Origin of the sequence: Streptomyces sp. NBC_00859, from assembly GCF_045161865.1 — a bacterium.
GTDB lineage: Bacteria > Actinomycetota > Actinomycetes > Streptomycetales > Streptomycetaceae > Streptomyces.
Map to the genome: position 1 here is coordinate 115343 of NZ_CP108826.1, position 112791 is coordinate 228133.

At 68.3% G+C, this 112791-nt stretch carries 105 protein-coding genes and 5 pseudogenes (2 of these 110 only partly in view); 53 read left to right on the forward strand and 57 right to left on the reverse strand.

Going from position 1 to position 112791, the window contains the following annotated elements:
• Together OG584_RS00505 and OG584_RS00510 are read left to right on the forward strand one after the other, a co-directional pair.
• Window positions 1-285, forward strand: partial view of a hypothetical protein gene (locus OG584_RS00505; protein ID WP_405773807.1) — the 3' portion only. Its footprint begins 405 nt before the window's first position; 285 of the gene's 690 nt are visible here — the last part of the coding sequence; its start codon lies beyond the left edge, outside the window; it ends in the stop codon at window positions 283-285.
• A 407-nt stretch (window positions 286-692) separates the two neighbouring features.
• Window positions 693-1478, forward strand: a complete 786-nt coding sequence (locus tag OG584_RS00510) for a GNAT family N-acetyltransferase (RefSeq protein WP_405773809.1) — start codon at window positions 693-695, stop codon at window positions 1476-1478.
• Window positions 1479-1543: 65 nt separating this feature from the next.
• Here the strand turns inward: OG584_RS00510 and OG584_RS00515 are convergent.
• Window positions 1544-1971 (reverse strand): annotated as a pseudogene (locus tag OG584_RS00515) (ATP-binding protein); the annotation flags it as partial.
• Between the two features lie 578 nt (window positions 1972-2549).
• Between OG584_RS00515 and OG584_RS00520 the strand changes: the two are divergent.
• Both OG584_RS00520 and OG584_RS00525 read left to right on the forward strand, forming a co-directional pair.
• Window positions 2550-2765, forward strand: a complete 216-nt coding sequence (locus OG584_RS00520; RefSeq protein ID WP_405773811.1) for a DUF6243 family protein — start codon at window positions 2550-2552, stop codon at window positions 2763-2765.
• A gap of 428 nt (window positions 2766-3193) precedes the next feature.
• The gene (locus OG584_RS00525; RefSeq protein WP_405773813.1) at window positions 3194-3829 is read left to right on the forward strand and encodes a DUF1345 domain-containing protein; all 636 of its coding nucleotides are present in this window, start codon (window positions 3194-3196) and stop codon (window positions 3827-3829) included.
• Between the two features lie 185 nt (window positions 3830-4014).
• Here the strand turns inward: OG584_RS00525 and OG584_RS00530 are convergent, their stop codons facing one another.
• Window positions 4015-4362: a VOC family protein gene (locus tag OG584_RS00530; protein WP_405773815.1), complete on the reverse strand. Its 348-nt coding sequence runs from the start codon at window positions 4360-4362 to the stop codon at window positions 4015-4017.
• 1254 nt (window positions 4363-5616) lie between these two features.
• Between OG584_RS00530 and OG584_RS00535 the strand changes: the two genes are divergently transcribed.
• The 3 genes from OG584_RS00535 to OG584_RS00545 all read left to right on the forward strand — a co-directional run bounded on the left by OG584_RS00535 (window position 5617) and on the right by OG584_RS00545 (window position 9042).
• Entirely contained in the window at window positions 5617-6162 is a 546-nt protein-coding gene (locus OG584_RS00535; protein ID WP_405773817.1) for an LmbU family transcriptional regulator, read from the forward strand.
• A 952-nt stretch (window positions 6163-7114) separates the two neighbouring features.
• Entirely contained in the window at window positions 7115-7705 is a 591-nt protein-coding gene (locus OG584_RS00540) for a hypothetical protein (protein WP_405773819.1), read from the forward strand.
• Window positions 7706-8319: 614 nt separating this feature from the next.
• Window positions 8320-9042, forward strand: a complete 723-nt coding sequence (locus OG584_RS00545; RefSeq protein ID WP_405773821.1) for a family 16 glycosylhydrolase — start codon at window positions 8320-8322, stop codon at window positions 9040-9042.
• A 187-nt stretch (window positions 9043-9229) separates the two neighbouring features.
• Here OG584_RS00545 and OG584_RS00550 read toward each other — a convergent pair whose 3' ends face one another.
• Window positions 9230-9622: a VOC family protein gene (locus OG584_RS00550; RefSeq protein ID WP_405773822.1), complete on the reverse strand. Its 393-nt coding sequence runs from the start codon at window positions 9620-9622 to the stop codon at window positions 9230-9232.
• Window positions 9623-10185: 563 nt separating this feature from the next.
• Here OG584_RS00550 and OG584_RS00555 point away from each other — a divergent pair.
• Window positions 10186-10569, forward strand: coding sequence for a hypothetical protein (locus OG584_RS00555; protein ID WP_405773824.1), 384 nt, complete (start codon window positions 10186-10188; stop codon window positions 10567-10569).
• 607 nt (window positions 10570-11176) lie between these two features.
• Here OG584_RS00555 and OG584_RS00560 read toward each other — a convergent pair.
• On the reverse strand, window positions 11177-12001 hold the full coding sequence (locus tag OG584_RS00560) for an SDR family oxidoreductase (protein ID WP_405773826.1): 825 nt from the start codon (window positions 11999-12001) through the stop codon (window positions 11177-11179).
• A 499-nt stretch (window positions 12002-12500) separates the two neighbouring features.
• Between OG584_RS00560 and OG584_RS00565 the strand changes: the two are divergent.
• The 3 genes and pseudogenes from OG584_RS00565 to OG584_RS00575 form a co-directional block, all read left to right on the forward strand.
• Window positions 12501-12896 (forward strand): annotated as a pseudogene (locus tag OG584_RS00565) (transposase); the annotation flags it as partial.
• A gap of 191 nt (window positions 12897-13087) precedes the next feature.
• Window positions 13088-13294, forward strand: coding sequence for a hypothetical protein (locus OG584_RS00570; protein ID WP_405784433.1), 207 nt, complete (start codon window positions 13088-13090; stop codon window positions 13292-13294).
• A gap of 369 nt (window positions 13295-13663) precedes the next feature.
• A complete protein-coding gene (locus OG584_RS00575; RefSeq protein WP_405773828.1) occupies window positions 13664-14056 on the forward strand; it encodes a DUF3592 domain-containing protein in 393 nt (130 codons plus the stop codon).
• 301 nt (window positions 14057-14357) lie between these two features.
• Here OG584_RS00575 and OG584_RS00580 read toward each other — a convergent pair whose 3' ends face one another.
• Window positions 14358-14942 (reverse strand): GNAT family N-acetyltransferase, encoded by a 585-nt coding sequence (locus OG584_RS00580; protein ID WP_405783803.1) that lies wholly within the window; start codon window positions 14940-14942, stop codon window positions 14358-14360.
• Window positions 14943-15267: 325 nt separating this feature from the next.
• Window positions 15268-16194, reverse strand: coding sequence for a LysR family transcriptional regulator (locus OG584_RS00585; RefSeq protein ID WP_405773829.1), 927 nt, complete (start codon window positions 16192-16194; stop codon window positions 15268-15270).
• 71 nt (window positions 16195-16265) lie between these two features.
• Between OG584_RS00585 and OG584_RS00590 the strand changes: the two genes are divergently transcribed.
• Together OG584_RS00590 and OG584_RS00595 are read left to right on the forward strand one after the other, a co-directional pair.
• On the forward strand, window positions 16266-16874 hold the full coding sequence (locus tag OG584_RS00590) for a carboxymuconolactone decarboxylase family protein (RefSeq protein ID WP_405773831.1): 609 nt from the start codon (window positions 16266-16268) through the stop codon (window positions 16872-16874).
• 50 nt (window positions 16875-16924) lie between these two features.
• Window positions 16925-17341, forward strand: coding sequence for a tautomerase family protein (locus OG584_RS00595; protein ID WP_405773833.1), 417 nt, complete (start codon window positions 16925-16927; stop codon window positions 17339-17341).
• A 1689-nt stretch (window positions 17342-19030) separates the two neighbouring features.
• On the opposite strand, the gene OG584_RS00600 is transcribed toward OG584_RS00595, so the two are convergent.
• Complete coding sequence (locus tag OG584_RS00600) at window positions 19031-20512, reverse strand: hypothetical protein (RefSeq protein ID WP_405773835.1); 1482 nt, start codon at window positions 20510-20512, stop codon at window positions 19031-19033.
• Between the two features lie 55 nt (window positions 20513-20567).
• On the opposite strand from OG584_RS00600, the gene OG584_RS00605 reads away from it, so the two are divergent.
• The gene (locus OG584_RS00605; RefSeq protein ID WP_405783805.1) at window positions 20568-21449 is read left to right on the forward strand and encodes a hypothetical protein; all 882 of its coding nucleotides are present in this window, start codon (window positions 20568-20570) and stop codon (window positions 21447-21449) included.
• Here OG584_RS00605 and OG584_RS00610 read toward each other — a convergent pair.
• From OG584_RS00610 to OG584_RS00620, 3 genes and pseudogenes are all read right to left on the reverse strand, one after another.
• A complete protein-coding gene (locus OG584_RS00610) occupies window positions 21410-22153 on the reverse strand; it encodes a hypothetical protein (protein WP_405773837.1) in 744 nt (247 codons plus the stop codon). The two genes, OG584_RS00605 and OG584_RS00610, sit on opposite strands and share 40 nt — an antisense overlap.
• A 472-nt stretch (window positions 22154-22625) precedes the next feature.
• Window positions 22626-22970: pseudogene (locus tag OG584_RS00615) on the reverse strand (glyoxalase superfamily protein).
• A 69-nt stretch (window positions 22971-23039) separates the two neighbouring features.
• Window positions 23040-23519, reverse strand: a complete 480-nt coding sequence (locus OG584_RS00620; protein ID WP_405773839.1) for a flavodoxin family protein — start codon at window positions 23517-23519, stop codon at window positions 23040-23042.
• A 1698-nt stretch (window positions 23520-25217) separates the two neighbouring features.
• Between OG584_RS00620 and OG584_RS00625 the strand changes: the two genes are divergently transcribed.
• A complete protein-coding gene (locus OG584_RS00625; RefSeq protein ID WP_405773841.1) occupies window positions 25218-26132 on the forward strand; it encodes a serine protease in 915 nt (304 codons plus the stop codon).
• A 242-nt stretch (window positions 26133-26374) separates the two neighbouring features.
• On the opposite strand, the gene OG584_RS00630 is transcribed toward OG584_RS00625, so the two are convergent.
• The 7 genes from OG584_RS00630 to OG584_RS00660 form a co-directional block, all read right to left on the reverse strand.
• The gene (locus OG584_RS00630; RefSeq protein ID WP_405773843.1) at window positions 26375-27685 is read right to left on the reverse strand and encodes an MFS transporter; all 1311 of its coding nucleotides are present in this window, start codon (window positions 27683-27685) and stop codon (window positions 26375-26377) included.
• Entirely contained in the window at window positions 27682-28293 is a 612-nt protein-coding gene (locus OG584_RS00635) for a winged helix-turn-helix domain-containing protein (RefSeq protein ID WP_405773845.1), read from the reverse strand. Before OG584_RS00635 ends, OG584_RS00630 begins: the two co-directional genes overlap by 4 nt.
• A gap of 475 nt (window positions 28294-28768) precedes the next feature.
• Window positions 28769-29932 (reverse strand): oxygenase MpaB family protein, encoded by a 1164-nt coding sequence (locus tag OG584_RS00640; protein ID WP_405773847.1) that lies wholly within the window; start codon window positions 29930-29932, stop codon window positions 28769-28771.
• A 20-nt stretch (window positions 29933-29952) separates the two neighbouring features.
• Entirely contained in the window at window positions 29953-31008 is a 1056-nt protein-coding gene (locus tag OG584_RS00645) for a polyprenyl synthetase family protein (RefSeq protein WP_405773849.1), read from the reverse strand.
• Complete coding sequence (locus tag OG584_RS00650) at window positions 31001-31285, reverse strand: polyprenyl synthetase (protein ID WP_405773851.1); 285 nt, start codon at window positions 31283-31285, stop codon at window positions 31001-31003. The genes OG584_RS00645 and OG584_RS00650 overlap by 8 nt, the downstream gene beginning before the upstream one ends.
• 241 nt (window positions 31286-31526) lie before the next feature.
• Complete coding sequence (locus OG584_RS00655) at window positions 31527-32783, reverse strand: ATP-binding protein (RefSeq protein WP_405773853.1); 1257 nt, start codon at window positions 32781-32783, stop codon at window positions 31527-31529.
• 776 nt (window positions 32784-33559) lie between these two features.
• On the reverse strand, window positions 33560-34240 hold the full coding sequence (locus OG584_RS00660) for a class I SAM-dependent methyltransferase (protein WP_405773855.1): 681 nt from the start codon (window positions 34238-34240) through the stop codon (window positions 33560-33562).
• Window positions 34241-34962: 722 nt separating this feature from the next.
• On the opposite strand from OG584_RS00660, the gene OG584_RS00665 reads away from it, so the two are divergent.
• Window positions 34963-36714 carry an MOSC domain-containing protein gene (locus OG584_RS00665; protein ID WP_405773857.1) on the forward strand — a complete coding sequence of 584 codons (1752 nt, stop codon included), beginning with the start codon at window positions 34963-34965 and terminating at the stop codon, window positions 36712-36714.
• A 30-nt stretch (window positions 36715-36744) separates the two neighbouring features.
• Here the strand turns inward: OG584_RS00665 and OG584_RS00670 are convergent, their stop codons facing one another.
• Together OG584_RS00670 and OG584_RS00675 are read right to left on the reverse strand one after the other, a co-directional pair.
• Complete coding sequence (locus tag OG584_RS00670) at window positions 36745-36873, reverse strand: hypothetical protein (protein ID WP_405773859.1); 129 nt, start codon at window positions 36871-36873, stop codon at window positions 36745-36747.
• A gap of 364 nt (window positions 36874-37237) precedes the next feature.
• A complete protein-coding gene (locus tag OG584_RS00675) occupies window positions 37238-37795 on the reverse strand; it encodes a DUF3291 domain-containing protein (protein ID WP_405773860.1) in 558 nt (185 codons plus the stop codon).
• A gap of 145 nt (window positions 37796-37940) precedes the next feature.
• Here OG584_RS00675 and OG584_RS00680 point away from each other — a divergent pair, with 145 nt between their 5' ends.
• Both OG584_RS00680 and OG584_RS00685 read left to right on the forward strand, forming a co-directional pair.
• Window positions 37941-38480 carry a winged helix-turn-helix domain-containing protein gene (locus OG584_RS00680; protein ID WP_405773862.1) on the forward strand — a complete coding sequence of 180 codons (540 nt, stop codon included), beginning with the start codon at window positions 37941-37943 and terminating at the stop codon, window positions 38478-38480.
• Entirely contained in the window at window positions 38477-39007 is a 531-nt protein-coding gene (locus OG584_RS00685; protein ID WP_327299466.1) for a transposase, read from the forward strand. The genes OG584_RS00680 and OG584_RS00685 overlap by 4 nt, the downstream gene beginning before the upstream one ends.
• 1182 nt (window positions 39008-40189) lie before the next feature.
• Here the strand turns inward: OG584_RS00685 and OG584_RS00690 are convergent.
• Window positions 40190-40603, reverse strand: a complete 414-nt coding sequence (locus OG584_RS00690; protein WP_405773864.1) for a cytidine deaminase family protein — start codon at window positions 40601-40603, stop codon at window positions 40190-40192.
• 356 nt (window positions 40604-40959) lie between these two features.
• Here OG584_RS00690 and OG584_RS00695 point away from each other — a divergent pair, with 356 nt between their 5' ends.
• The 6 genes from OG584_RS00695 to OG584_RS00720 all read left to right on the forward strand — a co-directional run bounded on the left by OG584_RS00695 (window position 40960) and on the right by OG584_RS00720 (window position 48402).
• The gene (locus tag OG584_RS00695; RefSeq protein ID WP_405773865.1) at window positions 40960-41775 is read left to right on the forward strand and encodes a hypothetical protein; all 816 of its coding nucleotides are present in this window, start codon (window positions 40960-40962) and stop codon (window positions 41773-41775) included.
• A gap of 407 nt (window positions 41776-42182) precedes the next feature.
• A complete protein-coding gene (locus OG584_RS00700) occupies window positions 42183-43937 on the forward strand; it encodes a cation:proton antiporter (RefSeq protein ID WP_405773867.1) in 1755 nt (584 codons plus the stop codon).
• A gap of 680 nt (window positions 43938-44617) precedes the next feature.
• The gene (locus OG584_RS00705; protein ID WP_405773869.1) at window positions 44618-45511 is read left to right on the forward strand and encodes an ABC transporter permease; all 894 of its coding nucleotides are present in this window, start codon (window positions 44618-44620) and stop codon (window positions 45509-45511) included.
• Window positions 45484-46227, forward strand: coding sequence for an ABC transporter ATP-binding protein (locus OG584_RS00710; RefSeq protein WP_405773871.1), 744 nt, complete (start codon window positions 45484-45486; stop codon window positions 46225-46227). The genes OG584_RS00705 and OG584_RS00710 overlap by 28 nt, the downstream gene beginning before the upstream one ends.
• Before the next feature lie 43 nt (window positions 46228-46270).
• Window positions 46271-47257, forward strand: a complete 987-nt coding sequence (locus tag OG584_RS00715) for an ABC transporter substrate-binding protein (protein WP_405773873.1) — start codon at window positions 46271-46273, stop codon at window positions 47255-47257.
• Window positions 47258-47979: 722 nt separating this feature from the next.
• A complete protein-coding gene (locus OG584_RS00720; protein ID WP_405773875.1) occupies window positions 47980-48402 on the forward strand; it encodes a YybH family protein in 423 nt (140 codons plus the stop codon).
• A gap of 183 nt (window positions 48403-48585) precedes the next feature.
• On the opposite strand, the gene OG584_RS00725 is transcribed toward OG584_RS00720, so the two are convergent.
• The 4 genes from OG584_RS00725 to OG584_RS00740 are packed head-to-tail and all read right to left on the reverse strand — an operon-like array spanning window position 48586 to window position 53390.
• The gene (locus OG584_RS00725) at window positions 48586-49707 is read right to left on the reverse strand and encodes an XdhC family protein (RefSeq protein WP_405773876.1); all 1122 of its coding nucleotides are present in this window, start codon (window positions 49705-49707) and stop codon (window positions 48586-48588) included.
• Entirely contained in the window at window positions 49700-51829 is a 2130-nt protein-coding gene (locus tag OG584_RS00730; RefSeq protein WP_405773877.1) for a xanthine dehydrogenase family protein molybdopterin-binding subunit, read from the reverse strand. The genes OG584_RS00725 and OG584_RS00730 overlap by 8 nt, the downstream gene beginning before the upstream one ends.
• Window positions 51826-52818, reverse strand: coding sequence for an FAD binding domain-containing protein (locus tag OG584_RS00735; protein ID WP_405773878.1), 993 nt, complete (start codon window positions 52816-52818; stop codon window positions 51826-51828). The genes OG584_RS00730 and OG584_RS00735 overlap by 4 nt, the downstream gene beginning before the upstream one ends.
• On the reverse strand, window positions 52815-53390 hold the full coding sequence (locus OG584_RS00740) for a 2Fe-2S iron-sulfur cluster-binding protein (RefSeq protein WP_405773879.1): 576 nt from the start codon (window positions 53388-53390) through the stop codon (window positions 52815-52817). Before OG584_RS00740 ends, OG584_RS00735 begins: the two co-directional genes overlap by 4 nt.
• A gap of 187 nt (window positions 53391-53577) precedes the next feature.
• Between OG584_RS00740 and OG584_RS00745 the strand changes: the two genes are divergently transcribed.
• From OG584_RS00745 to OG584_RS00760, 4 genes are all read left to right on the forward strand, one after another.
• Window positions 53578-54165 (forward strand): TetR/AcrR family transcriptional regulator, encoded by a 588-nt coding sequence (locus OG584_RS00745; protein ID WP_405773880.1) that lies wholly within the window; start codon window positions 53578-53580, stop codon window positions 54163-54165.
• A 655-nt stretch (window positions 54166-54820) separates the two neighbouring features.
• A complete protein-coding gene (locus OG584_RS00750) occupies window positions 54821-56350 on the forward strand; it encodes a family 43 glycosylhydrolase (protein ID WP_405773881.1) in 1530 nt (509 codons plus the stop codon).
• Between the two features lie 414 nt (window positions 56351-56764).
• Entirely contained in the window at window positions 56765-57136 is a 372-nt protein-coding gene (locus OG584_RS00755; protein WP_405773882.1) for a hypothetical protein, read from the forward strand.
• Between the two features lie 534 nt (window positions 57137-57670).
• Complete coding sequence (locus tag OG584_RS00760) at window positions 57671-58273, forward strand: transglycosylase SLT domain-containing protein (protein ID WP_405773884.1); 603 nt, start codon at window positions 57671-57673, stop codon at window positions 58271-58273.
• A 538-nt stretch (window positions 58274-58811) separates the two neighbouring features.
• On the opposite strand, the gene OG584_RS00765 is transcribed toward OG584_RS00760, so the two are convergent.
• Together OG584_RS00765 and OG584_RS00770 are read right to left on the reverse strand one after the other, a co-directional pair.
• Window positions 58812-59693 (reverse strand): NAD(P)H-binding protein, encoded by an 882-nt coding sequence (locus OG584_RS00765; RefSeq protein ID WP_405773886.1) that lies wholly within the window; start codon window positions 59691-59693, stop codon window positions 58812-58814.
• A 74-nt stretch (window positions 59694-59767) separates the two neighbouring features.
• Window positions 59768-60064, reverse strand: a pseudogene (locus OG584_RS00770) (aldo/keto reductase); the annotation flags it as partial.
• Window positions 60065-60220: 156 nt separating this feature from the next.
• On the opposite strand from OG584_RS00770, the pseudogene OG584_RS00775 reads away from it, so the two are divergent.
• Window positions 60221-60371, forward strand: a pseudogene (locus tag OG584_RS00775) (transcriptional regulator); the annotation flags it as partial.
• A 34-nt stretch (window positions 60372-60405) separates the two neighbouring features.
• Window positions 60406-60549: a hypothetical protein gene (locus OG584_RS00780; protein ID WP_405773888.1), complete on the forward strand. Its 144-nt coding sequence runs from the start codon at window positions 60406-60408 to the stop codon at window positions 60547-60549.
• A gap of 257 nt (window positions 60550-60806) precedes the next feature.
• On the opposite strand, the gene OG584_RS00785 is transcribed toward OG584_RS00780, so the two are convergent.
• From OG584_RS00785 to OG584_RS00800, 4 genes are all read right to left on the reverse strand, one after another.
• A complete protein-coding gene (locus OG584_RS00785) occupies window positions 60807-61331 on the reverse strand; it encodes an ATP-binding protein (RefSeq protein ID WP_405773890.1) in 525 nt (174 codons plus the stop codon).
• Between the two features lie 446 nt (window positions 61332-61777).
• On the reverse strand, window positions 61778-62401 hold the full coding sequence (gene thpR, locus OG584_RS00790; protein WP_405773892.1) for an RNA 2',3'-cyclic phosphodiesterase: 624 nt from the start codon (window positions 62399-62401) through the stop codon (window positions 61778-61780).
• A gap of 361 nt (window positions 62402-62762) precedes the next feature.
• Window positions 62763-62891 carry an LPFR motif small protein gene (locus OG584_RS00795; RefSeq protein ID WP_405773893.1) on the reverse strand — a complete coding sequence of 43 codons (129 nt, stop codon included), beginning with the start codon at window positions 62889-62891 and terminating at the stop codon, window positions 62763-62765.
• Between the two features lie 177 nt (window positions 62892-63068).
• Entirely contained in the window at window positions 63069-63449 is a 381-nt protein-coding gene (locus OG584_RS00800; protein ID WP_405773895.1) for an ArsR/SmtB family transcription factor, read from the reverse strand.
• 219 nt (window positions 63450-63668) lie between these two features.
• Here OG584_RS00800 and OG584_RS00805 point away from each other — a divergent pair, with 219 nt between their 5' ends.
• On the forward strand, window positions 63669-64898 hold the full coding sequence (locus OG584_RS00805) for an MFS transporter (RefSeq protein ID WP_405773897.1): 1230 nt from the start codon (window positions 63669-63671) through the stop codon (window positions 64896-64898).
• Between the two features lie 236 nt (window positions 64899-65134).
• Here OG584_RS00805 and OG584_RS00810 read toward each other — a convergent pair whose 3' ends face one another.
• Both OG584_RS00810 and OG584_RS00815 read right to left on the reverse strand, forming a co-directional pair.
• The gene (locus OG584_RS00810; RefSeq protein ID WP_405773899.1) at window positions 65135-65584 is read right to left on the reverse strand and encodes a spore-associated protein; all 450 of its coding nucleotides are present in this window, start codon (window positions 65582-65584) and stop codon (window positions 65135-65137) included.
• Window positions 65585-65803: 219 nt separating this feature from the next.
• Window positions 65804-66433: a dihydrofolate reductase family protein gene (locus tag OG584_RS00815; protein ID WP_405773901.1), complete on the reverse strand. Its 630-nt coding sequence runs from the start codon at window positions 66431-66433 to the stop codon at window positions 65804-65806.
• Window positions 66434-66789: 356 nt separating this feature from the next.
• Between OG584_RS00815 and OG584_RS00820 the strand changes: the two genes are divergently transcribed.
• Window positions 66790-67485, forward strand: a complete 696-nt coding sequence (locus OG584_RS00820; protein WP_405773903.1) for a pyridoxamine 5'-phosphate oxidase family protein — start codon at window positions 66790-66792, stop codon at window positions 67483-67485.
• A gap of 19 nt (window positions 67486-67504) precedes the next feature.
• Here the strand turns inward: OG584_RS00820 and OG584_RS00825 are convergent, their stop codons facing one another.
• On the reverse strand, window positions 67505-68080 hold the full coding sequence (locus OG584_RS00825) for a TetR/AcrR family transcriptional regulator (protein WP_405773905.1): 576 nt from the start codon (window positions 68078-68080) through the stop codon (window positions 67505-67507).
• 122 nt (window positions 68081-68202) lie between these two features.
• Here OG584_RS00825 and OG584_RS00830 point away from each other — a divergent pair, with 122 nt between their 5' ends.
• The 3 genes from OG584_RS00830 to OG584_RS00840 all read left to right on the forward strand — a co-directional run bounded on the left by OG584_RS00830 (window position 68203) and on the right by OG584_RS00840 (window position 71430).
• Window positions 68203-69420, forward strand: a complete 1218-nt coding sequence (locus OG584_RS00830) for a beta-ketoacyl-[acyl-carrier-protein] synthase family protein (protein ID WP_405773907.1) — start codon at window positions 68203-68205, stop codon at window positions 69418-69420.
• Window positions 69421-69589: 169 nt separating this feature from the next.
• Window positions 69590-70180, forward strand: a complete 591-nt coding sequence (locus OG584_RS00835) for a dihydrofolate reductase family protein (protein ID WP_405773909.1) — start codon at window positions 69590-69592, stop codon at window positions 70178-70180.
• A gap of 833 nt (window positions 70181-71013) precedes the next feature.
• The gene (locus tag OG584_RS00840) at window positions 71014-71430 is read left to right on the forward strand and encodes an SH3 domain-containing protein (protein WP_405773910.1); all 417 of its coding nucleotides are present in this window, start codon (window positions 71014-71016) and stop codon (window positions 71428-71430) included.
• A gap of 105 nt (window positions 71431-71535) precedes the next feature.
• Here the strand turns inward: OG584_RS00840 and OG584_RS00845 are convergent, their stop codons facing one another.
• Window positions 71536-72309: a methyltransferase domain-containing protein gene (locus OG584_RS00845; protein ID WP_405773912.1), complete on the reverse strand. Its 774-nt coding sequence runs from the start codon at window positions 72307-72309 to the stop codon at window positions 71536-71538.
• 684 nt (window positions 72310-72993) lie between these two features.
• Here OG584_RS00845 and OG584_RS00850 point away from each other — a divergent pair.
• Window positions 72994-74265, forward strand: coding sequence for a hypothetical protein (locus OG584_RS00850; RefSeq protein ID WP_405773914.1), 1272 nt, complete (start codon window positions 72994-72996; stop codon window positions 74263-74265).
• A gap of 39 nt (window positions 74266-74304) precedes the next feature.
• Here OG584_RS00850 and OG584_RS00855 read toward each other — a convergent pair whose 3' ends face one another.
• Together OG584_RS00855 and OG584_RS00860 are read right to left on the reverse strand one after the other, a co-directional pair.
• Window positions 74305-74598, reverse strand: coding sequence for a DUF1330 domain-containing protein (locus tag OG584_RS00855; RefSeq protein WP_405773916.1), 294 nt, complete (start codon window positions 74596-74598; stop codon window positions 74305-74307).
• 732 nt (window positions 74599-75330) lie between these two features.
• A complete protein-coding gene (locus OG584_RS00860; protein WP_405773918.1) occupies window positions 75331-75612 on the reverse strand; it encodes a hypothetical protein in 282 nt (93 codons plus the stop codon).
• A 412-nt stretch (window positions 75613-76024) separates the two neighbouring features.
• Here OG584_RS00860 and OG584_RS00865 point away from each other — a divergent pair, with 412 nt between their 5' ends.
• Window positions 76025-76498: a carboxymuconolactone decarboxylase family protein gene (locus tag OG584_RS00865; RefSeq protein ID WP_405773920.1), complete on the forward strand. Its 474-nt coding sequence runs from the start codon at window positions 76025-76027 to the stop codon at window positions 76496-76498.
• Window positions 76499-76669: 171 nt separating this feature from the next.
• Here OG584_RS00865 and OG584_RS00870 read toward each other — a convergent pair whose 3' ends face one another.
• The 4 genes from OG584_RS00870 to OG584_RS00885 form a co-directional block, all read right to left on the reverse strand.
• Window positions 76670-77542 carry an RNA polymerase sigma-70 factor gene (locus tag OG584_RS00870; RefSeq protein ID WP_405773922.1) on the reverse strand — a complete coding sequence of 291 codons (873 nt, stop codon included), beginning with the start codon at window positions 77540-77542 and terminating at the stop codon, window positions 76670-76672.
• Entirely contained in the window at window positions 77539-78117 is a 579-nt protein-coding gene (locus tag OG584_RS00875) for a carboxymuconolactone decarboxylase family protein (protein WP_405773924.1), read from the reverse strand. The genes OG584_RS00870 and OG584_RS00875 overlap by 4 nt, the downstream gene beginning before the upstream one ends.
• A gap of 169 nt (window positions 78118-78286) precedes the next feature.
• Window positions 78287-79120 (reverse strand): alpha/beta fold hydrolase, encoded by an 834-nt coding sequence (locus OG584_RS00880; RefSeq protein WP_405773926.1) that lies wholly within the window; start codon window positions 79118-79120, stop codon window positions 78287-78289.
• A gap of 88 nt (window positions 79121-79208) precedes the next feature.
• Window positions 79209-79802 carry an NAD(P)H-dependent oxidoreductase gene (locus OG584_RS00885; protein WP_405773928.1) on the reverse strand — a complete coding sequence of 198 codons (594 nt, stop codon included), beginning with the start codon at window positions 79800-79802 and terminating at the stop codon, window positions 79209-79211.
• A gap of 473 nt (window positions 79803-80275) precedes the next feature.
• Here OG584_RS00885 and OG584_RS00890 point away from each other — a divergent pair, with 473 nt between their 5' ends.
• The 3 genes from OG584_RS00890 (at window position 80276) to OG584_RS00900 (ending at window position 82846) form a co-directional block, all read left to right on the forward strand.
• The gene (locus OG584_RS00890; RefSeq protein ID WP_405773930.1) at window positions 80276-80899 is read left to right on the forward strand and encodes a hypothetical protein; all 624 of its coding nucleotides are present in this window, start codon (window positions 80276-80278) and stop codon (window positions 80897-80899) included.
• Between the two features lie 593 nt (window positions 80900-81492).
• The gene (locus OG584_RS00895; RefSeq protein ID WP_405773932.1) at window positions 81493-82302 is read left to right on the forward strand and encodes an aminoglycoside N(3)-acetyltransferase; all 810 of its coding nucleotides are present in this window, start codon (window positions 81493-81495) and stop codon (window positions 82300-82302) included.
• A gap of 226 nt (window positions 82303-82528) precedes the next feature.
• Window positions 82529-82846, forward strand: coding sequence for a UBP-type zinc finger domain-containing protein (locus OG584_RS00900; protein ID WP_405773934.1), 318 nt, complete (start codon window positions 82529-82531; stop codon window positions 82844-82846).
• A 140-nt stretch (window positions 82847-82986) separates the two neighbouring features.
• Here OG584_RS00900 and OG584_RS00905 read toward each other — a convergent pair whose 3' ends face one another.
• Window positions 82987-83172, reverse strand: a complete 186-nt coding sequence (locus OG584_RS00905; protein WP_405773936.1) for a hypothetical protein — start codon at window positions 83170-83172, stop codon at window positions 82987-82989.
• A gap of 130 nt (window positions 83173-83302) precedes the next feature.
• Entirely contained in the window at window positions 83303-83428 is a 126-nt protein-coding gene (locus tag OG584_RS00910) for a hypothetical protein (protein ID WP_405773938.1), read from the reverse strand.
• A 38-nt stretch (window positions 83429-83466) separates the two neighbouring features.
• Here OG584_RS00910 and OG584_RS00915 point away from each other — a divergent pair, with 38 nt between their 5' ends.
• Entirely contained in the window at window positions 83467-84045 is a 579-nt protein-coding gene (locus OG584_RS00915) for a Type-2Aa cytolytic delta-endotoxin (protein ID WP_405773940.1), read from the forward strand.
• Window positions 84046-84550: 505 nt separating this feature from the next.
• Here the strand turns inward: OG584_RS00915 and OG584_RS00920 are convergent.
• On the reverse strand, window positions 84551-84973 hold the full coding sequence (locus OG584_RS00920) for a MarR family winged helix-turn-helix transcriptional regulator (protein WP_405773942.1): 423 nt from the start codon (window positions 84971-84973) through the stop codon (window positions 84551-84553).
• Between the two features lie 163 nt (window positions 84974-85136).
• On the opposite strand from OG584_RS00920, the gene eno reads away from it, so the two are divergent.
• Both eno and OG584_RS00930 read left to right on the forward strand, forming a co-directional pair.
• Entirely contained in the window at window positions 85137-86444 is a 1308-nt protein-coding gene (gene eno / locus OG584_RS00925; RefSeq protein WP_405773944.1) for a phosphopyruvate hydratase, read from the forward strand.
• Between the two features lie 379 nt (window positions 86445-86823).
• On the forward strand, window positions 86824-87585 hold the full coding sequence (locus OG584_RS00930) for a MerR family transcriptional regulator (protein ID WP_405783806.1): 762 nt from the start codon (window positions 86824-86826) through the stop codon (window positions 87583-87585).
• 128 nt (window positions 87586-87713) lie between these two features.
• Here the strand turns inward: OG584_RS00930 and OG584_RS00935 are convergent, their stop codons facing one another.
• The 3 genes from OG584_RS00935 to htpG all read right to left on the reverse strand — a co-directional run bounded on the left by OG584_RS00935 (window position 87714) and on the right by htpG (window position 91278).
• Window positions 87714-88025 (reverse strand): hypothetical protein, encoded by a 312-nt coding sequence (locus OG584_RS00935; RefSeq protein WP_405773946.1) that lies wholly within the window; start codon window positions 88023-88025, stop codon window positions 87714-87716.
• Entirely contained in the window at window positions 87988-89202 is a 1215-nt protein-coding gene (locus tag OG584_RS00940; RefSeq protein WP_405773948.1) for an MFS transporter, read from the reverse strand. Before OG584_RS00940 ends, OG584_RS00935 begins: the two co-directional genes overlap by 38 nt.
• A 132-nt stretch (window positions 89203-89334) precedes the next feature.
• Window positions 89335-91278, reverse strand: coding sequence for a molecular chaperone HtpG (gene htpG, locus OG584_RS00945; RefSeq protein ID WP_405773950.1), 1944 nt, complete (start codon window positions 91276-91278; stop codon window positions 89335-89337).
• Window positions 91279-91486: 208 nt separating this feature from the next.
• Here htpG and OG584_RS00950 point away from each other — a divergent pair, with 208 nt between their 5' ends.
• Entirely contained in the window at window positions 91487-91708 is a 222-nt protein-coding gene (locus OG584_RS00950) for a hypothetical protein (RefSeq protein ID WP_405773952.1), read from the forward strand.
• Window positions 91709-91983: 275 nt separating this feature from the next.
• On the opposite strand, the gene OG584_RS00955 is transcribed toward OG584_RS00950, so the two are convergent.
• Complete coding sequence (locus OG584_RS00955) at window positions 91984-92355, reverse strand: hypothetical protein (RefSeq protein WP_405773954.1); 372 nt, start codon at window positions 92353-92355, stop codon at window positions 91984-91986.
• 142 nt (window positions 92356-92497) lie between these two features.
• The gene (locus OG584_RS00960) at window positions 92498-93448 is read right to left on the reverse strand and encodes a serine hydrolase (protein ID WP_405773956.1); all 951 of its coding nucleotides are present in this window, start codon (window positions 93446-93448) and stop codon (window positions 92498-92500) included.
• An 831-nt stretch (window positions 93449-94279) separates the two neighbouring features.
• Between OG584_RS00960 and OG584_RS00965 the strand changes: the two genes are divergently transcribed.
• Window positions 94280-95290 carry a chitinase gene (locus OG584_RS00965; RefSeq protein WP_405773958.1) on the forward strand — a complete coding sequence of 337 codons (1011 nt, stop codon included), beginning with the start codon at window positions 94280-94282 and terminating at the stop codon, window positions 95288-95290.
• 215 nt (window positions 95291-95505) lie between these two features.
• On the opposite strand, the gene OG584_RS00970 is transcribed toward OG584_RS00965, so the two are convergent.
• From OG584_RS00970 to OG584_RS00980, 3 genes are all read right to left on the reverse strand, one after another.
• Window positions 95506-96381, reverse strand: coding sequence for an SGNH/GDSL hydrolase family protein (locus tag OG584_RS00970; protein WP_405773960.1), 876 nt, complete (start codon window positions 96379-96381; stop codon window positions 95506-95508).
• Window positions 96382-96509: 128 nt separating this feature from the next.
• On the reverse strand, window positions 96510-97994 hold the full coding sequence (locus tag OG584_RS00975) for an FGGY family carbohydrate kinase (protein WP_405773962.1): 1485 nt from the start codon (window positions 97992-97994) through the stop codon (window positions 96510-96512).
• Complete coding sequence (locus OG584_RS00980; RefSeq protein ID WP_405773964.1) at window positions 97991-99052, reverse strand: 2-hydroxyacid dehydrogenase; 1062 nt, start codon at window positions 99050-99052, stop codon at window positions 97991-97993. Before OG584_RS00980 ends, OG584_RS00975 begins: the two co-directional genes overlap by 4 nt.
• Before the next feature lie 171 nt (window positions 99053-99223).
• Here OG584_RS00980 and OG584_RS00985 point away from each other — a divergent pair, with 171 nt between their 5' ends.
• The 4 genes from OG584_RS00985 (at window position 99224) to OG584_RS01000 (ending at window position 103585) form a co-directional block, all read left to right on the forward strand.
• A complete protein-coding gene (locus OG584_RS00985; RefSeq protein WP_405773966.1) occupies window positions 99224-99868 on the forward strand; it encodes a histidine phosphatase family protein in 645 nt (214 codons plus the stop codon).
• Complete coding sequence (locus tag OG584_RS00990; RefSeq protein ID WP_405773968.1) at window positions 99865-100638, forward strand: DeoR/GlpR family DNA-binding transcription regulator; 774 nt, start codon at window positions 99865-99867, stop codon at window positions 100636-100638. Before OG584_RS00985 ends, OG584_RS00990 begins: the two co-directional genes overlap by 4 nt.
• 110 nt (window positions 100639-100748) lie before the next feature.
• Entirely contained in the window at window positions 100749-102071 is a 1323-nt protein-coding gene (locus OG584_RS00995) for an MFS transporter (protein ID WP_405773970.1), read from the forward strand.
• A gap of 44 nt (window positions 102072-102115) precedes the next feature.
• Window positions 102116-103585 carry an FGGY-family carbohydrate kinase gene (locus OG584_RS01000; RefSeq protein ID WP_405773972.1) on the forward strand — a complete coding sequence of 490 codons (1470 nt, stop codon included), beginning with the start codon at window positions 102116-102118 and terminating at the stop codon, window positions 103583-103585.
• A 51-nt stretch (window positions 103586-103636) separates the two neighbouring features.
• Here the strand turns inward: OG584_RS01000 and OG584_RS01005 are convergent, their stop codons facing one another.
• Both OG584_RS01005 and OG584_RS01010 read right to left on the reverse strand, forming a co-directional pair.
• Window positions 103637-104098 (reverse strand): protein-tyrosine phosphatase family protein, encoded by a 462-nt coding sequence (locus OG584_RS01005; protein ID WP_405773974.1) that lies wholly within the window; start codon window positions 104096-104098, stop codon window positions 103637-103639.
• Between the two features lie 83 nt (window positions 104099-104181).
• Entirely contained in the window at window positions 104182-105411 is a 1230-nt protein-coding gene (locus OG584_RS01010) for an FUSC family protein (protein WP_405773976.1), read from the reverse strand.
• A gap of 304 nt (window positions 105412-105715) precedes the next feature.
• Here OG584_RS01010 and OG584_RS01015 point away from each other — a divergent pair, with 304 nt between their 5' ends.
• Together OG584_RS01015 and OG584_RS01020 are read left to right on the forward strand one after the other, a co-directional pair.
• Complete coding sequence (locus OG584_RS01015) at window positions 105716-106720, forward strand: cytochrome c oxidase assembly protein (RefSeq protein WP_405773978.1); 1005 nt, start codon at window positions 105716-105718, stop codon at window positions 106718-106720.
• Window positions 106721-106879: 159 nt separating this feature from the next.
• Window positions 106880-107254: a hypothetical protein gene (locus OG584_RS01020; protein WP_405773980.1), complete on the forward strand. Its 375-nt coding sequence runs from the start codon at window positions 106880-106882 to the stop codon at window positions 107252-107254.
• A 120-nt stretch (window positions 107255-107374) separates the two neighbouring features.
• Here OG584_RS01020 and OG584_RS01025 read toward each other — a convergent pair whose 3' ends face one another.
• The 3 genes from OG584_RS01025 to OG584_RS01035 all read right to left on the reverse strand — a co-directional run bounded on the left by OG584_RS01025 (window position 107375) and on the right by OG584_RS01035 (window position 110057).
• Complete coding sequence (locus OG584_RS01025) at window positions 107375-108127, reverse strand: GNAT family N-acetyltransferase (RefSeq protein WP_405773982.1); 753 nt, start codon at window positions 108125-108127, stop codon at window positions 107375-107377.
• Window positions 108124-109044, reverse strand: coding sequence for an NADP-dependent oxidoreductase (locus tag OG584_RS01030; protein ID WP_405773983.1), 921 nt, complete (start codon window positions 109042-109044; stop codon window positions 108124-108126). The genes OG584_RS01025 and OG584_RS01030 overlap by 4 nt, the downstream gene beginning before the upstream one ends.
• 170 nt (window positions 109045-109214) lie before the next feature.
• A complete protein-coding gene (locus OG584_RS01035; RefSeq protein WP_405773985.1) occupies window positions 109215-110057 on the reverse strand; it encodes a DUF1206 domain-containing protein in 843 nt (280 codons plus the stop codon).
• A gap of 248 nt (window positions 110058-110305) precedes the next feature.
• On the opposite strand from OG584_RS01035, the gene OG584_RS01040 reads away from it, so the two are divergent.
• Window positions 110306-111442, forward strand: coding sequence for a serine hydrolase domain-containing protein (locus OG584_RS01040; RefSeq protein WP_405773987.1), 1137 nt, complete (start codon window positions 110306-110308; stop codon window positions 111440-111442).
• A gap of 130 nt (window positions 111443-111572) precedes the next feature.
• Here the strand turns inward: OG584_RS01040 and OG584_RS01045 are convergent, their stop codons facing one another.
• Window positions 111573-112463 (reverse strand): D-alanyl-D-alanine carboxypeptidase family protein, encoded by an 891-nt coding sequence (locus OG584_RS01045; protein ID WP_405773989.1) that lies wholly within the window; start codon window positions 112461-112463, stop codon window positions 111573-111575.
• Window positions 112464-112618: 155 nt separating this feature from the next.
• Between OG584_RS01045 and OG584_RS01050 the strand changes: the two genes are divergently transcribed.
• A protein-coding gene (locus tag OG584_RS01050) for a YqjF family protein (RefSeq protein ID WP_405773991.1) crosses the window boundary here: on the forward strand, window positions 112619-112791 show its 5' portion. It continues 577 nt past the right edge of the window; 173 of the gene's 750 nt are visible here — the first part of the coding sequence; its start codon is at window positions 112619-112621; its stop codon lies off the right edge, out of view.

A 112791-nucleotide genomic window follows, 5' to 3' on the forward strand; every position in this document is an offset into this window, starting at 1 on the left:
CGCTGGTACAGCCACTCGCCCAGCCCCAAGCGTCTGGTCATGCTGGCCCGCGACCGTATCTGTGTGGCCGCGTCCCCGCGCCGCCGAATGTCGCCGACCAAGGCCGACGACTTCCTGAGCGTCACGGAATTCACCCTCGAACAGGCCCGCATCGAGGGCGAGGCGGGCCAACCGCGTGGGTACGCCACCTTCCGGCTCTGCTTCGCCGACGGTTCCTGGCTGGAGGTGGGCCGATTGAGCGAGCCGGAGGACGCCGACCACTTCCTGCGCACGGTGAGCTGCTGATCAGCCCACCCAGCCCGTCACGGCCACTCGCCCCGCTGCCCTCGTCGTCGCTCCCGAAGACCTGGAACCCATCGGCTTGACGTGCTGGTGCGCAGCGTTCAAGACCCCGGAGAAGGCCCGTCCGGCAGCATGCCGTATCACCGTATCGGCCTCGGTACCGTGACCCTGGCTTCGTTGATCTCCAAGGGCAGGGTTTGTCGACGGTTTCCGAGGGCGGTTGGTGATCGAATGGCTCTGGGATGTGGATGAGAAATGACGGCACTGTCTGGATGCCAACGTGGGGACGGCCAGTGACCCGCAGGTTGGCTGGCCGTCGAGCAGGTGGTGGCAGCGAGAGAGTGCAGCCCTGATGTTCACGTGGTTTCGACGGGCGTTTAATCACTTGACCCGGTCCGTACGGTGTTCGGGTGAAGGACGCTCTGATCAACGAACTCCGCACCGCGTATGACGCCCAGCTCCGTGGTGTCACCCCGCCTGGCGGCAGTGCTCGCATCGAAAAGGACGGCCCACTGACCCGTGTCGTCGGTTGGCACCGCGGCTTTGTCACGGGCCCGCGCGACCTTGGTGTGTGCGGGGCAGAACTCGACATACTTATAGCGCGGCAACGTGACTTCTACGCTGCCCGTGGCGAGGCGGTCAAATGGAAGACTCGCGCCCATGATCTCCCCGCCGACCTCACCGACCGACTCACGGCGGCCGGCTTCGTCGCCGAGGACAGCGAGACCGTGCTCATCGGGCAGTCCGCGGACCTTGCGGCAGACCCCGTCCTGCCCGACGGCGTGACCCTCCGTCGTGTCACCGCCAGATCAGACCTCCAGCGCATCGCCTCCATGGAGAGCTCCGTCTGGGACGAGGACTGGAGTTGGCTCGCCGACGACCTGACCGCCCGGATCGAGAACGCCCCAGAGAACACCATCGTCCTCGTCGCCGAGGCACGCACCGAAGTCGTCTGCGCCGCCTGGCTCGTGTTCAAGGGCGGCGTCGATTTCGGCGGACTCTGGGGCGGCTCAACGCTCAAGGAATGGCGCGGAAGGGGCATCTACCGGGCCATGGTCGCCTACCGGGCCCAGCTTGCTGCCGCCCGCGATGTCCCCTACGTCTACGTCGACGCCTCGGCCGACAGCGCCCCGATCCTTACCCGCCTTGGCCTGCACGCGGTCACCACGACGACACCGTATGTCTGGTCGCCCTGAACTCAGACCGACTTGGCAGGCTGTTCGGCTCATGCCCGTGTGCTGGCAAGGCGGTAGGAATCGGTTCATGCCCGTGTGCTGGCAAGGCGGTAGGAGTCGGTGCCACTCTCGATGATGGTGCGGTGGAAGGTGAGGCGGTCGGTGATGGCCGCGCAGAGGCCGGGGTCGGTGAAGGTCTTGGTCCAGCCGCCGGACGACTCGTTCGAGGCGACGGCGACGCTGTTCTTTTCCTCCCGTTCGGTCAGGGCCTGGAAGGGAGTTCGGCACCGCAGCGGTCCAGTTCCATTTCCATGTAGCCGATCTCGTCGATGTAGAGAAAGTCGCCACCTCCGTAGCGGACGATAGTCCTGTTGAACTGCTTCTCGTCGGCCGCTTCGACCAGTTCGTCCACCAGTTTCGTGGCAAGGGTGCAGCGGACGCGGTAGCCCTTCATGGCCGCCTAGGTACCCAGGGCGATGAGCATGTGGGACTTGCCGGTGCCAGAGTCCCCGAGCGGTAACACCGCTAGACACGGCGCCGGGCCACGCGGCCTGGACGGGCACCCTGCAAGGGCCCCTGAGCCGAGTACGACGGCAGATCAACGGGCGGCCAGGCACCTGGGAGGCACTCGCGGCCGAAGGGCGAGGCCGGTTCCGAATCCGAACGGCACGGGATCCCTCTGAGCGGCACCAAGCCGGGCGGGACAAGCCGACCGACCGGCGAGACTGGGCGAGAGCCGGGCGTGACCGGCGCCGTTCGGTCCAGTCGCGGCCACTGACAACGCCCGTAGCAATCCATGACACCCCTCAGGCCTCTCCGGACGGGCACCGGCCGGCGGTAGGTGGCGGCAGTACTGAGAGTCCCGGACGGAAACGGCTGACTCCGGGCGCTCGCCGAAGGCCCGGCCGATGCCGGGGCGGCGAAAAGGCTGGTGTGCGGGGCCGACGGAACCGGGTAACGTCTTTGTCATGTTCTTCCAGACGCCGATTTACGAGTGAGAGCGTGACGGGCCCGGGGACGCCCCTTCGACGTCGCCGCCCGTCCCCCACCGACGAATCCGTAGATCACTTAACATCACTACCGGGAGAACCCGTGACCGTGAGCAAGAACATCAACAATCCTGTGGGCATGGGCGGCGGCCAGCGCAAGAAACTGTCCCGCGCCGAACGGCAGAACAACGGCCCGCACCGCAACCTCGACCGCCAGGGTGCAGCCGACCAGAAGGCAGAGCTGGTGCGCAAGATGCGCGAGAAGGCAGCCGCAGCGCAGGACGCCGGGCAGACGGGCGACGACACCGCACACAGCTGACGCACCACCGCCGCAGAGCGGCCACCACACAGGGCAGGGCCCGGACCGCGACGCGCGGCCGGGCCCTGCTGCCACACCCGGGCCCTCTGCCATACCTGGCCCTGCTGCCGCACCGGGCGAGGCCGACCCCGCTCGGCGACCGGCCGGCAACCCGGTACCGACGTGGAACCCCGGGACGAAGGACGACGGCAACGAATGCGCGCCACCCGGCAACCGCAGCTACGGCCACCGGAGCTGTCGGGCGGTCACCCGGTTCCTCCGCAGATACTCTGAATCCGTCCTGCTTGTTATCCGTCCTGCTTGTTTCGCTTTCCCTGTCCTGTTCCCTGTCCTGGCCCACCGGTATCCATGCGTGGTGCGAGCCCATGACGCTATGGGAGGGCCAAGGCCCATTTCCGTGCAGCCGAGGCAACACTGGTGAGGTCCGCATGATCCGCAGGCTGGTACTTTCCGCGGTTCCCCGACTCGCCGGCGCGGCGGTCCTCGGTGTGGTTTTCGGTGTGGTCGTCGGCGTACTGACCAACGCACCGCTGGGCATTCTCGCCGGAATCGCCTCAGCGGAGACGATCTTCGTCGTTGCGGGGTGGATCGTCCTGTGGCCCATGAATGCCGCCAGCACTCATCACAACGCCCGACGCGAGGAGTTCCGGCCCCTCACCGAAGAACTCGCCGTCGTCGGGTCCGCCCTGTGCGGCCTGGTCGGCATCGTGGTGCTGCTCCTGGTCAGCCATACGGACCTGAGCCATGCTGCCGCCGCGACGGCACTGTGCGGTGTGTTCACAGCCTGGGCGGCGCTCCACCTGATGTACGCGACTCGCTACGCGTACATCTATTACCGAACCCCCGAAGGCGGGATCGACTTCAACACCGACGACCGGCCGCAGTACAGCGACTTCCTCTACTTCAGCTACAACCTCGGCATGACCTACCAGGTCTCCGACACCAACGTCTCCACGTCCACGATCCGCGCGGTTGCCCTCCGGCACTGCCTTGTGTCCTACGTCTTCGGTGCCAGCATCCTGGCCACCACCATCAATCTCGTCACCGGCATCGTCACAGGCTGATACAAGGACGGGCCCGCCCGGCCGGTCAGAAACCAGCGCAGGACCGCACCGAGAACCGCGCACAGCTACGACTCGGCATCAAAGGGCTGTCTCCACACCCCCGACGGACCGAGCAACCAGGGGTGGGGCGCCGCCCTCCTCTCCATACGGCCCCGCGTGATCCGTGCGGCACCCCCGGCCATCCGTTACCGCTGTGTCGCGATCTGGATCAGATTGCGGCAGGTGTCGTCGAAAACAGCGGCGATCACGGGACCCATCTCCCGTGGCTCCTGGGTGAGCCTGAACCCCGAACCGTGCAGGCGCCCGTACTCCGCCCGCACGTCATCGACAGCGAACTGAGCAAGCGCGATACCGTCCGCGACGAGCGTGCCGCGGTATGTCCCGGCAGGCGGATGACCCCCCGGCTCCAGAAGAAGTTCCGTACAGCCCGGCTCCTCGGGCGAGACAACGGTCAGCCACCGCTCCCTCTCCCCCATGAAGACATCATGCTTCAGGTCTGCGACTTCCTCCGCCGTCGGGACGGCTTCCCGCACCCGCGCCTGCGGTGGATGCCCTCGCCGCAGCTCTGTTACACCGTGGAGTGAGGCGAGAAGCCCCCCGCCCTGCGGGGAAACGACAACCCCATCGCGCTGGGCCGGTTCTACGGCTGGACGACCACAGCGATAGCCGGGTCCGTCGCAATATGACGCGCAGCACGCCCCCAAACGCCCTCCTCGGTGACCGACCACCGCTCCCCCGCGACTCCGTAGGCCGGCCGGGCCGAAGAGGGTCCCATCCGATGTCAAAAAGGCAGGTCCGAGAGGAAGCGCACATGTACCGGCACAACCCACTTGCCCCAGCGCTGCGGCGGCAGACCGTGCAGCTGCCACGGTCGTCAAACAGGCTCAAGCGCCCGATCCACAACCCGGCCGCACGTCTCAACAATCGCGGCTGCCGACACGCCTGAATCGACCGGCCCGTGCACTACCGGGGTGCGGGCGCACGCGACTCCGGCGAACCGTCAGGTGAGCAGGGCGGCGATCTGACGGGCTGCTTCCCCGGCGGCGCGGCCAACCCCCGATGCGAGTGGCGCAACAACCGCGAGCCACGGAACCCCGGCGCCCACCCGCCGCGAATTCCGCACCTCGAAAACACAGAGTCCCCTCAGCAAACCGACGAGGACTCATGAACGATCAAGGTTAGGCGAGCATTCGGCCGACCACACAGCAACGCCGCCTTACCTCAAGCGACTTCATTGATACACGCAGAATCGCGGACACCGAACACCCGCACAGACCCTCCACGCGCATCAACGCGGAAACCAATTTCGACCCGCACAGACAAAGCCATTCACCTGCCGACGACCGGAACACATCCCACCAGCGAATCCTTAAGCGGCTTCTGTCCTGGTTCGAGAAACCGGATGTCACCTCAAGTGCCCAGCCAGCTACCCTCCGCCTTCAACCTGGGCAAGTTGCGCACCGTGGCGAAGACTCCCTTGCCGCAGAATCACCGTTCGGGTTTCACTGAGATCGCACACTTCGGAACGGGGACCTTCGGCACGAGGAGCCAACTCAGTCGCTGACACGTCAGAGAGTCGTATAACTCACAAGCCTTCTTCTCTCAGCTCTTGCGTCTCCTGTTCGCCCGGCGATCCATTCCCTGCGCGGAGGCAATTGATGAACCCATCGAGCTTTCCTTCACCCTCTGTTGGCCCTGGACTGCCACGGACGACAGGACACGGACAGCCGAAGCCGGGCGCCGAAGGACGCCGCGGCGACGTGCTCACCACACGAGTGGGACTCCAAATGGCCCCCAACCTCACCTTTGACGCATGGCAACGCGCGGGCGGACAACTGGCAGGAGTGATCGACTCATCCTCCTGGTGGCTGGGCGACTGGCTCGTATACGGCAAGGACCACTACGCCGACCGCTACCAACTGGGCATCCGAACCGCCGGCCTGAAATACCAGACGCTACGCAACTACGCATGGGTATCCAGAAGATTCGACATGCACCGGCGCAGGGATGCCCTGACCTTCCAGCACCACGCAGAAGTAGCATCCCTCCCCTACGAAAAACAAGAAATGTGGCTCGACGACGCAGAAGCAAAGCGATGGACGACGAAACAACTCAGAAACGCCATCAAAGCAATTAACGAAGGAGAACCAGCCACCACCCCGCGGCCGGAAACCCCACGACAGATCGCACTCCCCGGACACCGGATCGACCGATGGCACCAAGCCGCCGAACACTCCGGCATCGACTTCGACCGATGGGTACTCGTCACACTCGACAGCGCCGCCGGCCAAATCCTCGAACACACCGAAAACATAACCGCCCTGAGCGCCTGAACCCCCACCGAGCCGTCCCCCACCCAACCGGGAGACGGCTTCGGCGGTCCCGGCAACAAGTACAAACCCACCGCCCGCGCCACTTGCCACACCACCGCACAGACCGCACCCGCAACCCGCAGTCAGGGCAACCGGGCAATAAGCTCAGCGGTCTCACGATGCCGCCCACACGAACGCTGCGCGAACGACTCCTGAACACGCGCCCGAATATGCGGCTCCTGCTCCTGACTCAGCTTGAACATACCCTCCGCACCAGTCACAGCAACACGAAAAGCACCCACACCCGGGACAAGCTCACGGAAATAACCCTCCGACTCCGTCATGTCCCAACCCATACCAACATCATGAGGAGCACGTCAGATGGCTCGCCCTACTCCGCCACGCCCTCTCGACGTCGAAGTACTGTTCCCCGAGGTGTCCGTTCATCGTCGTGATGCGGTCCATCTGCACCCGCGTAGCCGGGAATCCAGGCGCATGGGAAAGCTCGCTCGGCGGGCCCGTACTGTGGCCACACTCACAACTGTGGCCACATTGCGAAGACAACCATCCACGCACGGTCTTCTCCCCGCCGCGAGCGGGGTTGATCCCGCTGGTGCCGGTCCTCCAACTCTTCGCCGCCGACGTGCCTGAGCTGCCCTTCCCGACCGGTATGAATGTGCTGCAGGTGTTGTGATGTCCCTTTGATCACGAGCATGGCTACGAGCCTCGCCCCGAGGTCTTCTGGCACAACGGTCTTCTGGCGCAACGGTCTGCTGAGCGACGTCGAAGCAGCCGTACCTCGCCGCCCCGCCGACGCCAACAACCCCTGCCTTCCCAACCGGTGCGTCCTGCATCCGGAACGCGTCACCGACTACCCGAACTGGGATCTTCCCGAAGGCGTCGCAGAAGCTCTTGAGGACAGGTTCGAGCGACTGGAGGAGGAAACCGGCGGTCCTACTGGTCGCACCTCTCCGTGTCCGACGGAATCAAGGTCGGCGGCTATCCGACCTGGACGCAGGAACCGTTCTGGCCCACGTGCCCGAACTGCGACCAGCACATGGACCACCTCCTCACCATCAACTCCTCCGAGTTCGACGGCGAGAGCCGGCAGACCTGGCTGACCATCGAAGACACCCCCACCACCGGAACGATCTGGGACCCGCCCTACGAGGAGCGCACACAAGTCCAGTGCCCACCGGGTCTCATGCTCGGCGATATGGGCGGCATCTACCTCTTCGAATACCTGCGCTGTCCCGACCGGCCATTCGCCTACCACCCCGACGCTCCTGATGACCGCCTCACGCATGGTCAAATCCCAGGATGGCGACCGCCAGACACCCGTCGATCACTTCCGGGCCGGTACTGGAAACTCGTGAGTTTACGCTCTACGACACGTGTGAACCGGCTGAGGCCGACGGCGGCGAGGTTGCCGATATCGCATTCGACCAGCGCCCAGATGCCCTCTACAGGTCGGAGATCCGGAGCGTATATCGATAGCCGGAACGCAGTAAGCCAGTCGGCGCTGGCCCTCGAAGACCTCCCACGGGGGCGGGAGCACAGGTGATGCTCCCCTCACCTGTGCTCCCGGCCGGCAGGACCGAACGCCGGTCAGCTGCTCGGCTCCGCCGGGGAGCGCCTGGATGAAAGGGAGTGGTCGTCGGGACGGGACCGTGCGAGTTGAGATATGGGAGACAGCGCGGCCGTTGTCGACTTCGGTGAGGTGCGTCCGCAGGTGGTGGGGTTGCGAACGTCGATGACGAGGCGGTGTTCGCGGCGATCGTTTAGGTGCAGGTCAGCGGATGCGTCTGGCGGGCCTGCCTCCGTGCTTCGGAGCATCGAAGTCGACTGTGCAATGCCGCTTCGCTATCTGGTCCAGGGCAGGAGTCTGAGCCCGGCTCCATCAGACGATCCTCGAGCACCTGGACGAGCTCGACCGCGTCGACCTTTCCGTGCGGTCGGCGGCCCCGCGCATGCGACTCCTCAAACTGACCATCTAGGACACCATGCGGATCACGGTTTCCTTACGGCATCGATGAGTTGTGCGTTCAACTTCAAGAGTCATGCTCCGATCCGTACCGCGCGTATTGCCATGTTGTGAACTGGCTCCTACAGTCTGGCGGCAAGTAGGGCCGTGGGAGCGGTCCCACAGCCCATGTCCATCCGAGCAATGGAGCTCCGATGAAACCTGTGAGCCGCAGGCGCATACTCGGCGCGGCCCTGGCTGTCCCTCCCGCCGTGATTGTCGGGGCAGGGCCAGCGCATGCGGCTTCCTGGGGAAGCCCCATCACCATCAACTCGTGGAACAGGATCAGCGGAAGGTGGACGGCGAACAACGAGCTGGAAACCTACACCCCGGATTGTGTCTGGTACGAGGGCTCGACGCTGGTCATCAAGACGTACAACGCCGGAGGCGGCCTGTACTACTCCGGCCGCGTGGAGTCGGCGGCGCTGTACGGGTACGGCACCTACAGCTTCACTGCCAACATGCCCAATGGGCAGGGCCTGCTCCCTGCGGTCTGGGCGGCCTACCTCAACCCGTGGCTTCCGGAGTTCGACGCGGCGGAGATCGTCGGGCAGAACCCAAACACCGTCTACCAGACCTCCCACGACGCCAACAACGCGCAAAGCCAGTGGGCCCCGAACAATCCCAACGGCTGGACCAACGCATACCACACCTACTCGTTTACCTGGTTCCCCGACCACATCGATTTCGCCGTGGACGGCGCCTTCACCGGGACCAAGTGGTACGCCACCGCTCCTGGCGTGGGAATGCACTTCATCGTCAACACCGCTGTCGGCGGTGACTGGCCCGGCAACCCCAACGACTCCACCTGGGCCACTGCCGACGGCGCCCGGTACCTCAAGTGCTCCGCCATCACCCACACCCCCTACTACCCATGACACGCATGGTGATTCGGAACTGCTACACAGACAGGTGACAGTCAGGTTTCATGCTGCGAGACAGGAGCCGGCGGCCGCTCGCCGAGCACGGAGGCCCGGCGCCCCCGCGTCGGCCGACCGGGCTTCGCGGCGGGGCTCGGTCACGGACGGGCCATCCGCAGCGGCTTTTCGCCGCCGTGCTACCAGCCTACTCGCGCAGTGTCAGCCACTCCTGAAGCTCGATCAGGTTCCTCTCCGGGTCCTCCAGGTAGGCGACCCGCATCCGGTCACCCATCGGCCCTGGGGCCCGGGTGAATTCCGCCCCTCGCGAGATGTACTCGGTGTGGGCGGCGTCCAGGTCCTCCACCCGCAGCACCACCAGCGCACGGTATCCCTCCGGCTCCGCCCCCAACCTCCCCAGGATGCCGGCCATCTGAGTCCGGTCCTGCAACGCGATCGCGGCAGGTCCGGTGTCGGGGCTGAGCTTGGCGTACGGGCCGCTTTCAGCCTCGAACTGCGGCCTGAGCCCGAGTACGTCCCGGTAGAAGCGGTAGACAGTAGGGAAGTCGGACACCAACAGGCGTATTTGAGTGAGTTCCATACTGACCTTTCTAACCCGGTTCCGGCTCCGGCTCGATCACGATCTCTAAATGAGTCCCGCCCGAGTTCAGCTCTGGTCGACGAACCCGACTGGGCGGTGGACTGGTTGAGGAACTGCACCACGCCCTGCTGCTCAAGACGGCTCTGGGTGGCTGGGTCTCGTCGGGTGCTTCCACGTAGACCTGGGGTGGCAGCCTGGCGCTCCTGAGCCGGGCGCAGCGTGGCGTGGGGCACCGCGCAGTCGACTGGTACCCCAAACGTTGCGGTGATGCGGTGACAGCGGGGTCGGTGTTGTCCGACCGACTGGAGTCGCTCCGTGCCCGTGTGTGCCACCGGGGAACGGGAGCCCGGGAACGGGAGCCCCGGTGGTCAGGGCGAGCCCAGCGACGCCCGTGCGGTCGCGGTAGTGCCGGACGTCGAGGGAGCGAGTTGCCTCGGTAGATACCGGAACGCGCCCTTGCTGGTCAGAACTTGTTCGGCCGACTCCAGCGACGCTCGCGCGCTGCGGTGGCCCGTCGGGAAATGAGTATGGGCCGCTGCGTGGCCGGCAGGCAGACTTCGCACATGCAGATACCTGCCGAAGCCGTTGCCGCCACCGCACTGATCGAGGTCGTAAGGATCTCCGCCCTCCCGACCGAGCAGGGCGCCCCGTACCCCGGCGCAGTAATCGCCCACTGGGTCGGGAACGAGGCCGCCGGCGCCTTGGCCTTGATAGAGACCCTGACCGGCAGCGAACAGCACCGCTGCGGCTTCGCACCAGGCTGGGCCATCCGGGCGTACGAGGAATCCCTCGACCTGGCGTTGTTCGAGGCGGCATTCTGCTTCAGGTGCCACGAGGTCCGCATGCACGGAACGGCCGTGCCACCCGCGCTGGTCACGCAGTTCTTCGACGGAGAGGCCCCGCCGGCCCAGGCCCTCCTGACGCTCTTCCGCACGGTGGCCCCGTAGCCCGCCGACTGGCTCAGCGGGTTTCGCGGCCATCGGGGCCATTGACTTCCCCGATGGAACGGGGTCGGAGACTTCGGATGTGGTGCGGCAGCGAGCCGGACGGGCCAACTCCGCGCTCAGTAACAGCAACACCGACCCAACCCTGGTCGGAGATGAACCCAGCCTTGCCGCCGAGCACCCGGTCGAGGTCGCCGACGGCTCGGTCCGTCACGCGCCGGCTGCCGGGCAGACCATCCGCTGGGGGCAGGGAGCTACTCGGTGCGGGTTGTCGTCCCGGTCAATGTGCACGTGGCGATGCTCGATGGCTCCCCGACGCGCCGCTGGTGCAGCCGCCCACCGGGCTCAAGCCTGCCGCGCCCACCAGTACGAGGCGGGAACCACACGCGGCAGCGGCGGCCCAACGATGAACCGGACGACCACACTCTGGCGCGCTCCCGCCGGCTGCCCGCCGCCTGCTGCCGACGACCATCAGGACCACTGCTCCTGATCACACAGTGCCACCCCTGAGAGGGTCCGACCGGATTCGCTCCGGTCGGACCCTCTTCTTCGCGTACAGGCTTGTCTCCGCGTACGGCTGCCGCTCCGTGCGCCGGGTCTCCCGCCCCGCTCAGCCCTGCGCCAGCTCCGCCACGGGCTGCCACTTCTCCCACACCGCGAGACGCTGCTCGTAATCGGCCTTGGCCATGCCCAGCGGCGCCGAACCGAAGAAGCAGCGCAGCGGCGGCTCGTCGGCGTCGACGATCTCCAGCACGGCCGCGGCGGACGCGGTCGGATCGCCCGGCGTGCCGACGCGCTTGCGACGCTGCTCCTGCACCTGCTTGTGGAAGTCGGCATACGCGGGCAACGGCTCGGACGTGCTTGACGAGGAACCCGCCCAGTCGGTCGCGAACCCACCGGGCTCGATCAGAGTGACCTTGATGCCGAACGGCGCCACTTCCTGAGCCAGCGCCTGGCTCATGCCTTCGAGCGCCCACTTCGACGCGTGGTAGATCCCGACCAGCGGGAAGGCGCTGATGCCTCCGATGGAGGAGACCTGGAGAATGTGGCCGCTGCCCTGCTCACGCAGGAACGGCAGCGCCGCCTGCGTGATCCACAGGGCGCCGAACAGGTTGGTCTCCAGTTGCGCGCGTGCCTCGGCCTCGGTGAGTTCCTCGACCATGCCGAAGTGGCCGTAACCGGCGTTGTTGACCACCACGTCGAGACGCCCGAAACGCTCGTGCGCCTGCTGCACGGCGGCGAAGTCGGCGTCACGGTCCGTCACGTCGAGACGCAGGGGCAACAGCCGTTCTCCGTACTTCTCGCGAAGGTCACCCAGCGTGGAGAGGTCGCGCGCGGTCGCGGCCACCGAATCGCCGCGTTCGAGGGCGGCGACGGCCCACTCCCTGCCGAAGCCGCGTGAGGCGCCGGTGATGAACCAGATCTTCTGCGTCATGATGTGTGCTCCTCAAGGAAACTTGTCATCCGTACGATCAGCACGTCACGGTGTCACTCCCACCAGCCAACACCTTCGAGTGGACTCAAAGGCAAGTTCAGTACTCCCGAAGGTGGCCTCAACTGTCGCGAGGGGTGACTGCCCTGTGGGGCCATTACCCGGCGTGGCCCAGGGATCGGTGTCTCATCCGAATCAGGCCTCCACTCTCGGACCTGCACTTACTTCCCCACCGCCGCCCCTCTGCTGCGCTCCGCCGGGCGGCAGGATGAGCAGCGAATGAGCGAGACGGAACCGCCGGCCCACTTGCGCGAGCTCGACTCCCGCGAACGGCTGGAACGGCCGCTGCACTGCCACCTTCCGCAAGGACGCGAACGTGGTCTGCGGGACCAAATTAGGCTCCCCCACCGAGGTCCGTGCCGGCAGTCCGGAAGCCTTCCTCGCTACGGACAAGGCCCGCGAGGAGGGTCGCTGGAACCCGCCGACCGGTCGGCCGGAGATGGACGACTGTGCCATCGACGGCTCGCACGTCCGCGCCCTCAAAGGAGGAACTCACACCGGACCGTCTCCGGTCGACCAGGCCGCCCCGGCAGCAAGCATCACGGCGTCGTCGACCAGCACAGCACAGCGCTCGCGGTGTCACTGACCGAAGGCAACCGGCACGATGTCACCCAGCTGGTGCCGCTCATTGATGCCATCCCCCGCGTTCGTGGCTTGCTCGGCCGGCCACGCCACCGAGCCCGGCGGCTGTTCGCCGACCGCGGCTACGACTTCGACAAATACAGTCGTCTCGTCCGGGCGCATGGGATCACACCCAAGATCGCCCGTCGCGACACCCCGCACGGCTCCGGCCTGGGGCAAGACCCGATAGGTGGTCGAACGCACCTTCGCCCGATTAAAGGGCTGTCCCGCAAATGGTGCGCCAAGCAGGGTGTCCGGCATGACTTGGTACGGATGTCCGCATTTGGATGGTCTGGAGGTCAGTGGGCCTCGGACTTCATGCAGGCTGAGCGGTGCGGTTCGTCTGCCGGAACTTTGGACTGTCGGATCTGCCGCGGCGCGGTCTCGCCACAGACGGGGCCCCTGGAGGTGCTTCTCCTCGACATCGAGGCAGAGCTGTCCATCTGGGAAGAGGGGAGGGCGGTGTGGTCCGAGGAGGCGTTTGCCGTGGCCGAGCTCGCGTACCACCTGGCGCTCTGGCTCCAGAGCCCGGTCGCTGGCCAGGAGGGTTTCGAGTTCGACTCGATGCAATCGGTTGCGGGTCTGATCCGCATCGCGGGCTCCGACGGAGGCTGACGGATCGGCTCCGACTTCGCGCCCGACTTCTGGACGTCGCCCGTTGCTTGGGATGTTCTCGTGGTGGAGACCGCGCGATTCGGCCGTTCCGTGCGTGAGGGCGTCGCTGCGATGGGCATCGAGCCGTCCTTCATCCCAGAGGCCTCAGGCAATGTCGCCGAGCGGCGACTTGCACGAAGTCTGAGCCCGGCCTCTGCTGACGGACTTGTTGTCCGGCGTGAAGAGGATCATCACTGCGTCCATGGCTTCCAGAAGTGGCCGTGCGGCGCACGGAAACCGTTGACTCCCCTGCCGCGTCTGTACGTGGTGAGGCCACGAGACTGCCACGCGCAACATGTGCGGTGCGCAGCACAGAGGGGATGAGAGTTCATGGGGCCAGTAGCGGCGGCGGTATCTGTCATGGCATTCGGCTCGGTATTCTGCGGCGCGGGCGCCGGGAGCCTGTACAAGAGGCGATGGTTGCAACGCCATGGAGTGCGGACATCCGGCACTGTCATCCGACTGGCCAAGAGCTCCAACCAGGATGGAACGTCCTACCACCCAGTCGTGCAGTACCGGACCGGCGAGGGCCGGCTGGAGGAGGCCAGGTCCTCGTTCGGGACTGGACGGTCAACCAGATTTCAGCCCGGCACGCCGGTCACAGTCTTCTACGATCCGGCCAAGCCGCACCGGATGACCATCGACGGCTACGCCGGGGGCACGATGGTGGTCTTCTGCCTCGTCGGAATTGCGGTCGTCGCCCTCGGCTTGTGGATCCTGTGATCGAGGATGAAGTGACTACCCGGCGGTGCAACGGCCATCGACTGGAAGCATCCCGCAGAGGCAGTTCCACCAATATCTCAGCCCCCGAATACATTGACGGGAGCCACCAACGCGATCCAACCTCCCACCCGACGGCGTGCCCCTGCTCGTCACCGCCGACCAAGGCTGCCGACGGACCGCCCAGGGCTCGCAACTGAGCACGATCCATGTAGCGGGTGGGTGATCACAGCGGCCCGAGCAGGTGGGCCGACATGCATATCAGGCAAGCTTTCCCCGGAGGCGGTGTCTACCAGAAGCAGAATTAAAGCCGCTCTTCATGGGCTGGAATCGGCGCGGCACCCGGCCGCCACTCTCGCCTGATCAACCCGAACACCCACGAGTCGGATACCTCGCCGTTCACGATGCAGTCTTCCCGCAACGTCCCTTCACGGATGAATCCGATCTTCTCCAGGACCCGTGCAGATGCCACGTTGCGCGTATCGGTCTCCGCCTGAACTCGATTCAGGTCCACTGTGTCGAATGCCCACTGCAGCAAGGCGTGTGCGGCCTCCGTCGCGTAGCCGTGGCCCCACATTGCTTCGTCGAGGACGTAGCCCAACGACGCGCTGCGGTAGTCCGGGTTCCATCCGGTCAGACCGCACCAGCCGACGAAGGCCCCGTCGGAAGCACGGTCGATGGCCACCCGTGCCCCCGTGTTTTCGTCCGCCATCTTCCGGCACATCGCGATGAAGCGCTCGGCGCGGGCCCGTTCGTTCCACGGCGGGGAGTCCCAGTAGCGCATCACATAAGTGCTGCTGTGCAGCGCGAACAAGGGATCCGCGTCGGCGTCGGTGACGGGGCGCAGCCGCAGGCGAGCGGTGTGCAGTATGGGGGTGGCCAAAGTCATGCGCTCCATCTTGTGACCTCATGGGCGGGCAGGAAACCGAATATTCCATTCTGGTCCGGCCGTCACCACCAGGGCAGCGCCTACCAGCAGACCTTGCATGCCTTCAACCAGCACCCCGACCAGGCACTCAGAGCCTGCGAAGCGCACGACCACTCGGCCTGCCCACCGACGGCTCAGACATGTGCCAGGGGCCCCGACCCAGGTCGACTGGGGTGACGAAGGCAAGATCCTCGCGATCGAACAGGACGTGACCTCGGCCGTACCGGTGCGACCCGGTCAGCGGTGAATCCGGATACTCAACCGGAACCGATCTCGACGCTGCTGGTCAGGCCCACTCGCGGTGCTCCGTGACCAAGGTGGCGGCGGCCTCGCGCATAGCCCGGACGAGCAGAGCGACCACGGCCTGGTCGAGGTCGCGTGCGTGCGCGAGCATCACGCGGCGGATCTCGGCGGGTACCCCGTGGATCTGGGTGATGGTCACCCCGGGCGGAACAGCCGGCAGAAACTCCGCCGGCACCGTCGTGATCCCGGCGCCTTGGGCGACAAGTCCGAGCTTCGCTGCCCAGTCGCGGGTCCAGTGCTGCACCACCGGCCGTCCGGGCAGGCCCGGCCAGACACCGAGCAGAGGCTCGCCCTCGCTCGACCGGCTCGCGATCCACGACTCGCCCTCGAGCGACTCCAAGGTCACCGGCTCCGGCCCCGCGTGCCGACTGGCCGATGGCACCGCGAGCGCGAGCGCAGTCTCGGTGACCGTGTGCTGTTCCAGAGGCGGATGCTCCTGGTCGGGCGAACGGAACGGTGGACGGCCGGTGATCAGTGCGACGTCCAGCGTCCCAGCACGCACCCCGCGGACGAGCGCAGGCGTGGCGCCCTCGCGGGTGGAGATCTCAAGGTCGGGCTCCAGCTGGCGCAGGGCGGCGATCGATCGTGGGAGGAGCGCCGCCCCGGCCACGGAGACAACGCCCACCCGAACACGTCGCACCTGCCGGGGCTTGCCGGCGAGCATCCTCTCCGCCTGTTCGAGTGCGTCCAGGGCGATCACGACCTGGCGCAGAACGAGACCGCCCGCGCGGGTGAGTTGCACTCCTCGTGGCACGCGCTCGAACAGCGCCACGCCGAGGTCGCGCTCCGCAGCCGCGATCTGGCGGGACACCGCCGACTGCGTGTACCCGAGTCCGGTCGCGGCCGCTGTGAAGCTGCGGCACTCGGCCACGGTGCGGATGGTCTGGAGGGTCGACAACGGCAGATCCATGCTTGGAGAGCATAGTGGGGATGCGAAACTTGCGCTGGTCGCATGTCACGGGCGGCCATAGCCTCGGGTTCATGGCATCGAATACGCCGAAGAACGACGAGCACTCCGCGGGCGGCCGCCTCCGGCTCCTGGCGCGGGCGGAACTCGACGCGGAACAGGTGAAGATCAGCGATCGGTTGACGCTCACCCGCGTCGCTCGCGGACGGCAGGCCGGCTATCGCACTGCTCTCGACGACGGCCGGTTCGTCGGGCCGTTCAACGCCCTGCTGCGGGCGCCGGACATCGCCGAACGGCAACTCGACTGGGCAGAGGCAATCTCGGCGGCCGACCTGCACCCGGCAGCGCGCGAGGTCGCGATCCTCACCGTGGCCGCGCAGTGGCGGGCGGAGTACGTCCTGTACGCCCACAGCGCGGCCGCGCGTGGCGCCGGCTTGAGTGACGATGCGATCGATGACCTTGTTGCCGCGCGCACGCCCGCGGGCCTCGACCGAACTGCTCGGTTGGCCCACGCCGTGGCGCTCGCACTCGTCCAGGATCACGACATACCGGATGACCTGTACGGCGACTTCCTGTCGGAGTACGGCGAGACGGGGGCCGTCGTCCTCATTTCCCTGATCGGCCAGTACCTCGCCACCTGCGCCGTGACGACGTGCTTCCGCGTCCCCGTGCCCGGCGCCTAACCGTATCCGGACCCGGCCAACACACCACTTTCACCAACAGGAGGAACACCATGCCGCTCGTTGACATCTACCTGCACCAGGGCGTGACCACTCGCGATCAGCGCAAAGCCATCTCTGACGCGATCCATGCGGCGATGGTCGAGACGCTCGTCATCCCTGACGATGATCGGTTTCATTACTTCCACGAGTTCCCGGAGGGCTCCGTGTTCCACGACGACGTCGTATTCGGCCTCCCTCGCTCGGAGCGGCTGATGGGCATCACCCTGTCGTTCAACAACCGCACGGCCGAGACAAAGAACGCTCTGTTCGAGTCGATGGTGAAGCACCTGCTGCAGATCGCCGGGGTGCCCCGCGAGGACGTTGTCCTCCGCATCCTGGAGACCGCGCGCGAGAACTGGTGGGCAGCCGGACGCGTGGTCGACCCCAACACCGGCTACGACGAGCGGATGACGGCAACCGCCGATTGAACGGCGGGCAAAACGCCCCCTGAGGGGTCCCTGCACTATGAGCATCCGATGAGGTCACGTGGCCTGGTGCCGCGTCTCGCGGCACCAGGCCGACCCGGGCGGGCACAGTGCAAGGACCCTGAGCCGATGCTCAGCGCTCCCAGAGAGCACTCCGCCGCGGGTCCGTAGTACCGCACGCGACGACTCGCCGGCTCAGAGCCGGCCATGGTGCGGGCCGCGGCGTGGTCGAGGAGCCCGTCACACATTTCCTCAAGCCCGCCCTGGGACGCAAAGCCGTAACGCATCGAGTGCGATCGGAGCTGAAAGTCCTCCCGCCGATGTCGTGCAGCGCCTCAGCGACGCGCCGTCCGCTCAACTAATGGAGCGTCAATTCCTGCATGAGCAGAACTCTCTGTGTCTCCCGGGCTTTCCGGCCGGGCGCAGATGGTCAGCGGTCTACGCCCGGCAACTGCGCCTCGCGTCCTGGCACAAGCGGTGAAGACCGCCGGGACGTTCCTGCACGGCCAGCTTCGCCCAGTTTGAGAACAACGGTGACGAGGATGCCGCCGACCTGAGCGAGACGCCTCCGTCGGCGACCCGGGCAACCATGCCACGCCGCGATCGGTCACCATCACGCCGATCGGGGCCTAGTCCGAGCGGCTCGCGGCCGTCACGGCGCACGACCGTCGAGGTGCGCGGCTTCCGCTTCTTGGTGCTGTCGATCCGGCAGGTCGGCGCCCGGCATCGCTCCGCCGCCCGGCGCACTCAGGGCCGGACCACAGCATCGGCACTCGAATGATCAGGAGAACAAGGCGCCCAGGAATATCACGAAGTAGTAAGCGAACTGATGCCATCGCTTGCAGTAGCGCTTCGGACGCCACCTGGAGCGTCGCGTGAACGACTTATCGCACAAGGTGCACGGCCGAGCCTTCGTCTCCCCCATGGCCACGACCCTACCGGACGCAAGAACACGGCTTACAGCAGCAACCTGACCAGGCCGCCCCACTCAAATCCCGCAGCAGGCGTCGTCGTCCGCGCGCCAGCCGTACGGGGTCGAACCTTTCGTCCCGTGCCCCCGCTGCGACTCTCGATGGAGTTCTCACACGGCACGGGGCGGTCCATGAGCGAGGCAACGCCGACGTCGCCTTTCCGGCGCTCGGTATGCGCTCCGTGGCGCTACGGGAGTCAGGTCAGCAGCCGCCCTTCCGCTCCTCCGGGACACTTACGGCTGTCCATCGGATGCAATGTGGGGCTCGCGACGGATGAACTCCTTCATACACCCGCCATGACCGCTGGGAGCCCTGCCGCTCGTGTACTCCGCAACGCCGCTCGCCACGAACGTCGCTGGCGCAGAGCCAGACCTATCAGCCGGCCCACCGGGGCCTTGATCGGCCCGGCTATCCGTATCGGGTCGCCCGGCGCCGGGCGACCCGGTCGAGGAGAACCTCAGCCGTACCGTTACGGCTGACGGCGGTGGCCCCGCCCGGCTTGACCTTCGCGTGCCCGATTCGACTCATCGCGGGCGCCAGAGTTCCGCGCAGCTCTACGCCTGGTGTCGCCGCCGAGCGCCAACGTTGCGGTGCCGTCCTCCAGTTGGCGGTGAGAGCCGGGCCAGGGCAGGACCGAACAGCAGGCCTGGTCCCACTTTGCGGCAGGTGCCCGCGGGGCCCACGCCGTCGCGGACTGCGCGACGGCGTGCCCTGCACGTCCTCAGCTCGACGCGAGCTGGTTGGCGATCTCCTTCTGCCACTTCTCGGCATCGGCCGGGTCATTCAGGGACTGCTCCCATTTCTCCGCCGTCATCCGCACATCCGCGGGGCCTGCCTTCAGCGCGACGAGCAGTTCGCGGGCCGAGGCACGCAACGCGGGCGAAGTCTTCTGACCTGCCGGGACCTCGGGGCCCGCGGCGAGGCCGTAGAGGGTGCGCGCCATGGCATCGCGCTTGCTGTGCTCGACCTTCTTCCAGAACTTCAGCGCTTCCTTGAGCGCGTCCGGGCGGGAAGCGGGCTCGGATGCGGCCGGTCCACCCTCCTCCGTGGACGGGGCCCAGCGGTCGGGGTGGCGGGCGCCGTCGTAGCGCTTCTTGCCCGCGCGCCCGGCCTTGTACGCGGTGACCGAGAGCAGCAGCCCTGCCGCTGTTGCGGCCAGGCCCCAGCCGACCGGGTTGCTCGCCAGCGCCCCCGAGGCGGCCGCTGCGATCGTCACCGCGCCGCCGGCGGACCTCACGCCGTCTCCGACCGCTCCGACCCCCTGCTTCCAGAGCTTGTTGCGCTGCTTTGCCAGGGCGTAGTCCCGGGTGGTGTTGAGGACGTTGGTGTCCTGCGCACCCTTGACGTCCCCGGCGGCCTTCTCGATGGTCGAGAAGGCGTCACTGGCACGGTCCAGGGCGGCTCCCAGCCGATCCGCGAGGCCGTCCTCCTCGCCCTCGTGGGCGCGCTCCAACGCGACGTAGGCATGCGCGAGCGCCCAGTGGCTCTCCGTCTCCGCCTCGCGGAGCCGAGTGAGCTCGGGGTCGCCCACCGTCGCGGGCACGTCAATCTTCTTGACGGCCTGGTACTTGCGCGTCGTCAGCCCGAATCGACGCGCCGCACGGACACTCTTGACGCCCGCTACGGCGCCGATCATCCCGCCCCCGGCCTCAGCGACGCTGGCTGCCGTGACGACGCCCTCCGCGTGCAGGGAGTTCTTGGCGACGCCGATGACGTCGGAACCGTACGTCGCCAGGTTCTGGATCGCGTCGAGCGTCTTGGACGGGAACTTCTTGCGTGGGGCGTGGGAGGAGGGACCCGCCGGGTTCTCCTTGGACTCCTTGTACGCCTTGCGTGCGTCGATGACGTTGTTGACCGCCGTGACCCCGTCGGTGACGCCCATCTCGGCGCCGGCCACGGCGGAGGACACACCGGCCTGCTCCGACAGGCGCGTGTCGGAGGTCTGGGACGCCCGCCAGTTCACCTCCGCGTTGCCCGGGACCAGACCACGCAGGACCAGGGTGTCGAGGACGTCGAGGTGCTTGTTGGCCCGCTCCAGCGCACTGGCGATCCTCTCCCGGATGTTCAGCCCGCTGCGGGACACCTTCGCCTTCGGCTTGCCCGTCTCCTCACCGGACGTCTTCGCCTCGTTGTTCTCCGCGAGACGCTGGACGACGGCGGACGCGGCCCGGTTGCCGGCGAGCGCCTGTATCGATCCCATCATCGGTCCGATGCTGCGGGGGTCCGGCACTCCTGCCAGGTTCTCCGCGTCGCGTGAGATGGGCCGGGGCCGTCGAACGGCCGGCTGCCGCGTACGGTTACCGAAAGCAGTGTTACCCACCGGTATCCTTTCCGTGCTCGTGTTGACACCGGGTGCGTGGCAAGTCGAGGCATCCGGAGGGGCCTTGCGCTCCCCACAGTATCGGTTGCCTTCCCACCCCCGCGGAAGGTGTTTCCCGTCTCACCTCAATTCTGTGCGACGGCTTGCGGCCGTCGGACCGCCACTCGGCAGCCACCCGGCCGGGGTTCCCCTGCGCTCCTCTGCGGCCGACCTGGGTGTGGCCCTGGCGGCCACCGGCGTCCCCCGCCTGCTCAACGGCCACATCAACTACACCGTCACGCTCACCAACAACGGCTCCTCGGCCCTGACATCCGCCACCGTTACTGCCACCCTCCCGCCCCCGACGGCAGCCATGACCAGTTCCTGCGCCGCCAAGAGCGGCCACGTCACCTGCAGCGCCGGGGCCCTGGCGCCAGGCCGCCGGCACCACTCGCGCCTTCACTGTCCCCGTCGGCCTGCTCACCCTGGGACTGCCCTGCAGCGTCACCGCGACTCGCAGCGCCAGCACCCCCGTCGACACCAACCCCGTCAAGGACACCACCACCCGCACCTGCACCGTGGTCACCTCGCTGGGCATCAACGGCAACTGACGCCGCAGGGCCGCTGCCGTCACGGCCACCCGGGCTGGAGCGGGTGGCGGCATGAACATGGGCGACCACCGCAAGGTCCGGGAAGAAGGCGAGCTCTGCATACAGGATCGCCGGCATGCTGCCCTGGGGCGCGCAGCACAAGGCGGCACAGGTCCGCGGAGCCGCACCTTCGTACGGGCTCGGCCGCCCGTCATCTCTCCGACGGGCGGCCGAGCCGTGAGCGACGGTGATCGGGGAAGCGCTCCGCGCGCGGATCGAGCAGATCGATCAGGTTCATAAGGGCATGCTGCAGCGCGATCAGCCGGTACGGCACTCCCTGCGCCCGCGCCACTGCCTCGAGGCTGTCGCTCAAGGGTCCGAACCACTCGGCGAACTCCGGGTCCTCGTCGAGCCGTCGGCAAAACTCCACATACCCCAGACAGGATGTACCGTCCGCAGTCAGCATCAGCTCACCGATCGCCCGCTGATCGCTGCGGAAGATAACGAAGTGCCCGTCGAGGAAGCGCGTGTTGCCGCCTCCGTCGTTGTTCAGCACGTTACTGATCGCCGTGAAGTGCCCCACGATCCGCCGGTTGACCGTGCTGTCCCCGAGATCGAGGAACTGGACGCCGCGGCGAAGGATCTCCACCCGGCCCAGGTACTCGCCCAGCACATGGAGCGTGCTGCGCCGGGCGTATGCGCGTTCACGACTGGAGCCGTCACGGAGGTACATCTGCAGGAACCCACGGTCCACGATGTTGTAGAGGCGGGACTGCAGGTCGTAGGCAGCCCACAGGAGCGGATCGCGGTGGCGGCCCATCAGGTCCTGCTGCGCGGTCCGGCTCTCCAACTCGTGGGCGAGCAGAGCCTGTCGGCGGCCGGACCGGGCCGTGAACCAGGCACTGCCGAGTGCAACAGCACCCGACAGGGACGCGACGATCAGTTCGGTACTCACAGGCTCGGGAGCGTAGCGGTTGCGGGGGCTCCGGACCAGGCTGAGCCGGATCGGATCAACGGCGGGCGGTCGAGCCGCGTCACGCGCCTCACAGTGGGCCGTCGCATGGGGCGCCGCACATCTGCAGGCGCGCAGGCCCACCGCCTCCGGGGGCACGGCTGGACTCCAGGGGCCGAACTCGTCCAGGCGCAGGACGACTTCGGGTCCCCCGTGGTCAGGGGTGGCGTCGCCGACGGCGATCCCGTAGAGGTGCTCGGCCGGACTTCCCTGGAGGCGTACTCGGAGTGCGGGAGGCCTTCCAGGCTTTCACACGTCAGAACGACATGCTTTACGGACCCGCCGCCACGTCACCACTGGCCGCTCCCCCGGCAGGTACTCCGCAGCAGGCGCTGCCCCTCATCATCATCGATCTCGCGGACGCGTACTCGCTCGCCCCCTGCACGGCTTCCCTGCCGCGCACTGCCGGCGAGTGTCACTCCGCCGACGTGCCGATCCGAAGCCGGTTGCCGTCCGGGTCTCGCAGCTCGACCTCGCGCGCCCACGGAGCATCCTTCGCCTGCACACCGAACTCGGAGGCGACAGCCTCGACATCCCGAATGCGGAGGTAGACCAACGTGTCGGCACTGGCGTCTCCCTTGTGCTCCGACAAGAACAACCGCACCCTGCCCCGAGCGACCTCGACGAACGCGGGAAGTTCCGGTTCGAGGCGGTGTACCCACTGCTTGACGAAGCTCAGTCGCCCGTATCATGCGACCGATGCCGCCCGATCCCGGGCTTTGGCAACCTCTGAGGAGCGCCCCCGAGCGCTCGTCCGCAGCCAGGGGGCGACCTCCACCTCCTCCATTTGCCGGTTTGCCATCATCCCGGCATCGAGTCTCAGCTCATTTCATTGGCCGCCGGCCGGTTCGCGCAGCCGCTGGGCGAACTCCTGCGCCCGCTCCAGATCGCCGGCGTCAGGGTGCGCCTTGCGGATTCCGCCGAACGGCTTGAAGGGCAGGAAGGTATCCCGGCCCCGGCAGGAAAAAGTAGCGACCGTCTCGAAGCCCTTCTGGTCCAGCGCCTCGACCAGAGGCCGGAAGAAGCGATGGGGTCCCGCGTCTGCGAAGCCGCTGGTGGCGAAGACGAACGAACGCCTCCGCAGCGGGCCCCGCTCCTGCGCTAGCCCCTCGATGAAGCCTCGGAGCGCGGGATGGAAGGACCGCGTGAAGATTCCCGACCCGAAGCCGACCAGGTCGTAGTCGGCCAGCTCCTCGGGAGCGATGTCCTCCGGGGGGACAATGCGGGACCCCAGGATGGGGGCCATCGCCTCGGCGATCCTTTTGGTGTTGCCGTGGGACACGGAAGTGCACAGGATCAGGGTCTTCATGAGTAACTCCTCGAGGTACTGGTCCACGGTGCGGGGTCCGGAGACAGAACCGTCCAGCTCCTCGATTTGTGACAGCTCACCTCGTGACCCAGCGGACATATCAGGTTCGGAGGCTGAGAGGGCCTGACAGATGTCACGTCACAAGCTTCCCGATTCAGGTGTTCGGCGGCCCATGGAAGGGCCCCTCATGGGGCGCAGCCGAGATCCACCAACTCTTGATCACTACGTCACAGCAGTACAGCACCACCTGCAGGAACCGTGAAGCCGGAGGGGACGGGGACGGAGCTTCTGCATCGCAGCTGGGCGACCAAGGCTTCTGTCAGGGGCAGCGATCGTGGCGGACGTACTGAGCATGCCTGTGCAGGTGAGTTGATGGAGCACCCAGCGGGCCACGCTGGGCCGACGCGGCAGGGCTGCACCTGTGGGTGCGTCAGGGCGGATGTCTCCAGGGCGAGAGCCCCGGCTTCCGCACAGCGTTTCCGCCCGTTGAGCACGAACCAGGTATTGGCGTGCGGCAGGCAGCCAGGAACGCCATCGCCGGGTCCGCACTGCCGTCCGCGACAACGGGCGACAGCACTCCTTGGCCAGGAAGCCCCGCCACCGAGACAATTTGGCCCCCGTCACCGCAGCGGCCCGGATTCCGAGCAGCCGGGCCATTCCGGTGAATCCACCAGCATACGGCGAACCAAGTAGATTCCTGTTCGTTTGACCCGATATGCGACAAATCAAGCGTGCAGCCGTGACCCTGGGAACCTGCGCCGTAATCCTGACCACCACATCAACCGTGTCCGCCTACGCCGCGCCCCCGAGCCTGGCATCCGTGCAACCGACTCTTCAGGCAATCCTCGCCTTCGTCCGCCGATTCTTCATCTGACACCGCCCCAGCTCCTCGAGACAGCAGCAGGGTGCGAGGCCGAGAGTAAACACACCCCAGCCGGGCCGGCTCAGCCCACACATACCGCGGGCTGAGCCGCCGCTGCCGCGGCACACCGGCACCCCTGTCATGTATGTACTGGTAGGGACCTGCGGCAACCGGGAGTTGGCGCGGGAGGCCGGAGTGTGGCGACACGGGCCCGCGGCCACCGGGAGACGGAGCCGACACGGCCCACCCGCTGGACGAGGAGACCCTCCAGCCGGCGCGGACCGGTACACCCCACCGCCAACGATCACTCACGCAAGCGCCGGACGACGGGCGTTCCCGGTGAATTTGCGGCCTGTTCTGCGCCGTCGGCAATTACTGCGGGGCGCCGCGTCCATCGGCCCGGTGGCCGTCCGGACCGGCAAGCCGCCGTGGCCCTCTGAGCCCCGCGGCCCGACACGCACAGGGCCGCCCTCCTCCCCCGCGATCCGCACGCCGCGCGGGGACGGCGGGCACTGAACGCCCACGCCGCCCGGCTGAAGCCCGGACAACCAGGCGGGTACGCCCGGATCACCACGCATGTGCAGCCGCCTGCGAACGCCCCTCGGCGTTGAAGACATACGCGGGTGTGCGGCTGGCGAACACGTAACGGATACCGGGCCGTAACGGATGCGCCCACCACGGGGCAGAGTCTTGTGAGGGGTGTCAAGGGGGCAGAAAGAGCCAGGACGGAGTGGCGGGGTAGCGGGGACGTTGGCTGTACGCCGACAATGCGGTCACCCTTCGCCGTCCGGGGGCCACCGGGCTGCCGGGCCGAACCGAGAGGACCGACCCTCACCATGCGCAAGCCTCTCCTCGCCACCCTTATCTCCGTGGTCCTCGGTGCCGCCGCCCTGGCAGGCACGACCGGCACCGCAGCCGCCGCACCCGCCCGCCCGGACACGGCGGCCCCGGCAGCTGCGACAGCCGCCCTGACTCCCGCCGGCACGCCCGTCCCGGTGGCAGCCGCCTCCTTCGCCGGCACCGTGGCCCTGAGCAACTGTTCAGGCTCCCTGGTCCGAATGCCGAACTCGCAGGCGTCAGACCCGGGCCTGGTAATGACGAACGGCCACTGCCTCGAAACGGGCTTCCCGAGCGCGGGCCAGGTCATCACCAACCAGTCCTCCACCCGCAGTTTCACACTGCTCAACGCCTCAGCCGGTACGGCCGGAACCCTCAAAGCGAACAAGGTCGCCTACGCGACGATGACCGACACCGACGTCACGCTCTACCAACTGACCAAGACCTACGCCCAGATACAGCAGTCCACGGGAATCGCACCGCTGACGCTGTCGGCGACCCACCCGGTACAGGGGCACGCCATCAACGTGGTCTCCGGCTACTGGAAGCGGGTCTACTCCTGCTCCGTCGATGGGTTCGCCTACCGTCTCAAAGAGGACCAGTGGACCTGGAAGGACGCCGTCCGCTACACCCCGCAGTGCCAAGTCATCGGAGGCACATCGGGCTCGCCGGTCATCGACACATCGACCGGCCGGATCACAGCGATCAACAACACCATCAACGAGAGCGGCGAAAGCTGCACCCTCGACAACCCCTGCGAGGTGAACGAGCAAGGAGCCGTCACCATCCGCAAGGGCACCGGGTACGCGCAGGAAACCTACGGCATCCCCGCCTGCTTCACCACGGGTAACAAGCTCAACCTCTCGGCCACCGGCTGCACACTCCCGAAGCCGGCCACCGCTCCCGCACACTGACTCAACGCGGCGGGGGCAGGGCAGCCCGCTCATACCCCGGCACTCCGGGCCCCCTTGCCCCCGCCCGCCCTGGCCCTACGCGTACTGCCGCCCGGTGACCACCCTCAGGCCAATCCACCACCCGTACACCGAAGCAGCGCACACCCCGGGCACGACTGCTTCCGCCAAGCCCGCCAGGGACGCCCCCCCCTCAGCGCATCTGCACCGACAACTGCCTCTCCCCGCCGTGCAGCGGGTCTCGATCATCCGGCAGGAGCACTGCCCCCGGAAACCGGCGGACCGCGCAGGCCGGGCACGGGCGCAGGCAGCAGCCACAGGAACGCCATGAGGGCGCCGACAGCGCCAACCCACAGAGTCGGGCGCAGCCCGATGACACCCGCGAGTGCGCCACCGGCCAGGGAACCCAGCGGCCGCACACCGAAATTAACGGCCCGATAAGCGCCCAGAACGCGCGAGCGCAAGCTGTCGGGCACACCGGCGGCGAGAATCGACGCAACGGCCACATCGAGCCACATCACACCCACTCCGGAACCGAATTCGGCCGCGCCGAGAAACCCGGCAACCAGCGAGGCAGGACCGTGCGCCGCAGGAATCAGCAGCAACGGAGCGGGGAAGGCGATACAGCCCACAAGGAACATGCGGCCCAGACCGATCCACCTGACGATGCGCCCGGCACACCCTGCGCCCAGCAGCCCGCCGACGGCTCCCACACTCAGCACCACGCCCAGCAGACCGGGGCTCACATGCAGGACCCTCGTGGCATACAAGACGAACAGAGCAGAGAACATAGAAGTGAACAGATTTACCGTAGCCGTAGCCCCCAACGCAGCCCGCACCACCGGAGAGCGGGCGATGAAGCGCCCTCCGTCCATGAGCTGCCCGCGGGCCTTGCGCTCTGCCTGCGGCTCAACCGGGTTGATGCGCGAGAGAAACAGAGCCGAGCCGACAAAGGAGAGCGCATCGCCCAGGAGAACCATCGGTGCGGAGAACACCTGCACCAGAAGGCCTCCGACGCCCGGCCCGGCCACCTGGGACATCGCTCTGTTGCCATGGGTCAGGGCGTTGCCTTCGACATACCGGCCCGCGGGGACGAGAGAGTTGAACAGAGGGGGGTCGCAGACGTCGAAGAGGACCGCGAGGGTACCGGTGGCGAACGCCACGGCGTAAAGGTGCAGGAGTGTCAGTGAGTGCAGGACATAGGCGAGCGGAACAGTAGCAGTCAGCCCAGCACGCGCGAGATCCGCCGCGATCATGACCCGGCGCCGGTGGGTCCGACGGTCCGCCCACACGCCCGCGTGGAGGGAGAAGAACAGACTGGGCAGCCATGCCGCCGCCGACAGAAAGCCCATCTGGGCGGCGTCGGCGTGTACCTCGGTAACCCCGACCAGCGGGATCGCGACCGAGGAAAGTTGGTCCCCGAACAGGGATATGGCCTGCCCCGTCCAGTAACGACGGAAGGCCTTCTCCCGGAGCAGTCCTGGGACCCGTCGCCTGAGCCGGGCCGGCAGACCGGACGCACGCTCAACCGGTTCGCGAGAACCGGAGGTACTCACGAACCGGTCTCTGCCGCCGGACCCTGGTCCGTGGTGTCGCTCGGGAAGGCCAGATGCAAGAGGGCGACCGGCCGGGCACCGCGCTTGCGACGACGGGCGCCGGGATCCTCCAGGTAGGGCTGCACCAGATTCTGGATCTGGTTGTTCAACTCGAGTAGTTCCGCCGCCGTCAGACGCAGCTGGCAGTCACCGAACCCGGCGGCCTCCTGCCACTCGGCGGGCTCCTGTGCGTTCGCCTGGATCCATCGTGCCGCGAGTTCGAAGTACCGCTCGGCCACAGCCAGTTGAAGCCCCTGGGCGGCGGAGGCGACCACGGGATCGGCAGCACGTGTGTCCCAGCTGGTGAACATGGCGGTCGCCCGCCACGGCTTTTCCCGGCCGCGGCCGCCCCCGGCCTCCTCCACGAGCCCGTACTTGGCGAGCTGACGCAGATGGAACGAGCAGCTGGCGACGCTCTCCCCGATGAGGCCGGCGGCCTGCGTGGCGGTCTGCGGACCGTCTCTGCGCAGCAGCCCCACGAGTGCCATGCGTGTCGGGTGCGCATAGGCACGCAGCGCCCGCGGATCTGTCAGGCGGACAGAGCTGAGTGGATCCTGGTCGGACGTCATGATGTAAAGCTATCTTTAGAAAGACTTCTTTACAAGCGTGATGCGCGGGACATCCCGCAGGTTGCGGTCCCAGCCGCAGACGATGATGGCGTGGCGCACTGGGGGCAGACGGGCCTCGCGTTGTCCGCAGGCCATCAGTACGACCGCGACCGCTGCGCCGAGGTCAACCACGGTCCAGGGCCGGGGCGGGTCGCCCCCGCCGAACGTGATCAGGGGCGAGCCGCACAACACTCAGCGCGGCCAGGCGGACAGCATCCAGGTCACCCCGAGCATGATGTCGGCGATGTGCGTCGCTCGATCGCCGCAGGTTCCGACCGGCGCCGGTGGGAACCTGCGGGCGCGGTATCGACGGCGGTTGCCGCCCAGGCTCACGCACGCGCGCACCAGAGGCAGGCGAGTGCCGGGCCAGCTGGCAGGCGGGCGCCGGTCTCGCGTGCGGTGGCGGTGGCGATGGTCAGTGCGTACCGCCGGCGGATCAGTCCTGGCCCGAGAGCGGAGGAGGGTTCCACCGGTCGGTGCGGGCCGCGGTGGAGGTGACGCCGTACTCACCCTTGAGCTGCTCCGGGATGGCGTACTGCATGACGCGGCCACGGGTGAGGGAGCTGAGTTCCAGGTTGGTGGTCAGGCCCCCGAGCCGGTCCAGGGCCCATGCGGCCAACGGTGATCTGTCCTCCAGGCGTTCGAGGATGCCCAGCAGGACGGGAGCGGCCTGGATGGCGGAGTCCCAGGCCGAGCGGGGCACTCCGAGCCAGTCGGCGGACGTGTCACCGATGAGGTAGCGGATCAGGGCGGAGACCACGGGGTCGAACACGGTCCCCGGTACGACTTCTTCGTAGAGGTCGATCAGCTGGCGTGTCAGTTTCACGCCCTCCTCGGATGGGCCCATGTGCCGGGTCATGTACAGGTCGGAGAACTGGCGTGCACTGTCCAGGTCGGCCGGCATGTGCGCGAGGTCGATTCCGAGCATCGCGCCGACCACCCGCCAGGCGTAGTAGTAGGACTGTGCGCCGTCGCCGGACATGTGGATGCCGAGCCGGTGCAGGGCATCCAGCACCTGGATGGAGAACATCATCTGACCGCCGATCATGTCCTCCAGGCAGATCGGCACGCCCAGTGCTGCCACGTCCCAGCGGTCCTCGCGGCGCAGGTGGTGACGGATGGAGGCATGGAGCAGGCGGACCTTCTGCGCGGCCGGAATGAAACGGCTGCCGGCCTCGAAGGCGTCGGGGCGCATGAGGTACACGGTGAACTGGCCGGTCTCGGCCATCCGCCGGGACGGATAGGCCAGGGAGTGGGTGGCGCTGAGGAGCTTTGCGATGTGGGGGACGACGTAACAGGCGGGCATCGCCGCGAAGGACAGCGCGGTGGAGATGTGCACGTTGTTGTCGATGAAGAAGAGCCGGGCCTTTTCCATCTCACCCCAGTCCACCCATGAGGGGGGCGCGCTGGTTGCCTGCAGGTAGTCGCGGGCTACGTCCGGAAGCCCGGGAGGCAGATCCTGGCCGGCCTGGGAGAACCAGCGCATGAGCGTGTTGAACTTGCCCGCCTCTCCCCGTTCGAAGAGGGTGGCGACCGTCGCGTCCGCGAGCTCGTCACCCACCTCGCGCAGTGCGTCCATGGACTGGTGCGTATAGGGCACAGGCTTGTCTCCTCGCACGGTCATGACTGACGGACAACGGCAGAGCCGATCAGAGCGGTGAGTGCCGCGGCGGCGGGGGCGGGCAGATCCGCACGGGCGACCGCGACGGTGGCGGCCTGCACACGTTCGGCGATCAGTGCCTCGATCTGCCCGACGGCTCCGGTGCGCCGCATGATGTCCCGTACCTGGTCGAGGCCCTCCTGGCCGAGGACACGGCGGCCGAGCAGCGCACGCAGGACCTTGCGCTCACCGGAACCGGCGCAGGCCCAGGTCGCCGCGAGCAACGTGGTGGGTTTGTGCCCCACGAGATCGTCCGTGTTCGACTTCCCCGTCGCCAGAGGGTCACCGAAGATACCGAGCAGGTCGTCGCGCAACTGGAACGCCTCCCCCAGCGGAAGCCCGTAGGCACTGAACACGCCGGTCAGGGCCGCGGGGCCGCCACCCAGCCGGCCGCCGATGTGCAGCGGGTGCTCCACGGTGTATTTCGCCGTCTTGTACCGGATGACCTGGAGCGAACTCTGCGTGTATGGCCGGGACCCGGTACGCAGGATCTCCAGCGCTTCACCCGCTATGAGTTCACGGGCGAGGACGGCCCACACGGGGCGCGCGCGGGCCAGATACGGGGCAGGCAGTCCGCACGACGTGAACAGCTGCCCGGCCCACGACATCAGCAGATCCCCGGCGAGCATGGCCAGTGCCCGGCCGCCGACCTGCCGCCCCGATCTGCCGCTGAGCGCACCCTGCAACGCGATGTGGGCGGCAGCAGCCCCCCGTCGCAGGGGGCTGTTGTCGATGAGGTCGTCGTGCACGACGGCGGCCGCATGGACCAGTTCCATCGCGGCGGCGGCCCTCACCATTTCGTCGCAGTCCGGCTGTCCCGCTGCCCGCCAGCCCCAGTAGCAGAAGGCGGCCCGGAGGCGTTTCCCTTCCAGAGTGGCGGTACGCAACTGATCTGCCAGGGGGGCCAGCTGGTCGTCAATAGCGACCAGTTGAGCGGCCTCCCGGTCCACGAACGAGGTGAGTTCCCTGTCGACCCGGGCCTTGAACGCGAGGCGCTCGTACCCGTGTTCAGCCATCGCTCGCACCGAGGCGGGCAGCCGCACGGCGAGCCAGCAGCTCAAGATGAGGCTCCGGCACGACCGCGTACCGCTCGACCGCCAGCCGGCCGCGTACCTTCAGGTCCGCTTCTCCGTCCTGCGCCAGCTCGGCGAGGTCGGACCTCCTCAGGAGCCCTCGCACCCCGCGCAGTGCGGACACCGCACCGCTCACGGCGAGGTCGACGACTCCGGCGACCAGATAGGCCGCCTCCGCCCCACGGACCGCATCCTGCGGGCCACTGCCGTCTCCAGACACCAACGCGTCCTTTCCACCAGCACAGGGCCGGCGCCCGGCGGACAGCCCTGGCACCCTGGGACCTCCACGTTCGCAGCACGGGCTGGACCGGCGCCGGGTCGCCGCCCCTTCACCACCTGATGGAGTGAGCGGTTCACAGGAACGAAGCGGCAGACCCGAACAGCTGCTACAGCAGGCCGCGGGGCAGCCGCGTCCCGGGACCGGCCCGGCCTGCGCCCGCGCCCTCGGCCCGCCGTCTGGATCAGAACCGGGCGTGTGTGGTGATGTCCGCCGTGAACTCGGTGATGGCGGCCGGGGTCACCGTCGGGCGGCACTGGCGCAGCGCGTTCAGGTAGTCGCCGGTGTGCGCCCCCGCTTCCGCCGCGTCGCGCTCGAAGGCGGCCTGGGCGGCGATCCGCGCCGCGTGTGCGATGTCGGCCGGGGTGAACAGTTCGCTCGCCTCGACCAGCGTGTCCAGATCGACATTGCCTCGCCCGCCGGAACAGCGCGACCAGATCGCCGCACGGGCGGTCGCATCCGGGGTGCCGATCGGGATCACGTAGTCGAACCTGCCGGGACGCAGGAATGCCGGGTCGAGGGAACGGATGGAATTCGTGGCACACACCAGCAGCCGTTCGTCGCGCTCACGGAAGCCGGGGATGAGCTTGAGGAGCTCATTGGTGACTCCGTACATCGCGGACTGCGCGTCGGCACTCCGCACCGGCGCGATCTCCTCGACCTCGTCGATGAAGACCAGGACACGTTCCAGTTCGCCGATCCGGGCGAACGCGGTACGCAGGGCCGCGGCGAGGTTGCCCTCGTCCGCCAGACGTGAGGGCAGCAACTCGACGAATGGCCACCCGAGCCGGGAGGCGATGGCGCGGGCGAAGGTGGTCTTGCCCGTCCCGGGCGGCCCGAAAAGAGTGATGGCGCGGGGCGGGATCACGTCGTGGCGGGCGGCTCGCTCGGGTTCGGCGAGCGGCAGGACGATACGCCGCTCGATCAGGCTCTTCTCCGCCTCCATTCCGGCGACGTTGTCCCACAGATCGCCGGACAGCAGCCGGCCTCCCAGTTCCTCCAGGAGATTGGCCGTCGTCGCGGTTGCCGGTTCGGTCTTCTCGAAGTACGCGACCGCCGGCCGACGCGTGTATCCGGCCTTCCGTAGACCTTCCCCGAGCATCTCCTCCTCGGCCAGTACATAGGCGACGCGGTGTACCCGCGCCTCGACCAGCCGGCGTTCGAGTTCCATCAGCAGGGCACTCGCCAGTCCCCGGCCGCGCCAGGCCGGGGCGATAGCGATACGCATCACCCAGGCCCGCCCGCCGGACACATGGGCAAGCGCCGCGCCGACCGGCTCCCCGCCGTGGACCGCGACCACGGCGGGCTGACGAGAGGTCAGCGCGCTGATGCACTCGGCCAGGGAAAAGACGGATTCCTGGCCAAGATCCGCTGTGCTGTCGATGAGATGGACGACCGCCGCCAGATCGTCCTCGCGGTAGTCATGGATAAGCCACTTCACGTGCCGCTCCTCGCTCCAGGTGGTGCCGGAGACGCTAGATCGTGAACAGCGGGCGGTCGTGCTCCGTTACGGACAAGACCACGGTGGCAACCGTACGAACCGGAAGCGGCGGGCACGAGCAATCACGGCTATCGGCAAGAGGCACCGGCGACCACGGGCCGGGCGCGGTTGCGACCCCTCCCGCACGGCTCACACAGCCTCCAGGTTCTCGAGGCCGTCAACGATCACGGGGACACCAGGGGCGCGGGCTCCTGAGCCTTCCGCCCAGGCCATGAGGCAGGCACCTGCCACGCAGCGGATGCCTCACCGTCCAGCACGCACTCCACTGGGTGGCATGAACTGACTGCCCGTCACCGCCAGAGTGAGCACGCTCCTGCACCTGCCGAGAGACCATGCCGATCACCGCCTGCTACTCCGCTCGACCGGAAACGTCCATACGACGCCCATACATGGTCCTCATCACCGACGCACCCCACATCCAGCCCAGCGCCCCTTTGACGGCACCGAATTGGGGCGACGACGGCCACAACAGCAGGCCCAGGACCGGGCGCGACTCTCCACCGAGCAGCCGGAACGCTCAACGCACTCGGCGTCCGGATCTCCGGCCACCTGGACGCGGCGCGGCAGACTCACCGCAGAGCAGGTGGAGGCGCTGCGGGAGCTGGGCATGGAACGGTAAATCGGAAGTTTCCAGGCAAAGTGCCCTGGACCGCTCCAAAGAAATCGCCCGTGCCCGCGCCGAACGCAGGCCCAGGACCCCGAGGACGAAGTGAGGCTCAGCGCAGTCGGCGCGCACGCACCACCACGTCGTCGGTGTGGTGCATCCCGGCGCCGCCGTCAGGTGCCACGCGTGGACGCTCCTCGTCCACCTCCAGCTCCCAGTCCTCGTCGAGCAGAGCGACGACCATCGAGGGCCAGACATAGTCTGCCGAGTCGCGGCCGCTCTCGAGCGTCTGCCGGCTGTCCATCCCCGCGTGGTGCACGAGCAGCAACATGCCACCGGGCGCAACGGCCGCGAGCAGCGCACGCTCGGCTGCAGCATCCGGAGTACGCAGCAGAGCCGGGTACTGCGCGGACACCAGATCGAAGGAGGCCGGTGGGAGCCCGGCCTCCGTGAGCGTGGCGTGTACCCAGTGAACGGTGACACCGGCGTCCCGCATGTGTCCGGCTGCCCTCTCCAGCGCCACGCCCGAGACCTCGAGCGCGGTCACGTCCCAGCCGCCGCGCGCGAGCCACAGAGCGTCCGCGCCCTCACCGCAGCCGACGTCCAGGACGCGCCCGGGTGTGAGCCCGGCGACCTCGGCCACGAGCGCACCGTTGGGCCTGCCGCTCCACAGTTGCTGCCGGTCGGCGTACCGGTTGTCCCATTCCGCCCTCACACCAGGGTCTCCGGCATATCCGCCGGTGGGCGATAGGGCATCGGATGCGGACGGCGTTCCTGCGAGATTGTCGGTCATGCGCCCACCGTGGCCCACCGTCGCCCCGGCACGCCAGTCCTGTTGCCAGTCCGGCAACGTAGCGACATCGCCACCGGATACCAGACCCGCGCTGCGCCCGAGACCAGCATGAACACCGCCTCAGCTCCGGCGTTCCGCTACCGCACGAGGGACGTTGCGCCACATCGTGGCGCCGGAAGCCGAACCCCACTGTGCGACGACCCCTTCCGTGAGCAACCGGATCTGCCGTACGGCGCTCGCCGCGAGGACCGTGCCGAGCGGCGATCTTCAGGAGCGCGGAATCCAGAGCGAAAGGGCGCCGTCGCAGACCTGTCCAAAAAAGCAGGTACACGATGAAGAGTGCAGATCCTGTGCGGCCTGATGACCAGTGGAGCACCTGCCTCCCGGCCTCGGGCCGCACAGCTGACAGGGAAGGCGGGCGACTCCGGCTCCGGGGCAAAGAGGGTGGTGAGCGAGATGCGACTTCTGCGCACCTCTGGTCGGTGCGGGTACGCTGGCCATGACGGCCAAGACGCCGGACAGCAACGTTTGCAGCGTTGTCACCGTAGCGTCGTGCCACTTGGTTGGGCTGTCCGCTCTTTGAGGGCATGGGTTCCGCGAGGACACGGGTCCTGCGGCGGGCGTGACCGAGAGCTTGGAGACACTGGCCGCCGACAGGGCCGTCAGATGCTCCCCGTGGAGACCCCCGCAAGGGAGGTGGCGAGGTGGCCACACTGAGGGCCTTGAGCGTCGGGATGCCGGAGGACATTCCCTGGCACGGCAGGACTGTGCACACCGGCGTCTACAAGAAGTCGGTGGCCGGGCCGCGGATGGCGCGGCGGTTGAACATCGACGGCGACGGCCAAGGCGATCTGGGCGGCCACGGGGGCGAGCAACGGGCGGTACTTGTGTACCAGTCCGATTCCTACCGATTCTGGGCTCGCGAACTCGGCCGCGAGGATCTCGAACCAGGTCACTTCGGGGAGAATTTCACCGTCGACGGTCTGCCGGACGACGAAGTCTGCATCGGTGACCGCTACCGCATCGGTGACGCACTCTTCGAAGTCACCCAGCCGCGTGTGACCTGCTACCGCGTGGGCCTGCGGATGGGCGAGCCGCAGATGGCGGCGCTGCTCGTGGCACACCACCGCCCCGGCTTCTATTTCCGCGTCCTCGACGAGGGCGAGGTCGAAGCCGGGCAGGAGATCGTCAAGGTCTCCACAGGACCCGGGGCGATGACCGTGGAGGAGATCGACCGGGTGCTCTACCTGCCCGGACATACCCGCCAGCAGGTCGAACGTGCCCTGCGGATCCCGGCTCTCAGCCCCGGCTGGCAGGCATCCATGCAGACCTTGCTCGACCAGGACGACAACGGCGCCGCCGCAGCGTCCGGCAGTGCCGGGCTGAATGACGCGGCCACCGCCGCACTCCCGGCGTGGCCTGGATTCCGGCCGCTGGTCGTCACGCACATCCAGCCCGAGAGCCGAAGCGTGTTCTCCCTGTCACTGGCCGACCCCGACGGTTCCGAGCTGCCGGCCGCACTGCCGGGGCAGTTCCTCACCGTCAAGGTCCAGCCCGAGGGGGAAGCCCCGCCGCTGATCCGCAGCTATTCGCTCTCCGGCGAGCCGGGTACCGGAACGTACCGGATCAGCGTGAAGGCCGAGCCGCACGGTGCCGCAAGTAACGAGCTACGCGCACACATCAGGGCGGGCGACCGCCTGGAGGCCGCCGCGCCTCGCGGCACCTTCTGCCTGGCCGACGGAGACAATCCGGTGGTCCTGCTGTCTGCCGGCGTCGGCGTGACCCCCGTACTGGCGATGCTGCACGCGCTCGCCCGCGACGGGTCCACCCGCCAGGTGTGGTGGCTGCACGGAGCACGCAACAGCACCGAGCACCCCTTCGCCAAGGAAAGCCGGGACCTGATCGGCATGCTCCCGCAGGCCCGGTCAAGGGTCTACTACAGCAAACCAGGCACCGATGACCGCCAGGACGTCGACTACACCGACGTCGGCCACTTGTCGGGCGACCGCATCCTCGACCTGGGCCTGCCCACGGACGCCGACGCCTACCTGTGCGGCCCCGGAGTATTCATGGAAGGCGTTACCACCGCCCTCGTCGACGCCGGTCTGGAAACATCCCGCGTCCACACCGAGATCTTCGGTGCGGGCCCCTCCCTCACTCCTGGGATCGACGGGCAGGCGCCGACCACGCCCCATCAGCCCGCGGGCCGGGCCGGCACCGGTCCTGCGGTGACCTTCGCCCGAAGCGGCCTTGAGGTGCCCTGGAACAACGCCCAGGACTCCTTGCTCGAACTCGCCGAAGCCTGCGACGTCCCGGTCAGGTGGTCGTGCCGGACCGGTGTCTGTCACACCTGCGAACTCGCCCTCATGTCCGGGACGGTGAAGTACTCTCCCGACCCGGTCGAGCCCCCCGCTGACGGCAACATCCTCATCTGCTGTTCCCGGCCCGTCGACGGGATCGTCCTGGATCTGTAAGCACCGGGCGGTGTCGCAGCCTTGCGCTGATCAGCTCCCGGTGAAGGCGTTGATCAGGCTGCGGGGTATGCCGCCGCCCAACATCACACAGAGATCGGGGGCCTTGGCGTTGGACGCGGCGCTGCGCACGGACATGGTCTGCTCGTATTCGGTGAGCACGGAGCAGGACAGTTCCGCCCGGTCCACGAGTCGCCTGGCATCCTCCAGGACGAGATCGCGGGACTCCTCGGTCAGGGGCCCGCCGTTCCCAGCGCCGGCCGGCCGTTGTACTCACGGATGTCGGGCAGCCCGCCCTGAGTACGCGCAGACGGGGAGGGCTCCGCCTCGCAGGCTGTGAAGGGCGTCTTCGGGGGGTGCCGAGGCAGCCGCTGGTGGGCAGAGTGGCGTCTCGGTACGCATCGATGCTCGCGAGGTAAAGGGCGAAGCCCCAGCTACCTGGGGCTTCGCCGTAGCGCAGACGCATCCGTTCGGCGTCATTCAATCGAGGTGTTTGGCGGCGAACCCTGCCATTCAGACTTCCGTGTCAGGGAACCGGGTCGCTCTTGGGCCCGATGCCCTTGATCCTGACCGGAGTTCCTTCCGGGGCGAACGAGTGGTGGAAGGTGAAGGCGTGCGGCGCGGAGCCGTGGTCGTGGAGGTGTTCCAGCCTGGCAACCCCGTCCTGCCAGGTGGGTGTCACGCCGTCGGAGATCCACCAGAACACGTGCCCCGGGTGCCCTGTCCTCTCGAACCAGTCGTAACGCCTGTTCAGCGCCTCACGGTGCAGACCGGTGTAGATGGCGTCGAAGGCGGGGCGCAGGTCGGTCCAGAGCGAGAGGGTCGCAGCCAGGGCGGTGGTTTCCGCCGTACGCCCCTTGCCGTACCAGGCCGGTACGGCGAACTCTCCCCATGCACCCCAGTCCGCCTCGAAGAGCGCGCCCCGGCCACCGTCTGCCACTTCAGCATGAGCGATGTACCCGGGGTGCTGGCTGATCTTCTGGTAGACGCTCGCACCAACGTCGTAGAACTCACGCGTGAGAGGTGCGGGATCGGCAAGAGGTGACTTCAGGACGCCGAATGTGTACAGCGCGAGATGGGGCATGTGTCTCTCTCTGGTTGGGGGGTGCCTGGTGTGGACCGGACCCGGTTCGATGGCTTACGCATGGGGCGAGGGTTCGTTACTGAGGCTGAACTCGTGGTGTCGTAAGGGGTGACGACTGGTCGGTGGCTGCGGTATCACCGGAGTCATGCGGTATCCACAAGGGGGCGGGCTGACCGCCGAACGACAGCAGTTTCGCGAAGAGTTACGGCTCAAGGCGGCCGAGCGGTTCGCCCTGGGCGAGGGTAGTACCGCGATCGCCAGAGATCTGCGGGTCAGTGTCCGCTCGGTCCAGCGATGGCGTCACGCGTGGGCCGAGGGCGGCCCGCGATCCTTGCGGTCGCAGGGGCCAGCGTCGCTGCCGAAACTGAGCGATCAGCAGTTCACGCAGCTTGAAGCGGAGCTGGCCAAAGGCCCGGCCGCGCATGGCTGGCAGGACCAGCGCTGGACGCTTGCCCGGGTCAAGACGGTGATCGGCCGACGCTTTCACCTGACATACACGATCCAGGGCGTACGCAAGCTGCTGGTGCGCAACGGCTGGTCTTGCCAGGTACCGGCCCGCAGAGCGATGGAGCGGGACGACGACGCGGTCGCGGGGTGGGTCAAGGAGGTGTGGCCCTGCGCGGAAGGCTCGCGGCGGCCCATGGAGCCTGGCTCGTCTTCGAAGACGAAGCCGGCTTCTCCATGACGCCGCCGCACGCAAAGACATGGTCGCCACGCGGCCGCACCCCGGTGGTCCGCGTCCGCGGCCGTTCCCGCAGACGCATATCCATCGCAGCGCTGACCTGCTACAAACCCGGCCACCGGTCGAGGCTGGTCTACCGGCCCCGCCGCGACGACGGCAACCGTGACGGGCGCAAGAGCTTCTCCTGGCGCGACTACCGCGACCTGCTGATCTCCGCCCACCAGCAGCTCGACGGCCCCATCGTGCTCATCTGGGACAACCTCAACGTCCACAAAGCAGCCGGCCTGAGAGAGTTCGCCGAAACCCGCGACTGGCTGACCATCTACTACCTGCCGCCCTACGCACCCGACCTCAACCCCGTCGAGGGCATCTGGTCACTCCTACGGCGCGGATGGCTCTCGAACGTCGCCTTCAGCACCCCCGAACACCTCGTCCAGACCGTCCGGCGCGGCCTGCGGCACATCCAGTACCGCAGCCACCTCATCGACGGCTGTCTCACCGAGACTGGCCTGACCATCCGCCCCGCCTGACCATCAGCACGACATCCCGAGTTCAACCTCAGTAGGCGCGACCAACTCATGCAGTCGCGGCTGGCTCAGCCTGAAGGAATTCCTGTGCGGCCGTGGGCGATCGCCGAAGACCAGGTGAAGGTAGCCGCCTCTGCGGGCCATGTCGAAGTTGCGTTTTCCCTTCCCAAGTGGCCTCTCGTACCGGTCATTCGGGGGCCGGGGCGGTGACGGAGGGGAGCGAGCTGCGGGGTACCAGTGATCCACTTCGGCCGATCGGTTCGCCCCCCGCGCCCGCCCGCACCCCCTGCCCGATAGCCCCGAGTGCCGCTGAACGAGTGCGGTTGAAGAAGATGGCCTACGGCCACAAGACCGAGCACCGGCTGCGGGTGCGGGCATCCTCGGATACCGCGGCTGGGCCGAGCAGCGTCACGCGACTTCCCGCGGCTCGAACGCCGAAAGCAGTCAGTGGGGCGTGCAGCCGAGATGCGGCCAGGACGGAGCCGTCCCGACCCGAATATGACTCTCCGGTCACCGGTGGTCGAGCTTCGGAAACCTACGCGGACTCCCTGACACTGCCTGGCCGCCAGCATCAGTGAAGCTGCGCCCTCTTGATGGCTTCGGGCATCTCAAAGGGTTCAGGCTCAGGTTCCGTGGATCGTGAACTGTGCGTTACAACTGACCGTGGTTTTGGGCCTGTTGATCAGTACGTGAAATGCTCGCTCAGCCGCTTCAACAAGTGTCCCCGGGGCACCCGAGGCCTCAGGGTTGAACCAGTGGGAGTAGGAGACGGTCGGGCGGCAGCCGTATACGTGGGGCGCGAGCGGAGTCCTGAGTAGACCGTCGGCCAGGACGAATCCAGCGCCTTCCGCACCGTCCGCCAGGTCACACCCTGCTTGCGCTCAAGCTCCCGCATCGACATGCCGCCGCGACGGACACGCCGGATCACCGCGTACAGCTCGACCTTCGACATCTGCGGCATGCCCAGCATCTTTCACCAAGAGCATCCCGACGCTGCCCTGGCAAGAACCTCAGCGCCTCCCGAACTCATCAACATCACCAGCCCGTGGTTCTGGACACCTCCCAAACCCGTTGTCCGCTGTCATCCAATCGAGGCGTTTGACAGCGAACCCAGTCGTCAGAGCTTCCTTCACAGCGAACCTAGTCGTACGAGGTGACGTGCTGGGAGGTGCTGAGTGGTCCGGTCTATTCGGCGTCGAGCTGGTGGTCGGCCCAGACATAGCTTTCGGGGAGCAAGTCGGTGATGAGGACGGTTCGGACACGGTCGTCCTCGCCGACGATGACCTTGAGGGCGGGAAAGTAGTCGAGAAGGACCTGACGGCACCGGCCGCACGGGGGAACGACTCCCCGCTCGTGGTCACCCACGGCGACGATTGTGTCCAGCTCGTAGACGCCCTGAGCGGCTGCCGCACCGATGAGGACCGACTCGGCGCAGGGCCCTCCCGTGAAGTGGTAGACGTTCACCGCGGTGATGATCCGGCCGTCGAGGGAGCGGGCTGCGGCCGCCATGGTGTGGTTGTCACCCCGGCAGCGCGTGCGGGCGAGGTGGGCCGCAGCCTCAATGAGTTCGCGGTCGACGGGATGAGTCAGCGTGGTCATCTTCACTGCCTTTGTCGGGTGTCAGGCAACGTTGACCCGAGCGACGAGGGCGCGCAAGCGAATATCGCCGCCCGCGCGAGCATCCGAACGGCCCGTCACCCCACTTCAAACCATAGGTAACTCCCGTGGCCCAGCAGCACTCTTCGGCGGAGGTTGCGCCGGAAGGATTTGCCACTCAACTTCGTCCGCCGAGGTCATGCGGCACCTCAACGACTGACTTCGCTGGCAAAGGACACCCGTCAACAAGTGACGTCATGACGACCGACAGAGGCTAGGCCCGTCACCTCGGATGATGGCCCTTCCTGTCGGAATAATCAGCTACGGCTCAGGCCGATCGCAGTGAGAGCATGCACGTCATGCGCCCCTGGGTTTCGCTGACGATCGCCGAACAGACGCTCATGCGTCGTGCCATCTCGGGGTACTCCCTGGCCGGGATGGTCCAGAACTACGGCGTGGCCCTGCGCTGGGCCGGTGCTGCACAGGCTCCGCCCCTGCGCAGCTTCACCGAGGACGAGCAACGTGCTCTGGTCCCTCAACTTGCCTGCGTGGCCCTTGATCTCGCCGAACGCGGGCTGCTGACCGTCCACGAGGGGGAATGCCACCGCGCCGTCGCCCCTGCCCAGGTGGCGGGACCTGAACTGCACGAGGTCCTCACCGATCCGGCCAACTGGCTGTGGGCCGCCCGCCCCCGCCGCCACTTCAGCCTCGCCGCCCCGCAACCCGTGTGCGAGCACTGGTTCGACGACGCGCATCCGACTGCGAACACCGGCGCGCTTCCCACCTGGGACGAGCTGAGCGTCGAGGAACGGGAAATCCTGGTCTGCGCGGCCGAGGCAAGCGGCATGCTCACGGGGGCTTTCGGTATCTGGGAGGATCCGCCGGCCGACCTGGACAGCGCCGAGCGCCTTGCCTGGATGGACCGGCAACTCGCCCCGCTACTGCCCTTCGTCCGCAGGGGCTGGGTCGAGGTCCAGCACTGCCCCGACGAAGACAGCGATGCCTTCACCGTGATTCCGCTCGATGAAATCCGCGCCGCCCTTGCAGACGCCGCCATCCGCCACGAAGGCCAGGAATGGGGCATCGGCGTCGGCTGCATTTTCACCTACGCGGGCCTTGCCGTCTGGCGCGGTGGCTGGAGCAGCGAATGGGGACGCCGCCTCAACTTCGACTGATCCCCGCCCGCCCCGCAGTGCGGTCAGCATCCTCCATGTCCGAAGACTCGAGCGCACCGGCATCACACCCGTTCATCTGCCTCGCTGTTCAAGTCCATTACGTCAAACCCGTTTTCGCGCACCCCCAGCAGTCGCGCCCGACAGATGGATGAGAAACAGTCCTTCAGCGCCCGGCAGGAGAAGCTCCGTCTTCGGCCGGGCGGAGGCCTCCGCCGCGCAGTCGGGCAACTTGGGGTTGCGGGGTGCTGCGACCGGGTGACAGCAGAGCCGCAGCGGTCCCTCCGACCCGGCGGAGGGACCGGTGGCGGTCAAGCTGAACCCATGCGATCTCACTCGTCCACCGGACCGTTCCTGGAGACAGATCATGCCTACGCAGCCACCCCCGGCCGATCGAGGGCCCACACCTCATGACCTCTGATCAGGTCTTCGCCGGGGTCGCGCTGATCGCCGTCCTCGCGGTGGGATCGCAGATCCTGGCGAAGCAGCTCAAGGTGCCAGGGATCATCATCCTGCTCCCGGTCGGCTTCGCAGCGGGCGCGCTCACTGAGGACGTCCACCCGGACAAGCTGCTCGGCTCAGCGTTCTCGCCGCTCGTGTCGCTCGCCGTGGCGGTCATCCTCTACGATGCCGGGCTCGAACTCGATGTACGCCGGCTGAGCGGTGGCTCCCGGCGCATCCTGGTGCGGTTGATCTGGATCGGCACACTCGCGACCTGGCCGATCGCGGCCGTGACCGCCGCCCCACTGCTGCACATCTCGGCCCAGGCCGCCGCTATGCTCGGGGTGATTCTCATCGTCTCCGGACCCACCGTGGTCGGCCCGTTGCTGAGCTTCGCCCGCCCCGATGCACGGATGCGCCGGATCCTGATCTGGGAAGGGTCGGTGATCGACGCCGTCGGCGGCGTCCTGGGCGCCCTGGTCTTCGCGGCCCTGGAGGCCGAGCACCGGGTCAGCGTGGGGAGCGCCACCGGGCACATCCTCGTCAGCGCCGCTGTCGGAATCATCGGCGGCGCGCTCGGAGCGTCGTTGCTGTGGCTGCTGCTGAGCCGCTTGGCACTCGGCGAGGTCCTCGGTACAGCGACCCAGCTGTCGGTGGTGATCGGCATCACTGCCGGCTGCAACATCGTGCGTGACGACGCGGGACTGATCGCGGCGATCATGATGGGCGTTGCCATGACCACCCTGCCGAGCCTGGATCTCCCGGTGCGCCGGCCGTTCTTCGAGACTCTGGTCTCGCTCGTCATCGGTGTGCTGTTCGTGTCGATCTCCGCCACGGTGACCCCGGCATCCCTGCGCCACGTCGTCGGCCCCGCGCTGCTGCTGACCGTAGTTCTGGTCCTCGTAGCCCGGCCGCTGGTCGGTTTCCTGTCCACGCTCGGCAGCGATTTGAAACGCAGCGAGCGGGTTTTCCTCAGCTGGATGGCGCCGCGGGGCATCGTCGCCGCATCGACCGCGTCCACATTCTCGGCAAGCCTGGCAGAGAAAGGCGTTGGCGGCGCCGAGCGGATCCTTCCCGCGACCTTCGTCGTCATCGTCGCAACCGTCCTTGTCTACGGCCTCACCGCCGTGCCGGTCGCCCGCCGCCTCGGCGTCACTGGAACCAACCGCTCCCGGCCGCTGCTCGTCGGCGGCGATCCCTGGGTGATCGAACTCGGCAGCCGGATGGCCGAGCTGGGCCTGCGGGTCCTGATGTGGGCCGGCGAACCGGAGCAACGCAGCCGGATCACCGAAGCCGGACTGGAACTGGCCCCCAACGACCTGCTGGCTACCGCCACCGGCGAAGGAGCCGACCTCGAAGGCGTCACCTGCGTCCTCCTGCTCACGGCCGAGGACGACTTCAACGCGCTCGCTGCCAGACTGCTGCACAGCGAGGAAGGACCAGAGGTGTACCGCCTGGCCGAACGCGAGGAGGGCCGAGGCGTAGTTGCCCCCTACCTCAGCGGGGACGCGCTGTTCGCCCCCGCCCTTTCAGGGCATGCCCTGAAAGGGCGGTATGAGGCCGGAGCCCCGATCCGGATCCAGCCCGCCGGAGAAGCCCTGCAGCCGGGGTGGGAGCTGCTGTTCACAGTCGACGACACCGGGCGGCTGTGGCCTGCCACCACCGGGACCGGGACCAACTCCACCCTGACGAGCCGGACCATCACCCTGGGCCCCGCCCTCTGACACTTGGGGTACGGGCCTGCGACGCCCGCGGGCCGGGCCGAACTTCGACGCTCCTGTCGACTGTGCGGCACCCGGTGTGACCTTCCCGATCGACCGTGACGTCATCTCATTCGGTGAGTCGGCCGCAGGCGATACGGGCGCAGCGATGACGGCGAAAGCAAGGAAGTGTCCTGCCTCGCGCTCGTAGCGACGCCTCAGCCGACGGCCGAGCCGACGCCATTGTTCGCTCCACGATCCATGGGTGAGGGCCCACAGCTGGGAGGGCTCAACGCTCCTGCGCACATCCCAAGGGCGATGGCTCCGGACCCGGAGCCATCGACGTGCGTGGTCGTAGTCGTAGCCCTTGTCCGCCTGGGGCTCGGCGGGCCGTCGTTGTCAGAAGACTGGGCGTCCGATGGGCGAGACGCCGTTGACCGTCCAAGGGTCACACCTGCTAGCTTCTGCCGCGTGTTCAAGTCGCATTTACCAGGCACCCCCTATAGGCAGTCGCTTTGACCCGCTGAGCGTGACCTCCTCCGCACGCTGCCTCGACTGCCGCCTGCCGACGTTTTCAGGCCTCCCGCTGTTCCCCGTCTCGCGTCCGGTGCCTGACGGCCTTCCGCCGTCGGCATCGCCGACAGCCGCCCGCGCACGCCACGCGCGGGCTCGCGCATTCCTGCTTACCCCGACGTGGAGCCTTCATGAGCACCGACCGCCCACCGCCTGGACCCGGAATATCCGGGATTCCAGCCAATGAACCTGAAGGGGCGGTCACACTCGGCGCGGCGGCCGTCGAGCTGGAACCCATCGTCTCCGCGTCGTCCCGGCGCCGCGGCGTGCCACGCTGGCTCCGACGCTCCACCGGTCCCATGCTGCTCTTGTTCCTGTGGCAGGTGTTCAGCGCCACTGGCGTCCTCCGTTCGGACGTCCTTGCCTCCCCCGGCACCATCGCCCGTACCGCGGGCGGCCTGATCGCCGACGGCACGCTGCCGTCCGCGATGGCGGTCTCGGTGCAACGCGTCGGCGTCGGCCTGGTGCTGGGCGCATTGGCCGGGGCCGGGCTGGGGCTGCTGTCCGGGCTGTTGCGGGTCGGCGAGGACCTGATCGACTCTGTGGTGCAGATGCTGCGCGCGGTGCCGTTCGCCGGGCTCATCCCGCTGCTGATCGTCTGGCTGGGCATCGGCGAGGCGGTGAAGGCGACGCTGATCGCCTTCGCCGTGGCCTTCCCGCTCTACATCAACACCTACGCCGGGATCCGCGGCGTGGACGAGCAGCTGATCGAGGCCGGCGCCACGCTGGGTCTGAACCGCTGGGGCCTTATCCGCCATGTCGTGCTGCCCGGGGCGCTGCCCGGCGCGCTGACCGGGCTGCGGTTCGCACTGGGCTCGGCGTGGCTGGCCCTGGTGTTCGGCGAGACGGTCAACGCCAGTGACGGCATCGGCTTCCTCATGGATCAGGCTCGCGAGTACTACCGCACCGACGTGATCGTGGTCTGCCTGATCGTCTACGCCTTCCTCGGCCTGGCCGCCGATGCCGTCGTCCGTACGCTGGAAAGGTTGTTGCTGCAATGGCGACCGACGTTCACGGGGAAGTGACCGCCGACCAGGGGGTCGTCAAGATCACCGCTCTGACCCGGTCCTTCGACGGCCGGACCGTCCTCGACCAGCTGGAGCTCACCGTACGGCCGGGCGAGTTCGTGGCTCTGCTGGGGCGCAGCGGCTGCGGCAAGAGCACACTGCTGCGGATCCTGGCCGGGCTCGACCGGGAGATCGGCGGCACCGTGCTCGTGCCTCGTCGCCGGGCGGTGGCCTTCCAGGCGCCACGCCTGATGCCGTGGAAACGCGTGTGGCGCAACGTCGTCCTGGGCCTGCCGGGCCGCCCCACCCGAGCGACCGCGGCACGGGCGCTGGCCGAGGTCGGACTGGAGCACCGTGCGGATGCCTGGCCCAAAACACTCTCCGGGGGCGAGGCCCAACGCGCCTCACTGGCCCGCGCCCTGGTCCGCGAGCCGGATCTCCTGCTGCTCGACGAACCGTTCGGCGCACTCGACGCGCTCACCCGGATCAGAGCTCAGCAGCAGGTGGCCGAAGTGTGGCAAGGCAGGGGCTGCGCCGTGCTGCTCGTCACGCATGACGTGGAGGAAGCACTGCTGCTGGCCGACCGGGTCCTGGTGATGCAGGACGGCGTCATCGCCCATGAGCAACCGGTGGATCTCCCCCGCCCACGCGACGTGGGCGCGCCGGAGTTCAGCCTGCTGCGCGCCGGGCTGCTGACCGAACTCGGCGTAATGGCGACCCAGGTGTCCTTCTGACCGTCCCGCGGCATCCCCCACTCAACCCAAAGAAGGACTCCCCATGAAACGACGCTGCATCGGCGCCCTGCTCATACCGTTCGCTCTGCTGACCACGGCATGCGGAGGGAAGCCCGCAGACTCCAGCACCTCGCTCGACGTCGGTGACCAGACGGGCGGCGATCGCGCCATGCTCGAGGCTTCCGGAGAGCTGAACAAACTGCCGTACAAGATCAACTGGTCGACGTTCGCCTCCGGGCCACTGCTGCTGGAAGCCGTCAACGCCAAGGCGGTCGACCTCGGCTGGACCGGCAACACACCACCGGTGTTCGCCGCCGCGTCCAAATCGAAAATCACCGTAGTGGGCGCGATGCACAGTTCGGTGGCCGGCACCGCCATCCTGGTGTCGAAGAACTCGCCACTGAAGAGCGTCCAGGATCTCAAGGGCAAGACGATCGCGGTGATGCAGGGCACCACTGGGCACGACCTGCTCCTTGCCGTGCTCAGGAAGGCCGGAATGTCGATCAAGGACGTCAAGGTCGACTACCTCCAGTCCGCCGAAGCAAGGACCGCCTTCAAGCGGGGAGACGTCGATGCCTGGGCGGCGGCTGACCCGACCACCACCCAGGCGCTGGACGGCGGGAACGCCCGAGTTCTGGTGAGCGGACAGGGTCTGGTCAATGGCCTCACCTTCGATATCGCTTCCCCGTCCGCGCTGGCGGACAAGGGGAAGGCGGCAGCCATGAAGGACTATCTGCAGCGGCTGCAACTCGCCCGGAAGTGGGTCTACCAGCACCCGCAGCAGTGGGCAAAGGTATGGGCGAAGGACACCGGCGTGCCGTACAAGGTGGCGCTGGACGCGGTGCGGCGTACGTCGGGTACGACGGTGCGGGTCGCCGTGGACCGGGCGGCCATCGCTTCGGAGCAGCAGATCGCCGACGAGTTCGCGGGCCTGAAGCTGATACCCAAGCGGTTCAAATTCTCCGACTTCGTCGACACCCGGTTCAACGCCGGTGTGCCGCCGTCCACCACCCCGCCCCACGCGTTCTGAAAGTCCCGATGACACATCCGTACGCCGTCACCGCCCCTGCCCATGGGCGGTGACGGCCAGAAGGCGCGAGGTGTGCCGCGTTCCCGGCGCTGCCCTGTCAGTACGCCGGACATCCCTCCCGCACCAGGGGTCGTGCACAGCTCCAATTCCTGAGCCACGTGCGGGGTCGTCGGCCTGACCACTCTGGGCGAAGCCGTTGGACGACTTCGCCCAGTCATTGGGCACGACATGTACGTCAGCCACACGGAATCAGCAGGTGGTGGGGCCATCTCCCTGCGGTTCACTGCCACTGCCCAAAGGGCCTGACCCGCACGCCGCGCCGGATCAGCCCCGCCCCGACCGACAGGCGGACGACATCGGCGTGGCCCCCGTACCGCGAAGTCCGGTGCCGTACACGCCCCTCGCTGTTCGGCCTGTCCACCGCAGGACCCTGCATCAGCAGCCTCGCTACCGCGGCGACGTCACCGTCGTCCGTGCAGCGGGAATCATGGCAGGCACTCTGCGAACCGTGGCGAACAGAGCGATGGTCTGATCTCCGCCCATACGGGGACGCGCGGCGTCGCCGTCGGAGTTCTACGGTGGGAGGTACCGGGGAAGTCCGAGGACGGGTGCCGTGCGCGTACCTTCTGTTCGCGCCGAAGGGTGCATCCTCGGCTGAGCGGCTTCCCCCGGCCGTGAACAGTCTCGTAGCGCGTCGCGGCCCGAGGAGCAGTGGGGCGAGCATGACCGACGACGAAGCGCAGATCCGGACGCTGGTCGAGCGGTGGGCATCAGCGGTGCACAAGGGTGACCTGCCGCAGGTCCTGGCGGACCATGCCGACGACATCGTGATGTTCGATGTCCCACCGCCCTACGACGGCGTCCATGGCATCGATGCCTACCGTGACACGTGGCCGCCCTTCTTCGCCTGGCAGGCGCAAGGCGCGTCCTTCGAGATCGTGTCACTCGACGTCGTCGCGGGGGTCGACGTCGCATATGCATACGCCCTGCTGCACTGTGAGACACCACAGGAGCGCGTCGAGCATCCGGCGAACCGCCTGCGACTCACTCTCGGCCTCCGCAAGGAAGAGGGGCGATGGCTCGTGGCACACGAACACCACTCGTTCCCCGACAGCAGCGACCCGGACAGAAGCGACGTCGGCTGAGCGCGGCACGCTGCACTCCCCCGGTCGTCGCTCTACCGCCCCGCCCCCGCTGCTGAACAGCCGAGGCGGGGACGGGGCGGACGGGACGGGAGCCGGCTGTAGACGGTGGGTGAGTCCCCCTACGCAGAATGCCCCGGGCACAGGGCGGACCTGCTCCGGCAGCAGCGGCTGCCCCCATCGGCCTCATGCCCGGTCCGGACGATGGATCGGCCCCCCGCCACGGCTCAGCGGTGCTCCGTCGCCGCCCCGGAGGACGGCGATGATCTCAGCGCCGATGGAGACAGCCGTCTCCTCCGGTGTGCGGCCGCCGGTGTCCAAGCCGATCGGGGAGTGCAGCCGCGCAAGGCCCCTCTCCCCCACTCCTGCCTCCCGCAGTTTGCGGAGCCGGTCCTCATGTGTGCGGCGGGAGCCCATCGCGCCGACGTACGCGACCGGCAGCCGCAGGGCGACCTCCAGCAGCGGCACGTCGAACTTGGAGTCGTGCGTGAGCACGCACAGCACGGTCCGCTCGTCCGTGACGGTGTCGCGCAGATAGCGGTCCGGCCACTCCACCACCACCTCGTCCGCCTCGGGAAACCGGGCCCGCGTCGCGAAGACACCACGTGCGTCGCAGAGGGTCACGTGAAATCCCAGCAGTTTCCCCACCCGCACCAGGGCGCTCGCGAAATCCACCGCTCCGAAGACGATCATCCGCGCGGGCGGCACACTCGACTCCACGAACAGGGTGATGTCGCCGCCGCATCGAGCCGAACTCTCCGGCACCGCGCACTTCCCGGTCCGCCCCATGTCGAGCAGCGCCCGGGACTGCGCGGCGAGCCCGGAGTCGTCCGCCGAGCCGAGCGTCCCCTCGGGCGACCCGTCGGACCGCACCATCAACACCGCCCCCGAGTCGGCGAGTTCACCGGGCCCGTCGAGGATCCGGGCCAGCGCCACCGCCTCACCGCGTACCGCTGCAGCCAGCGCGGCCTCCACCGTCGTACGGGACGGCGCGTCCGCGCGTACCGGAACGACGTGCACCTCCACCGCCCCACCGCAGGTGAGCCCCACGGCGAACGCGTCGTCGTCGCTGTACCCGAAACTCTCGCGGCGCACCGCCCCGTCGCGCAGGGCCTCGGCGCACAGCTCGTACACCGCGCCCTCGACGCACCCGCCGGAGACCGAACCGATGACCAACCCCGCGGCGTCGACGGCGAGGGCCGAGCCCGGCGGCCGGGGTGCGCTGCCGGTCACCGAGACGACGGTGGCGACAGCGAACTCCCTTCCCTGCTCGATCCATTGACTCAGTTCTGCTGCAAGATCAAGCATGCCACTCGTCTCGGGACGCCTCGGCGAGGATCACCCGGTCGGGCCGGATCGGCAGATCGCGGTGGCGGACACCGGTGGCGTGCCATACGGCGTTGGCGATGGCGGCGGCCGTTCCGACGATGCCGATCTCACCGACGCCCTTGATACCGACGGGGTCGTCCGGGTCGGGGTCGTCGACCCAGTCGGCCTCTATGGCGGGCACGTCTGCGTTCGCGGCGAAGTGGTAGCCCGCGAAGTCCGCTCCGACGTGCCCGCCGGACGCCTGGTCGCGCACCGCCTCCTCGTGGAGCGCCATGGAGAGCCCCCATGTCATGCCGCCCACCAACTGGCTGCGGGCGGTCAGGGGGTTCACGATGCGCCCGGCGGCGAAGACGCCGAGCAACCGCCGCACCCGCACCTCCCCGGTGGCCACGTCGACGGCGACATCGGCGAACTGTGCCCCGAACGCGTACCGCTCCTTCTGGGCGAGCGCCGCGATGAGGGCGGCGGTGTCAGTGCGGGCCGTGAGCCCGCCCGCCGGGATCTCCCCGCCGGCCAGGGCCAGTCGCTCGCGCAGCTCGCGCGCCGCGGACATGACGGCCCAGCCCCAGGACCGGGTGCCCATCGAGCCGCCTGCAACCCAGGCGGCCCCGAAGTCGCTGTCGGCAATGCGGACATGGACCTGCCCGGGGGTCACGTCGAGCGCGTCGGCGGCAATGAGCGTCAGAGCGGTCCGTGCGCCGGTGCCGACGTCGGACGCGGTGATCCGGACGGTGAAGGTGCCGTCGGGTTCCGCAGTGACCGAGGCCGTCGAGGCGGCCGCACCTGCCGGGAACGTGGAAGCAGCGACGCCGGTTCCCAGGAGCCAGCGGCCCTCGCGGCGGACGCGTGGGCGGGGATCGCGTCCGGCCCAGCCGAATCGCCGCGCACCCTTCTCGAAACAGGCGAGCAGGTTGCGGCTGCTGAACGGCAGCCCGGATACCGGGCCGACCTCTGGTTCATTGCGGGCGCGCAGAGCGATCGGGTCCATGCCGAGCCGCTCGGCCAGCTCGTCGAGCGCCGACTCCACCGCGAACGAGCCCGGCGCCTCGCCGGGGGCCCGCATCCACGTGGGTGTGCCCACGCCGACGGGCACGACGCGGTTGACGGTGTGGTGCGCGACGGCGTCGTACATGGTGCGCCCGTAGGAGGCGCTGCCCTCGACGAACTCACGCAGATGCGAGGTGAGCGACTGGTTCTCGTGAGCGAAGGCGCGCAGCCGCCCGTCCGCATCGGCTCCGAGCCGCACCCGCTGAGTGGTAGGGCTGCGGTATCCGGTGATCGCGAACACCTGACGCCGTGTCAAGGCCACCCGCACCGGACGCTGCAGGTCCGTGGCGGCCATCACTGCGGCGACGTGGTGCGAGCGCAGCCCCTTGGAGCCGAATGCACCGCCGACGTGTTCGGAGCGAACGTGCACGGCGGACAGGTCGAGCGAGAACAGACGGGCGAGGTCGTCAGCGATCCACTTGCTGCCCTGATTGGAGTCGTGGACCTCCAGGCGCCCGCCGTTCCAGCGCACTGTCACGGCATGGGGCTCCATGGCACAGTGGTGCTGCTCGGGCGTCGTGTACCTGGCGTCCAGCACCACAGCGGACGCAGCGAGTTCGGCGTCCAGGTCACCCTTCGTGGTCTCCGCGTCCTGTGGTGTGTAGACGCCGTCCTTGTCCGCGTGGAACGCGATGTCGTGCGGCTCCTCGTCGTACTCGACGACGAGTGCCTCGGCAGCCTCGCGTGCCTGCTCCGGAGTCTCGGCGACGACCAGCGCGACGGGCCACCCGGCGTGGGGGATCCGGTCGTGCTGGAACACCTCGACGATAGGGTCGGGGCGGCCGAGCGCACCGACCACGTCGTCGTTCACACGTGGCGCGTTGTAGTGGTAAAGGACCGTGAGCACGCCCGGCAGGGCGCGCACCGCCTCGTCATCGATCGCCCGGATGCGGCCGCGGGCCACGGTCGACAGCACCAGCCAGCCGTGGGCGAGCTCGGTGAAGGGGACCTCGCTCGCGTAACGGGCGGCACCGGTGACCTTGTCGAAGCCCTCGATCCGGGTGTGGGAGACGCCGACCGCGTCAGGCTTCGCAGTGGTGGGCAATGTGGTCATCGGGTCGCCTCCTGCTCCAGTTCCGTGAGCAGTGCCACGAGGAGATTGCGCATCAGTGGCACCTTGTACGCGTTGTGCGGCAGCGGCGATGCCTCCGCAAGCTCGGCGTCGGCCGCGTCGCCGAACGAGGCGGCATCCGCAGGCCTTCCCAGCAGTTCCCGTTCGGCGGACCGGGCCCGCCAGGGCCGCGAAGCGACCGCCCCGAAGGCGATCCGCACATCCCGCACCACCCCGTCACGCACATCGAGCGCGGCAGCCACCGATCCGATGGCGAAGGCGTACGAGGCCCGTTCGCGCACCTTGCGGTAGCGGGAGTGAGCTGCGACCGGTGCGGGCGGCAGGGTGACGGCCGTGATGAGCGCGCCTGCGGGCAGCGCGGTCTCCAGGTGCGGCGTATCGCCGACCGGACGGTAGAAGTCACCGAGCGCCAACTCCCCCCTGCCGTCCGCGGTTTCGTACTCCACGACGGCGTCGAAGGCGGCGAGCGCTACCCCCATGTCGGACGGGTGGACGGCCACGCAGCTCTCACTCGCTCCGAGGACCGCGGCGTTGCGGTGCTCGCCTTGTACGGCGGGGCAACCGCTTCCCGGCACCCGCTTGTTGCAGGGCTTGGTCACATCGGTGAAATAGCCGCAGCGGGTGCGCTGCAGCAGGTTTCCGCCCACGGTGGCCATGTTGCGCAGCTGGCCGGACGCCCCCGCCAGCACGGCCTGCGTCAATGCCGGGTAGCGGCGGCGCACTTCGGGGTGCGCGGCGAGGTCACTGTTGGTGACGGTGGCCCCGATACGCAGGCCGCCGGCGCTCGTCAGCTCGACCCGGTCGAGTGGCAGTGCCCGTACGTCGACGAGGCGTGCGGGCCGCTCGACACCGGCTTTCATCAGGTCCACGAGGTTGGTGCCGCCGCCGAGGTACCGCGCCTCGGGGTCGGTGCCGAGCACCGCCACGGCGCCCGGCACGTCGCGCGCCCGTTCGTACTCGAACTCCCTCACGCCACCTGCTCCTTCGCTTCGTCCGCTGCGGCAGCCGACTGCTTGGCCGCCTGGGCGACGGCCCGCACGATCGATACGTAGGCGCCGCACCGGCACAGGTTCCCGCTCATCCGTTCCCTGATCTCCTCCGCCGTCAGCGGGGGCGGGCCGGCCTCCGGCCGCATGTCCTCGGTCACGGCGCTCGGCCAGCCGGCCGCGTGCTCCTCCAGGACGCCGAGCGCCGAGCAGATCTGTCCGGGCGTGCAGTAGCCGCACTGGTACCCGTCCAGTTCCACGAACGCCTGCTGGACGGGGTGCAGCCCATCGCCGTCAGCGACGCCCTCGATGGTGGTGATCTCCCGTCCCTCCGCGGCGACAGCGAACTGCAGGCAGGAGAGGGTCCTGCGCCCGTCGACCAGCACGGTGCAGGCGCCGCACTGTCCCTGGTCACATCCCTTCTTCGTACCGGTCAGGTCGAGCCGCTCGCGCAGAGCGTCGAGCAGTGTGGTTCGGTGATCAACGGGCAGGGTGTACTGGTCACCATTGATGTGCAGCGTGACGGCACTGGAGGTGGGCGTGCCCGCTGGGGCCATGAGGGGCCTTCTTTCGGGTTCCTGTTGCGAGGAGAATCAGCGCTGTATGTGGGAGGAGCGCCGGGACCGTGTCCGCCGCTAGGGTGGTGAATACGAAACGGACAGCTGTCCACTACAAGTTCCCGACCGTAGTGGACAACTGTCCGCCCAGCAAGGATCACCCCGCGGCGCCTTCGGAGGAGGACGGATGCGACACCCCAACAGGCAGGCGACGCTGCGCTCGGACGCGCAGCGCAACCGTGAGCGCATCCTCGATGTGGCCCTGGCCGAGCTGACGCGCTCGGCGGACACACCATTGAGCGCGATCGCGCGGAAAGCGGGCGTCGGACAGGGCACGTTCTACCGGAACTTCCCCAGCCGGGAGGCACTGGTCCTTGAGGTGTACCGGTACGAGGTGCAGCACGTCGCAGAGGCCGCCAGGCAGTTGCTGTGCACACGGCCGCCGGCTGAGGCGCTGCGCGAGTGGATGGACCGGCTCGCGCAGTACGCGATCGCGAAGGCCGGCCTCGCGAAGGCGCTGCGCGAGGCGACGACCGCCCGCGGGACCATGAAGAGCCTCGCGCACGGTCCGCTGACGGAGGCGGTCACGCTGCTACTCGCGACGAACGAGAAGGCGGGTACGATCCGCCCCGGCGTCACCTCGGACGACTTCATGCTGGCGATCGCAGGCCTGTGGATGATCGACCCGCACGACGACTGGCAGTCCCGCGCCAACAGGCTGCTGGATCTGGTGATGGACGGGCTGCGGACGGGTGCACCGGAGGTGTCTCCGTGACCGTCCGACCGCAGAGCTCGTCATGGCTGTGCGGCCTCCACGACTGCTCCACTGGCCTGCTGTTGTGGGGATGGACCTGCCCTGCTGCTGGAGGCGTTGCCCTACAGATCCGCTGATGGCCGCCTTCAGCACCGGCCCCATCGCAGGACAGGTCGCGCGCTTGGACCCGGTCGGGGCGGAACCCGGTAGCACCGGACACGCGGGGCGGAAGACCGCGTATGAGCGGGAGGAGGTCCGATCCTGCTCCCCGGCTTCCAGGCGGGGCGACCGGGCGGCCCGGTCCCTCACTTCCGTCTGCTCCGTCTGCGCGGGCGCAGCCGCGGCTCGCTCCGCCGCGCAGACGGAAGGGACCGGATGAGCTACGGCGTCCAGGGTGCGCCGACCACCCAGCTCACATCGCCAGCGCTGCGCGTCGGTCCGCCTGCCGCCGGAACGCGTTCCTCCATCGATGCCCCTTCGGCCGGGAGACCTTGACGCTGCATCAACTCCCTTCTACGGTGACCCACCATTGGATTACATCGATGCAAAGTGCCGATCCCCGGCGCATTGGTCAGGCATGTACACCGACGCCTGCGCGAAGTCCTGTGCACCCGCAATCGGCCCGGACGTCCGCCCCCAACTGTGCGAAAAGCAGTCCGCAGAGAAGGAACCCCTCATGCGCACTCAACACCACAGAACAGCAAGCTCTTTGCGTCTCGTGCGCCTCCTGCGCCTCTTCGGCGTACTGACAGCGCTCGGACTGATCCTGGCCTGCACAGGCGCCGCACGGCCCGCCACCGCTGCGGCGGCCCCGCAGACAACTCCCACGGGGGCCCCGGATTCCGCACCGGCGGCCGGCCCGCGGACGACCGCCGCGGGTACGTTCCGGAATCCGCTCAACACTGGCCCCGACCCGTTCATGACGTACTGGAACGGGAATTACTACCTGACCACGACCCAGGGCAACAGCATCCGCATGTGGCGCTCGCCGTCCCTCAGCACCCTGCTCACCGCCGATCCGATCACCGTATGGACCGACAGCGACAGCTCCCGGAACCAGGGCATCTTCGCCCCCGAGTTCTATCGCTTCGGCGACCACTGGTACCTCTACTACACCGCCGACGACGGCGTCGACGACCACCACCGGATCTATGTCGCGGAGTCCGACAGTGACGACCCGGCAGGCTCCTACCACTTCAAGGCGGAGCTGGCACCGCCCAACCACGCCTCCGACTTCGCCATCGACCCCGGCATCCTCCAGCACAACGGCCGTCTCTACCTTGCCTACAGCGGCATCAACCAGTACCAGCACAACGGCCTGAACATCGCCCCCCTGTCGAATCCGTACACCGTCTCGGGCGACGCGGTCGCCATCGACGGGGCCGGCGGCTGCCCCGAGGTCCGGGAGGGGCCGGAGTTCCTGTACCGCAACGGACGCACCTGGATGACCTACTCGACCTGCGACACCGGGAAACCGGACTACCAGATCTGGATGATGTCGCTTCCGTCGGATGCCGATCCGCTGGTACCCGGCAACTGGACGCAGCACCAGGGGCCGGTCTTCTCCCGCGCGGACGACCACGGGGTCTTCGGGCCAGGCCACCACACCTTCTTCCGTTCACCCGACGGCACCGAGGACTGGATGGCGTACCACGCCAAGACCACCTCGACCAACACCTACGGCGACCGCACCACACGCGCCCAGCGCATCGGCTGGAACGCCGACGGGAGCCCCGACCTCGGCCGACCGCTCGCGACGGGCGCCACCCAGGACCTCCCGTCAGGAGATCCAGGACCGGGCGCGTACTGGATCAACGACGACGGCCGCTCCAGCGGGGACGGGACCGTCGCCTACACCGGTGACTGGAACTCGGGAACGGGCTGCGCTGCTCAGTGCTTCTGGGGCGACGACCACTGGAGCGACCGTGCGGGGAACACTGCCACGTTCACTTTCACCGGTACCCGGATCGCCCTCCTCTCCGTGCGCGACACCGGCAACGGCTACGCGAACCTCAGTATCGACGGCGGTCCCGGACAGCGGCTGGACTACTACGGTGCGATCCGCACTGGGGAGACACTCCAGTACGTCAGCCCACGATTGCCCTACGGAAAGCACACGGTTCAGGTCCAGGTGACAGGCGAGCACGACGGGCAGTCCCAGGCGTCGTACGTGAGTGTGGACCGGGCGGAGGTCTACATGAACTGATGCCTGCCCCCAGCCTCCGTCGGCCTGCCCCTGCCTCTCGGCTGTGGCCGTCGCAGACGGCGCGAGGGGTACGGGAACACAGGACACCCCGTTCCCGTGCCCCTCTGATCACTGGGCGGTACCCAGCCGCACCGCGCACCCTGCGGAAACGGGCCATGACCTGGAAATGCAACCCCGGTCACCGATCCGGGCACCCCGGGCCACCGCAGCGTCGGCCCAGGCGCGAGCAGCGCCCACGGCTTCCGGTTCACCGCGGCAGACCGTTTCCACCGGCGAAACCCCCTCGCGTCGGACGAGGTGCACCTGCTGCAGCCGCGCACACCGCAAACAGGAACACCCGTGAGCGCCGGTGTGGCCGTCGCGAGCTACGGGTTCCGGGGCCGACGGGGATTACCCATGAGGGATGATCCCCTCGTGGACAGAATTGTTGATCTTGACGAGGCGGCTGTCGTTCTGACTGAGCGAACCGCTGGCTGGACGTCAGCCGGCCTGGAAGTCGGTCGTGCGACGTGGCGGGATGCGTCGGCACCCTGGCCTCAGCCACTCGAGACCGACAGGATCCGGGTTCATGATCCGGATTCGATTGGTGTGACCCTGTCCGGTCCGGCGGAGGCCTGGCTGTCGGTTGTGCTTTTCCGTGGCGGCTGGGCCGATGTGGACTTCATCGTTGACCTTGACCACGCCGGCTGTCTGCCGGCCTCAGAAATCACGTCGGCGTCGGACTTCGGCGCCCGGATGGATCGCTGGGTCACTCACACATTCGGGAGCCCCGGCAGCATTCAGTGAGTCCTGGACCTCTTCGGTGCACGCCGCCCCTGCCACGGGTCACGCGCCCCACAGGGACGCGCCAGGGGCCACGCGCTGCCAAGTCGGCCTGCCGGAAACGGACCAGCCCGCTTACGTGCCGAGGTGGGCTCGGATGCCGCTGGGACTGGGATTTTCTGTGTACGAGGGGTGACGCGGAGTGAGAATCCGGGGTGCGGGAGCCGGTGATATGTGAGCCCAGGCATAGGGGCCACGTCACACAGGACGGCACCTAGTAGGCCACGGCGGGGCTTTCCCCCCTCGTTGCGGGCCCCACACCCCGCCTGTCCGGTTTGTAACTAAATATCGTCGTAGGTCACACAATTGCCTTCGACCGGGTCCCTCTCGCAAGGTGTTTGACGTACCGGGGAGCCGAGCGCCGGACCGGGCGGAACACACCGCCCGTCATCCAGACACCGGCCCCACGACACGAACCACGGCCCCAGCGCCCTACCCGTGTCGCCGACCCCCCAGTCGGCCTCCCCACGACGTCCCCCACTGGAGAGGTACACACCCATGACTGTCACCACCCGCCGCACCCTGAGTCTCCGCAAGTCCTCCGTGGCCGGCATCGCCGCCGCCGGCGCCGCCGCCTGCGCCCTGTCCCTGGCCCCGCACCCCGCCCACGCCGCCGAGCCCACCACCGACGCACCCGTCTCGGCCGCCGCCGTCACCACCGCCCAGGTCGCCAAGCAGGCCCACCACGCCGAAAAGGCCGCCCAGCACACCACGGCGAAGAAGGCACCGAGCGCCATACACGCCGACCCCGTCGCCGAGATCGTCAAGAGCACCAAGTACGGCAACAACCTCGACGGCTGGATCAAGGAATCACTGGCCATCATGAAGGCCAAGCACATCCCCGGCAGCTACGAGGGCCTGCACCGCAACATCATGCGCGAGTCCAGCGGCAACCCCCACGCCCAGAACAACTGGGACGTCAACGCCCAGAACGGCATCCCCTCCAAGGGACTCCTCCAGGTCATCCAGCCCACCTTCGACACCTACCACGTCAAGGGCACCAAGGACAGCCTCACCGACCCCGTCGCCAACATCGTCGCCGCGGCCAACTACGCCGCCGACAAATACGGCTCGATGGACAACGTCAACTCCGCCTACTGACAACGCGGACCATCACACACCCGCACACACCCCCACAGACCACCTGAGTCCGTGGGACGGCCGAACCCCCCGGGAACGGCAGGACTCAGGTCCAGGCGAGGGGCTGGAACAGGTTCATCCATGAACCCGTCCCAGCCCCTCACCCATTTCCCGCCCCACCCACCTACCACACACCACACACTGCGGCAGCAGGTCTCGCCGAACTGACAGACCCGGCGGTCGACTTCCGACCTCCCAGTGAGTGGCGCTGCGCCCAGAACCGCTCCCCGGATAACCGGTCCGGCACTACAGGCCCACACCTCCGCCGAGTCCGACATGCGTAGCTAGCGGAGCTCGCCGGGCGCACCTGATCCCCGACAGGTTCAACTACAACACCGGTCTCCCGTCAGGGATTCACGCAGTTCACAACGGCCCCGGCAAGCAACACCTCTACTGCCCGCCCACAGATCAGACGCCAGGCGACCAGCCCTGCGACCCGGGCCCGTTCAGCCGGCAGTCCCGGGGAGACCCGGACCGGACGCGGTCACATCCAGGCCCCCTACGACACACCGGCAATCCGCCACCGCAGGTGGTCGTACGCCCAGGCAGCAAGACTGGTCGAGGTGGTGGTGTGGACGGTGCGGCGCTGTTCGGGCACGAAGTCCTCGCGCAGGCCGGTCGACATTCCGAGCACGGCCTCCACCAGCCCGTCAGTCATCCCGGCCTGGTGGAGCTGTGCACGCATGGCGTCGTCGGTGATCCGCTCGACACCGATCTGCCGGCCGGTGGCCGCGGTGAGGACTTCGGCAACCTGCCGCCAGGTGAGATCCGCGGGTCCATGAACTGCTTGCACACAACGGCCGGACCAGGCAGGAGAAAGCAGGCGGGTGGCTGCGACCTCGGCGATGTCGCGCGGCGCCACCCAGGCCATGGGCTGGTCGAGCGGAAGAACCACTTGGAGGGTGCCGGCCCGCAGGGCATCGAGTTGCAGTTCGAGATTGGTGAAGAAGTAACCGCACCTCAGATGGGTGACGTCGACACCCGTGCCGTCCAAAGCAGTTTCCGTGTGTGCCAAGCCGTCGATCTCGCCGACACCGTGACGCTTCTCGGCGCCGACACTGCTTTGGAAGACGACGCGGCTGATGCGGTTGTCGGTGACGGCTCGGACCACGCTGCGGGTGGCGCGAGCATAGTCGGCAAGAGGGTCCTCACTGCCGGTGGTCGGGTCCACCCAGAACAGTGCGTCAACGCCTTCGGTGGCGGCCACCACCGCGTCGGCATCATATTGGTCGACAGGTACGGCATCGACCTCGCCCTGCATGCCGGGAGCCAGCCGTCCGGGGTCCCGCAGCAAAACGCGCGGCCGGACCCCGGCGCGGACCAGTGTGGCGACGACGTGGTGACCTACATTGCCGGTCGGGGTGGTGACAGCGATCCGCACGGTTTCGTCCTCTCATCGTTTGCACGACTGCAGGTCAGGAGCCAAAGGGGGGGTACGCGGGTTCCTTCCGGGGCTCAGCTGCCCACGCCGAGGTCCGGCATGAACGCGGGCGGGTACCGCTCGCCGCGTGCAGCGCCCGGTGGCACCGCCTTCTCGATCGCGGCAAGGTCTGCCGGAGAGAGGACCAGCTCCACCGCGGGCAGGGCCTCGACAAGCCGCTCACGCGTGCGGGCACCGACCAGCGGCACGATGTGCTCACCCTGTGCGGCCACCCAGGCGATGGCCAGCTGCGCGACAGTGCACCCCTTCGCCTCGGCGACCCGGCGCAGCGCCTCCACCAGGGTGAGGTTGTGTTCCACGGTTCGTCCCTGCATCCCGTACTCCTTCGTGCTCGGTCTGCCGCGGTCGGTCTGTCACCCACCCTGAGCCCGCACCGCCCGGTGTGAAAGCGGAGCGCCGCTCCCTGGACCTGCCATCCAACAGCAGGCGACCATGAAGTCACGCAACGCGACCAACTCGCCGATCTTCTGCGTCGCCGCGAGGCGATCCGTCCGGCCGATGCCGGCATTCGCGGCGGCCCCCGGCGTCGGCCTGCGCAGGGTGGACGTGTCCCTGCTCGCCGGGATGACGGTGGACTACGTCGTACGGCTTGAGCAGCGACGCGGCAGTCAGCCCTCGATGGCGCGGGACAGCATGGATCCGAGGGGCAGGGGTGGAGCGACCTGCGCCCCGGGCGCTCTGGTCACGACTGGAGCGGTCGCACAGCGCCGGAGCCTCGGTCAACAAGCTCGGCGGCCAAGCCACCATGCCCTACACATCCGTCGTGATCACCTCGACCCGCTCCCCTGCGGCCTGACCGCGACAAACGCCGCCTGCCGACGGGGCACCGGCGGACTCGTGTGCCGGGGACCTTCGATGGCACATATTCAAAGTTCGACGGCAACGGGACGCCGGGGACGCGTGCACGGACAGATCGAATCTTGTCCCGTCTCAAGCGATCTGGCCCCTGTCCCAGCTGATCTGGTCCGATCGGCTCGGCGTCCCAGTTGATCTGGTCCCCGAAGGCCACGGCCCTACCCACAGAGACCGGATCATCCGAGACGGGACAGAATCTCAGCCCTTGACTGCCTCCGCGATCCGCTGAGCGGCCTGTGCGGGCGTGAGCTGCGTGGTGTCGACGACCTCAGCCTCACCGTGCAGCCACGTGCGGGCCGCCTCGGCATAGGGCTCAAGGTATTTGAGACGGAACGGAGAGTTGGGACCGAGAACCGTGTCCGCTTCGATGCGCCCACGGAGGGTTTCCTGGTCAGCGTGGAGTACGAAATGCCTTACCGGGATGGCATGTTGGGCGAGACCCGTGCTGATCTCATGCCAGTACTGCTCGACCAGGACAGTCATAGGCATCACCAGGGTGCCGCCGGTGTATTCCAGTACGCGGCGGGCCGTCTCGACCACGAGAGGCCGCCACGGCGGCCAGTCCTGGAAGTTTCCCGTCCAGGGCAGCCCCGGCGTGATGTCCATGAGTGTCTCACCGACCTTCTCGGCATCGAACACTCTTGAGTCCGGGATCAGCTGCTGCACGAGTGCACCGGTCGTTGTCTTACCTGCGCCGTGGGTGCCATTGAGCCATACGATCATGGGCCCGACGCTAGCGGTGTGTGCCCGTGGCCCGGTGCAGATCACGTCACAGAATGGAAACGACAGAAGGCCCGGTGCCGTTTCAGCCTCTCAAAGGCGTCGTCTGCGGCCGGAAACCGCTGTGCGGCCGGGTCCTCCCGGCTGCTGTGACCCGGTGGTCATGCCCGCAGCGCCCGGTGCCGGACTCCGTGAACGCAGGGCACGGTTACCGCGGGCCCCGCTTCTGGCGGTACTGGTGCGGCGGGACACCGCGAGAGGCTCGCCCCGCCAACTCCAGTACGGGTGTGCGGTGGTCCCGGCCGGGGCGGGGTAGAGCTCTGCGAGCTGCTGGAGCAGCGCTGGATACGGATCGCGTTCCGGGTCTCGCGACTCGGCTGGGGACCTGCCACGGATCAGGAGGGGGTGAGTGTGATCATCGCGTGCCGTCCAACGCCCTGTTACCTCGTTCAGGGTCCCGTGGAGTGATCGCCGCCGAAGGACCACGCCTCGATGTCGCGGTAGCGGATCGGTCCGCCACTACGGTCGCCGCTGCCGGCAACGAGGTGCAGACGCCCGGCGGTCCATGGCCGGCCGGTGAATCGGGCAAGCCCTTCGGCGATCTCCCCCGCCGAGGACTGATCTCCCCGACGGGCACGGGCCAGCGTCAGATGGGGACGCAGCGGACGGCCCTCAAAAGCGACACCGCAGTCCTTGACGGCAGCACGCACATCGGCAGCGAGCATGTGCAGCTCATCGACGTCTCCGCCGATTCCGCTCCACACCACTCGGCCGTCGAAAGTTCCGCCGCCGCGCAGCGCCAGGCACAGCGGCCGGCCGGCCGCTGCAAGGCCACTCAGAGCCGACTGCAGAAGCGGAACCGTCCCGGTCGGCTGCTCGCCGAGGAATGCCAGGGTGATGTGCCAGTCCTCAATACGGTTCCACCTCAGGTGAGGGTGCGTGCCTTGGACGAGGCGCAGTTCCCGGGCCAGTTCTTCTTTCGCTTGGTCGGGCGGGGCGAGCGCGATGAACACACGAACGGTCGCGGGCTGATTCTGTTCGTTCACACCAGTCTTCGTACCGCACGCGGGCATTCCTACCGCACGCGGGTAGGAAATGTGACAGCCCAGGCGGCGCAGGGCTCACGTAACGGCGCCACGGACGGCCGGTTCCACTCGCCTCCCCACTCCACCCCCGGCCGGAAGCCCACGCGCGGCGTTCCCGGCCTTTCGGCCGGTACGGGGAGAGGACGTTCCTGGCGCCACCTCGGGCATTGAGATCCGCCACCTTCTTCTGCGACCACAGCTCGCTGAACTGTGCGAGCTCTTCGGCGAGGTTGAGAGGAACAGGGGGCGGACCCGTGCCGGGTTCCGCCCCCTGTTCATACTGTTCGTATGTTCGAGCCGACAGGTGCTCACTCGGTACCCGGTGTGGGTAAACCTGCCGGGATTCCGCTCAGTGGTGACCGTGGGCGGAGTCAGCAGCCCCGCCGAACAGACGCGCCACCGCCCTGAACGGCAGGGTCACCACAGTGGCGATTGCCCCGCCGATGGCCCGGAAAATGTCCGCGATAGCACTCAGCATGCTCAACTCCGTCCTGGCATCCATGGCGACGCCGATTCCAACCGCTTCCAGCGGCCTGCTGTCAGACGCCTGCCCCGAGCCCCGGTGAAGAAACACAACATCCACCCATGGGGAGGGCCGCCCAGGCACACAGACCCTTCCCAATCAGCCGGAGCGGACCCCGGGGGCCCAGCCGGGTCAGCGCGTGTCCGCGATCCAGTCGGCGACCAGGCCGAGGAGACCGGGGAAGCGGGCATTGAGGTCATCGACGCGTACGTGGCTGCGGCGTTCGAGCCCGTACTGACGCTGCCTGGTGATCCCGGCCTCACGCAGGGCCTTGAAGTGGTGGGTGAGCGAGGACTTGGGCCGGTCGATCCCGAACCATCCGCAGGAGTGGTCGAAGTCTTCCGATTCGAGAAGGAGCTTGCGGACGATGGTCAACCGCAGTGGGTCGCTCAGCGCGCCCAGCACTCTCTCCAGACGTACGTCATCAACAGCCGGCTCAGGCAGCGGGTCGGGCAGCCCCGGCGGCTCGGGAAGCACCTTGATCGCGGGCGCGGCGTTCACGTTCGGCGGCACGGACAGCTCCCAGCAACTTGAAATCCCCTGTACGACTCCGATCGTACTGCATGCTAAGTTCGACTCAACTCGTACTGACGTATGCCGGGAGGGACACCCATGCCCAAGAATTCGGCCGTGCCCGCGAAACGCATCGGCGACAAACGGCGACCCGAGGCGACAGCCGGAGAGGGGAAGCGGCCGCCGACAGGGCGCTCCGCTCCCATGAGGTTGGTGTGGATGGCGGCATGGCCGGTCACCGCCGTCTTCATCCTGTCCAACGCGGCGACACCGCTCTATGTCCTGTGGCAGCGTGACATCGGGTTCTCCAAGGGCACGCTCACCGTGATCTTCGCCTTCTACATCATCGGCCTGCTCGGGTCGCTGCTGGTCTCCGGGGTACTGTCCGATCGCATCGGACGCAAGCCTGTGCTTCTTCCGGCGCTCGCCCTCGCCCTGGCCGCCTGCGCCATCTTCGCGACCGCCTCGACGGTGGCAGCGCTGATCGTGGCCCGGCTGTTCACCGGTATAGCTGTGGGCGCGGTCGTCTCCGCGGGTATGGCTGCGGTCACCGACACAGCGGGACCGGAACGCAAGCCGCTCGCCGCCCTGCTGGCCTCCTGCGCGATGGTCTTCGGTGCGGGCCTGGGGCCCCTCCTGGCCGGTGTGCTCTCCGAGACATTGCCCGCCCCCACTGTCACCGTCTTCGTCGTCGAGGCCATACTGCTGGGAACCGCGGTTCTCGCCGTGCTGCTCATGCCGGTGCGACGTCCCGCCGCACCCAGGAAGGGAGCATGGGCGCGGGTCCCTGGCGTTCCGCGGGGCAACCGCATACAACTCGTCCTGGGAACCGCCGTGTTCGCCCCTGGCATCACCGCAACGTCATTTGTCCTCTCCCTCGGGCCGTCGCTGCTGTCCGGGCTGCTCGACACCACCAGCCGGACCATCGCGGGCGCCATGGCATTCGCCATGTTCCTCACCGCCACCGGGGTGCAGTTCACCGTCCGGAAACTCCCTCGCAGCACTGTCCTGATGGCCGGAGCCACCGGCACCACGCTGAGCATGACCACCCTCATCATCGCCGTTAACACCGCGTCGGCACCGGCCCTCATCGTCTCCGCCCTGCTGGCGGGCACCGGCCAGGGCCTTGGCCAACTCGGAGGGCTGTCTCTGCTCAACTCCTCCATCCCGTCCCACCGTCTCGCCGAGGCGAACGCGGCACTCAACGTCAGCGGATACACCCTGGCGGGCATCCTGCCCGTGGCTGCCGGCTACCTCAGCGACACCATGGGAATCACGAACGGAGCCACCCTCTTCGGCGCTGCCCTCATGGCACTGGCGGTCATCGGCGCGCTCGTGGTCATCAGGAACCGCCACCGGGCGTCCGGCCGGGATCTGCGCGAACCACCGGCCTGTGCTGCCCGGTTCACCACCGGACTCCCACCAGGAACAGGGAGCCACCGGCCATGAGGTGCAGGGCAAGGCATGACAGGACAGGGCAGCCTCCGCGATCCCGACCATTGGCAGCACACACCAAAGCAGCACAGATGGAGTCTTCCGGCTTGTCGCCGGTCACCAGTGCCGCTCCAGTGTGACACAGGTACGAGATCCCCCCACCCGGCCGGCCGGATACGCGGCGCGGTCCGGGTGGTCCGGCCGGCCCGCGCCTGAGGCGACGGACAGGCCGACAGTTGGACCGTGCCGGGTCAGCGGACCTCGGTGACCCGGCGCTCCTTCAGGGCGGCGCAGTTGGAGTGCTCCACCGACACGGACACATTGTCGATGGTGCCACCCCAACTCACGCAGTGGCCCTTGCCGTAGGCGTAGGTCGGCCCCGCGTAGGACGTGTAGTTACCGTCGTCCCCGGCCCACGTGTCGGTGTCGGGAATGTAGACGTAGGTGGACATGTACGTGGCCTTGCCGGGGGCCGAGCGGATGGTCACGGCACAGTTCTTGCCGTTCGAGGAGTTGTACGTGAGGTAGACGGTGCCTCGCGAGCCGATGGGTGCCGAGTTCACGGTCTTGTAGGCGCTGCCGCAGGCGCCCTGTGGTGTGACGTTGGGTGCGGCGGAGGCGGTCGTGCCGAGCGCGGTCGTGGCGCCGACCGCCAGTGCGGTCAGTGCCCCGGCAGCCGCGAGATTGCGCGCGATTCTCATATTTCCCCCTTGCGTCCCCGAGAGCAGTTTGCTCCCACTTGATGTGACCCGCGAGTGGCACGGATAGTTGTGCCGGATTCGCTTCGGGCCCCGCAGGGAGGTGAGTTGAGGGAGCCGGGAGCCCCTCGTGGCAGGTGCGCAGCGGCAGCGGCTGGTACGCCTGCCGGTACCGTCGGCAGGTCCGGCGAGTCCGGCGCCGGGGCGCGTGCCGGGGTGCTGTCACTCCTGCTCATCCAGCCTGAAGGACCCGTACCGGGGCTTCCCGGCCCGTCCGTAGACGCAGTACTGCACGCCCGCACCGGTGATGCGGGACTGCAGCAGCGTCCAGGCCACAGGGGCGGCGTGGGCGTCGAAGAGCCGCTTGCCGGTACCGACCGTCACCGGGTTGACGAATACCCGGTACTCATCGACGAGGTCGTGACGCTGCAGGGTACGGATGAGGTCGCTGCTGCCCTGCGTCATGATTACGCCGTCGAGCTGTTCCTTGAGCCGGGCTACGGACTGCGCGGCCTCGCCCCTGAGCACGTGGGAGTTGTGCCACTCCAGATTTTCGCGGGTGCGCGAGGCGACATATTTGGGCATGGCGTTGAGTTTCACCGCGATCGGATCGTTCGTGTCGGTGACCCGGGGCCAATGGGCGGCGAAAATGTCGTAGGTCTTGCGGCCGAGCAGGAGATGGTCCGCCGTTTCACCGAAGATCCCCTTCATGAGGCCCATGAAGTCCTCGTCGACGTACGGGACCTGCCAGCCGCCGTACGGGAAGTCTTCATCGACGTCCTCGCCCGGTCCGCCGGGAGCCTGCATGATGCCGTCCAGAGTGACGAACGCGGTGACGATCAACTTACTCATCAGGCTGCCTTTCGGGCTCGGTGTCCACCTGCACTCTCCTGTTGACTCCTGGACCGCCGAGAAATCATCGTCGCCCCCGAGCGGACAGCGGCTCCTGGGAGCGGGGCCGGGTCCGGCACAGGAAGGCACCGAACACCCTCGATGTACGAAATTCGTCGCCCAATGCCACACGCGAGACTGATTTAGTCGACACCTGGCCCTCCAGTAACGGAATCTGTAGGCTGCGATACGGGGCGCGACTCAGTCCCCCGCCATCGCAGAGGCCCGCGTGCCGCCAGGAGACGGCCGTCGACCCGCTCCGGTCGGCCCACGCGAGCTCGCCCATGGACCCCGCCCCATCGACGTAAGGCCCCGTCATGAGCCATCCCGCCCCCGGCCGGCCCCTGTCCCGGACGGACCGCTCCCGCCACCGCCGGCTTCGTGAGCAAGGCAGCCCCGACCGGGACGAGCTCGATGCCATCCTCGCGGCCGGCTTTGTCTGCCACCTCGGAGTGAGCGTCGACGGCAGCCTCCTGGTCGTGCCGACCGTCTACGGTGCGGACGACACCACCTTGTACTTCCACGGCTCGGCGGCCAGCCGCAGCCTGCTCGCCGCCCCGGCCTCATCCGTGTGCGTCACCGTGACGCACGTCGACGGCCTCGTGCTGGCCCGGTCCGTCTTCGAGCACGGCGTCAACTACCGCAGCGCCATGGTCTTCGGTACACCCAGGCCCGTCACCGACCCCGACGAGAAGTGGGCGGGCCTGCGCTGTCTCACGGAGCAGTCGGCCCCGGGGCAGTGGGACTACGCCAGGCAGCCCACCCGCAAAGAACTGGCGGCTACCTCCCTGCTGGCGCTCTCCCTCGACGAGGCCTCCGTGAAGATCCGCACCGGCGCCCCGGACGACGGCGACACCCCCGACGCCGAGCTCGGACTGTGGGCCGGCGTACTCCCTCTCCAGACACGCTGGGGCACCCTCGAAGCCGACCCGGCCCTGCCACCAGGTATTCAGGCGCCGCCCCACCTCATCGAGCGGCAGGACACGGCCCAGGGCCTGCGTCCGTCGCCGTGAAACCGGACCGCATGCTGATTCACCAAGCGGCCGTCATGCGGCGTGCCAGCAGGACGATGTGCCGGCGCGGGTCGCTGCCGTCATCGGCTACCGAGCCGAGGATCAGCTGACTGAGCTGGGGGAACGCGGTGGGCAGGATGGCGATGCCGATGAGGGCCAGCAGGGTGCTCGCCGCCCGGCTGTCCGGCTCGATACCCAGAGCCCCGGCCAGGATCTCGACGCTCTGCCGGTAGTGGGCCGTCCGCTGCAGTTCGTTCGGCAGACCGCCCGCACCGTAATACAGGGCCTCCCACATCAGCAGCCGCAGCAGGCGCGGGTTCTGCCGGTGCAGGTCGTAGATCCGGCCTGCGTACTCGGCAGGATCGCCTTCGGGCGGCCCCAGCAGTGAGGCGTGCTCCGTCAGCGCCTCGGCGATGACGGCAGCGAAGAGTTTCTCCTTGCTGCCGAAGTGACCGTAGATCCGCTCCTTGCTGACTCCGGCCTGCTCCGCGATCCGCACGACGCGCGCGCCCGCCATGCCGTGGGCGGCGAACTCCTCACGCGCCGCGGCCAGCAGACGGGCGGGGGTCTCACCTGGTTCATCGCTACGGGACATGACGTCATCCTACATTGCCAACCAGAAGGTTGGTTGGCTACCGTGCGGACCTCGGGAGCAGCTGCCCGTCTGTATTCGGGCGGCTGCCCGACAGTGCTGCTGAGATATGGGGAGTCCAGTTCATGACTGATGCAGAGGTCTGGGTGACCGGCCTGGGAGCCACCACACCCCTGGGCGGTGACCTCCCGGCCACCTGGTCCGCGATGCAGACCGGGGAGAACGGAATCGGTGTACTCGACGACACCTGGGCCGCCGGACTCCCCGTCCGCCTCGCCGCCCGGATGCGAGTGGACCCGGCGACCGCCATGCGGCGCACCGAGGCACGCCGCATGGACCGGTGCGAACAGGCGGCGCTGGTCAGCGCCCGAGAGGCCTGGGCCGACGCGAACCAACCCGACGCCGATCCGGAACGGGTGGCCGTCGTGATCGGCACGGGTGTCGGAGGCGTGGTGTCTTTGCTCGAACAGGACGACACCCTGGAGCGCTCCGGGCCGCGCAAAGTCTCCCCGCACACCGTGCCGATGCTGATGGCCAATGGTCCGGCAGCCTGGGTAAGCATCGACGTGGGAGCTCAGGGCGGCGCCCACACCCCTGTCAGTGCCTGCGCATCGGGAGCCGAGGCCATCGCCACCGGGCTCGACCTGATCCGCCTCGGCCGCGCCGACGTAGTCATAGCGGGAGGCACGGAAGCATGCCTGCACGGGCTGCCTCTGGCCGGGTTCGCTCAGATGACGGCACTGTCCACAACGAACGACGATCCCCTGCGGGCCTCAAGGCCCTTCGACGCCGGCCGTAACGGCTTCGTACTGGGCGAAGGGGCCGCCGTCCTGGTGCTCGAACGTGCGGAATTCGCCCGCTCCCGCGGAGCCCGCCCTCACGGAATCCTCGCGGGCGCCGGCATCACATCCAGTGCCCAGCACATCACCGCATCAGACACCACAGGCCAGATCCGGGCGATACGCAGAGCACTGGAATCAGGTCAGCTGACACCCGAGGACATCGGCCTGATACACGCACACGCGACCTCCACCCCACAAGGTGACCTCGCCGAAGCGAAAGCCATCGCCGAAGGCATCGGAACACACCCTGCCGTGACCGCCACCAAGTCAATGACCGGCCACCTCCTGGGTGCATCAGGTGCTCTCGGGGCCATCGTGACAGTCCTCTCGCTGCGGGACGGGACGGCGCCGGCGACCCGGAATCTCGACAGGCTCGACCCCGCCATCACACTCGACGTGATCTCCGGGCAACCCCGACACGGAAACTGGCGCGCAGGAGTCGCCAACTCCTTCGGCTTCGGCGGCCATAACGTCTCACTCGCCTTCACAGCACCTCACTGATCACACCGGCGCCCACACCCCACCCATCGGAACAGATCGGCCGACGCCCGTTCGCATTGATGCTCGTAACAACTTGCAGTCGCCCGATGAGTCCGTCCGGCTTCCCTGGCCCGGCACCCGTATAGAGGGTCGGGGCGTCCAAGCCCGTGACTACGGAAGAGGGCACGCCATGGGCAAGGTCATCGTGATCGAGCATCTGACACTCGACGGCGTAATGCAGGCTCCGGGGCACCCCGATGAAGACCGCCGGAACGGCTTCCGGCACGGCGGTTGGGCGAACCAAGGCCAGGACCCGAGCATGCAGGAAGTGATGAGTGCCTACATGTCCGGCGCGTGGGCCCTCCTGGCAGGCAGGACTACGTACGAGCGCTTCGCGGACTACTGGCCCCGGCAGGAACCCAGTTCATTCGCCCAGGCGCTCCGGCGTGTCCGCAAGTACGTGGTGTCGACCACACTGACTGAACCGTTGAAGTGGGAGAACTCAGTCGTCCTTGGCGGCGATGCACCGGATGCGGTGGCTACGCTGAAAAACGAGTTGCCGGAGAACCTGGTGGTGTTCGGCAGCGGGGTCCTCGTGCGGTCGCTGCTGCCCCGGAATCTCGTCGACGAGTTGATCGTGATGATCCATCCCCTGGCCTTGGGCTCGGGCCACCGGCTGTTCACGGACGACGGATCGGACCTCACCGCTTTCCGGCTGGCCGACTGCACGACGACAGGTACCGGAGTGATCATCGCGGCATACCGGCCCGCCGGACAGTGAGGGTGCCTCAACGAAGCACGTAGCAAGGGTCGTTGCACACCCGCGTGTCTCCATTCCGACGACGCCCGTCATGTCTTCCTCTGGGCGGCATCCAGGGTGAGGACTGCTGCGACCGGGACCACCGGGAAGAACAGCAGGGAACTCGCCAGGCCGGCGACCACCAGGCCCATCGGAAGGCGAGCCAAGCCTTCAGGCGGAGGGCCGAGCACCAGCCGCAGCCCGTCAGTGGGGCGGTCTCTCCAGAGGCTGGTCGCCCCAGTGCCACGCGCTTCTGTGATCTGCACGAGGCCCTGAAGCGATGTCAGGAAGCCGTAAGGCCGGACCTGGTTCCGGACGGCACGCTCATCGAGTTCTACCGGGCCGCAGGGACCTTCTCAGAACATCACCCTTTTCGCCGTCACGCATCGGGATAGTGCACAACGGCTCGATCGCACGAATTCACAGACGTCAGACGGTACGTCCGGAACAGCGTCGCCGACATCACGGCCAGGACGCATGCCACGAGAGCGACGGTAGGCACAACGTTCATTGGCGGAACGCGTGATCAGCCGAAGGCGGTCTGTGCATCGGGCAGTTACTGGTGTGAATTATTAAATACGACGAACCGTTCGGATCCCGAAGTCAACGTCGAACCGGGTGACCTTCCGGGATTCACTGGGCGAGAACCGAGGTCCTGATCTCAGGAGTCACTGATTGACGTCAACGTGCGTACAGGTGTTGCGTCACACGTTAGGACTATCTAATCCATTTCCACGCGCTACTGGGGAGCTTGCCACGTAATTTCACCTACGCGCCAATGAGCGTCATTGGACGTCAGGAAAAGGAGAAATCCCTTGTCGACAATCACTGCCCTGCGTTCTCTCCGGGGTCGCACTGTCCTTGCCGGCGCGAGCGCGCTGAGCACCGCTGTGGTCCTGGGCGCTGCATTGCTCGCCGCCTCCCCGGCCGAGGCTGCTCCGCCGACCCCGTACGGCACGGTCACAGCGGGCAACGGCCTGGTTCAGCGTCAGTATCCCAGCACGGACTCGTCCGCCGAGGGCTCACTGCGCTACCGCCAGCAGGTGGGCCTGCGGTGCAAGGTCCGCGCCCAGAACATCGAAGGCAACACCATCTGGTACCTGCTCCGAGACACCTCGACCTGGGTGTCGGCGAAGTACGTGGACAACACCGGCAACGTGGCGTACTGCAAGGACGTCCAGCGTCGTAGCCCGGCCACGATGAACGCAGTGCCGAAGGGCGCCAAGGGCTGACCTGCCCCCGCTGTTTTTGGGGCCCGGAGTCGCGGCGCGGTGTGTGGTGCGGGTGACTCCGGGCGGTGGTCCGTGGGTGTCGGTGGCGCGGGTTGTGGGTTGTGTTCAGTGGGTTTTGCGGAGCAGGAAGAAGATGCTGGGTCCGAATGCTGTGCGTGCGAGGGGGGCTTGGAGGGCCTTTTCGAGGGTGTTGAGTGCGGGGGTGGGGAGGAGTCGTTTGAGTTGTGGGTGGCGGAGGTTGGATACCGACAGGGTGCGTTCCACGGTGAATCCGGTGTGTTGCATGTGTTCTGTGATGGTGTCGGGGTGGTGGTTCACGAAGGGGATGCTGTCGCGGTCGCGGTTGGTGGTGGAGCGCAGGTCGATGGGGTTGCGGGAGAGGGGGCGGCGGTTGAGTGCTGCTTTGAGGCGGTTGGCGGCGTGGGCGCTGTTGGCGACTTCGATGATGGCTCGGCCGTCGTGGCGCAGGATGCGGTGGATTTCTTTGAGGGCGTCGGTGGGGTCGGGGAGGTGGTGCATGACGCGGACCATGCTGACGAGGTCGGCGGTGGCGTTGTCGAAGGGGAGTGTGCCTGCGGGGGCGAGGCGGATTTCTACGCCTCCTTCGGCGGCGAGGTGGGTTTTCGCGGTGTCGAGTTGTTTGCGGCTGGAGTCGGTGAGTGTGACTTTTTCCGCGTAGCGTCCCAGGGTCGGTACGAGGCGTCCGTATCCGCCTCCGACGTCGACGGCGTGCGGTACGAATGTGCCGCGCAGGAGTCGGCGTAGGGCTGTGACTTCTGCCTGGTGTTCGTATGCGCGTCCGTACCAGTAGGTTCGGTAGTCCTCGTGTGTGTCGTACTGATCGGCGCGCTGGGCCGACTGGTCCGAGATGACCGTCATCTGGTGTGCTCCTCGGGTTGTGTCTTTTCCATCCGTCGCCGGGCGGACTCTGACGTCAGGTCACCTCGGATCGGTGGAGTGTGCAGCGCGAGGTGTGGGGGTGTGGGCTGCCGCATGGTCGGTGTGCTGTGGGTGGGCGGGGTGTCTGTGCAGGTGGGGGTGGAGCGGGGATCCGAATGGGCGAAATTCGTCGCGCGGCCCCGTTCGGGTGGCCCGGGTGGCTGGGGTGCCTGCGGCCGGACCGTGGTCAGGTGACGTGACGTCACGGCCCTGCGACCGGGCTTCGGTGATCTGCCGGGAGCTGGTAGGTTCTCGTTTTTACTTCAACGTCCCCCGGACTGGGGCTGGTTGAGCAGGCGCGTTGGTGTGTATTGCGGGCGCAGGGGCCTGTGGAAGTCCGTGCCTGCGGGAGCCGGACAGGCAATGTGGGGGGTCGGGGCGGGGTTCTCGGGTTCTTTGGCTGTGGGTTCTGGTGTGGTGTCCCGTTTCGTTGCGGCGGTTGGATGGTGGGTGCGCGGGGTCGGGGTTCTGGTGGGGTGGGGTGGGGGTGATGGGCCACTTGGCGGCTGGATTGCTCATCCTTTCGCGGGAAGGGGACCCGGCGCGGCGGCAGGTACGTGACTTTCTACGGAGTCCCCCTCTAAGCATGTTCCGATAATCCGACTAATCGGAAAAGAGGACCTGATGGGTGAACTCTCACGGCGTTCCGTGCTCACCGCGGCGACGACCGCCGCCCTCGGCTCGGCCGTCGCCGGATGCAGCGACACCCTGCAGCAGCCCAGGAGTGTCGCCGGAGCCTCAGGAACCGCCGCCGCCGGCAAGCGCAAGGTCCGGATCATCGGCGACGCCTCCACCGCCGACACCGGAGCCCAGCCCAACCAGCCCCACGCCGTGCCCCTGGAACCCGGCGAGACACCGCCGCAGTTCGTCATCTTCTCCTGGGACGGCGCCGGTGAGACCGATGCCGCGCTCTTCTCCCGGTTCCTCAAGGTCGCCGAGGACCACGACGCGAAGATGACGTTCTTCCTCAGTGGCATCTTCCTGCTCCCCGAAGCGAAACGGAAGCTCTACCTCCCGCCCCACCACGCCCCCGGTGCCTCAGCGATCGGCTACCTCACCGACGCCCACATCCGCGCCACCCTCGAGCAGCTCACCAAGGCCTGGAACGCCGGGCACGAGATCGGTACCCACTTCAACGGCCACTTCTGCGGAGCCGGCGGCGTCAGGGAATGGTCACCCGAGGACTGGGACTCCGAGATCGAACAAGCCATCAAGTTCGTCATGACCTGGAAGACGAACACCGGCTTCACCGACCTGCCACCCCTGCCCTTCGACTACCGCAAGGAACTCATCGGCGGACGCGCGCCCTGCCTCGAAGGACAGCGCAACCTCCTGCCCACCGCCGCGAAACGAGGCTGGAAATACGACGCGAGCTCGCCCGGCGGCATGCAGATGTGGCCCAGCAAACGCGAAGGAGTCTGGGACTACCCCCTCCAGGCCATCCCCTTCCCCGGCCACACCTTCGAAGTCCTCTCCATGGACTACAACATCATGGCCAACCAGAACGGAGGAAACCCCAAGGGCGACCCCACAAAATTCGATGCCTGGCGCACCCAGGCCACCGAGTCCTACAAAGCAGGCTTCGACCGCACCTACCACACCAACCGGGCACCCTACTTCGTCGGAAACCACCTCGAAACCTGGAACGGCGGAATCTACATGGACGCCGTCGAACAATTCATCCAGCAAATCGCCGGCACACCCGACACACGCCTCGTCTCCTTCCGCCAGTTCACCGAATGGCAAGAAGCCCAAGACCCCGCCGTACTCCGCAAACTCCGCACACTCGACCCCGGACACGGCCCCACAGAAGGCTGGAAACAATTCCTCGGCACCCCCGGACCGGCAGCCCCCACCACGGCGCCCCCGCCTGCCGGCACACCCGCCCACGCATGAGCACATCTCCACACCTGGGCCTGAACGCCAGCGCGCCGGTCAGTCGACGCCTTCGATGATGCGGAAGTCGCGCTCGACGCCGTCGGAAAGGGCGGTCAGCGCCTCCCGGTAAGCCGCGCTCTCGTGTGTCGCGACCGCCTGTTCAAAGGTGTCGAACTCGATCAAGACTGTGCGCTCGGCGATTCCGGCGTCGTGAGCGACGACCCGACCGCCGCGGGCGAGCATCCGCCCGCCCCCGGCCTGGACGGCCGGACCGGCCAGCTTCGTGTAGGCGGTTAGCTTCTCGGGGTCGGAAATGGTGCGGTATGCGCTGACCCAGTAGCCCTTGGCCATGGAAACCTCCTGTGTTCGGACAAGCGTGCCAGTCTTCGAGTCGACACTCAGATTGATCGGCCTTCGGCGGCGGGCCACCGGGCATCTCAGAGGGCGGTTCGCGAGGAACTGGCTGATTGTCGTGGGCTGTTGAGATAAGACGATGCCTCAGCTGGCGATGGAGCCCTGCCTGCAACTCGTACCAAGACGTCTCCGAGGCGTTGTACCGGTCTTCGGCGCCGCCTGTGAGCGCCGGTTCACCGCGGTGACCAGCAACATTCACTCTCGGGCTTCGACACGATCACGTCGAAGACTCCCGCGGGCGCGAGCACCGACCGCCCTCGGTATCACGCTCGCCCCGTGACGGCCTGGACGCCCGCACATCGTTGCCGGGGCCGTCGCCGGAAAGGGGGTAGTCCCCCTTGAACTCCCCCACTCCCGCGAAGCACCACTGGCGACACGCCTGGGTTTCCGATGGCCACCAGCCTGGGCCGCCAGCGGCCACCCGGCTGGGCATCCCCATGACCGGTGACAGTGGTAGTGCGCGACGGCGCGAATGGTCGGCGTGACGACTCCGACGGGCCCGCGACGGGGCGGCAGCCCGGCGTGCTGATCGGCACCATGCTGGATCTGCGGCTCGGGCGCCCCCCAGCCCGTCCCGCCATGTCCACCGAGGTGACCAACACGACGATCAGGCCCAACGCGATCGTCGCGCGGGCAGGGCCGTGTTGGTCACCCTGTCAAGCGGATCGGCTACTGAATGCCCTGGACGAGCCCAGCGACGGGTGCGGCCATATCGGTGAGCTGATGCAGCTGATTCACCTGATTGAGATTCTGGAGTTGGCTGGTCACGGTCGGCACCTTGTCCCGCTGTTCTGAGGGCACCGCCATGGTCGCGAGGTCGTTGAGCGTATCGGCTGCGGAGATCGTTGGCCGAGGTGCGTCGGGGGTAGCTGCCGCGGCGGTCGAAAGGCCGATCCCGGAAGCACCGGCGGCGACCGCCATAACAGCAGCAAGGCGTCGAATTGAGGTCATGACCTTTACAACGGGCCTGCTTCGCTCAGGACACGGTGCTCCGCACTCCTGCAGAATCGCGGCCTCCACCCGAGTGGCTCCGACACACATGGGCCCGACACACACACCGTCAATACGGTTACTGAGAGTGACTATCGGAGTCCGGGATGTGCGGCTGCCGAGTGTTCCCGCTTCCGACGCCAGAAGCGGCCCTGGCCGCCATGCCACATTTTCTGGCTCGTCGTTCGGGGCACCGATCCGTCTTGCGGCCTTGCGAGTGCCGTCTCAGCGTTGGTGACCGAGTCCCTCGTACGCAGCCTCGCCGTGCCGCGGATCATCAGTGGAGACGCACGCCACATCCAGCCATGTCACATCTCGCCGAGCTGTTCCGTCCAAGAGGGTGTAGGCACTCATAACGGCAGAGGAGCACACCATGGAAGCCCGTTTGAACCCCCTGACCAGCCCGGTCGCAGCCAAGTCCCTCAAGCACATCATCGGGGCGAGCAAGGTGCTCGCGGAGTCCACGCTGCCCATGGCTACGCAGGAACTGGTGAGGCTCCGCGTCAGCCAGATCAACGGCTGCGCCGGATGCATCGACATGCACACCAAGGAGGCTGCTCACGCCGGGGAAACGTCCACGCGTCTCAACCTGGTCGTGGCCTGGCGGGAGGCCACGGTGTTCACCGAGGCTGAACGCGCCGCCCTGGAACTGGCCGAGCAGGGCACCCGCATCGCCGACGCGGCCGGAGGCGTCAGTGACGAGGTCTGGGCGAATGCGGCCAAGTACTACAACGAGGACGAGCTGGCCGCCCTGGTGTGCGTCATCGCCCTCATCAACTCCTTCAACCGCCTGAACGTCATCACCCAGCAGCCCGCCGGTGACTACCAGCCGGGCCAGCACGGATAGCGACAGGCCCCTGGCCCGGCCCGCGGTTGCGGCGGCATCCGTGGACGGCCACAAGTGGCGGCCGTGACAGCAGCCGCCGGTTCAACGGCACGCTCAGGCACGTGGCAGCGGGGTGAGTATTGCGGTGGATTCGACTGCCCGCAACACTCACCCCGTGGGAGCGACAGCCCCTTACCTGCTCAGTTCGGCCGGCGCGTCGAGCCGCGTCAGCTTCTGCGGGTTCCTCACCAAGTAGACCCGGGTGACCTGCCCGTTCTCCACCACGAGACTCAACGCCGTGGCCAACTCGCCCGCGATCTCGATACGGCCTGCGGGCGCGCCGTTGAGCCACACGGCCGTCGCCTCGAGCGGAGCGGTCTCCGTCCGGTCCGCACGCGCGAGCACCCGTGCCACCAGCTCGGCTCCGTGGACCGGGGTCAGGGCGGCCGGCGCGAGACCTCCGCCATCGGCGATCAGGACCACGTCCGGAGCCATGACCTCGACCAGCTCTCGCAACTGCCCGGTTCGCAGTGCGAGCAGGAATCGCTCCACCACGGCCTGCTGTTCCGACCGGCTCACCTGCACCCGCGGGCGCCGGGCCGCCACGTGCACACGTGCTCGCCGTGCGATCTGCCGCACCGAGGCGGCAGACTTGCCCGTCACCTCGGCGATCTCGCCGTACGGCACATCGAATACCTCACGGAGTACGAAAACCGCCCGCTCCATGGGTGCGAGCGTCTCCAGCACCGTCAGCATCGCGATCGATACGCTCTCCGCGAGCTCGACGTCCTCGGCAACATCAGGGCTGGTCAGCAGTGGTTCCGGCAACCATTCCCCCAGGTACTCCTCGCGGCTGCGCGATAGCGTTCGCAGACGGTTGAGCGCCTGGCGTGTGACGATCCGGACGAGATAGGCCCGTGGGTCGCGTACCTGGGCGTGGTCGACGTCGGCCCACCGCAGCCACGATTCCTGCAGCACGTCCTCCGCGTCGGCCGCAGACCCGAGCATCTCGTACGCGACGGTGAACAACAGGCTGCGATGGACGACGAACGGGTCCCTGATCATCCCGTCGCCGCTTCGCCACGCTTCTCCGGACGGCTGGCCGGCGAAATCTCACATGCGGAGGAGAAGCCCTGCGACTCGACTCCGTTCGCCACGTTGGCTCTGGTCGCCAAGTTGACGTAGGCGATGTACGCGGTGAGTTCGATCATCGCGGTCTGTCCGAGCCGGTCGAGCAGCCCGGCATAGAGAGCGTCGGTGACGGTCGGCGGAGTGTTCGTCATGGCTTCGGAGTACTCCAGCACGTCCCGCTCCAGCGGCGTGAACACCTCCGACTCCCGCCAGCACGGCACCTGGCTCGCCTTGGCAAGGTCCAGGTTGTCGTTCTGTGCCTGGAAATAGCCGACATCGAGGCACCAGCTGCACCCGACCTGGGACGCGACAGCCATGTGCGCGAACGACTTGAGACTTGCGTCAGCCGCGTCCCACGCCCCCACTTTGCCGCCGAACTCCAGATTGTCCTGGGCGACAGTCGGGTTGTGCCAGAGCACCTCGACGTTCTCGGGCACGGCGCCGAGCTGCTTGATCATGTTTTCCTTGAGCTCGCGCGGGAGCTCGGCCTTCGGGACGCGTAGCGCCATGGTGTCCTCCTTGGACGTTGTCTGTCTCGCATGAAGACACCGCTGGACCCGGGATTGTGACAACACCTCTGACCACCACGTACGCCGCCCCCGCAACGTCCAGGTCCCGCAGCTGCCGCCGCACGACGGATGTACGGTCACCAGGCTTGACCGGTTCTGTTGTGGGACATCACCTCTGGTACCGGTGAAAGGCCAGGAGCGCGGCAGTGAGTTCGGCGGGCGCGTCTTCCTGGACGAGGTGGCCCGCACCCGCGATCGGCTCAAGCCGTGCGCCCGGGATACGGGATGCCAGTTCCTGCCCCTTGGCCAAGGGAATCCAGGCGTCGTCCTGACCCCAGCACACAAGTGTCGGGATGCTGATCTCACCGTACCGACCCTGGATCTCGTCGGTGTAGGCCTGCCTCGCCTGGGCGATCTGCCGGTAGAACGCCGCCTGGCCCGAGTCACCCAGCCAGGGCTGCACAAGCCGTTCGAGAACGGCCGGATGCAGGCCGGGGCTGCTGGCAGAACTCACGTACTCGCGCACCAGGGCCTGGTGCAGCGCGGGCGGCAGTTGCTCGAAGACTTCGCAATGCGCGCCGACGAGCTTGAAGAACGGAGACCCCCATGGAGCCAGCGCGACGGGATCGACCAGAGCCAGTGCGCGGTAGCGGGCGCCGTGCAGCAGATGCGCCCGCAAGGCCACGGCGCCACCGAAGTCGTGGGCGACCACCAGCGGCTCCTCGAGCCGCCAGTGCTCCAGCAGCTCGGTGAACACTCTGCCCTGAGCCGCCAGCGAGACGTCCTGCCCCGCTGACTTCTCCGACAGGCCATAGCCGGGCATGTCCCAGAAGAACACTTGGTGATCGCGGGTGAGTGAGCGGGCAACAGCGCGCCAGACGTACGAGGAGAAGGGCGTTCCGTGCAGGAGCACGAACGGGTCCTGCCCCGGACGTCCAAGGCTGCCCCACCGGATGTCTCCGGCGGTGCTGCGGTATGTATCGGTCAACTGCCAGTCACTCACGCGTGTGTTCCTCTCGGTCGCGCCCCTGGGCCGAGAGCTGCGTTCGAGCCCGGTCGGGACGGTACGTCAGGCGCTCGTATGCCGCAGCTCAGGCCAGCAACGCCGCGGCTTCCTGGCGCGCTTGGTGCAGCCACGCCGAGCGTGTCCGGTCAGTTGAGTCCGTGACGGTACGAAAGACGATCCTGCGTACGTCGGTCACGCCGACGTACGGCAGAACACATGCCGCCCAGATCCTTTCCAGCGGATCACCGAACTCGCTCTCCTCGCGGTTCGCGGGAGTGTCCGACGTGTTCAGCACGAGGGCCCGTCCGGCCTTCAGGAGCCCTACGGGTTCCCCCTCAGCGGCCCCGAGTTTGTAGGCGACGCCCGGTGCCAGTACGCGCTGCACCCACCCTGTCAGGACAGCGGGAGGCATCCCCCACCAGTTCGGGTGGACGAACACCAAGGCATCCAGCGTGGCCACCTCGCTCCGGTGCAGCGACAGCTGCGAGTCGTGCCCGCCCGCAGATGCCCCCACCGTCCGCGTCTCATCGGCGGACAGCAACGGTACGAAGCCTTCAGCACAGAGATCGTGCGCGAATACCCGGCATCCCTGCCCCCGCAGTTCCTCCACGACCGCATCGAACACAGCGTGGTTGAAACTACCGGGCTGCGGGTGCGCAAGGTACACACCGATCCTCATGGTCCATCCCTCCTCGGTACCGATCCGTCATCGGCCACCTGTCCTGGCGGGCTCGTGCGTCCCACCCGGCCCAGCTGATCTGCATTATGCGTGGTTCACCGCTCCCGGTACCGTGCGGCGAGAAGGAGCGGGAACAGGCAGCACGCCGCCCGGAATCGGGCCCGCCGTCGCAGCCGGGCCGGTGTGCCGCTTTCCCATCCGGGCCGCAGCCAGTGCTCGATGCAGGTCCCACCCTGCTCACACAGCGTCCATTGTTTCCCTGGAAGGACCCTGGAGCCGTAATCTTCACATGCGGTCGGAACTCGTCTGCACGCCTGTGGGATGCCGCGTCCAACGTTGAATACTCGTGCAACTTGTTCGAACAGAAGTTGTTCCGCCTGCATTCGATGGGGTACCACTGCAGAATTCACTTCGAAGGTGTGCGTAACATCCGCAGCACACCCGTTCAACACACAACGAAGGACGAGGACCTCATGTCCACAGTCAATACGGCCTCCAGCGTGAAGGCTGAGTACACCCAGAAGGTCGCCGACGATCTGTCGGCCAACCAGAGCGAGCAGGACCGGGTCCGTTCCGAACTGACCAGGCTGCAGGATGAATTGGTGCAGCTCGAGGACAGTGGCCAGGTCCTCGCGAAGATGCAGAGTCTGCTCGGAACCGCCGCGAAGCCGACGGCCAAGAGCGGCAAGAAGTCGCCCAAGGTTCCCGCAGCACGAACCCCCAAGAGCAAGACGGCAGCGGCGAAGTCCCCGAAGGCGACGCCTTCGTCGAAGAATGCGGCAGAGCGGGCGCCCCGCGGCAAGGCAGCCGGCAAGAAGGCCGCCGCGGCGCAGAGCGCGAGCCAGTCGACGTGGATCGAGCTGATCAGCTCCTACCTCGCCGGCCAGAGCGAGCCGAAGTCGTCCACCGAAATCGCCGCCGGAGTAGCCGAGGCACACCCCCAGCGCGGTGTGCAGGTGACCGTTGTACGCAACACACTGGAGCAGGGCGTTGCCCGCGGAGTGATCGAGCGCAGCAAGCAGGGACGCTCCGTCTACTACCAGACCGCGCCTGCGGCCGCCGAGTCCGCAGAGAGCGGCAAGACGGCCTCGGAGTAGCAACGAGCCGAACCGGCATGCGCTCGGCCGGTGACGCTTGCATGACTCATCCACAAACTGAGCTCGCTGCCGAACCCGGACGTCAGTCATTGATCCTGGCAACTTCGCGCATCCGGTACCGGTAGCCCGCAGCTCATGGATGACACAGCGCAGGACGGGCCCAGCCACCGGGCGTCAGGAAGAGATCCCGGTACGCCGCAGGATCGGACGCCTCGGCTGGGCCCTGCTCGTCCCTGTTTCCGTCGCCGCCGTCACACAGACGGCTTGAGGTGCGGATACTGATGTCGCGGAGACTCGTCCCGGCATCAGGACAGGGCACCGTGGACAGGGCCGGTGCAGCTCACCGAGCACCCGTCGCTGGTCTCCCGTGCCCATGAGTTCGCCCCCACCGGTGCCGAAGATGCTGGGTACGCCGCCGAAGCCCGCGGCCCCTCCATGTGCCCCTGCGACCCGCCCTGTCGCGGTCCGTTGCCAGGGCGGGGCCGGAACCCTGAGTACAGCACTGATGTCCGGAACTCCGATGATCCGGGGCGCTCCTGCAGGGTGCCAAAACTCGATGGTGCGGGCGGTCTCCGGCCTCGACACTGATGAACATGTCCACAAACTTTCCGGCGGGCCCTCTGTGTACGCGTGACTCGCTCGCCGCCGAATTGCGCGCGATCGGTTTGCGCCCAGATGACACCCTCCTCGTGCACTCCTCCCTCCGCTCGCTCGGATGGGTCTGCGGTGGTGCCGGCACGGTCGTCATGGCGCTGCTCGACACCCTTGGCGCCGAGGGGACCCTGGTGGTGCCGACACATTCCGGTGACATCTCCGATCCGGCGGATTGGGGGAATCCACCGGTGCCCGAAGCCTGGTGGGAGGGTATCCGTGCCGCGATGCCAGCGTTCGACGCACGCACCACACCCACGCTCGGTGTCGGTGTTGTGCCGGAGACCATTCGCAACTGGCCGGGCGCTGTACGTAGTTGCCATCCGCAGACCTCCTTCGCGGCCCTGGGTCCGCGTGCGTCGGCGATCGTGGACGGTCACGCGCTGGACTGCCGGCTCGGCGAGCGCAGCCCCCTCGCCCGGCTGGAGGAAGCCGGAGCCCGGATCCTGCTCCTGGGCGCGGGCTTCGACGCGTGTACGGCATTTCACCTGGCCGAGTACCGGATCCCGGCGCCGCGAACAGACACCTCCTTCGCGGTGATGACTCCGCAGGGCCGTCGCTGGAGCACGGTGCGCGACACCTCGATCTCGGCGGATCGCTTCGATGATCTGGGGGCTGATTTCGAGAGGGAACGTCCGGTGGCGACGGGCACAGTGGGCGCAGCACAGACCCGGCTGTTCGACCTGGCCGACGCTGTTGCCTACGCGGAGGGGTGGCTGGCTGAGCACCGGCCGGGTACCGCGACGATCTGATAGCTGCCACGTCAGCGCTGCCAGGACAAGCCTGGCTGCGGCTGCCGAGGCGGCGGAATCCGGCACTGGGGCCGCACCCGGCTCACTGAGCGGTTGACAGGGCGCCGCGGGGTGGGAGGGTGGAGTGGAGGGGCGGCCCCGGCCGAAGCGCCGCGGGCTTCGGGGCACACTCGACGCACGTTCTCCTGTCCGCCGGGGTGCACGGCCGCGACCGAGGAGTCCAGTGATGACGGACCACGATCAAATGATCTGTTCACACCTCGACCAGATCAGCCCGGTGACCCCGGACAGCCCGGACAGCTGCCCCCAGTGCGTCGCGCTGGGGAGCAGCTGGGCGCATCTGCGGGAGTGCCAGCACTGTGGAGCGGTGGGCTGCTGCGACGACTCACCGAACAAGCACGCCACCGCCCACTACCGTGCCACCGGCCACCCGCTGATCCGCTCGTACGAGCCCGGTGAGGCCTGGTGGTGGTGCTATGCCGACCAGGTCACCTTCGAGGTCGAAGGGGTTCCTCCCGTTCGTGGACGGGCCGAGGGTCCCTGATCGGCCGGAAGCGTTGGAGGACTGCAGGGTTGTGTCGGCGACGCTGGAGCCGGGGTCACCAAGACCGCTTCGCACCTTCTGGCTGTGTGAGTACTGCTCGTGGTCCGCTCTCCGCTGACAGGCCGGGGAGTCGACGACGGTCAGCCGTCGGGCGACTTCAAGAAGGACTCCCGGTCGTGCTCGCCATCGGCGACGAGGTCCGTCGTAGCCGTCTTTGTACCGTCAGGGATCGCGGTAACGCGCTGGTCGAGCAGGGGCCCGGGAAGACCGAATTCGGCCTTGGCCAGGGTGGCCGGGTGCGGGTGCGCAGCGGGTTCGGTCGTCATGAGTGACCCTGACGAGAGCCCGAGCCTGCGAGGGGACAGCAGTGTGGTCCCCCGTGAGGAGCCCGGTTCCGGCTTCGGTGTTCTGCGAAGTCACGATCGGAAAGTCCGATGCAGGCTGCTGCCCTCTGCCTCAGGGGAAGGCCGAGTCCATCGAGGTCATCCGCATCACGGATCCCGTCAGCCGCCCCAGTTCGGAGGCGCTCAGTGTCGTCCGCCCACCGGGACGCCCCCGCATCGTCCGAAGCCTGCTCGGCATACTGACCCTCCTGATCATCCCGACACACAGGAGGAGTTATGGCCGCCACTTTCAAAACCGTCATCGACGTGGGCTCGGACCACCTCGATCAGGCCCGAGCGATCAACCAGGTGTTCCAGGACGCGATTGCCCCGGCGACCGTCAACTTCGACTTCGGTAACATCCGGGAGGCCGCCGCCGCCATACCCGCCGGCGACATCGTCAAGATGGTCCGCGGGTGGGGGCTTCAGGAGTACGGATCGATCATGGTGATGGTTCTCTCCCTGAAGGAGGCCGTGCGCCAGGCTTTGCCCGAGACGTTCGCCGACGCCGGCTTCTGGGCGACGATCGAGGAGGAACTCGTGGGCGCCTTTACCGGCCTCGCCGCGCAGGAGGGCGCACCGGGGCTCTCCTACTACGAGGAGAGCCCGGAACGCACCAGCTTCTACCGGGACCTCTTCTTCGCTCTTCAGGACGAGGAGACCGGCGCGGGCATGTACGCCATTGCCTTCTGCGTGGATGCGACCATCGGCCTGGACAAGGCGCAGGTCGGGAACCTGGAGATCTCGGACATCGCCCGGTTCGCGGTACGGCTCAACGCCATCGTGGTGCGGCAGGAGCTGCAGTCGGCCCTCTGACCGCCACCTGACGGGCACTGACCCGTTCCGGCCCGCCGTCCCGGGCCGGCCGTGCCGATGGGCGAGCAACTCCCTCGCGGGCTGCACTGCGAGGTCGAGGGTGCCCCACGGCAACTCGTGGTGATCTCCGAACCGGCCGGAGCAGTGGCGGCTGCCGAGGGCACGAAGTCGGTCAGGCTGCCATCGTCCAGCCGTTCCCCGAAGGCCGGTCCACGCTCATCCCTCAGCCCTTGAACTCGGACAGGGCCGCCGGTGAACGGCGTGAAGACCAGCGCGATGACGCCACGCGGACAAGCAGCCACCCACGGAGTGGCTGTGTCACAGCGGCGCACACTCCCGGCCTGCCCGCCGGTGTCCTCGTACGGGACTTACCCGGGCTTTCGGCGGGCGTGGTGGAGGCAGTCCTCCCCCGCACGGAGGCGGCTCTCCACCGCACGGACGAAGCCGAGAGATTGCGAGTGTGCTCCGGGCATCGCGACGAGTCGGGTATTGCCTGACAGGCGCGCTAGCGAGTGGCGAGCCGCTCCAGCAGTGCGGCGCTCTGTGCCAGCAACGCCCTTTCCCCGTGCGTGAGTTCGGCCTCGATGGCCTGCGCGAGCCACCCGGCCCTGCGGCTGCGCTCCGCTTCGAGCGCGGCGCGGCCGGCGTCCGACAACTCGACCAGCGACTTGCGGCCGTCCGTGGGGTGCGCACGGCGCGTGATCAGGTTCTGATCCATGAGCAGCCCCACCGCGCGGGCCATCGACTGGGGGCGTACGCGCTGATCGGCTGCGAGGTCACTGGTGGTCATGGCACCGGCACGGTCGAGTGCGCCGAGTACAGCGACCTGACCCAGTGGGATGTGGTCCTCGTGTCTGACACGTCGGGTGAGCTTGCCCATCGCGGTGCGCAGTTCGGCGGCGATAGCGGCGGCTTCCGAGGTGGGCATAAGGCACTTTACCCCGTTGATCAGCATTGCTGCTCACCTGACCTGCACAGCAATGCTGCACAGCAAAACTGAGCAGCATTGCTGTAATGTTCGCACGGTCGGGCTCAGCGCCAGCGTTGTCGCAGCCGGGAGCCACGGCACACGACAACGGGAAGGACCTCCCATGTCCGCAGAGGCAGTCGGATCCGTCAACACCGCCATAGAGGCCGTCCACGCCCGCCGGATCATCGACAGCCGGGGCAACCCCACGGTCGAGGTCGATGTCGTCCTGGCGGAAGGGTCCCTGGGGCGCGCGGCTGTCCCCTCCGGCGCCTCCACCGGTGCCCGGGAGGCCGTGGAGCTGCGCGACGGAGACTCCGCGCGCTGGCACGGCATGGGCGTCGAACGCGCAGTGGCCCACGTCAACGGGGAGATCGCGGCCTCCGTGTGCGGCCGGGACGCGGCGGATCAGGCGGGTCTCGACGCCGTACTGATCGCCCTCGACGGCACCGTCACGAAGTCCCGGCTCGGCGCCAATGCGATCCTCGGCGTCTCCCTCGCCGCCGCCAAGGCCGCAGCGGCGGCTCACCGTCTGCCCCTCTACCGCTACCTCGGTGGCGCCGGCACCCACCTCCTGCCGCTACCGATGATGAACATCGTCAACGGCGGTGCGCACGCGGACAATCCGCTGGATTTCCAGGAGTTCATGATTGCGCCCGTCGGCGCGGACACCTTCGCTGAAGCCGTCCGCATGGGCAGCGAGGTCTTCCACACCCTGCGCCGCGATCTGCTGGCCGCCGGACACTCCACGGGCGTCGGGGACGAGGGCGGCTTCGCACCCGCGCTGCGTACCGCTGAGGAAGCGCTCGACTTCGTGATGGCCGCCATCGAGCGCACCGGCTACCGCCCCGGCACGGACATCGGCCTGGTCATGGACCCGGCCGCGTCGGAGTTCTTCCGCGACGGGGTGTACGACTACGCGGGTGAGGGGGTACGCCGTACCCCCTCCGAGCAGGCCGACTACCTGGCGAAGCTCATCGACGCCTACCCCGTCGTCTCCATCGAGGACCCGATGGCAGAGAACGATCTGGACGGCTGGCGTGAGCTGACGGCCCGCGTCGGCGACCGCTGTCAGCTCACCGGCGACGATGTGTTCTGCACCAACGAGACGCTGCTGCGCGAAGGCATTCGCACGGGCGTCGGCAACTCGGTGCTGGTCAAGGTCAATCAGATCGGCACCCTGACCGAGGCGCTGGCCGCGGTGGACGCGGCCCACCAGGCGGGCTGGACTGCGGTCATGTCGCACCGCTCGGGTGAGACGGAGGACACCACTATCGCCGATCTGGCGGTGGCGACCGGCTGCGGTCAGATCAAGACCGGCTCACTCTCCCGCTCCGACCGCACGGCGAAGTACAACCAGCTGATTCGGATCGAAGAGGAGTTGGGTGGCTCCGCACGCTTCGCGGGCCGCTCCGCACTGCGTCAGGCGTGAACAGCGGGCAGACGCAGCGACCGCGTGGTCCCCGATGAACGGAGCCTGCGCTCGCCCGGCGGCCCACCCGCGCCCCGGAGGGTGGCAATCCAAGGGGAAGGGCAGTATGGTCCGCCGCTGCATCACCTGGGGGGAACCGCAGCGCTGACGAGCGGCGCCGCCGCAGGGCGAACGGTGTCCGGTGCGGCTCTCGACCGGGTCCACGGACCGATTTCACACACCGGTTTGCGGCCGGGGCGACGTCCGAGGTCGTTGCCCCGGCCGGACCTGCGGGTCTGGCACGATCCGGATGCCGGTGGCGGCTTGCGGTTTCCGCTGCGTCAACTTCTACGGTCATCCGTGTGGCCGGATGGACCGGCCGGCGATGGGAGGCACAGCAATGGCCTGGTCGATCGCGGAGGTGGCCCGGATGTCCGGGGTGACGTCCCGGACGCTGCGGCACTACGACCAGATCGGCCTGCTCCCGCCCGCAGGGATCGGCAGCAATGGGCACCGCTTTTACGAGGAGGGCGATCTGCTGCGGCTGCAGCAGATCCTCCTGATGCGGGAGCTGGACCTGGGGCTGCGCGAGATCGCGGCCGTCCTGGACAGCCAGGCCGACCCCCTGGCCGTACTGCGCGGGCACCACGCGCGGCTGCTCGCGGAACGGGACCGGCTGGAGACGCTGGCCCGCACGGTGGGGCGGACCATCGCCGAACTCGAGGAAGGCAAGGACACCAACGAGATGACGAAGATCAACAGGCCGGAGAACTTGTTCGAGGGGTTCGAGTCCTCCCCCGCCGAGGACGAGGCGCGGGAGCGGTGGCCCGAGGCGTGGAAGCAGTCCCAGCAGGCCAGGAAGACAATGACCGCGGCGGACCAGGAGCGGTGGCAGCGGGAGGTGACCGCGCAGATGATCCGCATGGCTGACTTCATGGCGGCGGGTACGCCGGTCACCGATCCCGCGGTGCAGAACGAGGTGGACGCGCACTACCGGAGCGTCTGCAGGTTCTGGACCCCGAACGCGACCGCGTACCGAGGACTGGCCGGGACCTATGTCAACGACGCGCGGTTCCGGGCGAATTACGACAGCATCGCCGACGGGCTGGCCGTCTACCAGCACGACGCGATGGCCGTCTACGCGGACGTGCGGCTGAGCTGAACGTGCGGTCCGTAGCCGCCTCTGGTGGCGGTCCGGCCGTGCCAATGGAGAACGGGCACCGGGAGCGGGGCCCCCGGTGCCCGTTCTGCCACTGCGGCGCACGTCCACAGCCGGGCAGGCGACGGTGGCTACGACTCCGACGGGCGCGGGGTGTCCCCCGGCTCGATGAACGCCTCCAACTCGCCCCGGCGCAGCACCACCATCGCGTCGCAGGCACACCGGCAGTAATCGATCTCGCCGTCGGAGGTGAGGTGATGGGAGACCAGCTGCCACTCGGGATCCCGCAGCGCCGCGCGGCAGCCCCACGGTGTCAGAGGACAGACCTCCTGCGAGGACGGGCCCTGCGGGGACCCTCCGCAGGGCGACGGCCCGGCCGGCGCAGGGCCCGGACCGTGGGCCCGTTCATCGGTGATCGGGTTGGACGGGCAGAGCTTCGTCATCCTTGGGGTCTCCCTTCTGTTGCCTCGTCATCAGCGCTGAGGGCAGGGATGGTTCGGGAAGCGTGCGCAGCAACAGCCAGCTCAGTACCGGCAGTACCACCAGCGGAGCGAGTGCCGTACGCAGGGATGTCGCATCGGCGACGGCACCGATGAGCGGGCTGGCGAGACCACCGATACTCACTGTCAGACCGAGAGTGATTCCGCTCGCCGTGCCGACCCGGGACGGCAAGTAGTCCTGCCCGAGGGTGACCTGAAGCGAGAACGGAACGTAGAGACCGACCGAGGCCAGCGCCACGAAGAGGTAGAACGCCGGTCCCGGGACACCCACGATCCCCGCCACCGCGACGGCGGTCGCCAGATACGACCAGCGTGCCACGGTCACCCGGTCCCACCGGTTGGCCAGGTTTCCGCCCAGCACCGAGCCGACGGCGCCCCCCAGGTAGAGCACGAACAGCGCGGCGGTGCCTGCCGACGTGCTGCCCCCCATCCGCTGCTTGGCATAGAGCGAGATGAACGTACTCAGCCCGATGAAAACGATGGAACGGCAGACAACCACCAATGAGAGCTTCACGAACGAAGCACGGTCGTCACGCCCCTTCGCCACTGCCGCACCGGCGCGGTCCGCCCCCGTCCTCCGCAACAACCGCAGCGCCGGCAGGCAGAGAACACTGCCGATGACTGCCGGGATCACGAGCAGCGGGGACATCCGGAGTCCACCGGTGACCACGACAGCCGACACCAGGAGCGGCGCCAGCGCGAACCCGAGGTTGCCGCCGAGAGAGAACCACGCCATACCGCTGTGGCTGCCACCGCTGGCCAGCCGCGCGACACGGGCCGACTCCGGGTGGTATGCCGCCACACCCAGCCCGGACACCGCCACGAACACCAACGTCAGCTCGTACGAACCGCTCACGCCGCTGAGCGCGATCCCCACCCCGCCGAGCAACGTACTCACCGGCAGCAACCACGGCATCGCCCACCGGTCGGTCAACACACCGAAGACGGGCTGGGCCACCGACGACAACAGCGACGCGGCGAGGACAATCCCTGACACCGCCGCGTAGCTGTAGGCGCGCTCGGTGACAAAGAACGGCACGAGTGCCGCGACCGCACCCTGATACACGTCCACACAGGCATGACCGAAAGACAACAGAGTGATCGACTTATTCTTGGACACACCTCCATGGTCGGTATCCCGGCTCTGTCGCACTTCCAATAATCTGCCAACTGATGCCGGAAAAACGCCAGAGGGGCGCCCCGCAGCGGTGCGGCGGGACGCCCCTCGGCCGACGGCTGGTGTGACCCGCGGTTAGAGCGTGCGTTCGAGGCGGTCGGCCAGCAGCTTGACGAAGCCTGCCGGATCGGTCAGTTCGCCGCCCTCGGCGAGCAGCGCCATGCCGTGCAGAAGCTGCGCTGCCCCTTCGAGGTCGTCGAGGCCCGCGTCGCCGGTGCGCTCGGAGTACGCCTTGTTCAATCCGGTGACCAGCGCGTGTCCCGGGTTGAGTTCGAGGATGCGCTTGACGTGGGGCACTTCCTGTCCCATGGCCCGGTACATGTTCTCCAGGGCCGGCGTCACATCGTTGGTGTCCGAGACGATGCAGGCGGGCGACACGGTGAGGCGCGAGGAGAGCCGCACCTCCTTGACGTTGTCGCTCAGCCGGCCCGTCATCCAGGTCAGCAGGCCCTCGAACTCCTGCTGCCGCTTTTCGCGTTCGGTCCCGGCCTCCTTCTTCTCCTCATCGGTCCCGAGGTCCACCTCACCCTTGGCGACCGACCGCAGCTGCTTTCCGTCGAACTCGGGGACCGCCTCCACCCATACCTCGTCGACGGGGTCGGTCAGCAGCAGGACTTCGATGCCCTTGGCCCGGAACGCTTCCATGTGCGGGGAGCTCTCGATGGCCTGGCGGGACTCGCCCGTGAGGTAGAAGATGTGCTCCTGGCCCTCCTTCATCCGTTCCACGTAGCTCCGCAGCGTGGTCGGCTCGTCCTCGCCGTGTGTGGTGGCGAAGGACGACACACCGAGGATGGCGTCGCGGTTCTCGAAATCACTCAGCAGCCCTTCCTTGAGGACTCGGCCGAACTCCCGCCAGAACGTGGCGTACCGCTCCGGCTCACCGGACATCATGTCCTTGACCGTGGACAGCACCTTCTTCGCCAGGCGGCGGTGCATCAGCTGGATCTGCCGGTCCTGCTGGAGGATTTCCCGTGACACGTTGAGCGACAGGTCCTGCGCGTCGACCACACCCTTGACGAAGCGCAGGTACGGCGGCATCAGCGCTTCGCAGTCGTCCATGATGAACACGCGCTTCACGTACAGCTGGATCCCGCGCTTGTAGCCCTGAACGAACAGATCCTGCGGTGCGTGGGCCGGGATGAACAGGAGCGCCTGGTACTCGAAGGTGCCCTCCGCCTGGAGCCTGATGGTTTCGAGCGGGCTGTTCCAGTCGTGACTGATGTGCTTGTACAGCTCGTGGTACTCGTCGTCCGTGACCTCTTCACGCGAGCGCGCCCAGAGGGCCTTCATCGAGTTCAGGGTCTCGGGCCCGGCCGGGGCTCCCTCCTCGCCGGCCGCCTCCGGTGCGCCCGCGTCGGGGGATGCGGGCTCGGCCGCCAGCCTGACGGGCCAGGTGATGAAGTCCGAGTACCGCTTGACGATCTCCCTGATCTTCCACGGGGAGGCGTAGTCGTACAGCTGGTCGTCGGAGTCCTCCGGCTTGAGCCGGAGGGTGACCGCGGTGCCCTGCGGGGCGTCGTCGACGGTCTCGATGGTGTACGTGCCCTCACCGGTCGACACCCAGCGGGTGCCGTGGCTCTCACCCGCACGGCGAGTCAGCAGTGTGACCTCGTCGGCCACCATGAAACTTGAGTAGAACCCGACCCCGAACTGACCGATCAGCCCGTCGGCCGCGGCAGTGCTCTCCGCTTCCTTGAGTTCCCGCAGGAACTTCGCGGTGCCCGAGTTCGCGATCGTCCCGATGAGCTGAACCACCTCGTCGTGCGACATGCCGATGCCGTTGTCGCGAACGGTGAGCGTACGGGCCTCTTGGTCCGGCTCTATGGCGATGTGCAGATCGGACACGTCCGCGCCCAGAGAGTCGTCGCGGAGGGCTTCGAGGCGCAGTTTGTCGAGCGCGTCGGAGGCGTTGGAGACGAGTTCACGCAGGAACACGTCTTTGTTCGAGTAGATCGAGTGGATCATCATCTGCAGAAGCTGGCGCGCTTCCACCTGAAACTCGAACGTCTCAGTCGGCATAATCCGTGTTTCCTTCTCAGGTCATCGAGTAACGGGGCTGACCTGGGAACTCTAGCCTCGATCCTTCGCGACGCCCGGCGGTTCATCCGACCCGCCGGTTCCGCCTGTTGAGCGGCGCACGGCAGCAGTGCAGGAGCGGATGCGCACCGGCCACTTCAGGTGTGCGCCCCGACATTGCGGGACCCTGACCTGTCCTCGGGCTGCGGACATGACGGGTGAACCGAGGCCGGCTGATGACTCTTCCGGGAGGGGTCCGGTACGGATCGGCCGGCGCTTCGGCGATGTCACCCGCACCGGCGGCCGGCTGGTCCCCCGCCGTATGGAGATCCTCCTGAAGTCCGGTGACGTGAAACTCGACTTCACCGACGCGGTGATCACGCATCGCGCACTTCATACCGATGTCGATCTGCGAGTCGGGGGGAAAACCTGACCTGGCGGCCAGGCCAGTGATCATGGTTGACGCCGACGCCCTGGTGCGCAGCAGCGATGACATCAAGATCCGTCCTGGATCCGACCCGGACGCTCCTGTTGTCCAGCGTGTGCGACTGGCCGGGCGACCCCGCAGCGGGGACATCACGACCCGGCCGACGCACCGCAAGCCCTCGGCGTGGATGCGCCGCCGCACACCGAGGAGCACCGGCGGCTCAGCACAGCGGACCGGGCACCGGGTGCCCGGTTCCCGCACCGGGGAACCGGGCGTTCCGGTCAGGAGAAGACGACCGAGCGCAGCTTCAGGCGCTCCGAAGCGTGTCCTCCGTGGGGGCGGAGGGTGAAGTGGTCACCGCTGCAGTCGGCGCCGGAGAAGACCGTGGCCGTGGCATCTGTGAAGTTGCGCGGGCTGTCTGCCGGGGGCGTCGTCCACTCCGACGTCACCTCGGGAAGCGTGATGCACTCCCGGCTCGGCGGATCGATCAGGCCTCGCAGGTGCGCGGCACCGCTCGGGTCATGGACGACGTAGGTGAATTCACCGTCCGCGGCCTGGGCGGACCCCGAAAACGTGAGCGTGAGGGCAGCCGCACCGAGAGTGGCTGCGAAGATCCGGCGGAGGTGGCGGCGCGGGCCGGGCTGGGCCTTCATGGGTGGTCCCTTCGTGACGTTGTGTACGGGCGATCCTGATCTGCCCGCATACACACAACGTGATGCACCCGTCACTCAAAGGAGTGGCGCGGTGCCTCAGCACGCGATCCGGCCCCGTCCGGCCGCTCAGCCCCGGACCCGCTCAGTGACTCGCGGCGCGGACCGCGCTGTTCAGATCACGGTTGACGACGCGGGTCGCGCCCTCGATCGTGGCGGCGCCGTACGCCATCGTGTGATTCCCACTGGAGAGAACCGTCATCCCGTAGTCGTGGCCGTGCCCGGTGATGAAGCCGACGCTGTGCACCCGCCAGGCATCGGTCGCGCGGGACAGCCAGCCGTTCTTGACGTGCGCCGTAGCGGACGCGGGGGCCCCCGCGGGTACACCCCACTTCTGGTCCGCCTCGACATGTGCCATCAGGTTCTGGGCGTAGCCGCGCGAGGCCGCGTCCAGCACGGCGCTCTTCGCCGTCAGGAGTCGCATGAGTGTGAGCTCGTCGGCCGCGGTGATCCGGGTGAGACCCCAAGCCCCGCCGGCACCCGGAACGGTGTGCCGCATGTTCGCCAGGGCAAGGAAGTGCTTGACGCGTGGGACCCCGAGCTGGCTCCAGAGAGCAGAGGTGGCGTCATTGTCGGACTTGGTGATCATCGCGGTGGTCAGTTTCACTTCGCGCGACGTCAGCTTGCGGTGCGCTTCCTGGGCCTCTCGCAGCAGCGCTCCCAGCACGGTGACCTTCACGACACTGGCGGAGTCGAAGTGCGCGCCGGCCCTGAACTCGCAGCTGGTCCTGGTCTTGCGGTCGTAGACGGCGAGCGCCGCCGTGCCCTTGCGCCCCTTGAGCGCACCGGCGATGTCGTGCGACAGCTCGGGGGCCAGGCCAGGCTTTTGCGAGGTGCAGACAACCTTCGAACCGCCCACGGCCGCACTCGCAGCTTTCGTGGCGGGGGCCGGGCCGGCCTGCGTGTTCGCGGCGCGTGCCGGGGCCACGCTCGCGGAGGCCGGAGCCGCCGCGGCCAGCGGGGTGAGCAGCACTCCGGCTGCCGCGGAAGCGGCGAGCCCCCGCCGCGCGCAGGTCGATATGCGTGATCGGTGCATGAAGGTATGTCCTGTTCCCGCGGTGGGTGGAAGCCGGATCGGCCGACCTCGCACGACCGCCCCGAAAGGCCGGCCTACCGCTGCTTCGGTGGAGTCCCGTCAGGCGGACGGTCCGCGCCGGACAGCCCGGAGGTGGGATGTGGCGCGCGGAGGAAGTCATCGGACGGAAACCGGCCCACCGTGCAGGCCGACTCGGATTCCCGCTTCCTGGATCACAGCCACGGTAGGGGTATCCGCCGCGGCATCTCGGACACATTGGGCGAATTGTCCGAAATGCTACGTATGTCGATGTGTGATGTTCACCAACCCGGAATCGCAGGCGCCGACGCTCCACCCGCGCGCAAGACCGACCGCAGGGGGCCGGGATGAGTGGCACCGGTCACACCCGGGCCACCGATGCGGGCGGCCCTCCGCCCTCCGGGCCGGGGCGCTCACACCTCCCCCGGCGGGCCCCTCCCGGTCGGCCCCCGCTCCGCCGGACCGGGATCCGCATGGCCGGACTTCGCGTACCACCGGCGAACACCTCGTACGCGGTATGTGCGCCAACCCGGATCGAGAAACGTGCTCTCCAGGCCGAGTCCACAGTCCTCCACCCGGCCCGTCACACGTCAAGGCCCCGGCGGAGGAACTCAGTTCACGTAAGCCGCCGTTCGGAATCCGGCCACAACGGCACACCACCCTGTGACTTCGGAGTACAGCCTTGACAGCCTTCTTGGTCTAGTCCAATCTCATGTCTGCACGCCGTCAAGATGTCGCCCAGGCCGACTCCTTGCTCCTCCGGCCCCCTGCACCTTGATGACGTCCCCCCACTGTCATCGAAAGGACCGGATCATGCGTCGACGTCCCCCCACCACGTCACGTCGAACGATCTCCGCCTCGCGGCTCCTTGCCGTCCTGGCGGCTGCCGGGCTGACCGTCACCGGCGCCGCCCTGACCGCCGGCCCCGCAGCGGCGTCACCGGCGAACCTCCAGGCCTCCAGCAGCTTCGCGCCGTACACGGATATGTCCAACTCCCAGGAAGGGCTGCTGGACACCGCGATCACGCAGCACGGGGTCAAGACGTTCACGGCCGGATTCGTCATCGGCTCCGGCTGCAACCAGATCTGGGGGGACACGCTGCCGGTGGGCGACGACTCGTACACCGACCCTCTGATCAGCAAGGCCCAGTCCGAGGGCGCGTCGGTCATTGTGTCCTCGGGCGGCGCCGCGGGACTTCCGCTCGCATGGAGCTGTACGGATCAGAGCGCGATCAACGCCGGGTACCAGAAGATCATCGACTCCTACAAACCCAGCTCGCTCGACTTCGACATCGAGGGCGGGGCCATCGCGGACACCGCAGCGGCGGCACGCAACATGACCGCGATGAAGACGCTCAAGGCGGCGAACCCCGGCCTGACGTTCTCGGTCACGCTGCCGGTGCTGCCCGACGGACTCACGGCGGACGGCGTCAACATCATCAAGGCCGCCAAGGACGCGGGCGTCAAGATCGACGTCGTCAACATCATGACAATGGACTACTACCAGGGCTCACAGGACATGGGGCAGGCCGCCATCAGCGCGGCGAAGAGCACGCTCGCCCAGATGCAGTCCGTCGACCCGAGCTACACGAACGCCAATCTCGGTATCACGCCCATGATCGGCGTGAACGACGACGGCTCGGTCTTCTCGACGTCCGACGCCTCGACGGTGAAGAGCTGGGCGACAGCCAACGGTGTCGGACGGTTGTCGTACTGGTCGGTCAACCGGGACCAGTCCTGCGGCTCCGTCACTACGGCCGCTTCACCGACCTGCAGCGGTGTGACGCAGGGCCAGCTGGCGTTCGCGGACATCCTGGGCGGCTGATCCAGGGGGCGGTTCAACAGATCGACAGATAGGCGGAGTTGCGGTAGCCGGGCCCGGCACAACGAGGGCCCGGCTGCCGCATGTCCTGAGCGCCGTTCACCGCGACCGGACGCCGCGGGAGACGGGGAACCTACCCGCTGCCCGCGTGGCCGCCAGGTGGGCGGCCACGCTACGGCGCTTGTGGGCCCAGGAAGCAGCGGGGCCGCTGCGGGGAATCAGATCTTCTTCAGGAACGTATCCGCGATGACCTGGTACCCGGCGTCATTGGCGTGGATGTCACCGCGTGCCATGTTCGTCCATCCCAGGATGCGAGCCACGTTCAGCGGGACCTGCTTTCCGTCCAGTGGCACCAGCGGGAGGAAGGAGTTGGTACGGAACGCCGATGCGACGTCGGCGGTCGGCACCCCGTGAGCGGCGTCAGTGAGCCCGATCGTCGCGTTGAGGGTATCGGCGACGGGTACGGAGAGAGCTGCCGCCGCCTTTCCCTGAGTACCCGTCAACCAGGCAGCCAGGAAGGGATCGTAGAGGTTCATACCGACGATGCGGGTCTGCGGCCCGGCCACCGCCTTGAGGCGGCCGAGGATGGTGTTGAGCCCGGAGCCCACCTTGCCGATGCCCGAAACGGCACACGCGGCGTCCACGTTCCCGTCCGTCATGCAGCCGTCGATGTCGTTGGCGCCGATGTCGAGGGTCACCACCACCTGGTCGTCGTGATGGAGGCGGAGGAAGTTCTCTGCTTCGGCCAACTGGGAGCCGGTGTACGGGTGCGGGTAGGGGCAGGGGCCGTCGATCATGGATCCGGTGGTCTCACCCGGGCACCCGAGTCCGACGAAGTCGAAGGGGCGCCCCGCGTCGGCCGCGCGCGCCGAAAGCGTACGGGCAATGTCCTGGGCGTAACCGCGGCCGGTGACAGCGCCGCCGCCGGGCAGCGTCTGGTAGCCGGCAGCCAGTGAGTCACCGAGCGCCAGGTAGTAGCGCGGTGCAGCGGCTCCCGAAGCGGAGGCCGGGGCGGAGAAGCCCAGCAGCGCGACGGCGGCGAGGAGCGCCGCGGTCAGCGCGAGCCTGGCGGGTCTGAACAGGGAAACGCGCATGGAGCCTCCAACAGTGAGGGCGGAGAACTCCGTTGAGGCTACTGTCTGGTAGGACCGCTGAGTAGCCCCGGACGGGAACTGGTCGCGGGCCTGGCGGCCACGGTCGGAGGTACGGCGAGGCCAACGCCCTATCCGACGCTCACCTGGGCCGGCTGCCGTCCGGCCGCCTCACCCCACTGGCTGCGTGCCGACGCGAGGGCGGCCCGGTAGGCGGCGTAGCCGTCCTCGTACACCGTGCGGCACTCCTCCCGCGGATGCACGGTGTGGAACAACTGCGCTTTCGTTCCGGCCGGTTCACCGATGAAGCGGCGTGCCACCCGTACGGCGCCGAGCGCGCCCACCTCGCTCTCCACCGGGACGCGGATGTCGCGCCCCAGGATGTCGGCGAAGAGCTGCGTCCACGGTCCGGACCGGGTGCCGCCACCGCAGGCGGCGAGCGTGCCGGACAGGCCGGCGGTCTCCAGGCAGTGGCGGGCGGCGTATCCGATGGCCTCGCACATGGCACGGACCACGTCGGAGCGGGTGTGCGCGAGGGTGAGTCCGTCCAGTTGGCCGCGCGCCAGGGGATCCACGAAGGGTGCGCGCTCCCCCGCGTCGGAGAGGAAGGGAAGCGCCGTGACACCGCGCGCGCCCGGTCTGCTGTCGGCGAGCAGCGCTCCGAGGTCCGCGGTGACGGTCCCGGTGAGGGCGAGGATCCATTCGAGCGCCGCGGTGCCGACCATAGCGGGCATGGAGCGCAGCCAGCGGCCGGGGTCGGGGGTGCACAGCGACATCCCGGCCGGTTCCGCGCAGTTGTCGTCCCGCGCACGGTCGGTGAGGACCTGGCAGGCGAGAGTGGTGCCGACGATGAGCAGGCCGTCTCCCGCCTCGCGCACCCCACTGCCGATGGCGCAGGCCGGCAGATCGTAGGGACCCGCGGTGAGGGGCAGCCCCACGGGGAGGTCCAGGAGCGCTGCCCCCTGTGCGTCGAGGCTCAGGACGGTGCCGGGGGCCGCCGGGGCGGCCAGCAGATGGGCCTGGCTCTCGATGCCGCAGGCGGCGAGTGCCTCGTGCGAGTACGTGCGGTCCACCGGGTCGAGGAACGGCAGTGTCGCGTCGGACGCGTCCACGCTGATCCGGCCGGTGAGCCGCTGGGCGACGGCGTCCACGCAGTAGCCGGCGACCGCTGCCCGGCCGAGACTCTGCGGTTCGTGTTCCTGCAGGTGGGCGAGGAGCGGGGCGTGACAGCCGGGGAACATGCCGGAGCCCGTCCACGCGTACACCTGCTGCACAGTGCCGTCGGCCAGCCATCGCGCGACGCGGTCGGATGCGCGCCCGTCCATCCAGGAGATGGCCGGGCGGACGGAACGGCCCCGCTCGTCGCGCAGCCACAAACCGTCACCCTGACCCGTGAGGGCGACGGCGGTGGGAGGCGCGGGCAGCGCGGCAGCGGTTTCCCGTACGACCTCGGCGACCGTGCGGACCACGTCGTCGAGGTCCTGTTCCACCCGGCTGCCGGTCAGTCGTTCCAGGTGGCTGCGGCGGGTCGCAGCGGCGAGCGGCTGCGCCTCGCTGTCGAAGGCGACAGCTTTGGTGACGGACGTACCGATGTCCACGCCGATGATCACGCTCATGGCCGCGCGGCCTCCTGGACCTCGGGGTTGGCCGGATGAGCGAGCTTCTCCCCCCGCACGAAGCGGCCCACCTCCGCGGCTGTGATCGCCGCCGCGCGGTGCGCGGTCTGCCGGGTCGCTCCGGCCAGGTGCGGGGCGGTGACCACATTCGGCACACTGTGCAACTGCCATTCGGCGGGCGGCGGTTCGACATCGTAGACGTCGAGGGCGAGGGCTCCGATGCTGCCGCTCCTCAGCAGTGCGGGGAGCGGGGCGTAGTCGAGGAGACCGCCTCGGGCGGAGTTGACCAGCACCGCGCCTTCGGGGAGCAGCGCGAGCTTCTCAGCGTCGATGAGGTGCTGGGTCTCAGGAGTCAGACGCGCGTGCAGGCTCACCACACTGCTGCGTCGCAGGAGTTGATCGAGCTCGACGAGTTCGACACTGTCGGTGCGGGCGGCGACCGGATCGGTGTACGGGTCGGCGACGAGGACGTGGGCGCCGAAGGCCCGCAGGACACGGGCGACGATGCGGCCGATGGCCCCGTAGCCGACGAGGCCCACGGTGGCGCCGTCGAGTTCGATGCCCGCTTCGTCGTACGCGTAGAAGTCACCGCGCCATGTCCCGCGCTTCAGCTCCGCGTCGGCGGTGGTGATGCGGCGCATGGCGGTCAGCATCAGGCCGACGGCGAACTCCGCGGCGGCCGGAGCGTTGCGGCCCGGCGCGAACGAGACGCACACCCCGTGCCGGGTGGCGGCCCCGAGATCGACGTTGACCGGGCCGCCCCTGGAGACGGCCACCATGCGCAGGTCAGGACATGCGTCGAAGACCCTGTCCGTGAACGGGGCCATCTGGGTGACACAGACGGTGGCTCCGCGCAGAGCCTCGATGATCTGTTCCTGGGTTCCACTGGCCTCGCGCACGTCTGCGACCGGCCCGAAGGGCTCGTGCGGCCAGGGCAGGGTGAGTTCGCCGATCTCCACCGATCCGCCCGGCGCTGCCGCGACGCCGAGTTCTTCCCGCAGGGCCGTGCAGAACAGGCCTGGGAGGACGAAATGGTCACCGGCGGCAAGGATGCGCATGGGCTGGGCCCTTCTTCGGGTCACGGGGGCGCTGTGCATCAGCGGTGCCGCGCCTTACCGGCCGCTGCATCACTATCATGGGCATTGATAGATTTAACATCATCATTTTGAAGAATCAATGGGCCGACACGGCCCCCGGGCCCGCGGCCCGCTGCGAGGGAGCGAGATCCGATGATGGCCCGGCTGCTGCTCGTACGGCACGGCGAGACGCAATGGCATGCGGAGAACCGGTACGCGGGGGTCTCCGACGTGCCGCTGACCGCGAAGGGACTGTGCCAGGCGCGGGAACTCGCGGACTGGGCACGGTGCCGCGGCGTCGATGCCGTGGCCAGCTCACCTGTCAGCCGGGCCGCGCTCACCGCCCTGCCCGCAGCCGAGGCGCTCGGGACGGAGCCCGAGATCGTCGAGGCGCTGCGCGAGGTGGACTTCGGCTGGGGCGAGGGTCGCACGATCACCGAGATGGCGGCCGAGGATCCCGAGGCGGTGCGGCACTTCCACGAGGACGCGGAGGCCGGCGCCTTTCCCGGCTCCGAGGCACCGTCGGCCGCTGCGGCCCGCGCGACGGAGGCGCTGCGCGGCCTGGCCGGCCGCCATCCCGGCGCCACGGTGCTGGTGGTGGCGCACAACACGCTGCTGCGCATCGCCCTGTGTTCGATGCTGGGCATCCCGGTGGGCCGCTACCGGCTGGTGTTCCCCCGGCTGGACAACGCGGCCGTGACGGAGATCGAGGTGGACGGCGCCCGTACGGCCCTGCGGTCGCTGAACGTCCCCGCCCGGCAGGTCCCTGCCGGCGGTACGCGAAACTTGGCGACATGACAACGACCGGCGCCCAGGCCCGCAGGCAGATCATCACGGAGCACGTCATGGCCAACGGAACCGCGAGCGGTGCCGAGCTCGCAGAGCTCACCGGTGTCAGCCTGATGACGGTGCACCGGGACCTGGACGAACTGGCCAGGCGTGGCGTCCTTCGGCGCTTCAGGGGCGGGGTGTCCGCGCTGCCCTCGACCGTGTTCGAGTCCAGTCTCGACTACCGGCTGGGAGTGAACACCTCCGAGAAGCAGGCCATCGCGAAGACCGCGGCAGCCCTGGTCGAACCGGGTATGTCGGTGATGCTGGACGACTCCACGACCGCGCTCACGCTGGCCGAACTGCTGGTGGAGCTGGCGCCCCTGACCGTGGTGACCAATGCCCGGCGGGTGACCGACCTGTTCGCGGGCCGGGACGGGATACGCCTGATCTCGCTGGGCGGGGAGTACTCGCACCCGCACGACTCCTTCCTGGGCGTGGCGTGCCTGGAGGCCGTCGAAACCCTCTCGGTGGACATGGTGCTGGTCTCGACATCGGCGATGGACGCCCGGATGACCTACCACCAGGAGCAGGACGTGGTGCTGGTCAAGAGGGCGATGGTCGCTTCGGGGACCCGCAAGGTGCTGCTGATGGACCGCACGAAGCTGGCCAGGACGGCGCTGCACCGGCTCGGCCCGGTGGAGGACTTCGACCACCTGGTGGTGGACGACCGGGTGGACGCGGATCTGCTGGCCGCGCTGCGGGAACGGACCGATGTCAGAGTCGCCGCCACCGGGTGACAACAGGACTTCTTAAAGTATTGCGTGTTAATTTCACAGAGGTAATGATGCGTTCTCGTCGGGGTTGTACGCCCGTGAGCCGATGACACCTCACTGTGGAGGCACGAGCTATGCGCGACACCGCCGCACGTACGGGAACGGTCTGGGACCGCGCCGGTATCCCCCGGCCGCTCCTTTTCGGCTTCATCGGTGTCCTGATCTTCATGATCGGCGACGGCGTCGAGTCCGGATTCATCGCTCCGTTCATCAAAGGCAACGGCGCGGGCAGTGAAGTCCGTGCGAGCTACGTGATCACGGCGTACGGCGTGACCGTGATGCTCGCCTCCTGGCTTTCGGGCGCGCTGTCCGAGCTCTGGGGACCACGGCGGGTGATGCAGATCGGGCTGACCGTCTGGATCGTCTTCGACGTGCTGTTCCTCTCGCTCGGCGCCGCGCAGGGCAACTACCCGCTGATGCTGGTCTTCTACGGGCTGCGCGGCTTCGGCTATCCGCTCTTCGCCTTCTCCTTCCTGGTGTGGGTGACCGCGACGGCCCCGGTGGCCAGGCTGGGCGCGGCCGTCGGCTGGTTCTACTTCGCCTTCACCGGCGGACTGCCTACGCTCGGCTCGCTCACGGCGTCCATCACCAACCCGCTGTTCGGGAAGTTCGGCACCCTGTGGATCGCGCTCGGTGTGATCGCCGTGGGCGGCGCCTTCTGTCTCTTCGGTGTCCGCGAACGCACGGGCTTCTCGCGGCTGGCACCGCCCGGAGTCCGGCCGGTCCAGTCGCTGACCCGCAGCCTGTCCATCGCCTGGACACACCCGAAAGTCACCATCGGCTGCGTCGTCCGCATCATCAACACCGCGCCGCAGTTCGGTCTCTGGGTGATCCTGCCCGCGTTCTTCACCGACGAGATGGGCTTCACCGACGGCGACTGGCTGCGGCTGCTGTCAATCATGTTCGCCACCAACATCTTCTTCAATCTGCTCTTCGGTCTGGTCAGCGACCGGATCGGCTGGCGCACCACCATCGGCTGGTTCGGCGCCGTGGGCTGCGCGCTGAGCGTCCTCGCCCTGTACTTCGTGCCGAAGCTGCTGACCGGCAACTACTGGGTCGCGGTCGGTGTCGGCATGGTCTACGGGGCCACTCTCGCGGGGTTCGTACCCATCTCCGCACTGATGCCGTCGCTGGCGCCGGGCAACAAGGGCGGCGCGATGGCTCTGCTCAACCTGGGGGCGGGCGGAGCCGCCTTCGTGGGCCCGGCGATCGTCTCGCTCTTCCTCGGCCCGCTCGGACGGGACGGGGTCGTCCTGATCTTCGCCGGTCTGTACGTCGTCGCCGCGGTCCTGACGCTCTTCCTGAAGCTGCCGAAGGCGTCGGAGGACGCCATCCAGCAGGGCAAGTCGCTTCATGACGCCTCCGACGACGAACCGCTCGCCGCGCCCGCCACCTGACCGCGAACAGCGCCCTTCGGCGCACGAGAGGAACCGGTCCGCACATGAGTTCCGCTGTCAGCCACGGCCCCGCACCCGTCCCGGTCGTCGCGGGCATCGATGTGGCCACGGCCGCCGTACGGGTGGTGTGCGCCGATGCCGCAGGGCGTGTACTCGCCGAGGGCCGGGCCCCGATCTCTCTTCCGGAACGCGGGGCGGGCGGCCGCAGCGAGCAGGACGCCCGTTCCTGGTGGCCCGCGACGGCGGCCGCCCTGCGGCAGGCGACCACCGCACTGCCGGGCGGCGGCCGGGAGGTGGTGGCTGTCGCCGTGTCCGCCACCTCCGGGACCCTGGTGCTGGCCGGCCCCGGCGGGGAGCCGGCCGGGCCTGCCCTGATGTACGACGACCGGAGCGCCGCCGCCGTCAACGCGCGGGCGCAGGAGCTCGGCGCACCGCGCTGGCGGGCGCTGGGGCTGACCGTCGGGCCGACGGCCGCGCTGGGAAAGCTGGTGGGGTACGCGGCACGGGCACTCCCCGGCCAGCTGGTACTCCACACTCCGGACCTGCTCGGACTCAAGCTCACGGGGCACCCCGTGGCCACCGACTGGAGCCACGCGCTCAAGACCGGCTACGACGCGCGCGCCGGCGAGTGGGCCGACGAGGTCTTCGACGCGTTCGGAGTGCCGTCGGAGCTCCTGCCCGCGGTTCGGGCTCCGGGCACCCAAACCGGTACGGTTTCGGCTCAAGCTGCTGCTGAGACCGGGCTGCCCGCCGGGTGCCAGGTCCGTCTCGGGATGACGGACGGCTGCACGGGGCAGATCGCCACCGGCGCCGTGGACCCCGGCCGGTTCGTCGGCGTACTGGGAACGACGTACGTACTCAAAGGCGTGACCCGCGAGCTCGTCACCGACCCCGCGGGGGCCCTGTACAGCCACCGGCACCCGGACGGCTGGTGGCTGCCCGGCGGGGCGTCGAACACGGGCGGCGAAGCCGTCGCCCGGTTCGATCCGGCCCGGCTTCCGGGTCTGGACGCGGCAGCGGACGCCCAGGGCCCGTCCACTTGTGTGGCCTACCCCCTGCGGCGCGAGGGCGAGCGGTTCCCGTTCGTCTCCTCGCAGGCGCGCGGTTTCCGCACCGGGCTGCCACGGGACGAGACGGACGAGTACCGCGCTGCGCTGGAAGGGGTGGCTTTCCTCGAACGCCTGGCCGTGGAGCGTGTGCAGGCGCTGGGTGTCGAGGTGCGGGGCCCGCTGTATGCGGCGGGCGGCGGCAGCCGCAGCGCGGTGTGGAACCGCATCCGGGCGACGGTCCTCGACAGGCCGTTGAACGTGGCGGAACGGGCCGAGACAGCCATCGGCGCGGCCCTGCTGGCGGCCTCCGGGACTCTGCACCCCGACCTCTCGGCGGCCGTGGGAGCGATGGTGGGCGCGGGGCGGACCGTGGATCCGCTGGAACGGGAGCGGGCTGCGCTCGACGCGTCATACGGGGAGTTCGTCACCGAACTGCGGTCACGGGGCTGGCTGAGTCCGGAGTGAGGGCCCGACGCGTCCGCGCCGTGATGACCGGCCGGAGGGGGCACGTCGCAGTCAGCCGCCCGGCCTCCGCACCTGGCCGAAGCGGGAGACGAACCGGCGCTGCCAGGGAGTCTCGACGGCATGCGGGGCGTAGTGCGTCCTGACGTATCCGACAGCCTCGCCCGCCGGTACTCCGTCCAGCACGGCGAGGCAGGCCAGAGCCGTGCCGGTGCGTCCGCGTCCACCGCCGCAGGCGACCTCGACCCGCTCGTCCCCCGCGCGTTCCCAGGCCTCGTGCAGCGCGTCGGCTGTCGCCGCGCGGTCCGAAGGCAGCCAGAAGTCGGGCCACCGGAGCCAGCGGGACTCCCAGGCCACCGGGGACGGTTCGCGGCCCAGCAGGTACAGGGCGAGAGCGGGGGCGGGACCTTCCGGGAGGGGCCGCCGCAGCCCCCGGCCCCGAACGAGGCGGCCAGAGGGGAGCCGCATCACGCCCGGGGCCGACGGGTCCCAGGTCAGGGCCTGTTCTGCTGGCATCGCACCTCCCGTGTACCGGACGGCCGGGTAGCCCTGCCGTCCGGCTCATCCTCGCACCGTCCGGGGCGGGAACGCCCGGCCGCTCAGAGTTCGGCGCGCATTCTGCGGGCCACCGCGGTCCCCCGCAGCCGGCGTGCGGCGGCTGCGAGCCGCGGGTGGCGTTCCCCCAGCTCGGCCGCTCGGAGGTCCAGTTCGTCGGTGAGCCGCTCGGCGCGTTTCTCCACGTCGAGTTCGTCCAGGATGCGGTCGATCTCGGCGAGCAGCGCGCCGTGCAGCTGCCACTGGCGCGGATGCTGCCGCACGTTCTCCAGAAGGAGGTGCGCGACCTGGTCACGGGTGACACCCGCGCTCTCCAGCGCGGCGGTCAGCCGGGTCTCCGCGTCCTGAGCTCCCTTCGCGACGGGCGTGGCGATCAGTACGGCGAAACTCTCGACGGCGTCGGCGAGATACCCCATCAGCTCCTTGAGCGCTGAAGCCACATCGTCCGGGAAGAGCGGCTCGTCGGTGCGCGCCTTCGCCAGGTCCGTCATCGTCCGGGTCAGCACCCGCAGGACCACGGCACAGATCTCCAGAGTGTCGAGGCCGGTACGCAGGACGACCCGCGACAGCAGTCCCTGGCGTACCCGCGGGTTGAGCAGCAGGCTCTCCTCGGCCTGGCGCAGCGATGCGTCCACCTCGACGATGTCGTGATCGAGCCTGCGCGCGGCATGGAGCCGCGCGGCGGCCTGTTCGACCGGGATGTGGCCGTCCGCCTCGGCGCCGATGGCGCGGAGCATGCCTCCCATCGACTCCGCCATGGCCTCGATCGAGGTCCCGGCGGACTGGACCCACACCGGCGGAGCGAACAAGAGGTTGAACAGCAGTCCCACGCCCGCGCCGATGAGCGTCTCCAGTACCCGGTCCCAGGCGGTCGCTGTCACCTGCGAGACGCCCAGGACCAGCATGGAACTGATGGCGACCTCGGGCACGAACTCGTTCACCCGCACGAACCGCCCCACGATCAGTGCGGTGAAGATCGTCAGGCCGAGACTCCACCAGGCCAGTCCGACGAGCGTGCTGAAGCCGATGGCGATGAGCACACCGACAACAACGGCGTTCACCCGTCTGATCCCCGTGGTGAGCGTCGCGTAGAGCGTGACCTGGACCACGATCAGCGCTGTCAGCGGTGCGGTGAGGGGCGCGCGCTGCGGGAGGGCCAGTACCGCGACCACGTACGCGATGACCGCGGCCGCCGTGGACCGGAGCGTCTGTGCCGCGACGGGTTCCACTGTCCGCCGGACGAGCTTCACCACGGGTGCGGACACATCAGTCATTCCAGGTTCCTTCCTGAGCGTGTTCGCCTCCGTGCCCCGGAGGCGTCGCACCTGTCCACACAGGACAGCGGCCAGTGTGACGGCGCCCCCGGCCGTTACGCGGACAGGCACACCGGGGTGTCGCGGCGGCCCCGCCGGCAGGGAGCGGGAATCATCGCCCGCGGTGCGCGGGCCCGGTTGCCGCCGCCGGTCTGCGGACACCGTGCGGGACGCCCCGAACGGAGCCGCCCGATGTCACGGGACTACCGTGGTACGGCCCCACGGCGGTCTTCGCGGGCGGGTGCGAGAGGTAAGGATGTCTGGAATGAACCTGCCGGATCTGACCTTTTCCCGGTTCCCGGCCATGTGGCAGTTCGACGGTCCGGCTCTGCTGCTGGTCCTCGTTCTGGGCGGGCTCTACGGATGGGGCGTGGTGCGGCTGCGGCGGCGGGGCGAGCAGTGGTCCGCCGGCCGTACGGCCGTCTTCGCCCTGCTGGGCCTCGGCACGATCGTGGTGGCCACGATGTCGGCACTCGCCGTCTACGACGAGGTGCTGTTCTGGCCCGCTGCGGTACAGAACATCCTGCTGGACCTGATCGCGCCGCTCGGCCTGGCGCTGGGCGATCCCCTGTCGCTGGCCTGCCGGGCGCTGCCGCAGCCCGCGTCGGCCCGCCTGCGCCGTGCGGTGACCGGCAGGTTCGCCCGTGTGCTGGCCTTTCCGCTGGTCAGCTCTCTGCTGGTCCTGGTGTCCGAGATCTGCGTGTACTTCACGCCGTACTTCGAGACCGCGCTCCGCCATGGCGCGCTGCACCAGCTCATGTACGTACAACTCCTGGCGGTGGGCTCTCTCTTCGTGCTGCCGGTCCTCACCGAGGAGGCGCTGCTGCCCAAGTGGTGCAGCCATCCGGTGCGGGCCGCGATGGTCTTCTTCGACGGGCTCATCGACGCTGTCCCGGGCATCGTGGTGATGACCAGCGGCACCCTCGTCGCGGGCACCTGGTACACGCGGCACGCCCCCGCCTGGGCCCCCGATGTCCACACGGACCAGCAGATCGGCGGCGGCGCCATGATCACGCTGGCCGAACTGGTGGGCGTGCCCTTCCTTTTGGTGATCTTTGTTCAGTGGGTCCGTTCCGAACGGGCCGGCACAGCTGCACTCGACCGTCGCCTGGACGCGGAACTGGCAACTGCCGCGCCCGTCCCTTCCGGCACCTCCGCGGTGCCCGCGGCGTCCGACCAGGAGAGCGCGGCCGAGCCGGAGCGTGTCCGTCCGTGGTGGGAGTCCGACGGCGGGGTCGTCGGCGAGCGGATGCGCCAGGGACGCTTGTAATCACCTCCCTGCCCCGGAACCGGAAGCCACCACCCGCGGGCGCGGCACCGAGGCTGAGCCGACACCGCATACTGGGGTCGCTACGCAGTGGGGGGCGTCGTGGCCCCCCACCGCTGGGGCGACCGGACCACCAGGGCAAGAGGGGCATGAGGCAACCGGATGAGTTCTGAGCAGGACAGCGGGACGCGACGCGACACCGGCTACGACACGCCGCCGCCCAACGACGAGCAGCGGGCGGGCTGGCACTCCGTGCAGCAGCGCGCGAAGGGGCTGACGCACCACCAGGCGAAGGCGGCTCTCGAAGCCGCCCGGCGGACGGCGGACGAGGACCGGCGCCCCGGCCAGGAGCAGGACCGTACCCGTGCGGGCGCCGAGATCGAGGAGTGGGAGCGCATCGTGGAATCGCTCGCCGATCACGACGGGCGCTACGACCCCGATGTCGATCCGTTCGTTCAGGGGGAGCTGGCGGGTCATTCCGACCGGGCCCCGGACCAGCCGTCCCTGCCCCGGCCCGCCGCGCCCGGTGCCGTCTGACAGCGGGACAGAAGCGGGCCACAGCCCGGAGAAGTACTGTCCGTCGGCTGCACCGCCACACGTGCGGCGCAGCCGACGGCGTGCGGCCTTGAGGCCTTGGCCCCGGCCGCTCCCAGGAGCTCAGCGCACGGCCGTGGGCCGTGAGTCCGCCGGGCTGCCGCCCGCGGGGAGCTGCTGCGGCACCAGCGCCGAGAGGAACTCTGTCCTGCGGCGGAGCCTGAACCCCAGGGACGCGTACAGCCGCAGGGCGCCGGTGTTGGAGTCCGCGGCGTGCAGGAACGGCGTCTCGCCGCGTTCCCTGATCTCATGCGCGACGGCGTGTATCAGCCGGGTGCCGAGACCCTGCCCCCGGACGGACGCGTCGGTGCAGACGGCGCTGATCTCGCTCCAGCCAGGCGGACGCAGCCGCTCGCCGGCCATCGCGACGAGTCTTCCCTCGTGCCGGATACCGAGGTAAGTGCCCAGCTCGACGGTGCGCGGCAGGAAGGGGCCGGGGCGGGTGCGTTCGACCAGGTCCAGCATCTCGGGCACATCGTCGGGTCCAAGGCGTACGGCCTCGGGGTCGGGGGCCGCGGCCACCCCGTCGCCGACGAGTTGGACGCCGGGCGCGTGAAAGACGATCTCCCAGCTGTCGGGCGGCGGCTCACGGAATGCCATGAGGGTGACACGCCTGCCCGGTCCCGCCAGCGCGGCGGCATCCTCCCAGTCCGCGGCATCGGACGCCTCCGGGGTGGCGAACCACGGTGCCACGTCTGCCTGATAGCTCAGAATACGCCCGGCCGACTGCGCGAAACGGGCATGCGGGCCGGTCAGCGCGGTACGGACGGGATCGTCCAGGGGGTGCACCGCGGCGGACGAGTGCGCGGCGGTCATCCGGCCACCTCGATCACGATCTTGCCACGTGTGTGCCCGCCCTCGACGGCGCGCAGCGCTTCGCCCGCCCTGTCCAGGGGGAAGGTCCGGGTGACGCACGCCCGCAGTGATCCGCCGACCACGAGACGCGCCACCTCGTCGAGAACGGCCGCGTTGCGGGCACGGACCACCGCCGCGCCGCCCAGCTCCACGACCAGGTCCTTCCCGCCCGCGCTGATGAGCCTCGTGCGGTCCACGACCAGGTCGGCCACCTCCCTCAGGGAGTCGCCACCCACCAGGTCGAACACGGCGTCGACGCCGTCGGGAGCAGCCGCCCGCACCCGGTCGGCCGCGTCGGGGCCCGATGGGACGTGCACCGCGCCGAACGACTCGACGAACTCCTTCTTGCCCGCGCTCGCGGTGCCGATGACCCGTACGCCGAGGTGCCGTGCGATCTGCACGGCGGCCACGCCCACCCCTCCCCCGGCGCCATTGACCAGCAGCGTCGAACCGGGGGCCGGGTCGAGCTGCTGAATCCCGTCGTACGCGGTGGCCGCGGCGACCGGCAGGGCCGCCGCGTCGGTGAACGACAACGCGTCCGGCTTGTTCGCCGTGACGGTGACGGGCATCAGCGTGTACTCGGCGTAGCCGCCGGTCACCGGGTTGCCGAAAACGGGCTGTCCCGGTTCGAACCCTTGGACGCCCGGCCCGGCCGCCACCACGGTTCCGGCAGCCTCACTGCCGAAGACCTCGGGAAACGAGGGCTCCGCGCTCCCCGGCCTGCGGTATCCCGAACGGAGCTTCCAGTCCACCGGGTTCACGCCGGCCGCCCGGACGGCGACGAGCAGCTCCCCGGGGCCCGGTACCGGTGTCTCCAGGTCGGCCAGGGCCTCCGTTTCGGGTCCGCCGTTGCGGGTGAATACGTACGCCTTGGGCATGGACTCCCTCACTCCGGATCATGTCGCCGGCTCTGCGACAGCCGGCGCTTCCTCCAGCGAAAAGCCCATTCCGCCAGCACGTATTCCCGGAGCTGCGAGGTGTTCACCGGGACGAAACACGGCGGCCCACTGACGGCTCCGCAGCGCGCCCTGCGCTGCGACCGCGGTTGTCAGACGTCGCGCCACCGCGCGTTCGCCATGGAGAACGCGCCGAAGGCGGCCAGCCCGACAGCCACGAGGGCCAGCAGCCACGGCCCGGCCGGGGTGTCCGTGAACGAGCGCAGGGTGTCGTCCATTCCCTTGGCCCTGCCGGGCTGGTGACGGATGGCAGCTGCGACGGCGAACCCGCCGGCTGCTGCGAAGAGCACCCCCCGGGACGACCCGCCGAACATCCCGGTGATGTCGACGACACGACGGGCGCTCTTCGACATACCGGACATCTTGAAGTGCTTGCGGTACTTGCGCATGAGGGCGCGCGCGGCGATCCACAGCCCGGCACCGGCCACGACGATTCCCGCGATCCCGACGATCCACTGCCCGCCCGGCCAGCCGAGCACCTTCGCCGTGACGTCCTGCGAACTCTTGTCCGTCGATCCGCTGCCGCTCCCCTTGTCACCGGCGGCGTAGGAGAGCACGGAGTACGAGACGAACGCGTAGAAGACACAGCGTCCGGCCGCCATGATCCGCTTGCCGGGCTTGCTGCCGTCCGGACCGGCCTGACCGAAGAAGGCCTCGGACAGCCGCCAGAGAGCCATCCCCGCCAATGCGATGCCCAGGATCCAGAGGAGTACGTGTCCGAACGGCCGGTGCGCGATCTCGGCGATGGCGCCTCCGCGGTCCGCCTGCGCTCCCCCGCCGTCCGAGAACGCGATCCGCAGGGCCAGCACTCCCACCAGAACGTAGATGACGCCGCGCGCGGCGAATCCGGCGCGCGCCCCTGCCGCGACCGCGGTGCTGTCCGCCGCCCGCTTCGCCTGTCTGCGGCCGCGTGCTGATGCTGAATTGGTGACCATGTCCTACCGGTTGCCCCGAGAGGGGCCACCGATGCCTGAAACGGGCGGACCGTCGGCCGGGCCCGCCGGCCGGGGCGGGACGGCGGCCGGCGCGCGCTGCCCGCCCCGGACCGCGGAGCGCTCGCGCATACCGGCGATCGTGCCGTCGCGCGCCGCCGCTTCGCGCGGAAGACTGCTGTTTTCCGACCGATGACTTCGCGCCGGGATCCCGGTCTGTCCCACGACCGCTCGCACACGAAGGTGGATCCATGACCGACTTGCAGACACTTCTCACGACGTATGTCGACTCGGGGGCCGTCCCCGGCGCCGTGGCCCTGGTCGCTCGCGGCGACCGGGCCGAGGTCCGTACCGCCGGCCGCACCCATGCCGGGGACTCGTCCCCCATGGCCAGGGATTCGATCTTCCGGATCGCATCGATCACCAAACCCGTCACCGCGGCCGCTGCGATGATGCTGATCGAGGACGGCCGCATCACGCTGGACGACCCGGTCCGGCGCTGGCTGCCGGAGCTGGAGTCTCCGTCCGTGGTACGCACGCCGGGAAGTCCGGTCGACGATGTCGTCGCCGCCTCCCGGCCGATCACCGTGCTGGATCTGCTCACCTTCCGCGCCGGGTACGGATTCCCGTCCGACTTCTCGCTGCCGGCGGTCCAGCCGCTCTTCAGCGAGCTGCGTCAAGGCCCTCCCCAGTCCCGTCCGGCGCCGGCACCGGACGACTGGATGGCGGCGCTGTCCCGTATTCCGCTGCTGCACCAGCCGGGAGAGGCCTGGCTGTACAACACCTGCTCCGACATTCTGGGGGTGCTGATCGCCAGGGTCTCCGGTCGCCCGCTGCCCGAGTTCATGGCCGAGCGGCTCTTCGCACCACTGGGCATGACCGACACGGGATTCGAGGTACCGGCGGCAGGTCGCGACCGGCTCACCGGCTACTACCGAACCGGTCCTGCGGGTGGACTCGACCCCGTCGACACCGCCGAAGGCGAGTGGGACAGGCTGCCCGCTTTCCCGTCCGGCGCCGGCGGACTGGTCTCGACCGCCGACGACTGGTACTCCTTCGCCCGGATGCTTCTCGGCGGTGGGCGACCGCTGCTGTCACCCGATTCGGTGCGCCTGATGACCACGGATCACCTGACGCCGGCGCAGCGCACCGCGAGCACACTCTTCCTGGAGGGCCAGGGGTGGGGGTTCGGCGGGTCCGTCGACGTCACGACCGCCGACGCCTGGAACACGCCGGGCCGCTACGGCTGGGTCGGCGGCACCGGCACCACCGCGCACATCACTCCGTCCACCGGCACTGTCACGGTTCTGCTCAGCCAGGTGGCGATGACCTCACCGGCCCCGCCCGCGCTGATGCGTGATTTCTGGCGTTGCGCGGCCGGTGCCTGAGGCCGCACGGCCCGGGGAGCGCGAGGGCGTTGACGCGGCGGCCGCACGGCCCGCCCCCCTGACACACACGCGGGGGCCTGCGCGCGGCCGGATGGCCACGCACAGACCCCCTTGTGCGGTACGGGCCGGACTACTTCTTGAAGGCGTAGTCCATCAGCTTCTTCGCGTCCGCGGTCCGGTTCGCCTCCGATGAGGATGCGAGTACGGTCCCGATGACAGTCTTGCTGCCCCGGGTGGCGGCGAAGACCAGGCAGTACTTGGCCTCGGGCCCCGACCCGGTCTTGAGGCCGATGGTGCCCGGGTAACTGCCGAGCAGTTTGTTGGTGTTGGTCCACGACATGTAGCGGTAGCCACCGCTCTTGGTCGTGACCTTCTGCTTGGTCGACTTCGTCTTCACGACCGTGCGGAAGGTGGAGTACTTCATCGCGTTGCTGGCGAGCTTCGTCAGGTCACGCGGGGTCGAGTAGTTTCCGCCACTCCCTATGCCGTCGAACGAGTCGAAGTGCGTGTTCTTCAGGCCGAGCGTCTTCGCGGTGGAGTTCATCTTGCCGATGAACGACTTCACGCGTGCTGCCCGGGTCGAGCCGCTGCCGTACTTGTCCGCGAGTGCGTACGCCGCGTCGCAGCCGGACGGGAGCATCAGGCCGTACAGCAGCTGCCTGACGGTGACCTTGTCCCCGACGATCAGACGGGCCGACGACGCGCTCTTCGAGACGATGTAGTCGCTGTACGCCTTCTGGATCGTGACCTTGGAATTCAGGTTGAGGTTCTTCTGCGCGAGCACCACCCGGATCGTCATGATCTTGGTGGTGGAACCGGTGGAACGGCGCGTGTCCGCAGCCTTGGTGAAGAGCGTCTTCGCCGTTCCGTTGTTCATCACGAAGCCGCCCTTGGCGACGATCGTGGGCGCTTTGGGTGTGGCGGCCTCGGCCGTGGCGCCGAACGCCCCGACCGTCGTCACAGCGCCGGCGGTGGCGACCACCACCGACATGCGACGAATGCCCTTAATGCCGATTTTCAAGATGAGTACTCCAAATGCCGCTGCAGTGCGGCCTCATGAGAATGCCGCTCGCACAGGAGACGAATGAGGAGCCCCAAAGGATGCGGGGTCCGCCCAGAAATTTTCCGGACACCGGGCACCGCACCGGACCCGCACCGGTCTGCCATGCTGACGGCGTGCCGTCCGGACCGAGCGCCTCCGAGCCCATCACTCCCGACCCGCCCCGGGAGGAGCCCAGGCCGCTCCTCACCCAGTCATGGCTGGACCTGGCATTCCTGCACTGGGCCGCGGACCCGGCCGACGTGGCACCGCTGCTGCCGCGGGGCACGTTCCCCGACGTCATCGGCGG

Excerpts from the sequence above, each read along its gene's own strand:
- OG584_RS00550 (WP_405773822.1), bottom strand. The coding sequence starts at position 9,622 with ATGGAACTCACTCAAATACGCCTGTTGGTGTCCGACTTCCCTACTGTC.
- OG584_RS00645 (WP_405773849.1), bottom strand. The coding sequence starts at position 31,008 with ATGGCTGAACACGGGTACGAGCGCCTCGCGTTCAAGGCCCGGGTCGAC.
- OG584_RS00585 (WP_405773829.1), bottom strand. The coding sequence starts at position 16,194 with ATGGATCTGCCGTTGTCGACCCTCCAGACCATCCGCACCGTGGCCGAG.
- OG584_RS00760 (WP_405773884.1), top strand. The coding sequence starts at position 57,671 with ATGACTGTCACCACCCGCCGCACCCTGAGTCTCCGCAAGTCCTCCGTG.
- OG584_RS00740 (WP_405773879.1), bottom strand. The coding sequence starts at position 53,390 with ATGGCCCCAGCGGGCACGCCCACCTCCAGTGCCGTCACGCTGCACATC.
- OG584_RS00825 (WP_405773905.1), bottom strand. The coding sequence starts at position 68,080 with ATGTCCCGTAGCGATGAACCAGGTGAGACCCCCGCCCGTCTGCTGGCC.
- OG584_RS00960 (WP_405773956.1), bottom strand. The coding sequence starts at position 93,448 with ATGCACCGATCACGCATATCGACCTGCGCGCGGCGGGGGCTCGCCGCT.
- OG584_RS00635 (WP_405773845.1), bottom strand. The coding sequence starts at position 28,293 with ATGACGTCCGACCAGGATCCACTCAGCTCTGTCCGCCTGACAGATCCG.
- OG584_RS00555 (WP_405773824.1), top strand. The coding sequence starts at position 10,186 with ATGCAGATACCTGCCGAAGCCGTTGCCGCCACCGCACTGATCGAGGTC.
- OG584_RS00525 (WP_405773813.1), top strand. The coding sequence starts at position 3,194 with ATGATCCGCAGGCTGGTACTTTCCGCGGTTCCCCGACTCGCCGGCGCG.
- OG584_RS00580 (WP_405783803.1), bottom strand. The coding sequence starts at position 14,942 with ATGACTTTGGCCACCCCCATACTGCACACCGCTCGCCTGCGGCTGCGC.
- OG584_RS00990 (WP_405773968.1), top strand. The coding sequence starts at position 99,865 with ATGACAACGACCGGCGCCCAGGCCCGCAGGCAGATCATCACGGAGCAC.
- OG584_RS00560 (WP_405773826.1), bottom strand. The coding sequence starts at position 12,001 with ATGACGCAGAAGATCTGGTTCATCACCGGCGCCTCACGCGGCTTCGGC.
- OG584_RS00575 (WP_405773828.1), top strand. The coding sequence starts at position 13,664 with ATGGGGCCAGTAGCGGCGGCGGTATCTGTCATGGCATTCGGCTCGGTA.
- OG584_RS00815 (WP_405773901.1), bottom strand. The coding sequence starts at position 66,433 with ATGAGTAAGTTGATCGTCACCGCGTTCGTCACTCTGGACGGCATCATG.
- OG584_RS00750 (WP_405773881.1), top strand. The coding sequence starts at position 54,821 with ATGCGCACTCAACACCACAGAACAGCAAGCTCTTTGCGTCTCGTGCGC.
- OG584_RS00680 (WP_405773862.1), top strand. The coding sequence starts at position 37,941 with ATGCGGTATCCACAAGGGGGCGGGCTGACCGCCGAACGACAGCAGTTT.
- OG584_RS00900 (WP_405773934.1), top strand. The coding sequence starts at position 82,529 with ATGACGGACCACGATCAAATGATCTGTTCACACCTCGACCAGATCAGC.
- OG584_RS00850 (WP_405773914.1), top strand. The coding sequence starts at position 72,994 with ATGGGTGAACTCTCACGGCGTTCCGTGCTCACCGCGGCGACGACCGCC.
- OG584_RS00910 (WP_405773938.1), bottom strand. The coding sequence starts at position 83,428 with ATGCCGAGCAGGCTTCGGACGATGCGGGGGCGTCCCGGTGGGCGGACG.
- OG584_RS00895 (WP_405773932.1), top strand. The coding sequence starts at position 81,493 with ATGTCCACAAACTTTCCGGCGGGCCCTCTGTGTACGCGTGACTCGCTC.
- OG584_RS00705 (WP_405773869.1), top strand. The coding sequence starts at position 44,618 with ATGAGCACCGACCGCCCACCGCCTGGACCCGGAATATCCGGGATTCCA.
- eno (WP_405773944.1), top strand. The coding sequence starts at position 85,137 with ATGTCCGCAGAGGCAGTCGGATCCGTCAACACCGCCATAGAGGCCGTC.
- OG584_RS01020 (WP_405773980.1), top strand. The coding sequence starts at position 106,880 with ATGAGTTCTGAGCAGGACAGCGGGACGCGACGCGACACCGGCTACGAC.
- OG584_RS00965 (WP_405773958.1), top strand. The coding sequence starts at position 94,280 with ATGCGTCGACGTCCCCCCACCACGTCACGTCGAACGATCTCCGCCTCG.
- OG584_RS00690 (WP_405773864.1), bottom strand. The coding sequence starts at position 40,603 with ATGACCACGCTGACTCATCCCGTCGACCGCGAACTCATTGAGGCTGCG.
- OG584_RS00865 (WP_405773920.1), top strand. The coding sequence starts at position 76,025 with ATGGAAGCCCGTTTGAACCCCCTGACCAGCCCGGTCGCAGCCAAGTCC.
- OG584_RS00660 (WP_405773855.1), bottom strand. The coding sequence starts at position 34,240 with ATGACCGACAATCTCGCAGGAACGCCGTCCGCATCCGATGCCCTATCG.
- OG584_RS00595 (WP_405773833.1), top strand. The coding sequence starts at position 16,925 with ATGCCGCTCGTTGACATCTACCTGCACCAGGGCGTGACCACTCGCGAT.
- OG584_RS00890 (WP_405773930.1), top strand. The coding sequence starts at position 80,276 with ATGTCCACAGTCAATACGGCCTCCAGCGTGAAGGCTGAGTACACCCAG.
- OG584_RS00625 (WP_405773841.1), top strand. The coding sequence starts at position 25,218 with ATGCGCAAGCCTCTCCTCGCCACCCTTATCTCCGTGGTCCTCGGTGCC.
- OG584_RS00805 (WP_405773897.1), top strand. The coding sequence starts at position 63,669 with ATGGCGGCATGGCCGGTCACCGCCGTCTTCATCCTGTCCAACGCGGCG.
- OG584_RS00950 (WP_405773952.1), top strand. The coding sequence starts at position 91,487 with ATGACGGGTGAACCGAGGCCGGCTGATGACTCTTCCGGGAGGGGTCCG.
- OG584_RS01025 (WP_405773982.1), bottom strand. The coding sequence starts at position 108,127 with ATGACCGCCGCGCACTCGTCCGCCGCGGTGCACCCCCTGGACGATCCC.
- OG584_RS00710 (WP_405773871.1), top strand. The coding sequence starts at position 45,484 with ATGGCGACCGACGTTCACGGGGAAGTGACCGCCGACCAGGGGGTCGTC.
- OG584_RS00830 (WP_405773907.1), top strand. The coding sequence starts at position 68,203 with ATGACTGATGCAGAGGTCTGGGTGACCGGCCTGGGAGCCACCACACCC.
- OG584_RS00970 (WP_405773960.1), bottom strand. The coding sequence starts at position 96,381 with ATGCGCGTTTCCCTGTTCAGACCCGCCAGGCTCGCGCTGACCGCGGCG.
- OG584_RS00725 (WP_405773876.1), bottom strand. The coding sequence starts at position 49,707 with ATGCTTGATCTTGCAGCAGAACTGAGTCAATGGATCGAGCAGGGAAGG.
- OG584_RS01015 (WP_405773978.1), top strand. The coding sequence starts at position 105,716 with ATGAACCTGCCGGATCTGACCTTTTCCCGGTTCCCGGCCATGTGGCAG.
- OG584_RS00685 (WP_327299466.1), top strand. The coding sequence starts at position 38,477 with ATGACGCCGCCGCACGCAAAGACATGGTCGCCACGCGGCCGCACCCCG.
- OG584_RS00855 (WP_405773916.1), bottom strand. The coding sequence starts at position 74,598 with ATGGCCAAGGGCTACTGGGTCAGCGCATACCGCACCATTTCCGACCCC.
- OG584_RS00675 (WP_405773860.1), bottom strand. The coding sequence starts at position 37,795 with ATGCCCCATCTCGCGCTGTACACATTCGGCGTCCTGAAGTCACCTCTT.
- OG584_RS00860 (WP_405773918.1), bottom strand. The coding sequence starts at position 75,612 with ATGACCTCAATTCGACGCCTTGCTGCTGTTATGGCGGTCGCCGCCGGT.
- OG584_RS00885 (WP_405773928.1), bottom strand. The coding sequence starts at position 79,802 with ATGAGGATCGGTGTGTACCTTGCGCACCCGCAGCCCGGTAGTTTCAAC.
- OG584_RS00545 (WP_405773821.1), top strand. The coding sequence starts at position 8,320 with ATGAAACCTGTGAGCCGCAGGCGCATACTCGGCGCGGCCCTGGCTGTC.
- OG584_RS00745 (WP_405773880.1), top strand. The coding sequence starts at position 53,578 with ATGCGACACCCCAACAGGCAGGCGACGCTGCGCTCGGACGCGCAGCGC.
- OG584_RS01030 (WP_405773983.1), bottom strand. The coding sequence starts at position 109,044 with ATGCCCAAGGCGTACGTATTCACCCGCAACGGCGGACCCGAAACGGAG.
- htpG (WP_405773950.1), bottom strand. The coding sequence starts at position 91,278 with ATGCCGACTGAGACGTTCGAGTTTCAGGTGGAAGCGCGCCAGCTTCTG.
- OG584_RS00820 (WP_405773903.1), top strand. The coding sequence starts at position 66,790 with ATGAGCCATCCCGCCCCCGGCCGGCCCCTGTCCCGGACGGACCGCTCC.
- OG584_RS00605 (WP_405783805.1), top strand. The coding sequence starts at position 20,568 with ATGGGCCGGGGCCGTCGAACGGCCGGCTGCCGCGTACGGTTACCGAAA.
- OG584_RS01005 (WP_405773974.1), bottom strand. The coding sequence starts at position 104,098 with ATGCCAGCAGAACAGGCCCTGACCTGGGACCCGTCGGCCCCGGGCGTG.
- OG584_RS00935 (WP_405773946.1), bottom strand. The coding sequence starts at position 88,025 with ATGACGAAGCTCTGCCCGTCCAACCCGATCACCGATGAACGGGCCCAC.
- OG584_RS00590 (WP_405773831.1), top strand. The coding sequence starts at position 16,266 with ATGGCATCGAATACGCCGAAGAACGACGAGCACTCCGCGGGCGGCCGC.
- OG584_RS01040 (WP_405773987.1), top strand. The coding sequence starts at position 110,306 with ATGACCGACTTGCAGACACTTCTCACGACGTATGTCGACTCGGGGGCC.
- OG584_RS00535 (WP_405773817.1), top strand. The coding sequence starts at position 5,617 with ATGGCCCCCAACCTCACCTTTGACGCATGGCAACGCGCGGGCGGACAA.
- OG584_RS00700 (WP_405773867.1), top strand. The coding sequence starts at position 42,183 with ATGACCTCTGATCAGGTCTTCGCCGGGGTCGCGCTGATCGCCGTCCTC.
- OG584_RS00795 (WP_405773893.1), bottom strand. The coding sequence starts at position 62,891 with ATGCTGAGTGCTATCGCGGACATTTTCCGGGCCATCGGCGGGGCAATC.
- OG584_RS00785 (WP_405773890.1), bottom strand. The coding sequence starts at position 61,331 with ATGATCGTATGGCTCAATGGCACCCACGGCGCAGGTAAGACAACGACC.
- thpR (WP_405773892.1), bottom strand. The coding sequence starts at position 62,401 with ATGCCCGCGTGCGGTACGAAGACTGGTGTGAACGAACAGAATCAGCCC.
- OG584_RS00875 (WP_405773924.1), bottom strand. The coding sequence starts at position 78,117 with ATGGCGCTACGCGTCCCGAAGGCCGAGCTCCCGCGCGAGCTCAAGGAA.
- OG584_RS00995 (WP_405773970.1), top strand. The coding sequence starts at position 100,749 with ATGCGCGACACCGCCGCACGTACGGGAACGGTCTGGGACCGCGCCGGT.
- OG584_RS00985 (WP_405773966.1), top strand. The coding sequence starts at position 99,224 with ATGATGGCCCGGCTGCTGCTCGTACGGCACGGCGAGACGCAATGGCAT.
- OG584_RS00920 (WP_405773942.1), bottom strand. The coding sequence starts at position 84,973 with ATGCCCACCTCGGAAGCCGCCGCTATCGCCGCCGAACTGCGCACCGCG.
- OG584_RS01035 (WP_405773985.1), bottom strand. The coding sequence starts at position 110,057 with ATGGTCACCAATTCAGCATCAGCACGCGGCCGCAGACAGGCGAAGCGG.
- OG584_RS00930 (WP_405783806.1), top strand. The coding sequence starts at position 86,824 with ATGGCCTGGTCGATCGCGGAGGTGGCCCGGATGTCCGGGGTGACGTCC.
- OG584_RS00620 (WP_405773839.1), bottom strand. The coding sequence starts at position 23,519 with ATGAAGACCCTGATCCTGTGCACTTCCGTGTCCCACGGCAACACCAAA.
- OG584_RS00720 (WP_405773875.1), top strand. The coding sequence starts at position 47,980 with ATGACCGACGACGAAGCGCAGATCCGGACGCTGGTCGAGCGGTGGGCA.
- OG584_RS00835 (WP_405773909.1), top strand. The coding sequence starts at position 69,590 with ATGGGCAAGGTCATCGTGATCGAGCATCTGACACTCGACGGCGTAATG.
- OG584_RS00715 (WP_405773873.1), top strand. The coding sequence starts at position 46,271 with ATGAAACGACGCTGCATCGGCGCCCTGCTCATACCGTTCGCTCTGCTG.
- OG584_RS00905 (WP_405773936.1), bottom strand. The coding sequence starts at position 83,172 with ATGACGACCGAACCCGCTGCGCACCCGCACCCGGCCACCCTGGCCAAG.
- OG584_RS00730 (WP_405773877.1), bottom strand. The coding sequence starts at position 51,829 with ATGACCACATTGCCCACCACTGCGAAGCCTGACGCGGTCGGCGTCTCC.
- OG584_RS00915 (WP_405773940.1), top strand. The coding sequence starts at position 83,467 with ATGGCCGCCACTTTCAAAACCGTCATCGACGTGGGCTCGGACCACCTC.
- OG584_RS00980 (WP_405773964.1), bottom strand. The coding sequence starts at position 99,052 with ATGCGCATCCTTGCCGCCGGTGACCATTTCGTCCTCCCAGGCCTGTTC.
- OG584_RS01000 (WP_405773972.1), top strand. The coding sequence starts at position 102,116 with ATGAGTTCCGCTGTCAGCCACGGCCCCGCACCCGTCCCGGTCGTCGCG.
- OG584_RS00955 (WP_405773954.1), bottom strand. The coding sequence starts at position 92,355 with ATGAAGGCCCAGCCCGGCCCGCGCCGCCACCTCCGCCGGATCTTCGCA.
- OG584_RS00975 (WP_405773962.1), bottom strand. The coding sequence starts at position 97,994 with ATGAGCGTGATCATCGGCGTGGACATCGGTACGTCCGTCACCAAAGCT.
- OG584_RS01010 (WP_405773976.1), bottom strand. The coding sequence starts at position 105,411 with ATGACTGATGTGTCCGCACCCGTGGTGAAGCTCGTCCGGCGGACAGTG.
- OG584_RS00600 (WP_405773835.1), bottom strand. The coding sequence starts at position 20,512 with ATGATGGGATCGATACAGGCGCTCGCCGGCAACCGGGCCGCGTCCGCC.
- OG584_RS00810 (WP_405773899.1), bottom strand. The coding sequence starts at position 65,584 with ATGAGAATCGCGCGCAATCTCGCGGCTGCCGGGGCACTGACCGCACTG.
- OG584_RS00695 (WP_405773865.1), top strand. The coding sequence starts at position 40,960 with ATGCGCCCCTGGGTTTCGCTGACGATCGCCGAACAGACGCTCATGCGT.
- OG584_RS00870 (WP_405773922.1), bottom strand. The coding sequence starts at position 77,542 with ATGATCAGGGACCCGTTCGTCGTCCATCGCAGCCTGTTGTTCACCGTC.
- OG584_RS00845 (WP_405773912.1), bottom strand. The coding sequence starts at position 72,309 with ATGACGGTCATCTCGGACCAGTCGGCCCAGCGCGCCGATCAGTACGAC.